109 protein-coding genes, 1 tRNA gene and 1 pseudogene (1 of these 111 cut by a window edge) are annotated in these 113029 nt (G+C 66.3%); 69 read left to right on the plus strand and 42 right to left on the minus strand.

All coding sequences use genetic code 11. The features are described from left to right. Positions 1-138: 138 nt before the first annotated feature. Complete coding sequence (locus tag NNX37_RS13025; RefSeq protein ID WP_255793567.1) at positions 139-330, minus strand: hypothetical protein; 192 nt, start codon at positions 328-330, stop codon at positions 139-141. Here NNX37_RS13025 and NNX37_RS13030 point away from each other — a divergent pair. From NNX37_RS13030 to NNX37_RS13040, 3 genes are all read left to right on the plus strand, one after another. After that, a complete protein-coding gene (locus tag NNX37_RS13030; RefSeq protein ID WP_255793531.1) occupies positions 257-685 on the plus strand; it encodes a DUF6318 family protein in 429 nt (142 codons plus the stop codon). The genes NNX37_RS13025 and NNX37_RS13030 overlap by 74 nt on opposite strands. Next, positions 682-1578 carry a hypothetical protein gene (locus tag NNX37_RS13035; protein WP_255793169.1) on the plus strand — a complete coding sequence of 299 codons (897 nt, stop codon included), beginning with the start codon at positions 682-684 and terminating at the stop codon, positions 1576-1578. Before NNX37_RS13030 ends, NNX37_RS13035 begins: the two co-directional genes overlap by 4 nt. A 116-nt stretch (positions 1579-1694) precedes the next feature. Continuing rightward, entirely contained in the window at positions 1695-2240 is a 546-nt protein-coding gene (locus NNX37_RS13040; RefSeq protein ID WP_255793170.1) for a DUF6318 family protein, read from the plus strand. On the opposite strand, the gene NNX37_RS13045 is transcribed toward NNX37_RS13040, so the two are convergent. The 3 genes from NNX37_RS13045 to NNX37_RS13055 form a co-directional block, all read right to left on the minus strand. Then, positions 2237-3031, minus strand: a complete 795-nt coding sequence (locus tag NNX37_RS13045) for an MSMEG_6728 family protein (RefSeq protein ID WP_255793171.1) — start codon at positions 3029-3031, stop codon at positions 2237-2239. The two genes, NNX37_RS13040 and NNX37_RS13045, sit on opposite strands and share 4 nt — an antisense overlap. A gap of 12 nt (positions 3032-3043) precedes the next feature. Further along, positions 3044-3601, minus strand: a complete 558-nt coding sequence (locus tag NNX37_RS13050; RefSeq protein WP_255793172.1) for a GNAT family N-acetyltransferase — start codon at positions 3599-3601, stop codon at positions 3044-3046. Between the two features lie 67 nt (positions 3602-3668). Continuing rightward, positions 3669-4304, minus strand: a complete 636-nt coding sequence (locus NNX37_RS13055) for a DUF1684 domain-containing protein (protein ID WP_255793173.1) — start codon at positions 4302-4304, stop codon at positions 3669-3671. Positions 4305-4326: 22 nt separating this feature from the next. Between NNX37_RS13055 and NNX37_RS13060 the strand changes: the two genes are divergently transcribed. Both NNX37_RS13060 and NNX37_RS13065 read left to right on the plus strand, forming a co-directional pair. Continuing rightward, positions 4327-5073 (plus strand): TSUP family transporter, encoded by a 747-nt coding sequence (locus tag NNX37_RS13060; RefSeq protein ID WP_255793174.1) that lies wholly within the window; start codon positions 4327-4329, stop codon positions 5071-5073. 74 nt (positions 5074-5147) lie between these two features. Next, complete coding sequence (locus NNX37_RS13065) at positions 5148-6440, plus strand: cell division protein PerM (protein WP_255793175.1); 1293 nt, start codon at positions 5148-5150, stop codon at positions 6438-6440. On the opposite strand, the gene NNX37_RS13070 is transcribed toward NNX37_RS13065, so the two are convergent. Then, positions 6437-6868 (minus strand): hypothetical protein, encoded by a 432-nt coding sequence (locus tag NNX37_RS13070; RefSeq protein WP_255793176.1) that lies wholly within the window; start codon positions 6866-6868, stop codon positions 6437-6439. The genes NNX37_RS13065 and NNX37_RS13070 overlap by 4 nt on opposite strands. A gap of 40 nt (positions 6869-6908) precedes the next feature. Here NNX37_RS13070 and purN point away from each other — a divergent pair, with 40 nt between their 5' ends. Then, positions 6909-7487 (plus strand): phosphoribosylglycinamide formyltransferase, encoded by a 579-nt coding sequence (gene purN / locus NNX37_RS13075; RefSeq protein ID WP_255793177.1) that lies wholly within the window; start codon positions 6909-6911, stop codon positions 7485-7487. 6 nt (positions 7488-7493) lie between these two features. Here the strand turns inward: purN and NNX37_RS13080 are convergent, their stop codons facing one another. Further along, on the minus strand, positions 7494-8846 hold the full coding sequence (locus NNX37_RS13080; RefSeq protein WP_255793178.1) for an MFS transporter: 1353 nt from the start codon (positions 8844-8846) through the stop codon (positions 7494-7496). A gap of 114 nt (positions 8847-8960) precedes the next feature. On the opposite strand from NNX37_RS13080, the gene NNX37_RS13085 reads away from it, so the two are divergent. The 4 genes from NNX37_RS13085 to NNX37_RS13100 all read left to right on the plus strand — a co-directional run bounded on the left by NNX37_RS13085 (position 8961) and on the right by NNX37_RS13100 (position 14253). Next, complete coding sequence (locus NNX37_RS13085; RefSeq protein WP_255793179.1) at positions 8961-9914, plus strand: endonuclease domain-containing protein; 954 nt, start codon at positions 8961-8963, stop codon at positions 9912-9914. Between the two features lie 224 nt (positions 9915-10138). Next, a complete protein-coding gene (purH, locus tag NNX37_RS13090; RefSeq protein WP_255793180.1) occupies positions 10139-11764 on the plus strand; it encodes a bifunctional phosphoribosylaminoimidazolecarboxamide formyltransferase/IMP cyclohydrolase in 1626 nt (541 codons plus the stop codon). 163 nt (positions 11765-11927) lie between these two features. Continuing rightward, the gene (locus tag NNX37_RS13095) at positions 11928-13163 is read left to right on the plus strand and encodes an NADP-dependent isocitrate dehydrogenase (protein ID WP_255793181.1); all 1236 of its coding nucleotides are present in this window, start codon (positions 11928-11930) and stop codon (positions 13161-13163) included. 127 nt (positions 13164-13290) lie between these two features. Then, positions 13291-14253, plus strand: coding sequence for a bile acid:sodium symporter family protein (locus NNX37_RS13100; RefSeq protein WP_255793182.1), 963 nt, complete (start codon positions 13291-13293; stop codon positions 14251-14253). A 271-nt stretch (positions 14254-14524) separates the two neighbouring features. On the opposite strand, the pseudogene NNX37_RS13105 reads toward NNX37_RS13100, so the two are convergent. From NNX37_RS13105 to NNX37_RS13115, 3 genes and pseudogenes are all read right to left on the minus strand, one after another. Beyond that, positions 14525-14953 (minus strand): annotated as a pseudogene (locus NNX37_RS13105) (Hsp20/alpha crystallin family protein); the annotation flags it as partial. A gap of 184 nt (positions 14954-15137) precedes the next feature. After that, on the minus strand, positions 15138-16610 hold the full coding sequence (locus tag NNX37_RS13110) for a glutamate--cysteine ligase (RefSeq protein ID WP_255793183.1): 1473 nt from the start codon (positions 16608-16610) through the stop codon (positions 15138-15140). Between the two features lie 5 nt (positions 16611-16615). Continuing rightward, on the minus strand, positions 16616-17155 hold the full coding sequence (locus NNX37_RS13115; protein WP_255793184.1) for an ABC transporter permease family protein: 540 nt from the start codon (positions 17153-17155) through the stop codon (positions 16616-16618). 232 nt (positions 17156-17387) lie between these two features. Between NNX37_RS13115 and NNX37_RS13120 the strand changes: the two genes are divergently transcribed. Genes NNX37_RS13120 through NNX37_RS13135 form a run of 4 tightly spaced genes read left to right on the plus strand, consistent with a single transcriptional unit; the run spans position 17388 to position 19472 of the window. Next, positions 17388-18167, plus strand: coding sequence for a hypothetical protein (locus NNX37_RS13120; protein ID WP_255793185.1), 780 nt, complete (start codon positions 17388-17390; stop codon positions 18165-18167). Continuing rightward, the gene (locus NNX37_RS13125; RefSeq protein WP_255793186.1) at positions 18167-18592 is read left to right on the plus strand and encodes a phage holin family protein; all 426 of its coding nucleotides are present in this window, start codon (positions 18167-18169) and stop codon (positions 18590-18592) included. Before NNX37_RS13120 ends, NNX37_RS13125 begins: the two co-directional genes overlap by 1 nt. Further along, positions 18589-19218: a DUF3618 domain-containing protein gene (locus NNX37_RS13130; protein WP_255793187.1), complete on the plus strand. Its 630-nt coding sequence runs from the start codon at positions 18589-18591 to the stop codon at positions 19216-19218. Before NNX37_RS13125 ends, NNX37_RS13130 begins: the two co-directional genes overlap by 4 nt. A gap of 44 nt (positions 19219-19262) precedes the next feature. Beyond that, a complete protein-coding gene (locus tag NNX37_RS13135) occupies positions 19263-19472 on the plus strand; it encodes a hypothetical protein (protein WP_255793188.1) in 210 nt (69 codons plus the stop codon). Positions 19473-19557: 85 nt separating this feature from the next. Here NNX37_RS13135 and NNX37_RS13140 read toward each other — a convergent pair whose 3' ends face one another. The 3 genes from NNX37_RS13140 to purU all read right to left on the minus strand — a co-directional run bounded on the left by NNX37_RS13140 (position 19558) and on the right by purU (position 22193). Continuing rightward, a complete protein-coding gene (locus NNX37_RS13140) occupies positions 19558-20646 on the minus strand; it encodes a Gfo/Idh/MocA family protein (protein ID WP_255793189.1) in 1089 nt (362 codons plus the stop codon). A 112-nt stretch (positions 20647-20758) separates the two neighbouring features. Further along, positions 20759-21286, minus strand: coding sequence for a gamma carbonic anhydrase family protein (locus tag NNX37_RS13145; protein WP_255793190.1), 528 nt, complete (start codon positions 21284-21286; stop codon positions 20759-20761). A 31-nt stretch (positions 21287-21317) separates the two neighbouring features. After that, entirely contained in the window at positions 21318-22193 is an 876-nt protein-coding gene (purU, locus tag NNX37_RS13150; RefSeq protein ID WP_255793191.1) for a formyltetrahydrofolate deformylase, read from the minus strand. Between the two features lie 52 nt (positions 22194-22245). Here purU and NNX37_RS13155 point away from each other — a divergent pair, with 52 nt between their 5' ends. Continuing rightward, positions 22246-22782: a GNAT family N-acetyltransferase gene (locus NNX37_RS13155; RefSeq protein WP_255793192.1), complete on the plus strand. Its 537-nt coding sequence runs from the start codon at positions 22246-22248 to the stop codon at positions 22780-22782. Here NNX37_RS13155 and NNX37_RS13160 read toward each other — a convergent pair. Then, on the minus strand, positions 22751-23827 hold the full coding sequence (locus NNX37_RS13160) for an FAD-dependent oxidoreductase (RefSeq protein WP_255793193.1): 1077 nt from the start codon (positions 23825-23827) through the stop codon (positions 22751-22753). The genes NNX37_RS13155 and NNX37_RS13160 overlap by 32 nt on opposite strands. A gap of 295 nt (positions 23828-24122) precedes the next feature. Here NNX37_RS13160 and glyA point away from each other — a divergent pair, with 295 nt between their 5' ends. The 5 genes from glyA to NNX37_RS13185 all read left to right on the plus strand — a co-directional run bounded on the left by glyA (position 24123) and on the right by NNX37_RS13185 (position 29165). After that, on the plus strand, positions 24123-25406 hold the full coding sequence (gene glyA / locus NNX37_RS13165; protein WP_308206324.1) for a serine hydroxymethyltransferase: 1284 nt from the start codon (positions 24123-24125) through the stop codon (positions 25404-25406). Between the two features lie 20 nt (positions 25407-25426). Continuing rightward, entirely contained in the window at positions 25427-26401 is a 975-nt protein-coding gene (locus tag NNX37_RS13170; RefSeq protein ID WP_255793194.1) for a bifunctional methylenetetrahydrofolate dehydrogenase/methenyltetrahydrofolate cyclohydrolase, read from the plus strand. A 79-nt stretch (positions 26402-26480) separates the two neighbouring features. After that, positions 26481-27446: an ABC transporter ATP-binding protein gene (locus NNX37_RS13175; RefSeq protein WP_255793195.1), complete on the plus strand. Its 966-nt coding sequence runs from the start codon at positions 26481-26483 to the stop codon at positions 27444-27446. Further along, entirely contained in the window at positions 27439-28335 is an 897-nt protein-coding gene (locus NNX37_RS13180; protein WP_255793196.1) for an ABC transporter permease, read from the plus strand. The genes NNX37_RS13175 and NNX37_RS13180 overlap by 8 nt, the downstream gene beginning before the upstream one ends. Further along, positions 28332-29165: an ABC transporter permease gene (locus NNX37_RS13185; protein WP_255793197.1), complete on the plus strand. Its 834-nt coding sequence runs from the start codon at positions 28332-28334 to the stop codon at positions 29163-29165. The genes NNX37_RS13180 and NNX37_RS13185 overlap by 4 nt, the downstream gene beginning before the upstream one ends. A gap of 8 nt (positions 29166-29173) precedes the next feature. Here NNX37_RS13185 and NNX37_RS13190 read toward each other — a convergent pair whose 3' ends face one another. Then, entirely contained in the window at positions 29174-29695 is a 522-nt protein-coding gene (locus tag NNX37_RS13190) for an O-acetyl-ADP-ribose deacetylase (protein WP_255793198.1), read from the minus strand. A gap of 112 nt (positions 29696-29807) precedes the next feature. Here NNX37_RS13190 and NNX37_RS13195 point away from each other — a divergent pair, with 112 nt between their 5' ends. The 4 genes from NNX37_RS13195 (at position 29808) to NNX37_RS13210 (ending at position 32897) form a co-directional block, all read left to right on the plus strand. Beyond that, positions 29808-30311, plus strand: a complete 504-nt coding sequence (locus tag NNX37_RS13195) for a hypothetical protein (RefSeq protein ID WP_255793199.1) — start codon at positions 29808-29810, stop codon at positions 30309-30311. 114 nt (positions 30312-30425) lie between these two features. Further along, the gene (locus NNX37_RS13200) at positions 30426-31253 is read left to right on the plus strand and encodes an exodeoxyribonuclease III (protein ID WP_255793200.1); all 828 of its coding nucleotides are present in this window, start codon (positions 30426-30428) and stop codon (positions 31251-31253) included. 11 nt (positions 31254-31264) lie between these two features. Continuing rightward, complete coding sequence (gene trpS, locus NNX37_RS13205) at positions 31265-32296, plus strand: tryptophan--tRNA ligase (RefSeq protein ID WP_255793201.1); 1032 nt, start codon at positions 31265-31267, stop codon at positions 32294-32296. A 4-nt stretch (positions 32297-32300) separates the two neighbouring features. After that, complete coding sequence (locus tag NNX37_RS13210; protein ID WP_308206325.1) at positions 32301-32897, plus strand: 2'-5' RNA ligase family protein; 597 nt, start codon at positions 32301-32303, stop codon at positions 32895-32897. Here NNX37_RS13210 and NNX37_RS13215 read toward each other — a convergent pair. From NNX37_RS13215 to sdhC, 5 genes are all read right to left on the minus strand, one after another. Then, positions 32894-33670 (minus strand): alpha/beta hydrolase family protein, encoded by a 777-nt coding sequence (locus NNX37_RS13215; RefSeq protein ID WP_255793202.1) that lies wholly within the window; start codon positions 33668-33670, stop codon positions 32894-32896. The genes NNX37_RS13210 and NNX37_RS13215 overlap by 4 nt on opposite strands. A gap of 80 nt (positions 33671-33750) precedes the next feature. Beyond that, on the minus strand, positions 33751-34527 hold the full coding sequence (locus tag NNX37_RS13220) for a succinate dehydrogenase iron-sulfur subunit (RefSeq protein WP_227914227.1): 777 nt from the start codon (positions 34525-34527) through the stop codon (positions 33751-33753). Then, positions 34527-36293 carry a succinate dehydrogenase flavoprotein subunit gene (gene sdhA / locus NNX37_RS13225; protein WP_255793203.1) on the minus strand — a complete coding sequence of 589 codons (1767 nt, stop codon included), beginning with the start codon at positions 36291-36293 and terminating at the stop codon, positions 34527-34529. Before sdhA ends, NNX37_RS13220 begins: the two co-directional genes overlap by 1 nt. 62 nt (positions 36294-36355) lie before the next feature. Further along, positions 36356-36835 carry a succinate dehydrogenase hydrophobic membrane anchor subunit gene (locus tag NNX37_RS13230; protein WP_255793204.1) on the minus strand — a complete coding sequence of 160 codons (480 nt, stop codon included), beginning with the start codon at positions 36833-36835 and terminating at the stop codon, positions 36356-36358. Positions 36836-36841: 6 nt separating this feature from the next. Further along, positions 36842-37219 (minus strand): succinate dehydrogenase, cytochrome b556 subunit, encoded by a 378-nt coding sequence (gene sdhC / locus NNX37_RS13235; protein ID WP_146363726.1) that lies wholly within the window; start codon positions 37217-37219, stop codon positions 36842-36844. A 225-nt stretch (positions 37220-37444) separates the two neighbouring features. Between sdhC and NNX37_RS13240 the strand changes: the two genes are divergently transcribed. The 18 genes from NNX37_RS13240 (at position 37445) to NNX37_RS13325 (ending at position 57250) form a co-directional block, all read left to right on the plus strand. Continuing rightward, on the plus strand, positions 37445-38584 hold the full coding sequence (locus tag NNX37_RS13240) for a mannose-1-phosphate guanylyltransferase (protein ID WP_255793205.1): 1140 nt from the start codon (positions 37445-37447) through the stop codon (positions 38582-38584). A gap of 85 nt (positions 38585-38669) precedes the next feature. Then, entirely contained in the window at positions 38670-39875 is a 1206-nt protein-coding gene (locus tag NNX37_RS13245; RefSeq protein ID WP_255793206.1) for an amidohydrolase, read from the plus strand. A gap of 274 nt (positions 39876-40149) precedes the next feature. Then, positions 40150-41232 (plus strand): BMP family lipoprotein, encoded by a 1083-nt coding sequence (locus NNX37_RS13250; protein ID WP_407079957.1) that lies wholly within the window; start codon positions 40150-40152, stop codon positions 41230-41232. A 170-nt stretch (positions 41233-41402) separates the two neighbouring features. Then, a complete protein-coding gene (locus NNX37_RS13255; protein ID WP_255793207.1) occupies positions 41403-42947 on the plus strand; it encodes an ABC transporter ATP-binding protein in 1545 nt (514 codons plus the stop codon). Next, positions 42944-44311 (plus strand): ABC transporter permease, encoded by a 1368-nt coding sequence (locus tag NNX37_RS13260; RefSeq protein ID WP_407079958.1) that lies wholly within the window; start codon positions 42944-42946, stop codon positions 44309-44311. The genes NNX37_RS13255 and NNX37_RS13260 overlap by 4 nt, the downstream gene beginning before the upstream one ends. Next, a complete protein-coding gene (locus NNX37_RS13265; protein ID WP_255793208.1) occupies positions 44308-45594 on the plus strand; it encodes an ABC transporter permease in 1287 nt (428 codons plus the stop codon). Before NNX37_RS13260 ends, NNX37_RS13265 begins: the two co-directional genes overlap by 4 nt. Before the next feature lie 90 nt (positions 45595-45684). After that, complete coding sequence (locus NNX37_RS13270) at positions 45685-46101, plus strand: cytidine deaminase (RefSeq protein ID WP_407079959.1); 417 nt, start codon at positions 45685-45687, stop codon at positions 46099-46101. Further along, entirely contained in the window at positions 46102-47391 is a 1290-nt protein-coding gene (locus NNX37_RS13275) for a thymidine phosphorylase (protein WP_255793209.1), read from the plus strand. Positions 47392-47523: 132 nt separating this feature from the next. After that, positions 47524-48192 (plus strand): DedA family protein, encoded by a 669-nt coding sequence (locus NNX37_RS13280; RefSeq protein WP_255793537.1) that lies wholly within the window; start codon positions 47524-47526, stop codon positions 48190-48192. Positions 48193-48211: 19 nt separating this feature from the next. Continuing rightward, a complete protein-coding gene (locus NNX37_RS13285; protein ID WP_255793210.1) occupies positions 48212-49351 on the plus strand; it encodes an adenosine deaminase in 1140 nt (379 codons plus the stop codon). Further along, positions 49344-50033 carry a MazG nucleotide pyrophosphohydrolase domain-containing protein gene (locus NNX37_RS13290; RefSeq protein ID WP_255793211.1) on the plus strand — a complete coding sequence of 230 codons (690 nt, stop codon included), beginning with the start codon at positions 49344-49346 and terminating at the stop codon, positions 50031-50033. Before NNX37_RS13285 ends, NNX37_RS13290 begins: the two co-directional genes overlap by 8 nt. A 174-nt stretch (positions 50034-50207) precedes the next feature. After that, positions 50208-51494, plus strand: a complete 1287-nt coding sequence (eno, locus tag NNX37_RS13295; protein ID WP_255793212.1) for a phosphopyruvate hydratase — start codon at positions 50208-50210, stop codon at positions 51492-51494. A 515-nt stretch (positions 51495-52009) separates the two neighbouring features. Further along, positions 52010-52498, plus strand: coding sequence for an FtsB family cell division protein (locus NNX37_RS13300; RefSeq protein WP_255793213.1), 489 nt, complete (start codon positions 52010-52012; stop codon positions 52496-52498). A 64-nt stretch (positions 52499-52562) separates the two neighbouring features. Continuing rightward, positions 52563-53228, plus strand: a complete 666-nt coding sequence (locus tag NNX37_RS13305) for a DUF501 domain-containing protein (protein ID WP_255793214.1) — start codon at positions 52563-52565, stop codon at positions 53226-53228. 29 nt (positions 53229-53257) lie between these two features. Beyond that, positions 53258-54202 (plus strand): Ppx/GppA phosphatase family protein, encoded by a 945-nt coding sequence (locus tag NNX37_RS13310; protein WP_255793538.1) that lies wholly within the window; start codon positions 53258-53260, stop codon positions 54200-54202. After that, entirely contained in the window at positions 54199-55608 is a 1410-nt protein-coding gene (locus tag NNX37_RS13315) for a S8 family serine peptidase (RefSeq protein ID WP_407079960.1), read from the plus strand. Before NNX37_RS13310 ends, NNX37_RS13315 begins: the two co-directional genes overlap by 4 nt. A gap of 70 nt (positions 55609-55678) precedes the next feature. Next, positions 55679-57064: an NAD(P)/FAD-dependent oxidoreductase gene (locus tag NNX37_RS13320; protein ID WP_255793215.1), complete on the plus strand. Its 1386-nt coding sequence runs from the start codon at positions 55679-55681 to the stop codon at positions 57062-57064. 112 nt (positions 57065-57176) lie between these two features. Continuing rightward, positions 57177-57250 (plus strand) — tRNA-Leu (locus tag NNX37_RS13325). A 42-nt stretch (positions 57251-57292) separates the two neighbouring features. Here NNX37_RS13325 and NNX37_RS13330 read toward each other — a convergent pair. Further along, a complete protein-coding gene (locus NNX37_RS13330; protein ID WP_255793216.1) occupies positions 57293-57862 on the minus strand; it encodes a hypothetical protein in 570 nt (189 codons plus the stop codon). A gap of 199 nt (positions 57863-58061) precedes the next feature. Here NNX37_RS13330 and NNX37_RS13335 point away from each other — a divergent pair, with 199 nt between their 5' ends. Beyond that, positions 58062-59456 carry an ABC transporter substrate-binding protein gene (locus tag NNX37_RS13335; protein ID WP_255793217.1) on the plus strand — a complete coding sequence of 465 codons (1395 nt, stop codon included), beginning with the start codon at positions 58062-58064 and terminating at the stop codon, positions 59454-59456. A gap of 141 nt (positions 59457-59597) precedes the next feature. On the opposite strand, the gene NNX37_RS13340 is transcribed toward NNX37_RS13335, so the two are convergent. From NNX37_RS13340 to NNX37_RS13355, 4 genes are all read right to left on the minus strand, one after another. Then, the gene (locus NNX37_RS13340; protein ID WP_255793218.1) at positions 59598-60344 is read right to left on the minus strand and encodes an ABC transporter ATP-binding protein; all 747 of its coding nucleotides are present in this window, start codon (positions 60342-60344) and stop codon (positions 59598-59600) included. Then, a complete protein-coding gene (locus tag NNX37_RS13345; protein ID WP_255793540.1) occupies positions 60341-61288 on the minus strand; it encodes an ABC transporter ATP-binding protein in 948 nt (315 codons plus the stop codon). Before NNX37_RS13345 ends, NNX37_RS13340 begins: the two co-directional genes overlap by 4 nt. A 119-nt stretch (positions 61289-61407) precedes the next feature. Next, complete coding sequence (locus tag NNX37_RS13350; protein ID WP_255793219.1) at positions 61408-62388, minus strand: branched-chain amino acid ABC transporter permease; 981 nt, start codon at positions 62386-62388, stop codon at positions 61408-61410. Between the two features lie 14 nt (positions 62389-62402). Beyond that, positions 62403-63704 carry a branched-chain amino acid ABC transporter permease gene (locus tag NNX37_RS13355; RefSeq protein WP_255793541.1) on the minus strand — a complete coding sequence of 434 codons (1302 nt, stop codon included), beginning with the start codon at positions 63702-63704 and terminating at the stop codon, positions 62403-62405. 345 nt (positions 63705-64049) lie between these two features. Between NNX37_RS13355 and NNX37_RS13360 the strand changes: the two genes are divergently transcribed. From NNX37_RS13360 to NNX37_RS13385, 6 genes are all read left to right on the plus strand, one after another. Beyond that, positions 64050-64892 carry a Bax inhibitor-1/YccA family protein gene (locus NNX37_RS13360; RefSeq protein ID WP_255793220.1) on the plus strand — a complete coding sequence of 281 codons (843 nt, stop codon included), beginning with the start codon at positions 64050-64052 and terminating at the stop codon, positions 64890-64892. Positions 64893-65093: 201 nt separating this feature from the next. After that, positions 65094-65810, plus strand: a complete 717-nt coding sequence (locus NNX37_RS13365) for an ANTAR domain-containing protein (RefSeq protein ID WP_255793221.1) — start codon at positions 65094-65096, stop codon at positions 65808-65810. Positions 65811-65841: 31 nt separating this feature from the next. Continuing rightward, positions 65842-66801 (plus strand): aldose 1-epimerase family protein, encoded by a 960-nt coding sequence (locus NNX37_RS13370; RefSeq protein WP_255793222.1) that lies wholly within the window; start codon positions 65842-65844, stop codon positions 66799-66801. Between the two features lie 60 nt (positions 66802-66861). Next, a complete protein-coding gene (locus NNX37_RS13375; protein ID WP_255793223.1) occupies positions 66862-68100 on the plus strand; it encodes an AI-2E family transporter in 1239 nt (412 codons plus the stop codon). Next, entirely contained in the window at positions 68097-69338 is a 1242-nt protein-coding gene (gene ilvA / locus NNX37_RS13380) for a threonine ammonia-lyase (protein ID WP_255793224.1), read from the plus strand. The genes NNX37_RS13375 and ilvA overlap by 4 nt, the downstream gene beginning before the upstream one ends. Before the next feature lie 4 nt (positions 69339-69342). Further along, positions 69343-69918, plus strand: coding sequence for a rhomboid family intramembrane serine protease (locus NNX37_RS13385; protein ID WP_255793225.1), 576 nt, complete (start codon positions 69343-69345; stop codon positions 69916-69918). 32 nt (positions 69919-69950) lie between these two features. On the opposite strand, the gene greA is transcribed toward NNX37_RS13385, so the two are convergent. Both greA and NNX37_RS13395 read right to left on the minus strand, forming a co-directional pair. After that, positions 69951-70442, minus strand: coding sequence for a transcription elongation factor GreA (greA, locus tag NNX37_RS13390; protein WP_255793226.1), 492 nt, complete (start codon positions 70440-70442; stop codon positions 69951-69953). 224 nt (positions 70443-70666) lie between these two features. Beyond that, positions 70667-71125 (minus strand): DUF4307 domain-containing protein, encoded by a 459-nt coding sequence (locus NNX37_RS13395; RefSeq protein WP_255793227.1) that lies wholly within the window; start codon positions 71123-71125, stop codon positions 70667-70669. 56 nt (positions 71126-71181) lie between these two features. On the opposite strand from NNX37_RS13395, the gene mca reads away from it, so the two are divergent. From mca to NNX37_RS13410, 3 genes are read left to right on the plus strand one after another with little or no spacing between them, the layout of a single operon-like run. Further along, on the plus strand, positions 71182-72099 hold the full coding sequence (mca, locus tag NNX37_RS13400) for a mycothiol conjugate amidase Mca (RefSeq protein WP_255793228.1): 918 nt from the start codon (positions 71182-71184) through the stop codon (positions 72097-72099). A 50-nt stretch (positions 72100-72149) separates the two neighbouring features. Continuing rightward, positions 72150-72488 carry a hypothetical protein gene (locus tag NNX37_RS13405; RefSeq protein ID WP_255793229.1) on the plus strand — a complete coding sequence of 113 codons (339 nt, stop codon included), beginning with the start codon at positions 72150-72152 and terminating at the stop codon, positions 72486-72488. A 10-nt stretch (positions 72489-72498) separates the two neighbouring features. Continuing rightward, on the plus strand, positions 72499-74616 hold the full coding sequence (locus NNX37_RS13410) for a thioredoxin domain-containing protein (RefSeq protein ID WP_255793230.1): 2118 nt from the start codon (positions 72499-72501) through the stop codon (positions 74614-74616). Here NNX37_RS13410 and trhA read toward each other — a convergent pair. Next, positions 74613-75362: a PAQR family membrane homeostasis protein TrhA gene (gene trhA / locus NNX37_RS13415; protein ID WP_255793231.1), complete on the minus strand. Its 750-nt coding sequence runs from the start codon at positions 75360-75362 to the stop codon at positions 74613-74615. The two genes, NNX37_RS13410 and trhA, sit on opposite strands and share 4 nt — an antisense overlap. A gap of 188 nt (positions 75363-75550) precedes the next feature. Here trhA and NNX37_RS13420 point away from each other — a divergent pair, with 188 nt between their 5' ends. The 4 genes from NNX37_RS13420 (at position 75551) to NNX37_RS13435 (ending at position 78850) form a co-directional block, all read left to right on the plus strand. Next, the gene (locus tag NNX37_RS13420) at positions 75551-76312 is read left to right on the plus strand and encodes an isoprenyl transferase (RefSeq protein WP_255793232.1); all 762 of its coding nucleotides are present in this window, start codon (positions 75551-75553) and stop codon (positions 76310-76312) included. Positions 76313-76484: 172 nt separating this feature from the next. Next, complete coding sequence (locus NNX37_RS13425) at positions 76485-77789, plus strand: PhoH family protein (RefSeq protein WP_255793542.1); 1305 nt, start codon at positions 76485-76487, stop codon at positions 77787-77789. A 61-nt stretch (positions 77790-77850) separates the two neighbouring features. Next, positions 77851-78375 (plus strand): prepilin peptidase, encoded by a 525-nt coding sequence (locus tag NNX37_RS13430; protein WP_255793233.1) that lies wholly within the window; start codon positions 77851-77853, stop codon positions 78373-78375. A 4-nt stretch (positions 78376-78379) separates the two neighbouring features. Then, complete coding sequence (locus tag NNX37_RS13435; protein WP_255793234.1) at positions 78380-78850, plus strand: NUDIX hydrolase; 471 nt, start codon at positions 78380-78382, stop codon at positions 78848-78850. A 75-nt stretch (positions 78851-78925) separates the two neighbouring features. Here the strand turns inward: NNX37_RS13435 and NNX37_RS13440 are convergent, their stop codons facing one another. From NNX37_RS13440 to NNX37_RS13460, 5 genes are all read right to left on the minus strand, one after another. Next, positions 78926-80641, minus strand: a complete 1716-nt coding sequence (locus NNX37_RS13440; RefSeq protein WP_255793235.1) for an MDR family MFS transporter — start codon at positions 80639-80641, stop codon at positions 78926-78928. Beyond that, on the minus strand, positions 80638-81363 hold the full coding sequence (locus NNX37_RS13445) for a TetR/AcrR family transcriptional regulator (protein WP_255793236.1): 726 nt from the start codon (positions 81361-81363) through the stop codon (positions 80638-80640). The genes NNX37_RS13440 and NNX37_RS13445 overlap by 4 nt, the downstream gene beginning before the upstream one ends. Before the next feature lie 123 nt (positions 81364-81486). Then, positions 81487-82908, minus strand: a complete 1422-nt coding sequence (locus tag NNX37_RS13450) for a class II fumarate hydratase (RefSeq protein ID WP_255793237.1) — start codon at positions 82906-82908, stop codon at positions 81487-81489. A gap of 41 nt (positions 82909-82949) precedes the next feature. Next, positions 82950-83591, minus strand: coding sequence for a carbonic anhydrase (locus NNX37_RS13455; protein ID WP_255793543.1), 642 nt, complete (start codon positions 83589-83591; stop codon positions 82950-82952). Between the two features lie 66 nt (positions 83592-83657). Beyond that, a complete protein-coding gene (locus tag NNX37_RS13460) occupies positions 83658-84251 on the minus strand; it encodes a DUF4245 domain-containing protein (RefSeq protein ID WP_255793238.1) in 594 nt (197 codons plus the stop codon). A 150-nt stretch (positions 84252-84401) separates the two neighbouring features. On the opposite strand from NNX37_RS13460, the gene glpX reads away from it, so the two are divergent. Continuing rightward, complete coding sequence (gene glpX / locus NNX37_RS13465; protein WP_255793239.1) at positions 84402-85442, plus strand: class II fructose-bisphosphatase; 1041 nt, start codon at positions 84402-84404, stop codon at positions 85440-85442. A 134-nt stretch (positions 85443-85576) separates the two neighbouring features. Next, positions 85577-86605, plus strand: coding sequence for a lipid II:glycine glycyltransferase FemX (locus tag NNX37_RS13470; protein ID WP_255793240.1), 1029 nt, complete (start codon positions 85577-85579; stop codon positions 86603-86605). A 47-nt stretch (positions 86606-86652) separates the two neighbouring features. Here NNX37_RS13470 and manA read toward each other — a convergent pair whose 3' ends face one another. The 4 genes from manA to NNX37_RS13490 are packed head-to-tail and all read right to left on the minus strand — an operon-like array spanning position 86653 to position 91364. After that, on the minus strand, positions 86653-87975 hold the full coding sequence (gene manA, locus NNX37_RS13475) for a mannose-6-phosphate isomerase, class I (protein ID WP_255793241.1): 1323 nt from the start codon (positions 87973-87975) through the stop codon (positions 86653-86655). 48 nt (positions 87976-88023) lie between these two features. Next, the gene (locus NNX37_RS13480; protein ID WP_255793242.1) at positions 88024-89658 is read right to left on the minus strand and encodes an LCP family protein; all 1635 of its coding nucleotides are present in this window, start codon (positions 89656-89658) and stop codon (positions 88024-88026) included. Positions 89659-89663: 5 nt separating this feature from the next. Then, a complete protein-coding gene (purE, locus tag NNX37_RS13485) occupies positions 89664-90194 on the minus strand; it encodes a 5-(carboxyamino)imidazole ribonucleotide mutase (protein WP_255793243.1) in 531 nt (176 codons plus the stop codon). Between the two features lie 3 nt (positions 90195-90197). Then, positions 90198-91364 carry a 5-(carboxyamino)imidazole ribonucleotide synthase gene (locus tag NNX37_RS13490; RefSeq protein ID WP_255793244.1) on the minus strand — a complete coding sequence of 389 codons (1167 nt, stop codon included), beginning with the start codon at positions 91362-91364 and terminating at the stop codon, positions 90198-90200. A 193-nt stretch (positions 91365-91557) separates the two neighbouring features. Between NNX37_RS13490 and NNX37_RS13495 the strand changes: the two genes are divergently transcribed. After that, entirely contained in the window at positions 91558-92109 is a 552-nt protein-coding gene (locus NNX37_RS13495; RefSeq protein ID WP_255793245.1) for a GtrA family protein, read from the plus strand. Here the strand turns inward: NNX37_RS13495 and NNX37_RS13500 are convergent. Next, positions 92087-92821, minus strand: a complete 735-nt coding sequence (locus tag NNX37_RS13500) for a TIGR03089 family protein (RefSeq protein WP_255793246.1) — start codon at positions 92819-92821, stop codon at positions 92087-92089. The two genes, NNX37_RS13495 and NNX37_RS13500, sit on opposite strands and share 23 nt — an antisense overlap. Before the next feature lie 337 nt (positions 92822-93158). On the opposite strand from NNX37_RS13500, the gene NNX37_RS13505 reads away from it, so the two are divergent. Genes NNX37_RS13505 through NNX37_RS13515 form a run of 3 tightly spaced genes read left to right on the plus strand, consistent with a single transcriptional unit; the run spans position 93159 to position 98775 of the window. Continuing rightward, positions 93159-93704: a WhiB family transcriptional regulator gene (locus NNX37_RS13505; protein WP_255793247.1), complete on the plus strand. Its 546-nt coding sequence runs from the start codon at positions 93159-93161 to the stop codon at positions 93702-93704. Next, a complete protein-coding gene (locus tag NNX37_RS13510; RefSeq protein ID WP_255793544.1) occupies positions 93704-97132 on the plus strand; it encodes a glycosyltransferase in 3429 nt (1142 codons plus the stop codon). Before NNX37_RS13505 ends, NNX37_RS13510 begins: the two co-directional genes overlap by 1 nt. Further along, positions 97129-98775: a DUF5719 family protein gene (locus tag NNX37_RS13515; RefSeq protein ID WP_255793248.1), complete on the plus strand. Its 1647-nt coding sequence runs from the start codon at positions 97129-97131 to the stop codon at positions 98773-98775. Before NNX37_RS13510 ends, NNX37_RS13515 begins: the two co-directional genes overlap by 4 nt. Positions 98776-98778: 3 nt before the next feature. Here the strand turns inward: NNX37_RS13515 and NNX37_RS13520 are convergent, their stop codons facing one another. Then, positions 98779-99291: a metallopeptidase family protein gene (locus NNX37_RS13520; RefSeq protein WP_255793249.1), complete on the minus strand. Its 513-nt coding sequence runs from the start codon at positions 99289-99291 to the stop codon at positions 98779-98781. A 141-nt stretch (positions 99292-99432) separates the two neighbouring features. Between NNX37_RS13520 and NNX37_RS13525 the strand changes: the two genes are divergently transcribed. From NNX37_RS13525 to ahcY, 3 genes are all read left to right on the plus strand, one after another. After that, positions 99433-99822: a DUF3499 domain-containing protein gene (locus tag NNX37_RS13525; RefSeq protein WP_255793250.1), complete on the plus strand. Its 390-nt coding sequence runs from the start codon at positions 99433-99435 to the stop codon at positions 99820-99822. Between the two features lie 90 nt (positions 99823-99912). After that, positions 99913-100098 carry a hypothetical protein gene (locus NNX37_RS13530; protein WP_255793251.1) on the plus strand — a complete coding sequence of 62 codons (186 nt, stop codon included), beginning with the start codon at positions 99913-99915 and terminating at the stop codon, positions 100096-100098. Between the two features lie 40 nt (positions 100099-100138). Continuing rightward, complete coding sequence (ahcY, locus tag NNX37_RS13535; RefSeq protein ID WP_255793252.1) at positions 100139-101623, plus strand: adenosylhomocysteinase; 1485 nt, start codon at positions 100139-100141, stop codon at positions 101621-101623. Between the two features lie 22 nt (positions 101624-101645). On the opposite strand, the gene NNX37_RS13540 is transcribed toward ahcY, so the two are convergent. Next, the gene (locus NNX37_RS13540; RefSeq protein WP_255793253.1) at positions 101646-102446 is read right to left on the minus strand and encodes an RDD family protein; all 801 of its coding nucleotides are present in this window, start codon (positions 102444-102446) and stop codon (positions 101646-101648) included. 54 nt (positions 102447-102500) lie between these two features. On the opposite strand from NNX37_RS13540, the gene NNX37_RS13545 reads away from it, so the two are divergent. Both NNX37_RS13545 and NNX37_RS16565 read left to right on the plus strand, forming a co-directional pair. After that, a complete protein-coding gene (locus NNX37_RS13545; protein ID WP_255793254.1) occupies positions 102501-103493 on the plus strand; it encodes a stage II sporulation protein M in 993 nt (330 codons plus the stop codon). A 100-nt stretch (positions 103494-103593) separates the two neighbouring features. Next, positions 103594-105279: a TIGR01906 family membrane protein gene (locus tag NNX37_RS16565; protein ID WP_308206326.1), complete on the plus strand. Its 1686-nt coding sequence runs from the start codon at positions 103594-103596 to the stop codon at positions 105277-105279. A 72-nt stretch (positions 105280-105351) separates the two neighbouring features. On the opposite strand, the gene NNX37_RS13555 is transcribed toward NNX37_RS16565, so the two are convergent. Both NNX37_RS13555 and NNX37_RS13560 read right to left on the minus strand, forming a co-directional pair. Next, positions 105352-107160 carry an AMP-dependent synthetase/ligase gene (locus NNX37_RS13555; protein ID WP_255793255.1) on the minus strand — a complete coding sequence of 603 codons (1809 nt, stop codon included), beginning with the start codon at positions 107158-107160 and terminating at the stop codon, positions 105352-105354. 42 nt (positions 107161-107202) lie between these two features. Then, entirely contained in the window at positions 107203-108684 is a 1482-nt protein-coding gene (locus NNX37_RS13560) for a dolichyl-phosphate-mannose--protein mannosyltransferase (RefSeq protein WP_255793546.1), read from the minus strand. A 229-nt stretch (positions 108685-108913) separates the two neighbouring features. Here NNX37_RS13560 and rsmI point away from each other — a divergent pair, with 229 nt between their 5' ends. Together rsmI and NNX37_RS13570 are read left to right on the plus strand one after the other, a co-directional pair. After that, entirely contained in the window at positions 108914-109780 is an 867-nt protein-coding gene (gene rsmI / locus NNX37_RS13565) for a 16S rRNA (cytidine(1402)-2'-O)-methyltransferase (RefSeq protein WP_255793256.1), read from the plus strand. Positions 109781-109949: 169 nt separating this feature from the next. Next, positions 109950-111431: an NAD-dependent succinate-semialdehyde dehydrogenase gene (locus NNX37_RS13570; RefSeq protein ID WP_255793257.1), complete on the plus strand. Its 1482-nt coding sequence runs from the start codon at positions 109950-109952 to the stop codon at positions 111429-111431. A 94-nt stretch (positions 111432-111525) separates the two neighbouring features. Here the strand turns inward: NNX37_RS13570 and NNX37_RS13575 are convergent, their stop codons facing one another. After that, on the minus strand, positions 111526-113029 hold the 3' portion of the coding sequence (locus tag NNX37_RS13575; RefSeq protein WP_255793258.1) for a transglutaminase family protein. The gene runs 842 nt beyond the window's last position; only the last 1504 of its 2346 coding nucleotides appear in the window; its start codon lies beyond the right edge, outside the window; the stop codon is at positions 111526-111528.

Genomic DNA, 113029 nt, shown 5'->3' on the forward strand with positions numbered 1-113029 from the left:
TCGAATGCGTAGAAGTTCCGTTCCCCGTGATTCGGTGCGGTTGAAACTCCTGGCTGCTGCCGCTGCGGTGCCGTTGCTCTTCCTTACGGCGTGTTCGGGAGCGTCCGGGGATCCCGGGGGCGGGGAGTCGGCCCCAGGTCAGACTTCCTCGGCGACGGTGTCGCCCACTCCCACGCCGACGTCGACTCCCACGCCGAGCGCCAAGTACAAGCCGGCATCGGCGGAGGGCCCGGCGGAGAATGTCCCGCTGCCCGTGATGCCGGAGGAAGCGAAGGTGCAGTCGAAGGAAGGGCTCGAGGCGTTCGCCCGGTACTGGTATGACCTGGTCAACTACGGCTATGAGACCGGTAACGTGACGCCCGTCCAGAAGACTAGCAGTCCCGACTGCGCGGCCTGTCTAAACTACTACAAAGTCGTAGAACAAGGGTTTATCGGCAACGACTGGATTGTCCAAGGTCAAATCGACATTCAAGACGCCTACTCTGAGTTTGTCCTGACGCCGCAGGGGCGCTACCAAGTGTTGGTCGTTCTCCAGCAGAAGGATATGGAATTTCACGGTCCGTCCGGTATCCAGAGTATCGACGATGGTGACGCGGCTCCTGCGGCTCAGCTGTTCGAGGCGAGTTATGCCGGGGGACAGTGGACTCTTATCTTCATCGACACGATAAAAAAGTCTGCGCGATGAGGGCAACAAAGGGCTACTCCTACAACCTGCTGGCCGCAGCCTTGCTGGTGTTTCCGATGGTAGGAAATGGTGGTGGTGCCGCCGGTGACGGATCCTTCGTTGACGGCACAAATGTGGGTGGCTCTGCCGTCTATCATGAAGACCCTAGTAGCGGAATGTGGACTTCAATGCCGGTCGGCATCCCAGATGATCCCTTCGGGTTTCGTTTCGAGCCGGTCTGTTTTGACCACCTGGCTGGAAACGTGGAGTGTCTAGCCGCAAACCAAGCTGCTTGTACGGCCGGGGAAAACGGGCGGCTGGTCTTCTGGTTCAGGGGCCTGAAGATTCGGGACCGTGCATTGTGGGAAAAGGTCGAGGAAACTCCCTCGTGCATTTACTCGGAAGAGCCGGTGGATGTGGGGGAGCGGATCCAGGAGCAGATCCTGACTGCGTTCCAGGAACGCCCGATCGCTGCCGGGAAACTCACCCTCCAGCCCAGCCCGCACACCCTGGTCGGGATGGAAACCAACGTCTACGTTGAGGCTGTTGAGCAGGTCTTCGAAATGGTTCTTCTGGACCAGACGATCAGGATTATTGCCACCCCCACCGAATACGAAGTGAACTACGGCGACGGCTCCGTCTATGGTCCCACTGGTGTTCCGGGAGGACCCCTGCATCAGGACCGCTGGGGTGAGCAGACCCAAACCAGTCACCAGTACTCGGTCAGCGGGGACTATCAAGTGGGAGCGACGGTCCACTTCTCCGGAACGTACTCAGTGAACGGCGGACCGATGATTCCCATCGACGGACGCGCAGCGGTGTCCTCCGAACCTCAGACTCTGCGTGTATGGCGGGCAGAAACCCGCAGCGTCGCCGACAACTGCTTGGTCAACCCCGGAGGTGTTGGATGCTAGGCAGGCACAAATGTCTGGCGAGCATTGCCTCGCTAATGCTGCTCGGGGCAGGACTCGTAGGCTGCTCCCAAACTGCCGGGGAGCCGGGCAGTGCTTCACCAACGCCAACGCCGGAAGTGTCTTCCGCTTCGCCAACACCCCGGCCCACCCCTAGATACAAGCCGGCGTCAGAAAAGGGGCCGGCTGAGTATGTTCGCATTCCGTTGCTGCCAGAGGAAGCCAAGGTCGCGTCCAAGGAGGGTCTGGAGGCGTTCGCGCAGTACTGGTACGAGGCTGCGAACTATGGTTATGAGACCGGGGTGGTTGGCCTAGTGCAAGCAATCAGCACCCCGGATTGTGAAGCATGCTTGAACTACTACCGAGTGGTCGAACGAGGGTTCAGCGAAGACGACTGGATGGCTGAATCTGACATAGAGATCATGGATGTCCACTCGGACTATGTCCTGACGCCGGAAGGGCGATACCAGGCACTGGTTCTTTTACGGCAGGAGGCCATGGAGTACTACGGCCCTGAAGGCCTCCAGTACAAGGGCGAACCTGACACACATGTTGCGCAGCTTTTCGAAGCAGTATGGATGGAAGATCACTGGGTCGCTGCCAACATCGCGACCATGAAAACTCCCGGCATCTGCATGATCGACCCAACAAATCACAGCTGTTAAACCGCGTCAGGCCGCGGCACCGCAAACAGCGTCCGGGGATCCTGCAGCACCGCCGGATACGCGAACGCAGAGCGGGAGATTTCGCCCGTCAGCTTCACCTGCCGCACCGCAGTGTCGTTCGTGAGTTCCACGGGACCGGCGCGGCCCAGCAGCAACCGGGTCCGGTCAGCGGGTGACAGAACCGCCACGCGGTCGCCGTCGTCCATGTCCTCCAGCAGCCGCACCAGCTGACGGCCCTTCTTACCGGTGATCGGCGTGCCCTTCACGGAAAGCATCGGCAGCACAATCGCGGCAGCGTCGCCGTCGGGAACGGCGCGCGCCACCCACAATGCTTGGTTGGGAGCCGGATCCACCGGATTGGGAACGTCGGCAGGGGATGGCCAGACGTAGGGAAGGCCGCCGTCGGTATCCGGAAACAGGGGACCGTACACCTCCGGAGACTTTTCAATCAGGTTCGAGCGGTGGCTGCGGTGCAGATCCTCGCCCCCGATCCAGGGCGGAAGGTCGACGTCGGCCTCTTCAGCCTCCGGCGCGAACTCCAGGATCTGTTCCCGAACGGTATCGGCATGCCCGCGGGCGATCCACTCGTCCGTCATCGCCAGCCCGTAGGCGGTGAGCGCCGGGACGAAGCCCTTCCACATCAGCAGGGCGGGGTGGCGCTGCCAACCGTAGTCGGGCACCACCAGCGCGCGCAGCAGCTGCAGGGTTTCCACCCGCTGCTTACCGAGCCGCGCCTGGTCCAGAACAGCCGCGCTGCGGGTGAAACTCGGGTATGGAAGGAAGGTCTGCACGGGCCTAGTCTGTCATTGCCGGACGATGCCAAGCTGCCGGACCATGATTAGGTCCCGGAAAATGTGGGCGCCGACTTGGAAGGACCGGCGTCCGGACGTCTGGAATCCGGACTTGCGGTAAAAGGACTGGGCCCGCACATTCCGGTTGTTCACGCCCAGCCACAGGGACCGTGCACCGGCGGACTCGGCAGCCCCCGCAGCAGCTTCGATCAGCCGCCCGGCCAGGCCGCTCCCATGTGCCTCCGGATGCAGGTAGAACTTGTTCAGCTCAGCAGAGGGCCACAGAACCCGGCCCGATTCCAGCGCCTCCAGCACGTCAGGATCCGACGGCGGCGCCAACACCAGCAGGCAGTATCCGATCAGCCTGTCGTCCTGCCGGGCCACCAGCACCCGCCGGGTTTCGTCGGAGAGGTAGCCGCGGAAACGCTCGGCGGAAAGATGCGCCGCAACAAACGCAGCGCTGTCCTCGGGGGTAACTTCCGGCGGGCAGGCCAGCGGGAAGGTGACAGCGGCCAGCTCGGCGAGCCCGGGGACATTTTCAAGTGCTGCGGGGGAGATGGAAGCTTGCACCCTTCCAGCATAGGCACCGACGCCGGCCGGAAGTGCCCGGCGGGCGTCGGTGCGGGACGCACCGAAATCAGTACCGTTCGTACAGCTCGCCTACCTGCAGGGCGGTGTCCACCGTGTTGTCCGGGCCAGACAGCGGGCACGCCCAGGATTCGTCATAGGCACAGGACGGGTTGTAGAGGAAGTTGAAATCCAGCACCAGGCTGCCGGGCAGGGAGCCCTGGCCGAGGTCCGCACCCTTGATCGTGTCCACCAGGTACCGGCCGCCGCCGTAACTGCCGCCGTCGACGCCGGAGGTGGCGTCCCGGACGGGAATGAAGATTCCGCCGCCGTAGGAGTCCAGCTGCCAGACCGCGAGGCTGCCTACACCGTCGGCACGGACCGTGCCGAGCCGGGTGAACGGAACCACGCCGTCCGTGCCGGTGGTGACCTCCATCTTCTGCCCCGCGCCGTCGTCGTCAATCACTGCCTCAAACCGGAACGCAGGATCGTAACGGGCAGTCCGCAGCCCGCGGAAGCGGCGGCGCACGTCCTCAGGAAGGGGCGACGCCGGGTGGGTACCGAAGAGCCGGTCCCGCCCGGTGGCCCACAATGAATGGGAGTGCGACGCCGGGAATCCCTCGGCGGATCGCCTCGCCTGCTCGTAAAGGGCGAACACGTTACGGCGCCAATCGGCGGTGGCCAGGGCTGTGACAGGAGAAACCATTCGTTCAGCGTAATGTGTTCGAGTGACTACCGGACTCCTCATCGTGGTGCTCGTCGCCATCTTCATCGGCGCGATCGCTCAGCGGATCGCCGGCCTGGGCTTTGCGCTCCTGATTTCCCCGTTCCTTGTCATCATCCTCGGCTCCCACGGGGGAGTGCTGATGGTGAACATCTGCGGGCTGGCTTCTTCGCTGCTGATCATGTCCCGCGTCTGGCGGGACGTGGACTGGTCCATGTATCGGTGGCTTGCCGTCCCTGCGGTCATTGCCAGCGTTCCGGCGTCGGCTGCAGCGGTCTTGCTGCCTTCGGCCCCGCTCGCCGTGACGGTGGGCGCCGTCGTCCTCGTGGCGCTGACCATCTCGCTGCTCCTGCAGCGGACTTCGATAGTGCTTACCGGCAATGTGTCCAAGGCAGTGGCCGGCTTCGCGTCCGGGATCACCAATGCGATGGCCGGCGTCGGCGGTCCGGCCGTCAGCGCGTACGCGTTGCTTTCCCGGTGGCCGCAGCGGCCGTTCGCCGCGACCCTGCAGCCGTTCTTCGTTACCATCGCCACCGTCACCCTGACATCCAAGCTGCTGCTGGACCCGGGACAAATGCCGCCGTTCCAGCCCTGGGCATGGGCGTTGATCGGGCTCATGATTGTGGGCGGCATCTACGCCGGTGAGAAACTGCAGCGCTTCATCCGCGACGACCAGGCCCGCCTGGCGGTCATTGTTATTGCGTTTATCGGTGCAGCCACGGCACTGGTCAAGGGCCTGGTGGACCTCTAGAAGAAGGCGGAAGTTACCCGACTCACGCCGGCGCCTCAACGGGCTGCGCGGAGCAGGATGGCACGATAGAAGCGATGAAAATTTTATTGCGGCCGAAGAAGCCGGGTGTGCCGCCCATGCCGCTCTGGCTGCAGGGAACCTTCGAACTGGGGCAGGCAGCTGTGCTTTCGGCATTGCTGGTCCTGCTGCCGCTCGTGGGCGTGTGGTTTGCCAACGGTTTCACCAGTCTGGATTTCGTCTCCCTGGCCCTCCTCGGCGGCCAGGCCTGGCTGCTGATCCACGGGGTGCCGCTGTCCCTGACTTTCCCTGCGGGCGAACTGGGCGAGGCAGCCGCTACCGGGCTGCTGTCCTTCCTGCCGCTCGGACTGACGCTGATTCCGTTCTTCCTGTCCTGGCGGGCCGGCCGCAGGCTCGCCCGGGCCTCCTATACCGATCAGCTCTGGCAGGCGCTGCTGGGCGCGCTTGGCACATATGCACTGATCGGGGCCGCTGCAGCGTACTTCTGCAGCACCGATGCGGTGCGGATCTCGGTGGCGGCCGGGGCCCTGGTGCCCCTGATCGCCGCCGGTGCCGGTCTCATTGTGGGGGCCAGGATCGAGGCCGGGTCCTGGGTGCGGCTGATCGGTATGGACCTGACCGACTGGATTGCCCGTACCAGCCAGCATTCCCGCTGGGCCGGCTCTTACATGTGGGCCGCGCTGCGGGCCGGTGCCGTGGGCACTGTCGCTGCGCTGGGCCTCTCCGCCCTGCTGCTGGTGGCCGCGCTGGCATTGAACTGGGCCGAGATAACCTCCGTCTACGAACGGCTCGACGCCGGTGCAGTCGGCGGCGCGGTGCTCACCGTGGTGGAACTGGGACTGATGCCCAACTTCATGGTCTGGACCCTGGGCTGGGCCTCCGGCGCCGGGTTCTCCCTCGGGACCGGCAGCATCATCAGCCCGCTGGAAACCACTGTCGGCCCGCTGCCCGCGGTTCCGGTCCTGGCCGCACTTCCCGTCGGAACCATGGAATACGGCTACGTGGCGCTGCTGATCCCGGTGATGGCCGGGATCCTGGCCGGCTGGTGGTTCCTCCGGGAAGGGGAAAACCACTTTGACGAGTGGCTCTCCATCAAGATCCGTGCCCGCTGGTTCACCGCCCCCGTATCGACCCTGATCCTCGGAGCGATCGTCGGCCTGGTGTCCGGGCTGCTGGCCGCCGGCACCGCCTGCCTGGCCCGGGGATCCCTGGGTATCGGCCGCTTTGTGGGCCTCGGCCCGGACCCGCTGTGGCTGGGGCTGTGGGTGGCCGCGGAAGTCGCGGTCGGCGTCGTCATCGGTTACGCCGTGGGCCCGTGGCTTGAGCGCGAACCCAAGCTGGACGTTTAGCGGACCTGCTGGAACGGCAGGTATTCCGCCTCGCAGGCATCCACGCCGTCCAGGGTGAGTGCGGACCGCATGCAGGATTCGTAGGTCATGGTTTCATCCCAGAGCAGGACCATTCCGGTCAGCCCCAGGGTGGTGAGCGCGGTAATGACCAGGCCCAGGGAAATCAGGACCGGCATCAGCGGACCCATCCGCCGCCTGGCCGCCTTGACCAGGGCGACGACGCCGATCACCAGGGCAGCGATCCCCAGTGCGAGCGGCAAAAGCTTCCACGGCAGGACCAGACCGCTGCTCAGCAGCGTGGCGGCCAGCAGGAGCCAGAACACCCGCACGTACTGCACTGCGCTGCGTTTCTGCTGCTCCGTAGGTGAGGGGCGGCTCTCGGGAGCCGAAAGGGTGGAGGTCTGGTGCTGGGCGCCGTCGTCATTCATGGGTTTAAGCGTAGGGGACGCGGCCGCCTATGGTGGACGCATGCGCATCGTAGTCCTCGTGTCCGGTACCGGGTCCAACCTTCAGGCAGTGCTGGACGCCGTCCGGGACGGCCGGCTCGACGTCGAGATTGCCGCCGTCGGTTCCGACCGTCCGGGAACGCGCGGGGTCCAGCGCGCCGCCGACGCCGGCTACCCGACCTTCGTGATTCCCTTCCGCGACTATCCGGTGCGGGCGGACTGGAACCGGGACCTCACGGAGAAGGTGGCTTCCTACGAACCGGACCTGGTGCTTTCCTCCGGCTTCATGCGGATTGTGGACGAGCACTTCATCAATAGGTTCGAGGGACGCTACCTGAACACCCATCCGGCCCTGCTGCCGTCCTTCCCCGGCGCCCACGGCGTACGCGACGCGCTTGCCTACGGAGTGAAGGTCACCGGCTGCACGGTCCACCTGGCCGACGCCGGCGTCGACACCGGGCCGATCCTGGCCCAGGCCGCCGTCGAAGTGCTCGACGGAGACACCGAGGAAACCCTGCATGAACGCATCAAGGTCCAGGAGCGCCGGCTGCTGATAGAAACGCTGGACCGGATCAGCCGCGACGGCCTGCCCGCACTGTAACCGCCGCTAGTCCAGGGCAGCGCCCTTGGTCTCGGGGGCAAACTTAGCCATCCACAGTACGGCCGCGAGAACCAGGACCCCGGCCAGCGCGAAGGACAGCGGGAGCCCGAGGTACGGCCACAGCACCGACACGAAGATCAGCGGACCGAAGCCGGCGCCGATCCGGGACACGGTGGATGCCCAGCCGAAACCGCTGCCGCGCAGCTGGGTGGGGTAGAGCTCCGAGACGTAGGCGTAGAGCACCGGGATGGCCACCTGCACCACAAACCCGTACACCAGCAGCCAGATCGTCGCCGCCAGGGGAACATCCACGACCAGGGCCACCACTACCAGGATGGCGGCGGACAGGGGACCGGTGATCGCCAGGATCCACTTCCGGCCGACTTTTTCCACCAGCAGAGCAGCCGCAATAACGCCCAGCAGACCGACGGCGGCCATCCCCGACGTGGTCAGGAACGCCCGGTGCTCGGCGAAACCTGCATCCACGAGGATTTTCGGCATCCACTGCAGGGCCAGGTAATAGACCAGCAGGATGCTCACGAACAGGGACCAGGCCGCAATGGTTGTCTTGGTGCTGAACCGCCAGAGGTCAGCCAGCTGGCTGCCCATGGTGCCCAGGGACAGCTTCTCGGGCGCCTGCGGTTCGGGGAGCTGCCACTCGGTCTGCGTTCCGCCGGTTCGCCGGACCAGGTCATCGATGACGGCGGAGGCTTCCGCAGTGCGGCCCTTGCGGACCAGATACAGGGGCGACTCCGGGACCGACCGCCGCACCCAGAAGACCAGGAAGGCGGGGATCACCATGACCAGCATGGTGTACCGCCAGTCCCCGAAAGTGCCGATGATGATCGCTGAGGTGACCCCGCAGAGTGCAGCGCCCACCGGCCACCAGCCGTCCATTCCGGTCAGTACCCGGCCGCGCTGCTTTTTGGGCGTGAACTCACCCACCAGGGCGTAGTCCACCGGAACACAGCCGCCCAGCCCGAAGCCGGCCATAAAGCGGAAGATGCAGAACCAGACAATGTCCGGGGAGAAGGCGCCCAGCACCGTGAAGATTGAGAACACCAGAAGGGTGGCTGAAAAAGCCCGTTTCCGGCCGATCGCGTCGGCAATGGAACCCCAGACAAAGGCGCCGATCGCCATGCCGAGAAGGTTGGCCGTTCCAATCCAGGCGGCCTGGGCCGGAGCCAGGTCCCATTCCTTGGACAGCAGCGGAATCAGGACACCGTTCAGGGTCACGTCCCAGGCGTCGAACATAAAGCCGAGCCCGCCGATGAGGAAGATTTTGCCCTGGACTTTCCACCGCCAGGGCAGGTTCTGGACCACCTGGTCTCCGGTGGGCAGGGCGTTGGTAACGGACATCGGGTCGTGGCCTTTCAGAGGGGAGGTGCGTGGGTCCGGGGAAACGATACCTGCTTGGCGTGCTGACCTGTGGATAGCGGGCAGATCGGGTTTGGTGTCCAGGAAAATGAGGCCATGGCTGTTCCGTCTGCCCCGCCGTTGCCCGGCGCCGTCTTCTCCGTTGCGGAGGCCCGCGCCCTCGGCCTGCCGCCCTCGCGGCTGCGCCGGAAGGAATTCGCTGCCGCCGGGTATGGTCTGCGAATAGTGCGCGGACGGGAACGCTCCCTGGCGGACCAGTTGCGGGCCCTGGCGCCGGAAGCAGGGCACACCGTGGCCAGCCACGTTACAGCCGCCCTTCTCTGGGGAATGTGGTTGCCGCTTCACCTTGATACAGCACCACTGCACTTGACCCGCCCGCTGCGCTACAGCCAGCCGCGGCGGAGGGGCGTGGTCGGACACAATGCCGCTCTGCAGCAGGGGGATGTGGTCCGTTCGAACGGCTTGTTGGTGACTTCACCCGTTTTTACCTGGACGGACCTGGCTTGCGTTCTGTCGTGTGACGACCTTGTTGCTGTGGGGGATTCGCTTCTCCGTCGTCAGGATGCGCCGCCCCGCGGCGGTTCCCTGCCATGGCCGGACCCCTTGTGCCAGCCAGCGGAAATACAGGAAGTAGTCGAGAGACGGACAGGCATTCGGGGAAGGGCCACCGCCGTTGCGGCCTGGGGATTGCTGAGGGCAGGGGTGGACTCCGCACCGGAATCACACCTCCGGCTCCTGATCCACCATGCCGCTTTGCCGGAGCCGGAAGTAAACCAGTGGATCACCGGACCGGACGGCAGGGTAATCTCCCGCCCGGACCTGCAGTACCGCCGGCTGCGAATTGCCCTGGAATACGAAGGGGAGCACCATCTGCTGGATCCGGCCCAGTGGCACCGCGACATCGAACGGGATGACCGTCTGCGCCAGCTGGGCTGGGTGGTGCTGCGCTTCACCAAACAGCATCTCCGCCCGGAGAACGCACCCGCAACGGCGGAGAAGGTCCGGACGGCCCTTTTGGCCCGAGGCTGGCAGCCCGGATGGCCAACCTGAGAATCGATTCCGCAACATTGACCACTTTTTGCCCGAAAAACGGTAAATCGTGCGGACTCGATGACTGGAACGGTAATCCGTGCAGACTCGACGGCGGAAGCGCGCAGTAACGGTCCTGAGACACCTTGTTACCGCGCACCCGGAACCGGCGGAAGGCGAAGGCATAAACTGCTCATGGGCCGCACGGCCTGCGCGCCGATCATCGACTACATGGAGTGTCAGCTGTGACCAATCCCGTCCTCGACCGTGTTCCTATCCGCCGGGCCCTGATCTCGGTCTACAACAAGACGGGCCTGACGGAACTCGCGCAGGGCCTCGCCTCCGCCGGGGTCAGCATCGTCTCCACCGGCTCCACCGCCAAGCAGATTGCCGCGGCGGGCATTGCCGTCACCGAGGTTTCGGAAGTGACTGGCTTCTCCGAATGCCTGGACGGACGCGTCAAGACGCTGCACCCCCGGATCCATGCCGGGATCCTCGCCGACCGCCGCCGCGAAGACCACATTGCCCAGCTGGAAGACATGGAGATTGAACCCTTCGACCTCGTGGTGGTGAACCTGTACCCCTTCGTGGAGACTGTCCGGTCCGGTGCAGGGCAGGACGACGTGGTGGAGCAGATCGACATCGGCGGCCCGTCCATGGTCCGCGCCGCCGCGAAGAACCACCCCTCCGTGGCAGTGGTGGTGGATCCTAACAAGTACTCCGACGTCGTCACCGCGGCGGCCGAAGGCGGGTTCAACCTGGCAGAACGACGCCGGCTGGCAGCAGAAGCGTTCGCCCACACCGCCGCCTATGACACCGCCGTTGCCACCTGGACCGCAGAGCAGTTCGGCGACGGCACCGAAGAAGGCACGAAGTGGCCGGCGTACACCGGGCTCGCCCTGGAACGTGCAGAGGTGCTGCGCTACGGCGAAAACCCGCACCAGGACGCCGCCCTGTATGTGGACAAGAATGCCCGGCCCGGCGTCGCCCAGGCCGATCAGCTCCACGGCAAGGCGATGTCCTACAACAACTACGTGGACGCCGACGCCGCCCTGCGCGCCGCCTTCGACTTCACCGAACCTGCCGTCGCCGTCGTCAAGCACGCCAATCCGTGCGGCATCGCCGTGGCCTCGCCCGGTGCCGCAGACCAGATCGCCGACGCGCATGCCAAGGCCCACGCCTGTGATCCGGTCTCGGCGTTCGGCGGGGTTGTTGCCGCCAACCGCACGGTGACCGCGGGCATGGCCCGGACCGTGAAGGACATCTTCACCGAAGTAGTGATCGCCCCCGACTTCGAGCCGGAGGCCGTGGAGATCCTCTCGGCGAAGAAGAACATCCGCCTGCTGACGCTGCCGGACGGCTACGGACGCAGCGAAGCAGAGTTCCGGCAGGTGTCCGGCGGTGTGCTGCTCCAGAAGGCGGATCGGCTGCAGGCCGAGGGCGATGACCCGGCAAACTGGACCCTCGCAGCCGGGGAAGCCGCCGACGAGGCGACGCTGGCCGACCTGGCCTTCGCCTGGTCCGCCGTGCGTGCGGCCAAGTCCAACGCGATCCTGCTCGCGAAGGACGGTGCCTCCGTGGGTGTGGGGATGGGACAGGTGAACCGGGTGGATTCCTGCCGGCTCGCCGTCGAACGTGCCAATACCCTCGGTGGCGAGGGTGAGGGCAACGGCGGGGAGCGGGCCCGCGGCTCGGTGGCAGCCTCCGACGCCTTCTTCCCGTTCGCAGACGGCCTGCAGATCCTCGTCGACGCCGGCGTCCGCGCCGTCGTGCAGCCCGGCGGATCCATCCGGGACAACGAAGTGATCGACGCGGCAGCCGCCGCCGGAATCACCATGTACTTCACCGGAGCCCGCCACTTCTTCCACTAAACCAGGGCCCGGATCAGCGGGCGGCGCAGGTAATGCGCCGCCCCTGCTGTTTAGGGCGTGGATAGTGGGCTATGGCATAGTTGGACACAAATAAAAGCCAAAAAGACGGGTTCCGTCATGCCACTAGACATGCTCCGGTCCCACCAACACACAAGGAGATCGTGTGGCTGAGAAAATTAAGGTTGTGGGCTCTGTAGTAGAGCTCGACGGCGACGAGATGACGCGCATCATCTGGCAGTTCATCAAGGATCGCCTGATCAACCCGTACCTGGACGTCGACCTGAAGTACTACGACCTCTCCATCCAGAACCGCGATGCGACCGATGACCAGGTCACCATCGACGCCGCCAACGCCATCAAGGAACACGGCGTAGGCGTCAAGTGCGCCACGATCACCCCCGACGAAGCACGCGTCGAGGAATTCGGCCTGAAGAAGATGTGGGTTTCCCCCAACGGAACCATCCGCAACATCCTGGGCGGCGTGGTCTTCCGCGAGCCGATCATCATCTCCAACATCCCGCGCCTGGTCCCGGGCTGGAACAAGCCGATCATCATCGGCCGCCACGCGCACGGCGACCAGTACAAGGCCACGAACTTCAAGGTTCCCGGTGCCGGTACCCTGACGCTGACCTACACGCCGGCCGACGGCAGCGAAGAAATCAAGCAGCAGGTTGTTACGTACAACGAAGATGGCGGCGTCGCCATGGGTATGTACAACTTCAACGATTCCATCAAGGACTTCGCGCGTGCTTCCTTCGCCTACGGCCTGCAGCGCAACTACCCGGTGTACCTCTCCACCAAGAACACGATCCTGAAGGCCTACGACGGCCAGTTCAAGGACCTGTTCCAGGAAGTCTTCGACGCCGAGTTCAAGGACCAGTTCGAAGCAGCCGGCCTCACCTACGAGCACCGCCTGATCGATGACATGGTTGCCTCCGCGATGAAGTGGGAAGGCGGCTACGTCTGGGCCTGCAAGAACTACGACGGCGACGTCCAGTCCGACACCGTGGCCCAGGGCTTCGGCTCGCTGGGCCTGATGACCTCCGTGCTGATGACCCCGGACGGCCAGACCGTCGAGGCTGAAGCAGCCCACGGCACGGTCACGCGGCACTACCGCCAGCACCAGCAGGGCAAGCCCACCTCCACGAACCCGATCGCTTCGATCTTCGCGTGGACCCGTGGCCTGATGCACCGCGGCAAGCTGGACAACACCCCCGAGGTCATTCGCTTCGCCGAGACCCTTGAAGACGTTGTCATCAAGACGGTCGAATCCGGCAAGATGACCAAGGACCTGGCACTGCTGGTCGGCCCGGATCAGGCGTACCTGACCACCGAAGAGTTCCTCGCCGCACTGGACGAGAACCTCAAGGCCCGCCTGGGCGCCGAGGTTGCAGCCTAAGCTTTACTGCACGCACGACGACGGCGCGCTGCCCCTTCCCGGGGCGGCGCGCCGTCGTCGTTTCCCACCTTGTTAAGCACACGCGTAACAACTAGCGCAGCCGGACCGGCGGTGCCACCATGTGGGGATGTCGAACTCCACCAAAGCGCAGCCCGCCGCGAAGACGGCCGAAGAGCGAAGCGCCCGCATAGCGGTCACCGTATTTCCGCTGCTGATTGTTGCCGGGGGAGCGGTGGCACTGTTCTTCCCGCAGCCCTTCACCGGCCTGTCCGGATACATCAACCCCGGCCTGATGCTCATCATGTTCGGTATGGGCCTGACGCTGACCCTGCCGGACTTCGCGCTGGTGGTCCGGCAGCCGCTGCCCGTCCTGCTGGGAGTGGTGGCGCAGTACGTGATCATGCCGCTGCTGGGCTTCGGGATTGCCTGGGCGCTTCAGCTGAGCCCTGAACTCGCGGCCGGCGTGATTCTGGTCGGCTGCGCGCCCGGGGGCACGGCGTCGAACGTCGTCACCTACCTCGCGCGCGGCAACGTGGCCCTCTCGGTCGCGATGACGTCGGTTTCCACGCTCCTGGCGCCCCTGCTGACCCCGCTGCTCGCCCTCTGGCTGGCCGGCCGGTACATGGCGGTCGACGCCGGGTCCATGGCCTGGTCCATTGTGCAGATCGTCCTCATTCCGGTGGTCCTGGGGCTGGTAATCCGTTCGCTGGTGCCGCGGCTGGTGGACCGGGTCCTGCCGGTCCTGCCCTGGATCTCGGTTGTGGCCATCACATTCGTGGTCATTGCCGTGGTGTCGGGAAGCGCCGAAGCCATCTTCACCGCGGGCTGGCTGATCCTGCTCGCAGTGGTGCTGCACAACGGACTCGGCCTGGGGCTGGGCTACGGTGCCGCGAAGCTGTTCCGCCAGCCGATAGCCTCACGGCGGACAATGGCGATTGAGGTAGGCATGCAGAACTCCGGGCTGGCAGCGGGACTGGCCAAGCAGTACTTCGCCCCGGAAGCGGCCCTGCCCGCAGCGGTGTTCTCGGTATGGCATAACGTCTCAGGCGCTTTGATGGCCGCCATATGGCAGCGCAGGCCCTCCGCCTGAGAGCAGGTTCGCCCGGACGATAGCGTCCGGAACCGCTGCGGGCCCCGGACGATAGCGTCCGGGGCCCGCAGTGGTTCCAGTGTGAGGGGGAGTGTCAGATTCCCGCTCCCTTGTCGCCGGAAGAGGAGGGTCCGCCGGACCCGCCGGACGAACCCGACCCGGATGAACTTGAAACGCCGGAACCCGGGACCCCGGAACCCGATGAGCCAGACGAGCCGGATGAGCCCGAGCTGCCGCTGCTCGAGGAGGAGACCGAGGCAGGCTCCGACGTCGACTGGCCGGAGATGGTGGAGCTGTCCTTGTAGGCAGCGGCAACCTCGATCTTGCGCGGCTTCGAGCGTTCGCTCACCGGAATGAACACGCTCAGCACGCCGTTCTCATACTTGGCGGAAATGGACTCAATATCAATGCCCTGGCCGAGGTTCAGCTGCCGCAGGAAGCTTCCGCTTTCCCGTTCGCGGGTCAGCCAGGTGGCGCCCTCGGTCGTGTGAATGGTCCGCTCGGCGCGGATGGTCAGCAGCTGGCCGTCAACGTCCACATCCACCGAGCCCGGGTCGATGCCCGGCAGGTCCGCGTTAAGGATGTAGTGGTCGCCTTCCCGGTACAGGTCGATCGGCATCAGGCGCAGCCGCTGCCGGGGATCCAGCAGGGCACCGGCAACCCGGTCGAGCTCGCGGAATGGATCAAACTTCATCGCCATTGTCATCAACTCCTCTTGCGCCGGCGCCCGGCGGGGCACCGGTGATTGGAATGCCGTTGTTGGAAAAGGGTCGATAAAGGTTGAGTCGTCTCGACTCAACGATGCATTTCACGCTAGCACTCGCCGGTTTTGAGTGCTAGGCCACAGCTGCGGTTTTTGCTCCTCCGCACCGGTTTTTGCCCGGTCAGCCGAGGGGCCAGGAATGCACGGCCGCATTGGTGTGCATGTTCTCCCAATAGAGCCGTGAGAGCTCACCCAGAGCCGCCGGACGCTGCAGTCCGGAGGCTTCCAGCCTGCGCAGTGTGGAGATCTGCCAGGCAGCCCCGTTCTGCTCGGTGCGCGCACGCTCCGCCACTACACCCAGATAGCGGTCGATCAGGGACGAATCCACCTTCAGCTCCCTGAGCCCTTCCGCAGCCTGCGGAATGAGGTGGCGCAGGATCAGTTCCGCCACCGGGATCTCGCCGATGCCCGGCCAGTAGACGGATGCTTCCAGTCCGTGGCGGGCGCAGTTCAGGAAGTTGTCCGATGCCGTCTTGAAGGCAATGCGGCTCCACAGGGGACGGTCGGAGGTGCGGAGGTACTCCACGAGACCGTAGTAGAACGCTGCGTTGGCGACCACGTCCAGGACGGACGGGCCGGCCGGCAGGATCCGGTTCTCCAGACGCAGGTTGGGTGTCCCGCCGCTGCCCGGGTCATAGATGGGGCGGTTCCAGCGGTAGACCGTGCCGTTGTGGAGGCGCAGCTCAGGCAGCAGCGGAGCGCCGAACGGGGTGGTTTCCGAGCCGTTGCCCGAAAGCTCCGGAAGCAGGGCGGGAAAGTAGCGGACGTTCTCCTCGAAGAGATCAAAGATCGAGGTGATCCAGCGTTCCCCGAACCAGACGCGCGGGCGCACGCCCTGATTGCGCATTTCCGGCGGGCGGGTGTCAATGGCCTGCTTGAAGAGTTCGATCCGGGTTTCGTGCCAGAGCACATGCTCCATGAAAATGGGTGAATTGGCAGCCAGGGCCACCTGCGGTGCGGCGATCATCTGGGCAGCGTTCCAGGCCGGCGCGAACTGATCGGGTGAGACTTCCAGATGCAGCTGGACCGACGTGCACGCAGCCTCCGGCGCAATGTTCTGGGCGTAAAAGGACAGGGGCTCCGGCCCGGACAGATCGAGGAGGACGTCCTCTCCCCGGGCCTGGAGGACGGAAGTATTCAGGGCAGCATAGCGCTGGCCGCTGCTGAGCCAGTCCCAGCCGTCCATGAAGCGGGGGGTCAGGGTGGGGAGGATTCCCACCATCATGATGTCCGCAGCTTCCTGCGCCGCCCGCTCGTCCGCTCTGTTCAGCTGCATCCGCAGGCTGTCCTCGAGTTCCTTCAGTCCAAACTGACCCACCGCCATTGCGGGGTGGTTCATTTCAATGTTGAAGGCACCGATCTCGGTCTGGAAGGCCGGATCGGCGATCCGCTCGAGGACAGCCGTATTGCGCAGGGCAGGGGAGAAGTCCCGGTTGGTCAGGTTCAGCTCAAGTTCCAGGCCGATGCTGGCCGTGTCCGCAAACTGTGCGGTGGAAAGGAAATGAGCGAAGTGATCGAGGTTTTCCAACAGGCGCTGCCGGTAGGCTGTGCGCTGCGCACGGCTGAAAGTCCGGCTCGTGACTTCTGCACCCATGGCCGTTACTTCTTTTTCAGTCCCTTGAGGACATTGGCCGGCCGTTGCATTTCACCGTGCTGGGCACCCATCACAATCACGGCACCGGAAAGGGCCGGGATGCTCCACTGCAGGATTTTCAGCTGGCGTTGGGCGGACTTAAGTTCCTTGGAAGCGCCTTCATGGGGCTCCGTGGCCCCCTGGCTGCCCTGCTCCGCCATCGCCCCGACCTTGCCCCCAAGGATGCCGGAATAGAGCGTAACCACGGCAGCAAGCACGGTGACCGCTGTCTTGTAGACGGTGAGGGGACCGACTCCCTCCTGCTGGGACACCCGTGTCTTGTTGTCACCGACCAGAGCAAGCCCGGCAAGGAAGTGCAGGCCGATTGCCCCGGCCTGTACGGGAGCCCATTTCTTCCAGCCGAGGGCGGAAAGCCGGGTCCGCTCGGTCGGATCCTTCGCCGCTGCGGCCGCGCCGTTCAGGCCAACGGCACCCATCAGGGAACCACCGAACCAGGCTGCGGCTGTGAGGTCATGGACAGAGCGTGCTATGAGGTTTGCCGCCAAGGTGATGCTCCTGTGGGTTGTGGGCCAGCGGTACGTTCGATGCCGGACATCCGGCATGGAACGGGGTCCGCGGCGCTTCTGAATCGGTGCAAGAAGAAAACCACGCGCAGGAGCTAATAGCAAGGGCACTTATGATCGTAACACGCTACACATTCGTAACTAAGTGTGCTTATTATCGTCGTACGGAACATCCGATCTTGATCAGCAGTTGCAATGACGAAAGAGAGCGATGATGACAGACAATTTCACTCCGCGTGACGGAAGCCATGCAGCATCCCCGGCCGGAAGCACCAGCGATTCCACGGCCGCTGCCAAGGCCGATGCGGCCAAGCAGCAGGCGGGTGACATTGCCCAGCAGGCCAAGGGTAATGCGGCTCAGGTAGCGGAGACCGCCAAGTCCGAAGCAGCAGGCGTCGCTTCCGAGGTGAAGACCAATGCCAAGGACCTGTTCACCCAGGCCCGCTCCGATCTCACCGAGCAGGCAGGCACCCAGCAGCAGAAGGTTGCCGAAGGACTCCGCTCCATGGCAGATGAGCTGCATTCCATGGCGGAGTCCGGCCAGTCCGGTGTCGCCTCGGACCTGGTAGGCCAGGCAGCCAGCCGTGCGTCCTCCGCCGCCACATGGCTTGACGGACGTGACCCGGGATCCCTGCTGGATGAGGTCAAGGGCTTTGCCCGCCAGCGTCCCGTTGCCTTCCTCGCTATTGCAGCCGGCGCCGGCTTCCTCGCCGGACGTCTGAACAAGGGTCTGAGCGCCGGTCTTCCGAACCAGGGCGCAGCCGCCGCCGGTTCCACCGGCCAGCACGCGGCACCGCCCGTGCCGCCTGTGACGCCGGTGCCGCCGGCTCCGGGAACACAGCCCGTCGTCGGAACCAGCGGAACGGCCACCGACCCGTTCGGCTCCGAACCGGTACGTCCGGCCGGAACCGGCCCCGCGTCGGCCCAGACGCTTCCCCCCACCCCGTCCACCGGTGTTCCGGCAGCTGATCCCTACAGTGGTGGTCGGCACTAATGAGTACCGAACTCCCTCCCACCCCCGCGCAGGCTAAGGCGGAGTCCACGTCCCTGGGGGATCTGCTCAGCCAGGTAACGCAGGACATGTCCACCCTGATGCGTCAGGAAGTGGAGCTGGCGAAGGTAGAGCTGAAGCAGTCGGGCACCCGTGCGGGCAAGGGCGCCGGAATGTTCGGCGGAGCAGCCGTTGCAGGGTACTTTGTACTCCTCTTCCTGTCAGTCGCCCTCTGGTATGCACTGGGCACGACCGCGATCGGCTTCGGCTGGTCCGCTGTCATCGTGGCCGTTCTCTGGGCCATCGTGGCCGCAGTTCTGGCCTCCCGCGGACGCAAGGAAATGAAAAAAATCAAGGGCATGCCGCAGACGGCCGAAACGCTGCAGGAGATCCCCCAGACCATGAAACCAAGCGAGGAAACACGATGAGTGAAAACCCGGATGAGATCCGCGCCGACATCGAAGCAACCCGCCGGCGCCTTGGCACCAACGTGGACGCAGTGGCGGACAAGGTAACTCCCTCCCACATCGTCCAGCGCCAGACGGACAAGATGAAGGACAAGGTATTCGGAGTAAAGGACAAGGTGATGGGTGTGGCCGATTCAATGGGTAACAGCGCAAGCAATACCGGCAGCAACATCAGCGGCAGCGTCTCCGACATGGGCGGCAGTGTCTCCGACGGCATGTCCGCCGCCGGCTCGGCTGTCCAGGGCGCGCCGGCCAAGCTGGCCGGTCAGACGCAGGGCAACCCCGTTGCCGCCGGGCTGATTGCCTTCGGTGCAGGTCTGCTTGCAGCAACCCTGATTCCCGCCAGCAACAAGGAACGCGTTGCTGCCGACAACCTCAAGACCGCTGCTCAGCCGATGACGGATGAGCTGGCCGGAGCCGCCAGGGAAATGGCCGAGGGCCTCAAGGAGCCGGCACAGGAAGCGGTTGAGAACATCAAGGCCACCGCGACCGACGCCGCTCAGAACGTGAAGTCCGAGGGCCAGGCTGCGGCCTCCGACGTCAAGGACTCGGCTTCGGACGCTCCCCAGAACGTGAAGAACGCATAACCCAGCAGCAAACCGCAGCGCAGCCTCTCAGCAAGGAGTACCTGATGCAGATTGACAAGCAGCAGATTATCGAATTCCTGAAGAACCGCGGCGATAGCTCAAAGGCAGGCCAGGCGGAGTCCGACCTGCCGGACAAGGTGGACACCGATAAAGATTCGGGTCTGCTGGAGAAACTGGGTGTGAACCCCAGGGACCTGCTCGGGAAACTCCCGGGCGGCCTTGGCGGGAAGCTTCCGGGCGGTCTGGGCGGTTAGCCCGGACAATAACGACGGCGGTGCCGCACCTGCAAAGGTGCGGCACCGCCGTCGTTTGTTCTTTAAAACCCGCTAGCGGCTCCGGTCAGCGGGGAACGGGTGCTTCGTCATTGGTGTACAACACGCCTATCTGCGCCCTCACGGCGTCAAAGAGCCGCATGGTCCGCAGGGTATCCGCCCAGGTCATGGTGGGGCTTTCGGCCAGGCCCGCCTGGATGCAGCGGGTTACTTCCCGCAGTTCGTAGGTATAACCGTTGCCGACCTGCGGGAAGCGCTCCACCCGGGCTTCTCCGGCCTGCGGAACGATGGTCAGTTCCACCGGGTTGTGCAGGGGAGACCCGGTGCGGAGCCATCCCTTGCTGCCGGAAATGACGGCAGTCCGCGGGGAGGAGGAGACCAGGGAAGAGGTCAGCTGCGCCAGGCCGCCGTTGGCGTATCCCAGCGTCAGCGCGTTCTGGGCGTCCACGCCGTCGGGATTGATGCTGCCTACCGCGTGCACGGTCTCGGGATAACCGAGTGCGCCCAGGGCAAAGGTCAGCGGGTAGACCGTGAGGTCCAGCAGCGCTCCGCCGCCGGCGGCCGGGTCCCAGAGCCTGTTGGCCGGGTCATAGGCCGCCGGGAAGCCCAGATCCGCCTGGACCCAGTTGATGTCCCCGAGTTCGCCCGAGGCAATCAGTTCCCAGATGCGGTTGACGCAGGGCAGGAACCGCGTCCAGACCGCTTCCATGAGGAACAGGTTCCGGGACCGGGCCAGTTCGATCAGGTCCTCGGCCTCGCGGGCATTGATGGTGAGCGACTTTTCGCACAGCACGTGCTTGCCGGCCTCCAGTGCGCGCCGGGCAATCCGGTAGTGCTGGGCATGCGGAGAAGCAACGTAGACAATGTCGACGTCGGGGTCGGCAAAGAGGTGGTCGTAGCCCGGAATGTCATCGGCATCGTAGTAGCTGCTGGCAAAACCGAAGCGGGCCGCGAAATCCTCTGCGCTGGCCTGCCGGCGGGAGCTGACGGCCTGCAGAACGGCGTCTTCGAGCCGGGCGATGTCTTCAGTGACACGCTCGGCAATGTTTCCGGTGGCGACTACGCCCCAGCGGAGGGTCCGGCCCGTGGACTGTACGGGACTTGGTGCCCCCGGCTGTACACAGGGCGGGGTGGGAATATGTTGAACGGCAGTCATGATCCTCGTCTTCCGCGTCGTTGCAGGGAATAACCCCACTCTATGGTTGGTGCAGGCCGGAGCCTAGTGTTGGTCTCCGAGTCCCTGCGTCATGCCGGCGCCGACGGGCATGCTAGGGCCGGGCCGCAACGGCGGCGCGGTGGTCCGCGGCCGTCTGCCGGTAGTTTTCGGCATTGGCGCGCACCCCGGCGACCTCCTCGTCGGTGAGGCTTCGACGGACCTTCGCGGGCACGCCGGCCACCAGTGAACGTGGAGGTACCACCGTGCCTTCAAGGACGAGGGCGCCGGCGGCCACCAGGGAACCGGCACCGATCACGGCGCCGTTCATGATGGTGGCGCTCATGCCGATCAGGCAGTCGTCTTCGACGGTGCAGCCGTGCACCACGGCGTTGTGGCCTACGCTGACGCGTTCACCGACCGACGTCGGGAAGCCGGGATCCGCGTGCAGCACCACGTTGTCCTGCAGATTGGTTCCGGCACCCACGCGGATGCTGTTGGAATCTCCGCGCACGCAGACGCCGTAGAAGGCGCTGGAGCCCGCCGCCATGGTGACGTCGCCGATCAGCGAGGCGGTGGGGGCGAGGAAGACGCTGGGATCAACGGCCGGGGCCTTGCCCCGGAGTTCAATAATGTGTGCCATGCCACCCAGCGTAGCGGCGCCGGGCGGAAGATCAGTTGAAGACGATGGTCCGCCGGCCGTCCAGCAGCACCCGGTGCTGGGCATGCCACTGAACCGCCTTGGACAGTGCCCGGCCCTCGACGTCGCTGCCCAGGGCTGCCAGCTGGGCGGCCGAACGGGCGTGGTCCACCCGGATGACCTCCTGCTCGATGATGGGGCCCTCGTCCAGATCTGAGGTGACGTAGTGCGCCGTGGCGCCGATCAGTTTCACGCCGCGGGCATGGGCCTGGTGATAAGGCCGGGCGCCCTTGAAGGACGGCAGGAAGGAGTGGTGGATGTTGATTGCGCGCCCGGCCAGGTCGCGGCAGAGGTCGGTACTCAGGATCTGCATGTACCGGGCCAGGACCACCAGTTCAATGTCCAGCTCCGCCATCAGCTCCCGCAGCCGGTTCTCCGCATCTCCCTTGGTGTCCGGGGTGACCGGAATGTGGTGGAACGGCACACCGTAGAAGTCCGCCAGGGACTCCAGATCCCGGTGGTTGGAGACGATGGCCGGGACCTCTATCGGCAGCGTTCCGGCACGCTGCTGGAAGAGCAGATCATTGAGGCAGTGGCCGGATTTCGATGCCATGATCAGGGTCCTGGTCCGCCGGCCGGCAGGGTGCAGTTCCCACGCCATGCCGAATGCTGCCGCGGTGCCGGCGAGCTCGGCGTGAACCTGTTCATAGGAGTTCGGGGACCTGAAGTCCACCCGCATGAAGAAGGAGCCGGTCTCCGGGCTGCCGAACTGCGCGGACTCGGTGATGTTGCCGTCGGCAGCCACCAGCGAGGCGCTGACCGCGTGGACAATGCCCGGGCGGTCAGGGCAGGAGAGCGTCAGAGTGTACCCGTTGCCGGCCGCGGAGGCCTCGGGAATCGAAAAGGTCACGATGCCTAGGTTACCGGTTTCAGTGCTCTGGCCTAGGGCCTAGGGTGTGCATATGGATGTGATGTTCCTGCCGTTCTCCGACAAGGACGAGGGAGAGCTGATCCGTTTCCTCACGACCAACAGCTTCCCGTATCACCGCATCAAGGCGCCGTCCGAGGGTCTGGTGCGGCGCCTGCTGATCGAGGGCCGGTTCGACGGCGACGGCGTGCGTACCTTCTGGGTGTTCGGCGACAACCACCGCATGGGCCTGGCCATCCTGGAGGACCTGGACACCAACACCCCCGTGCTGGACCTGCGGCTGGTGGAGAAGTTCCGCGGCCGCGGCAACGGGGTGCCGGTGACGAAAGCGCTGACGGGGAAGGTGTTTGACGACTACCCGGAGGCGCACCGGTTCGCCGGACGCATGCGGGAGGACAACATCGGCATGCGCAAGACGCTGATCCGTGCGGGGTTCCTGAAGGAAGCCCATCACCGCGAGGACTGGCCGCTGGAGGACGGGCGACGGGTGGCCACCCTCGTTTATGCCATCCTGCGCCGCGACTGGGAGCAGGGTACGGTCACGGCCTTTGAGTGGGAAGAACCCCTGTAGCCACCTGCTGCACGGCCGCGAGCGCTGCGGCCCGGCCGGCGCGGGTTGCCCCCAGCGTGGAGGAGGATTCCCCGTAACCCACCAGCAGCAGGCGGGGCTCACGCACCACCCGTACGCCGTCCATCCGGATCCCGCCGCCGGGTTCACGCAGGCGAAGCGGCGCCAGATGGTCCAGGGCGGCGCGGAATCCGGTGGCCCACAGGACCGTGTCCACGGACTCCTCGGACCCGTCCGCGAAGACAACACCGGTTTCGGTCAGGCGGCCGATCGGTCCGCGGGATACCAGCACCGCGTCCTCAATGCCGCGGCGGTACTCCTCGGTCAGCGGCAGCCCCGTGGCTGAGACGACGCTCAGCGGCGGCAGCCCGGCACGGGTCCGTGCGCTGACCTTCGCTTCCACGGCCCGTCCCCACTCGGCGTCGAACGGGCGCAGCGTGAACTCCGGGGGCCGGCGGGTGGACCAAAGCGTTTCGACGCCGGCCCGGTGCAGCTGCAGCAGGAACTGTACGGCCGACGTGCCGCCGCCGACCACCAGAACCTTCTGTCCGGCGAAGTCCGCCACGCTGCGGAAGTTCTGGGTGTGCAGCTGCCGGCCGCGGAAGGATTCCCGCCCGGGGTAATAGGGCCAATAGGGCCGGTCCCACGTGCCGGTGGCGTTGATGACCACCCGGGCCTGCCACTCGCGTCCGTCCGCCGCGCGGACCGCCAGGCGTCCGCCGCTGCCCTCGGCCACGGCGGACACGGCAACCGGGCGGACGACGTCGAGCCCGAACTCGCGTTCATAGCGTCCGTAATACCGGGTGACGACGGCGGAGGCGGGTTCGGCGGGGTCGGGCGTGCCCAGCGGCATGCCGGGGAGGTCGTGCAGGGCATGTGCTGCGCCGAAGGTGAGCGAATCCCAGCGGTGCCGCCAGGCCCCGCCCGGGCCGGGGTTAGCGTCCAGCACGGTGAACCCGGGGCCCGGCGGCAGGCCCCGGCGGTGCAGATGGTAGGCGGCGCTGAGGCCGGCCTGGCCGGCTCCGATCACCAGTACGTCCGTTTGCACCGCTTACCTCCTTTGACGAATCCTAACCGTCCCGGTGCGGAGGCTATTCCGGCCGGCCCCTGCATCCGGGGGACAGGGGAGGCTAGGATGGAAGGCGTCGCGACTGGCGTCAGGTGGATCACCACCGGGAAGCGGCACGGCGCCCTCAGCGGGTGCCTTGAAGACCACGGATCGCACGCCTGGGCCGAGGGTTACGAGCGAAACTGTTGTGCCATGCCCGCCGGTCCGCCCTACAGACCGGTGCTGAGACAGCAGGTAGCCTGACCTATTGAGAACCTCTGCCCAGGAGATCCATGTGAGAGTATCCACCCAAAGCGTCACCAACGCGCCGCTTATCGATGTTGATCCCGAAATAGCGGCCGTCCTGAGAGATGAACTGTCCCGCCAGCGCGGCACCCTCGAAATGATTGCCTCGGAGAACTTCGCGCCGCGTGCGGTCCTGGAGACCTCCGGGTCGGTGCTCACAAACAAGTACGCCGAGGGTTATCCCGGCCGCCGCTACTACGGCGGCTGCGAACACGTTGATATCGCTGAGAACCTCGCCATCGAGCGGGCACGGACGTTGTTCGGTGCGGAGTTCGCCAACGTGCAGCCGCACTCGGGCGCGCAGGCCAACGCGGCGGCGCTCGCTGCCCTGATGAAACCCGGTGAGAAGCTCATGGGGCTGAACCTCGCCCACGGCGGGCACCTGACCCACGGCATGAAACTGAACTTCTCCGGCAAACTCTATGAGGTTGCCGCGTACGGCGTGGATGAGCAGACCTACCGGGTGGACATGGACCGGGTCCGCGAACAGGCGCTGGCTGAACGCCCGCAGGTTATCGTCGCCGGCTGGTCCGCCTACCCGCGGCAGCTGGACTTTGAGGCCTTCCGGTCGATTGCAGACGAAGCGGGTGCCTACCTCTGGACGGACATGGCGCATTTCGCAGGCCTGGTGGCCGCGGGGCTGCACCCGAACCCGGCGCCGGTGTCCGACGTCGTCACCTCCACCGTGCACAAGACCCTCGCCGGACCGCGCTCGGGAATGATTCTCGCCAAGCAGGAGTACGCGAAGAAGCTGAACTCGGCCGTCTTCCCCGGCCAGCAGGGCGGCCCGCTGATGCACGTGATTGCTGCGAAGGCCGTGGCGTTCAAGATCGCCGGGACCGAAGAATTCCGGGAACGGCAGGAACGCGTGCTCGAGGGGGCACGGATCATTGCCGAGCGCCTGAACGCGCCCGACGTCGCGGAGCACGGCGTTTCGGTGCTCACCGGCGGCACGGACGTACACCTGATCCTGGTGGACCTGCGGCACTCCGCCCTGGACGGAAAGCAGGCGGAGGACCTGCTCGAATCCGTGGGCATCACGGTGAACCGCAACTCCGTACCCTTCGACCCGCGGCCGCCCATGGTTACGTCCGGCCTGCGGATCGGCACCCCGGCGCTCGCGACCCGCGGCTTCGGCGCCTCGGAATTCACCGAGGTTGCCGAAATCATCGCCGCCGCACTGAAACCCGCTCCCGACGTCGAGGCCCTGCGGGGCCGCGTACGGGCGCTGGCAGACAATTTCCCGCTTTACCCCGGACAGGAGGAATGGTAACCGTGGAGAAAGGAACCAATATGGAGGGCGCCGTGACCGGTGAGGACACCAGCGTGAACCTCGGCTGGGACGTCAAGGAAAAGACCGATTTCGGCACCCCGGTTGCGGCGAAGATCCTGGACGGCCGTGCCGCCGCCCGGGAGATCAAGGAGGACCTGGCCGAACGGGTGCGGGTGCTGAAGGAAGAGCACGGCGTCACTCCGGGGCTGGGAACGGTGCTGGTGGGCGACGACCCCGCCAGCCACTCCTACGTCGGCGGCAAGCACAAGGACTGCAAGCAGGTGGGGATTAATTCCATCCGCCGGGACCTCCCCGGCGACATCAGCCAGGCGGACCTGGAAAAGGTCATCGACGAGCTGAACGAGGACCCGGCCACCACCGGCTACATTGTGCAGCTGCCGCTGCCGGCCCACATAGACGCCAATGCCATCCTGGAGCGGATCGCCCCGGACAAGGACGCGGACGGACTGCACCCGGTCAACCTGGGCCGCCTGGTGCTCAACGTCAGCGAACCCATGACGTCCCCGCTGCCCTGCACACCGCACGGGATTGTGCAGCTGCTGGTCCGCAACGGGATCTCGCTGAACGGCAAGAAGGTCCTGGTGGTCGGGCGCGGCGTCACCGTCGGGCGGCCGCTCGGCCTGCTCCTGACCCGCCGCCCGATCAACGCCACGGTCACTCTGGCCCACACCGGCACCGTGGACCTGTTCGAACATCTGCAGGCCGCCGACGTGGTGGTGGCGGCCGCCGGCTTCCCGGAAATGATCCGGGCCGAGGAGCTCAAGCCCGGAGCGATCGTGCTGGACGTCGGCGTCACCCGGGTCACCGACCCGGACACCGGAAAAACCACCCTGACCGGCGACGTCGATCCCGCGGCGGCCGACGTCGCCGGCTGGATCTCGCCCAACCCCGGCGGTGTGGGACCGATGACTAGGGCCATGCTGCTGGCCAACGTTGTGGAAGCCGCCGAACGGCAGGCCGGAATCCTGGTCTAAACGCCTTCTTCGGCAGCAACGGAACGGACCGGCGCCGCTTGGTGCGCCGGTCCGGTCAGGGTCCACTACACTGTCGTGAGTGTCGCAGATCACATCAAGCAAAACCGTCCCCGAAACCCGCTCCGATTTCGTCATTTCCGCACGGAACCTGACCAAGTCCTACGGCGATTTCACCGCCGTCAACGGCATCTCCTTCGACGTTCCGCCGGGGGAGTCCTTCGGGCTCCTCGGGCCCAACGGGGCTGGGAAGTCCACGACCATGAAGATGATCGGCGGCGTCGCCCAGCGCACCGCCGGAGACCTGAGCATTATGGGCCTGGATCCGAACCGGTACGGCCCCGAAGTCCGCGCCCACTTGGGCGTTGTGCCCCAGCAGGACAACCTGGACGAGGACCTGCGCGTGCGGGACAACCTCGTAGCCTACGGCCGCTACTTCGGCCTGCCCAAGAGCTACCTGCAGCCCAAGGCAGACGAACTGCTGGAGTTCGCGCAGCTCACGGATAAGGCCAAGGCCCGCGTGGAGTCCCTCTCCGGGGGGATGAAGCGGCGCCTGACGATCGCCCGTTCCCTGATCAATGACCCCAAGATCCTGCTGTTGGACGAACCGACCACGGGCCTGGATCCCCAGGCCCGGCACATCCTCTGGGACCGGCTGTTCCGGCTCAAGGAAGCGGGTGTCACGCTGATCCTCACCACGCACTACATGGACGAGGCGGAGCAGCTGTGCGACCGGCTGATTGTGGTGGACAAGGGGGCCATCATGGCCGAGGGTTCCCCGGCCGCCCTGATCCGCGAGTACTCCACCCGCGAGGTGGTGGAGCTGCGGTTCGGATCGGAACGGAACACCACGGTGGCAGGCGAGCTTGAGGGAATCGGGGAGAGGCTGGAGACCCTCCCGGACCGGGTCCTGATCTACGCGGATGACGGCGAAGCCGCGCTGGATGCGGTAGCGAGCCGAGGACTGCGGCCCATCACGTCGCTGGTACGCCGGTCCTCGCTGGAAGACGTGTTTCTCCGCCTGACGGGCAGGAGCCTCGTTGAGTAAGCCCGCAGCCGCCGCCGGCCCCGGCGTCCAGCGCCATGAGGTGCTCGGGCTGCGGTCGCCGCTGACCCCGCGCCAAACCGCTGCCCGGGCGCGGCGCTTCGGTTCCTTCTACTACGCAGACATGTGGATCCGCCGGATGCGCGGCTACCAGGGGACCGTGCTGATGACCGCCGTGGGCACTCCGCTGGTCTACCTGCTGGGCATGGGCACGGGCCTGGCCGTGCTGATCGACGGGAACTCGAACGCGGGTTTCCCGGGCGCCGACGGCTCGACTGTGTCCTACCTGATGTTCCTGGGCCCGGCCCTCGTGGCAACCGCCGCCCTGATGGTTTCCAGCGAGGAAAACACCTACACCGTCATGGGCGGGTTCAAATGGCACCGCACCTACTACGGACCCAATGCCTCCCCGCTCTCCAGCGGGCAGATTGCCCTCGGACACGTCCTGGGACTAACCGTCCGCATCCTGCTGACTACGGGCATCTACTACCTGTTCCTGGTGCTCTTCGGGGCGGTGACGCAGCCCGCAACCGGCTGGCTGATGATCTTCACCGCGCTGCTGGCCGGACTGGCCTTCGGGATGCCGCTGATGGCCTTCAGCGCCACCCTGAAAGAGGACAAGGGGCAGTTCGCCCTGGTCCAGCGGTTCATTGTGATGCCGCTGTTCCTGTTCTCCGGGACCTTCTTTCCGCTGGAGTCGCTGCCGCTGGCTGTCCGCTGGATCGGCTGGATCTCACCGCTCTGGCATTCGACCGAACTGGGCCGGGTACTCAGCTACGGGCACCCGGAACCGGCCGCCATGACCGCCGTCCACGTGGTGTACCTGCTGGTCCTGACCTTCGGCGGGCTGCTGCTGGCCCGGCGGAACTTCACGAGGAGGCTCGACGGATGAGCATCGAAAACCGCACGGCGCCCACGGTCCTTGTACCGCAGGACCGGTTCCTCGGCTCGCTGTACGGGCGGAACATCCGTGCCGTGATTGCCCGCGGGCTCAAGGCCACGTGGGGCACCAACTGGAGCATCATGGTCAGCGGGTTCGTCGAACCGGTGCTGTACCTGGTGGCCATGGGCATTGGCCTGGGTGCCCTGGTGGGGGCGGTCACCGGCCCGGGCGGGCAGGAAATGGAGTATGCCAACTTCATCGCACCGGCGCTGCTGGCAGTCTCCGCGATGAACGGCGCGGTGTATGACTCCACCATGAACGTGTTCTTCAAGCTCAACTACGCCCGCCTCTATGAGGGCATGCTCTCGACGCCGCTGGGTCCGCTGGACGTGGCGATGGGGGAGATCTTCCTGGCCCTGCTCCGCGGTGCGCTCTATGCCACCGGCTTTACCGCCGTAATGGGCGCGATGGGACTGATCACCTCGCCCTGGGCGCTGCTGATGATTCCGGCAGCCGTGGTGATCGCGTTCGGCTTCGCCTCCTTCGGGATGGCCGTGACCAGTTACATGAAGACGTTCCAGCAAATGGACTGGATCCAAATGATCATGCTGCCCATGTTCCTGCTCTCTGCGACCTTCTACCCGCTGAGTGTCTACCCCGAAGCGGTGCAGTCCGTAATCCAGGCGCTGCCGCTCTGGCACGGCGTGGAACTGCTCCGGCAGATCAGCGTAGGCATCTTCAGCTGGGGGACGGCAGGGCATCTGCTGTACTTCGTGGTGATGATCGTCCTGGGCCTGACCTTGACCACCAACAGGCTCCGGGCTCTGTTCCTGAAGTAGGCGTCGGGTCAGCCGGCCAGCTGCTCATATTTGCGGGTGAAGATCCCGGCCAGGCGGTCATTGAACAGTACGAACTCCGCGCGCTTCAGCGTCCCCGGGGTGTGGTCCAGGACTTCCTGCAGCCCGATGCCGGCCACGGTCTCCGGGTCCCAGCCGTAAATGCCGGCGCTCACGGCCGGGAAGGAAATGCTCCGGGCACCCAGCTCTTCGGCTGCGGCCAGGGCGGTGCGGAAGCAGGACCTCAGCAGTTCCGGGTCCGTTTCGCCTGCCCCGGCATTGGGCCCCACGGTGTGCACCACCCACCGGGCGGGCAGGTCGAACGCCTCGGTAGCCACGGACAGGCCGGTGGGCAGCCCCTGCGGCAGCGACGTCTTCCGCAGTTCCCTGCAGGCAGCGAGCAGCTTCGGGCCGGCGGCACGGTGGATGGCCCCGTCCACTCCGCCGCCGCCCAGCAGGGATGAGTTGGCCGCGTTGACGATGACGTCGGTATCCCGCCGGGTGATGTCGCCGGTGGCAATGGTGATCTGCATCGAGCCAGTCTGCCACTGCCGCGGGCCTGCTGCCACCGCGTGCGGAAGCAGGCGCAGGCGCGCAGAGCGAACACGGCACCGGGCACCTGTCTGAGTTTGAGAGAATAAAACCATGCAGTCGATCCGAAACGGCAAGACGCCGTCGTCCTCGTCCACGCCCGGCCGCGGCATCAGCCGCAGGATGGGCTCCACGGGCATCGTCGTGATGCTCATTGTCTTCCTGGTGGCGGTGGTTTTCGCCGCCAACCAGAATGACGTCATTGGCTGGCTGGTGGTCATCGTGTCCCTGGGCTGGCTGTTCCTCGCCACGTTCGTGGTCTTCTCCGTTCGGGGCGCCACCCGCAAGGCCACCGCAAAGCTTGCCGGTGCCGCCGCCGGCGCTGCTCCCCGCAGCGGAGTGCAGGTTGTGGATGAAAGCACCACCGTCCGTGACCGGAAACTGGACCACAGCTTCAAGATCATCCAGGTCCAGGCCAAGGTCATCAACGAGAACCTGGACACTGACCGGGAAATGGTCGACCGCGCCCTGGAGACCATCGAAATCACGGCGTCCAACGGCCGTGGCATGATCAAGAAGAACGACGGCGGGCCGGTCGAAGGCACCATCGTCGACTAGTTTCCCTCCACCGCCGGCGGAACCGCAGCACCGCGGCCCGCCGGATCCGCGTTTCGGGATGAACAGCTACTGAGGAGTATGGTTATTCGCGTGAGTTCGGCATCGACGGGGACTATGGACAGTTCCGGGAAAGCACTGCGCATTGCGTCTGTGAATGTCAACGGCATCCGCGCCGCCTACAAGCGGGGAATGGCCGATTGGCTCGCAGCCCGCGATGTGGACATCCTGTGCCTGCAGGAGGTGCGCGCGCCCGACGCCATCCTGAAGGGCCTGCTCGGTGATACCTGGCACGTCCAGCACGCCGAATGCCTCGATGCCAAGGGCCGTGCCGGCGTCGCCATCGCTTCCCGCACCGCGCCGGTGGCGGTCCGCGAACACATCGGCGACGAGTACTTCGCACGCTCCGGCCGCTGGGTTGAGGCAGACTTCAAGGTTTCCGTGGAGGGTGAGGAGAAAATCCTCACCGTCGTCAGTGCGTACGTCCATTCAGGCGAGGTGGACACCCCCAAGCAGGTGGACAAGTACCGCTTCCTCGACACCATGGCCGCCCGGCTGCCCGCCCTGGCGCAGTCCAGTGACTTCGTGCTGGTGGTCGGTGACCTGAACGTGGGCCACACACCCCTGGATATCAAGAACTGGAAGGGCAACGTCAAGCGCGCCGGTTTCCTCCCCGAGGAACGTGCCTACTTTGACCGCTTCTTCGGCGAGGAAATCGGCTACACGGATGTGCACCGTTCCCTGGCCGGCGAGGTCAACGGACCCTACACCTGGTGGTCCTGGCGCGGACAGGCGTTCGACAACGACTCCGGCTGGCGGATCGATTACCACATGGCCACTCCGGAGCTGGCGGCACGGGCTGCCAACGCCGTCGTTGACCGCGCACCTACCTACGACTCCCGCTTCTCAGACCACGCTCCAGTAGTGATCGACTACCAGTTCTAAGGGTTCCTTCCATGACATCTGAGTCTTCCAGCCGCCGGCGCATCCTCTCGGGGATGCAGCCCTCCGCTGATTCCCTGCACCTGGGCAATTACCTCGGAGCGCTCGTGAACTGGGTGCGGCTCCAGGACGAGTACGACGCCTACTTCTTTATCCCGGACCTGCACGCCATCACGGTGCCGCAGGATCCCGAGGACCTGCGCAAGCGCACCCGCGTCACCGCAGCCCAGTACATCGCGGGCGGTGTCGACGTGGATAAGGCCACCCTGTTCGTGCAGTCCCAGGTGCCGGAGCACGCCCAGCTGGCCTGGGTGCTGAACTGCCTTACCGGCTTCGGTGAAGCCTCCCGCATGACGCAGTTCAAGGACAAGCAGCAGCGATTCGGTGCTGACTCGGCCAGCGTGGGTCTGTTTACGTACCCGATCCTGCAGGTGGCCGACATCCTGCTCTACCAGCCGCACGGCGTGCCCGTCGGCGAAGACCAGCGCCAGCACGTAGAGCTCAGCCGGGATCTGGCGAAGCGCTTCAACACGCGCTTCGGGGACACCTTCGTGGTGCCGGAGGTCTTCATCCAGAAGGAAGCGGCGAAGATCTACGACCTGCAGAACCCGACGGCGAAGATGTCCAAGTCGGCTGCCTCGCCGGCCGGGCTGATCAACCTCCTCGACGAGGATAAGGTGATTGCCAAGCGGATCAAGTCGGCAGTGACCGATGACGGCAGCGAAGTCCGGTTTGACCGGGATACCAAGCCGGGAATCACCAACCTGCTGTCCATCTACTCCCTGATCACCGGACGCAGCGTGGAAACCCTGGAGAAGGAGTACGAGGGGAAGATGTACGGACACCTGAAGGTGGACCTGGCCGACGCGGTCACAGAACACATCCGGCCCATCCGTGAACGCGCCCTGCATCTGCTGGACGATCCGGCCGAGCTGGACCGCCTCCTGGCCGTGGGGGCGGCCAAGGCACGGGAGTCAGCATCGGCGACCCTCGCGGACGTGTACAACAAGGTCGGCTTCCTGCCGCTGGGCAGCGTCACCGCATAGTCCCATGAGAATCTCCGAATCCCTCGACCAGGACATGGCAGCCGGCGCCCTGAACGGCAGCCACGCTCCTCAATGCGCTGCGCGCTGCGTCGGGATAGTCATTGCGGTTCCGGAGCCGATGGCAAGCGAGCTGAAGGATGCCCGCGCGTCCTTCGGGGATCCCCTGGCGGCGGTGATCCCGGCGCACATCACCTTGGTGACCACCACGGAAACCGACGACTGGGAAGCGACGCTGAACCATGTGCGGGACGTTGCTGCTGCGCAGAAGCCGTTCCGGGTGACCCTGGACGGGACCGCATCCTTCCGGCCCGTTTCGCCGGTGGTCTACCTGAACGTCGGCGAAGGCTTTGACGAGTGCACCGCGCTGCACAAGGAACTCCAGAGCGGCCCGCTGGCACGTGAGCTGGCCTTCCCGTTCCATCCGCACGTCACGGTGGCGCACGACGTCAGCGAGCAGGGCATGGACGAAGCCGTCCGCCGGCTGAGCGGCTATTCCGCCGGTTTTACCGTGGACCGCGTGGGTCTTTATGAACACGATGCCACCGGCCTGTGGAAGCTGCACGAGCACGTCCGGCTGGGAGCCCGGGACCGGCGGAGCTAGGAATCTCCGTCGAGATCCAGATAGGTCCCGGCCCACGCCGCGATGATGGCTGCCGCCCTGGTGGTCTGTTTGCGCTCCACCATCAGGTGGTCGCTGCCCTCCAGCGAGATGAAGTTCCGCGGATGGCGTGCCGTCCGGAAGATTTCACTCGCGTTCTCGATCCCGACCGTGTTGTCGGTGGGGGAGTGCATCACCAGCAGCGGCAGGTGCAGCTCCCTGATGCTGTCCGTGAGGTTGTGGCTGTGCAGGTCCTCAATGAGGTGCCGGCGGATTTCCAGCTCCCCGCCGCCGAGGTCCACGGACGCTGACCCCTGTTCAGCAATCCGGTCCAGCTCCGATTCGAAGAGATGGACCACGTGGGAGGGCCGGAAGGGCGCGGCGATGGTCACCACGGCGTCCAGCCCGGACACCCGGCCCGCCGCCGCCAGGACGGCCGCGCCGCCGAGCGAATGGCCGATCAGCAGGGAAGCGGGGCGGCCGGTGTCCGCCATGAACCCGCAAGCACTGAGGACGTCGGCCACTTTGGTGCTGAAGCTGCCGTCTTCCCACTTGCCGGTCGACCCGCCCAGTCCGGCGGCGTCGTAGCGCAGCACGCCGATGCCGTGGCCGGCCAAGGCCTTGGAAATCCGGGACGCGGCGGCACTGTTCTTGCCCAGGGTGAAGCCGTGGCAGAAGACGGCCCAGGCACGGGCACCGCCGTCGGGAATGTCCACGGTCCCTGCGAGCGTGGTCCCGTTGACACCGGGAAAGGAAACGGATTCAAACGAAGGCATGGGTCAACTCTACCCAGAACGCAAAAGGCGCCGGCCGGCGGTAAAGACCGCTGGCCGGGGCCTTTGCAGCGCAGGACTGGCTAGAGCGAGCGGGCCAGGATGGCCTGCTTGACCTCGGAGATGGCCTTGGTGACCTGGATGCCGCGGGGGCAGGCTTCCGAGCAGTTGAAGGTGGTGCGGCAGCGCCACACGCCTTCCTTGTCGTTCAGGATCTCCAGGCGCATGTCGCCGGCGTCGTCACGCGAATCGAAGATGAAGCGGTGCGCATTGACGATTGCCGCCGGGCCGAAGTACTGGCCGTCGGTCCAGAAGACCGGACAGGAGGACGTGCACGCGGCGCACAGGATGCACTTGGTGGTGTCGTCAAAACGCTCACGGTCCTCGGCGGACTGCAGGCGTTCCTTCGTCGGCTCGTGGCCCTTGGTGACCAGGAACGGCATGATCTCGCGGTAGGACTGGAAGAACGGCTCCATGTCCACGATCAGGTCCTTTTCCACCGGCAGGCCCTTGATGGGCTCGACGAGGATGGGCTTGGAGGTGTCCAGGTCCTTCAGCAGGGTCTTGCAGGCCAGGCGGTTGCGGCCGTTGATGCGCATGGCATCGGAGCCGCAGACGCCGTGGGCGCAGGAGCGGCGGAAGGAAACCGAGCCGTCATGCTCCCACTTGACCTTGTGCAGGGCGTCCAGCACGCGGTCCGTGCCGTACATGGTCAGCTTCCACTCGTCCCAGTAGGCTTCGTCGGAAACCTCGGGGTTGTAGCGGCGGACCTTCAGCGTGATCTCGAACGACGGGATCTCTCCGCCGATCGACTCGGGGAGCTCTACCTTCGAGGCCGGCTCGGCGATTTCGGTTGTCATTAGTACTTCCTCACCATCGGCTCGTAGCGCGTGAAAATGACCGGCTTGGTGTCCAGCCGAATGCCGGCGGTGTGCTCGGTGTTTTCGGCTTCGTCAACCTTGTAGGCCATGGAATGCTTCATGAAGTTCTCGTCGTCGCGCTCCGGGAAGTCCTCGCGGAAGTGTCCGCCGCGGGATTCGGTCCGGTGCAGGGCGGCAACGCTCATGACTTTCGCGAGTTCCAGGAGGAAGCCCAGCTCCACGGCCTCAAGGAGGTCGAGGTTGAAGCGCTTGCCCTTGTCCTGGACGCTGATCTTCTGGTACCGCTCCTCGAAGGAGGCGATGTCCGTCAGGACCTTCTGGATGGTGTCCGCCGTGCGGAACACCTGCATGTTCAGGTCCATGGTGTTCTGCAGGTCACGGCGGATTTCGGAGACACGCTCGGTGCCTTCGGAATTGCGCACATGGTCCAGCAGGTTCACCGTGTCCAGTTCGGAGTTCTCCGGCAGATCAACAAAGTCTGCGGTCAGCGCGTATTCGGCAGCATAGATGCCGGCCCGCTTGCCGAAGACGTTGATGTCCAGCAGCGAGTTGGTACCCAGGCGGTTGGAGCCGTGTACGGACACGCAGGCCACTTCGCCGGCCGCGTACAGGCCCGGAATCACGGTGTCGTTGTCCTGGAGGACCTCGGCCTTGATGTTGGTGGGGATGCCGCCCATCACGTAGTGCGCCGTCGGGAATACCGGCACCGGCTCGGTGTAGGGCTCCACACCGAGGTAGGTCCGGGCGAACTCGGTGATGTCCGGAAGCTTCGCATCAATGTGCGCCGGTTCCAGGTGCGTCAGGTCCAGCAGGACGTAGTCCTTGTTCGGGCCGCAGCCGCGTCCCTCGCGGACCTCGTTGGCCATGGAACGTGCCACGATGTCACGCGGGGCCAGGTCCTTGATGGTCGGGGCGTAACGCTCCATGAAGCGTTCACCCTCGGAGTTGCGGAGGATGGCACCTTCGCCGCGGGCGGCCTCCGAGAGGAGGATGCCCAGCCCGGCCAGGCCGGTCGGGTGGAACTGGATGAACTCCATGTCCTCCAGGGGGATGCCCCGGCGGAAAGCGATGCCCATGCCGTCACCGGTCAGGGTGTGTGCGTTGGACGTGGTCTTGTAGACCTTGCCGGCACCGCCGGAGGCAAACACCACGGACTTGGCCTGGAAGATGTGCAGCTCGCCGGTGGCCAGGTCGTAGGAAACGACACCTGCAACCCGCTTCTGGCCGTTGAGGTCGACAACGGTAATGAGGTCCAGGACGTAGTACTCGTTGTAGAACTCAACGTTGTGCTTGACGCAGTTTTGGTAGAGCGTCTGCAGGATCATGTGGCCCGTGCGGTCCGCGGCGTAGCAGGCGCGGCGGACCGGTGCCTTGCCGTGGTCACGGGTGTGGCCGCCGAAGCGGCGCTGGTCAATGCGGCCTTCGGGCGTCCGGTTGAACGGCAGGCCCATCTTCTCCAGGTCCAGCACGGCGTCGATGGCTTCCTTGGCCATGACCTCGGCTGCATCCTGGTCCACCAGGTAGTCACCGCCCTTGACGGTGTCGAAGGTGTGCCATTCCCAGTTGTCTTCTTCGACGTTGGCAAGTGCTGCGCACATGCCGCCCTGCGCGGCGCCGGTGTGGGAGCGGGTGGGGTACAGCTTGGTCAGTACCGCCGTACGCGCACGCTGACCTGATTCGATGGCGGCACGCATACCGGCGCCGCCGGCGCCGACGATGACGACGTCGTACTTATGGACCTGCATAGCAGATGCTCTTTCTGTTGAAACTACTAGAAATTCGTGGGCCCGGAATGGCCACGCGGCCCTTAGGCCCCGCAGAACTCCTGGAGGGTCTCCGCCGACGCGCCTGCGAGGCAGGGGTCAAAGGTGAAGATGACCAGGGTGCCAAGGACGATGATCACGAAGGTCGCGACATAGAGGACGGTCTTGAGCCACATGCGCGTGGACTTCTTGTCCCCGTAGTCGTTGATGATGGTGCGGACGCCGTTGGTGCCGTGAAGCATGGCCAGCCACAGCATGACCAGGTCCCAGACCTGCCACAGCGGGCTGGCCCACTTGCCGGCAACGAAGCCGAAGTCCACGGCGTGGATGCCGTCGCCCACGACCAGGTTCATAAACAGGTGGGTGAAGATCAGGACCACCAGGATCACGCCGGACACGCGCATGAACAGCCAAGCAAACATTTCAAAGTTGCCGCCGCCCGAGGAATTGCGGGTGTAGCGCGGGGCGATGCGTCCTGAACGGGGTGCTTCGAGGGCGTGGGCTTCGTTAGTAGATGTGCTCATTGGTTATTAACCCCCGAAGACGTTGGGCAGGTGGCGAATAGAGAAGCCGATAACCGTAACGGCCCACAGGGCAACAACGCCCCACAGCATCTGGCGCTGGTACTTGGGCCCCTTCTTCCAGAAGTCGATCAGGACTACACGCAGGCCGTTGAAGGCGTGGAACACAATCGCCGCAACGAGACCAAGCTCGCCGAGGCCCATAATCGGGTTCTTGTAGGATTCGATCACCACGTTGTAGGCCTCAGGTGAAACTCGCACCAGTGAGGTATCCAGAACGTGGACCAAAAGGAAGAAGAAGATCGCCACGCCGGTGATACGGTGCACAACCCACGACCATTGGCCTTCGCGGCCACGGTAGAGAGTGCCTGCTGGTAACTTCGACACTGAATTTTCCTCCCTGCATCGCAGCGGCGTTAGCGCGTGTTCCACGCAGTGATGACGCCGGTGCGACAGCGATATAAGCTCTACCATAATCTAGGCTCACGTGACCGGGCTTTCAATTTAGGTTCCCCTATGGTGTGACCCTGATTACATTGAATCGGTGCCGCGGACCGTGTAGGGATGCCGGTTCCTGAGGTTCGCCTGCGGGCTGAGCTAATCTAGGCAATGATGAGTAACAATAAGCCGCATGCCGCTCCCGAGCCCGCTGTTCTTGACCGCTTTTACGGGGTCATCCCGGCCGGCGGTGTTGGGACGCGCCTCTGGCCCCTCTCCCGAGCCGCCGCACCCAAGTTCCTCCACGACCTGACCGGTTCGGGTTCCACCCTGATCCGTGCCACCTATGAGCGCCTGAGTCCGCTCAGCGGTGACCGCGTCATGGTGGTCACCGGGGCGGTGCACCGGCAGGCCGTGCGGCAGCAGCTGCCGGAGATCTCGAGCAAGAACCTGGTCCTGGAACTGGAGCCCAAGGATTCCGCCGCCGCGATCGGGCTTGCCGCTGCCATCCTCTACAAGCGGGATCCGCAGATCATCATGGGATCCTTTGCTGCGGACCAGGTCATTGCTCCCGTCGAGGTTTTCCAGGCCGCAGTGCGGGAAGCCATCCACACCGCGGCCCAGGGGTATATCGTCACCATCGGCATCGAGCCGACGCACCCCTCCACCGGTTTCGGCTACATCTGCGCGGGTGGGCAGCTCCGGGTGGCCGGCGCCCCCAGCGCGCGTTCCGTGGTCGAGTTCGTGGAGAAGCCCTCGGCCGAGGTTGCCCAGGCGTACCTGGACAACGGCAGCTACAGCTGGAATGCGGGCATGTTCGTGGCACCGGTGGACCTGATGCTCAAGCACCTGGAAGCCAGCGAACCGGTGCTTTACTCCGGCCTGATGGAAATCGCCGAGGCCTGGGACACCGCGAGGCGCCGGGAAGTGGTGCGCCGGATCTGGCCCACCCTGCCCAAGATTGCCATCGACTACGCCGTGGCGGAACCGGCGGCGGCGGCGGGCGATGTCGCCATGATTCCCGGTGCGTTCAGCTGGGACGACGTCGGCGACTTTGCCGCGATCGGCCGGCTCAACCCGGCAGCGGAAAACAGTGATCTGACCGTGATGGGGGAGGGCGCCCGCGTCTACTCGGAAAACGCCAGCGGCATAGTTGTCTCCGACACCAAGCGCGTGATTGCGCTGATCGGCATCGAGGATGTCGTCATCGTGGACACACCGGACGCCCTGCTCGTCACCACGAAGGAACACGCGCAGGAAGTCAAGAAGGCCGTTGAACACCTCAAGGCCAGCGGGGACACGGACGTCCTCTAGCCAGGACGCAAAGACCCGTCACGGGGCGTCGTTTCCAGCGCTGCGCATTCCCGCTTTAGTCTCCGAATTGGCTAACCTTGAGGTTGTGCAAACTATCCCGCTGAGCAACTCGCCCATCCCCTCGATACGGGGGAGTGTGGCGCCGCTCCTCGGCGGGTTGATCGAGTTCCGGCGGGACCTGCATTCCCATCCCGAGCTCTCGCACAAGGAATTCCGCACCACGGACCGCATCGTTGAGGCCCTCGAAGACGCCGGTTTGGCGCCGAAGCGCCTGGAAAACACGGGTGTCGTGGTGGACATCGGCGACGGCCCCATCCGGCTCGCGGTGCGCGCCGATATCGATGCCCTTCCCGTGCTGGAAGAGACCGGGCTGCCGTACGCCTCGGAAAACACCGGGATAGCCCATGCCTGCGGCCACGACATCCACACCACGGTCATGCTGGGCGTGGCCATGGTGCTTGCGGGGTTCGAGGCGGCCGGTGAGCTGGGCGGCCGGGTGCGGGTGATCTTCCAGCCTGCCGAAGAAGTAATGCCAGGCGGCGCGCTCTCGGTGATCGAACAGGGCGCCCTGGACGGCGTACCGCGCGTGCTGGCCCTGCACTGCGACCCCCGGGTGGACGTAGGGCAGGTGGGCACCCGCATCGGCGCGATCACCTCCGCCTCCGACACCATCCGCATCGAGCTGACCGGCCGCGGCGGGCACACCTCCCGGCCGCACCTGACCGAGGACCTGGTCTTTGCGCTGGCCGAGATCGCAGTCAGCGTCCCGGCCGTGCTGTCGCGGCGGATCGATGTGCGCAGCGGCGTCTCCGTGGTGTGGGGGCAGATGCACGCCGGCTCCGCACCCAACGCCATTCCCGGACATGGATTCATGGCCGGCACCATGCGCTGCCTCGACGCAGAGGCCTGGCATGCCGCCGGCGAGCTGCTGGACAAGGTGGTCCGGGAGATCGCGGCGCCCTTCGGCGTCGACGTCAATCTACAGCACACCCGCGGCGTCCCGCCGGTCATTAACGCCGACGCCGAGATCAGCCTGATCGAAGCGGCAGCCCGCGCCGAACTGGGAGAAGACGCCGTGGTGCTGGCACCGCAGTCCATGGGCGGGGAGGACTTTGCGTGGATGACGCAGGCGGTGCCCGGCGCCCTGATGCGGCTTGGCACCCGCTCGCCGGGCGGGGAAACCTTCGACCTGCACCGCGGGGATTACAACCCCGATGAGCGGGCGATCAGCTGCGGCGTCAGCGTGATGGCGGCTGCCGCCCTGCGCGCAGCCAGGGGCCTGCGGCACTAAACCCCGCGGCACCGGGGGACGCGTAGCCTCAGGACACACGGACCTTAACGACGAATCGGACGGGGCGGGACACTAGCAGTCCCGCCCCGTTCCGTCGTTCCCGTTTGATAACAACATGTAAACAATGTTCCGACCATGCCGGATTTGGATTTGGTGTTGCCTTCGACACACTATGGTTATGTTGCTGCGGTCCAACGATGGACGGAGCGCTGCGCCGGGCGCTGCACCTCACAGGGCACCGTACGGCGAATCCCATTTCTTTTCTGGAGGAACATTGAAGAATTACCCGCGCAGCTTTAAGCGCAATGCAGGCGTTTCCGCCGCCATGCTCGGCGTTTCCGCACTCCTGCTTTCGGGCTGCGGCGCGGCACCGGAAGAAGAAGCCGGCTCCGCTGAAGGCGCCTCCGACTTCCTGGGCTGCATGGTCTCCGACTCCGGCGGATTCAACGACAACTCGTTCAACGAATCCACCTACAACGGCATGAAGAAGGCCGAAGAGGACCTGGGCATCGAGGTCAAGACCGCCGAATCCGCATCCGAAACCGACTTCGCCCCGAACGTTGACAGCATGGTCCAGGCCGGCTGCGACCTGACGGTCACCGTCGGCTTCCTGCTCGCAGACACCACCCGCGACGCCGCCGAGGCCAACCCGGACACCCACTTCGCGATCGTTGACGACCAGTCGATCGAAGCAGACAACGTCAAGCCGATCATCTACGACACGGCCCAGGCTGCGTTCCTGGCCGGCTACGTTGCAGCAGGCACCTCCCAGACCGGGAAGGTTGCCACCTACGGCGGCCTGGACATCCCCACGGTCACCATCTTCATGGAGGGCTTCGAGCAGGGCGTGAAGTACTTCAACGAAGAGAACGGCGCCGACGTCCAGGTCCTGGGCATGGATTCCTTCACCGGCGGCTTCGATGATGTCTCCGCCGGCAAGACCACCACGCAGAACTTCCTGAACGAGGGCGCCGACGTCATCATGCCGGTCGCCGGCCCCGTTGGTGCCGGTACTATCGACGCCGTGACGGCAGCCAACGCTGCCGGCAAGGACGCCAAGGTCATCTGGGTTGACTCCGACGGCTACGAGACCGTGAGCTCGGGCAAGGAAGTTATCCTCACCTCCGTCATGAAGCTGATGGGCGAAGCCGTTGAGGACGTCGTCAACACCGATGTGGAAGGCAACTTCGACAACAGCCCGTACGTCGGCACCCTCGAAAACGGCGGCGTTGCCCTGGCACCCTTCCACGACCAGGAAGCCAACGTTCCGGATGAGGTCAAGACGGCCGTCGAGGACATCAAGGCCAAGATCATTTCCGGCGAAATTTCGGTTGAATCCGCTTCCAGCCCCAAGTAGCGCCTAACACGTAATACCTGCGTCCGGGGAAATTGCCCGGGTGCAGCGAGCACCGCATGCACTAAAGTGACCGCCGTCTTCCCGGCAGCCTTAGGGCCGGGAAGACGGCGTTTGTCATGCGTCGGAACTTTTCTCTGTTTTGTTTATCTCGAAAAAGATTGGTTGGGGTTTTGAAACTCGAACTCAAGGGCATCACCAAGCGCTTCGGCACTTTGGTGGCCAATGACCATATCGACCTGGTGGTTGAGCCGGGGCAGGTGCACAGCCTGCTCGGTGAAAACGGCGCCGGCAAGTCAACCCTGATGAATGTGCTGTACGGATTGTATGAGCCGACCGAAGGCGAAATCCTGGTTGATGACCGGGCAGTCACCTTCAACGGCCCCAGCGATGCGATGGCGGCAGGAATCGGCATGGTGCACCAGCACTTCATGCTCGTTCCCGTCTTCACCGTGGCCGAAAACGTGGCCCTCGGAAACGAGAACACCAAGTTTGCGGGCATGCTGAACCTGGACCAGACGAGGCGCCGCATCCGCGAGATCTCGGACCAGTACGGTTTCGACGTCGACCCCGACGCCGTCGTCGAAGACCTCCCCGTGGGTGTCCAGCAGCGCGTGGAAATCATCAAGGCCCTGATCCGGGACGCCGAAGTCCTCATCCTTGACGAACCGACCGCCGTGCTGACGCCCCGCGAAACGGACGAACTGCTGGGCATCATGCGCCAGCTCACCGAAGACGGTAAATCGGTGGTCTTCATTTCGCACAAGCTGCGGGAAGTAAAGGCCGTTTCCGACGTCATTACCGTGATCCGCCGCGGAAAGGTCGTAGGTTCCGCCGATCCGACCGCCTCCACCACGGAACTGGCGTCGCTGATGGTCGGCCGGTCCGTGAGCCTGAACCTCAACAAGGCACCGGCCAGCCCCGGGGAGGAGACGTTCGTCGTCGAGAACCTCACCATCGCCTCCGCAACCGGCCCGGCAGTGCTCGACGGCGTGAGCTTCGGCATCCGGCGCGGTGAAATCCTGGCCGTGGCAGGCGTGCAGGGCAACGGCCAGACCGAACTCACCGAGGCCATCTTGGGCCTGCAGGACCACGTCACCGGTTCCATCCGGCTCAACGGCGAGGAACTGGTGGGCCGCAGGACCCGTGACATCATCAACAGCGGCGTGGGCTTCGTCCCCGAAGACCGCAATGTCGACGGCCTCGTGGGCACCTTCTCCGTTGCGGAGAACCTTGTCCTAAACCGATACGACCAGGCACCCTTTGCCCGCGGCGTATCGCTTCGTCCGGCGGTCATTGAAGCCAACGCGGCGGAGAAAATCACCGAATTCGATATCCGCACACAGTCAGCAGCAACTGCGGCAGGCACGCTCTCCGGTGGAAACCAGCAGAAGGTTGTTATGGCCCGCGAACTGTCGCGTCCGCTGCAGCTTTTCATCGCCTCGCAGCCGACCCGCGGCGTGGACGTGGGTTCCATCGAATTCCTGCACCGACGCATCATCGCCGAGCGCGACGTCGGCACGCCGGTGATGATCGTTTCCACCGAACTCGACGAAGTCCTTGAACTGGCGGACCGGATTGCCGTGCTTTACGGCGGCCGGCTCATGGGCATAGTCCCCGCCGACACATCCCGCGACGTGCTGGGCCAGATGATGGCTGGCATGCCCGCGGACGAAGCTACAGCGCAGCACACAGATTCCAAGGGAGGGGCCAAGTGAGCCCGGAGGATTCCACCACGCAAGACCCGCCGGGGGAGCGCAGCATCGCAGCTGCCGAAGCCACCCGGCTCGAGGCCGCGGCCGAAACCGCCGACGGCACTGTTCCTCCGCCCGCCGTACCCGCGGCGTACCAAAGCGGCAACCTCGGCGGGGACCGTTCCCGGCAGCCCGTCCTGCGGCGGGTACTGTCCTCGAACGCCATGGTCTCGGTCCTGTCCGTCCTGCTCGCCCTGATTGTGGGCGGCATCCTGATCGCCGCCACCGATGAGGAAGTCGGAGAAACGGCGTCGTACTTCTTCTCCCGGCCCACGGATCTGCTCTCCGCTGCCTGGTCAGCCGCCGCGGGTGCCTACGCCGCCCTGTTCCAGGGTGCGTTCTTCAACTTCGGAGCCGACAGCGCGCAGCGGTTATTCTACCCGCTGACCCAGACCCTGACGGTGGCAACACCGCTGATCCTGGCCGGCCTCGGCGTCGCCGTTGCGTTCCGGACCGGACTGTTCAACATTGGTGCACAGGGCCAGATCATCATCGGCGCGGCCATGGCCGCCTGGGTGGGCTTCGCCGTCCACCTTCCGGTGGGCCTGCACCTGCTCCTGGTGATCATTGCCGGTATGCTCGGCGGCGCCATCTGGGCCGGCATCGCCGGCATCCTGAAGGCCAAGACCGGTGCGCACGAAGTGATCGTCACGATCATGCTCAACTACGTCGCCATCAACCTGGTGCTGTTCCTGCTCAGCACGCCGGCCTTCCAGCGGCCGGGCTCCTCGAACCCGATCAGCCCGCAGCTCGATGCCAACGCCATGTTCCCGCCGCTGCTGGGCAGCGGATTCCGCCTGCACTGGGGCTTTGTCCTCGCCGTGCTGGCCACCGTCTTCATCTGGTGGCTGATGAACCGCTCCACCATCGGTTTTGAACTCAAGGCCGTGGGCGCCAATCCGTCGGCCGCACGCAACGCCGGCATCAGCACCACCAAGGGCTACGTCGTCGTTATGCTCATCGCCGGTGCCCTTTCCGGGCTTGCCGGTGTGGCGCAGGTGGCAGGCACCGAAAAGGTCCTGACATCCGGTGTCGCCGCCAGCTTCGGTTTCGACGCAATCACCGTGGCCCTGCTGGGCCGCTCCAGCCCGTGGGGAACCTTCGCGGCAGGCCTGCTGTTCGGTGCCTTCCGTGCCGGCGGCGTCACCATGCAGACCAACACCGGAACCAGCATCGACATTGTCCTGGTGGTGCAGTCACTGATCGTCCTCTTCATCGCAGCCCCGCCCCTGGTGCGGTCGCTGTTCCGCATTCCCGCGCCGGGAGCGTTCCAGACCTCCGGCAAGCGCTTGTCCAAGACCACGAAAACCGCCGGAGGCGCAGCATGAGCACCGCAACAACGCTTCCCGCTTCCAAGACGGACGCCCCCGGCGGTGTCCGCAGCTGGAAGATCCCGATCATCCTGATTGTCCTGTCCCTGCTGGGACTCGCTGTCTTCGCCCTGGGTGCACCGTCCAATGACGTCACCTTCCGCCTGTCCGACCCCGGTGAGGCCATCGTCCTGCCCGAACTGGTGGTTTCCGCCACCGTGGTCGGCTGGCTCACCGCCGTCCTGATGATTGCGGCCGCGGCCTGGGCACTCATGCTGACCCGCAGCGGCCGCCGGGTGCCCGTCTGGGTCATCGTTATCTTCGGACTGCTGTTCGTGATCGGCTTCCTCACCTGGGTGGTGGGCAGCGCCAACACGCCGAACGTTGCCCTTTACGGTCTGCTCTCCGGGTCCTTCGCCCTGGCCATTCCGCTGATCTTCGGTTCGCTCTCGGGCGTGCTGTGCGAACGCTCCGGCGTGGTCAACATCGCCATTGAAGGCCAGCTGCTCTTCGGCGCCTTCGCTGCAGCCGTGGCGGGTTCACTCTCCGGCAACGCGTTCGTGGGTCTGTTCGCCGCGGCCGTCGCCGGTGCGCTGGTCTCCCTGGTCCTGGCCGTGTTCAGCATCAAGTACATCGTCAACCAGGTCATTGTCGGCGTCGTCCTGAACGTCCTCGTGTCCGGCCTGACCGGCTTCCTGTTCTCCACCCTGCTGTCCTCGGATCCGGCGAAGTGGAACTCTCCGCCGTCGCTGCCCCCGATCCGGATCCCGCTGCTGGCGGATATCCCGATCATCGGGCCGATCCTCTTCAACCAGTCGATTGTCGGCTACCTCATGTACATCGCCCTCGCCGCGGTCTACATCGGCCTGTTCCACTCCAAGTGGGGCCTGCGTACCCGGGCCGTGGGCGAACACCCCAAGGCCGCAGACACCCTGGGTGTGAACGTGAACCGCACCCGGTTCATCAACGTCCTGCTCGCCGGCGTGGTAGCCGGCATCGGCGGCGCGTTCTTCACCCTCGTGTCCGTGTCCGCGTTCAACCGTGACATGACCGGCGGGCAGGGCTACATTGCCCTCGCCGCCCTGATCCTGGGGCGCTGGAACCCGCTCGGCGCGCTGCTGGCAGCGCTGCTGTTCGGCTTTGCCACCAACCTGCAGTACGTCCTGAGCCTGCTGGGAACCGCTGTTCCCAACCAGTTCCTGGCCATGCTGCCCTACATCGTGACGATCTTCGCCGTCGCCGGAGTGGTCGGCAAGTCCCGGGCACCCGCGGCCAGCGGCGTTCCGTACGTCAAGGGTTAGCACTTGGAGGGACCTGCTGCCGGGAAGCCGGCGGCAGGTCCCTCGCGGTATCCGGTCCACACGGGCCGGACACCGAAATGAAAGGAAAACATGACAGAGATGACCCCCGCCCCCGTGGACTGGGAGCTGCTCCTGGAAACCGCCAAAGCAGCGCTGGCCCACGCCTACGTGCCCTACTCGAAGTATCCGGTGGGCGCCGCGGCACTGACCGACGACGGCCGGATTGTGTCCGGCTGCAACATTGAGAACGCCTCCTACGGGCTGACACTGTGTGCCGAATGTTCCATGATCAGCCAGCTGCGCATGACCGGAGGCGGCCGCATCGCTGCCTTCGCCTGCGTGGACGGATCCGGCAGTGTCCTGATGCCGTGCGGCCGCTGCCGGCAGCTGCTGTACGAATTCCGGGCACCGGGAATGCAGTTGATGACCGTAAGCGGAATCCGGAGCATGGACCAGGTCCTGCCGGATGCCTTTGGACCGCAGCACCTTGAAGGGCAGGACAAGTAAATGAGCGCTGAAAAGTTCGACGCCGTAGACATCATCGGAATCAAGCGGGACCGGGGCACCCTGACACCGGAACAGATTGACTGGACCATCGACGCCTACACCCGCGGCGCCATTGCGGATGAGCAGATGGCCGCGCTGAACATGGCCATCCTGCTCAACGGCATGACCCGGGCGGAGATCTCCCGCTGGACCACCGCCATGATCAATTCGGGCGAGCGGATGGACTTCTCGGTCCTGGGCAAGCCCACCTCGGACAAGCACTCCACCGGCGGTGTGGGGGACAAGATCACCCTTCCGCTGGCGCCCCTGGTCGCCGTGTTCGGTGTTGCCGTTCCGCAGCTCTCGGGCCGCGGACTGGGCCACACGGGCGGCACGCTGGATAAGCTCGAAGCCATTCCGGGCTGGCAGGCGGCCCTGACCAATGACGCCCTGATGGCCCAGCTGCGCGATGTCGGCGCCGTCATCTGTGCCGCCGGTGCAGGGCTGGCACCCGCGGACAAGAAGCTGTACTCGCTGCGCGACGTCACAGGCACGGTGGAAGCCATTCCGCTGATCGCCTCCTCGATCATGAGCAAGAAGATTGCCGAAGGCACCGGCTCGCTGGTGCTGGACGTCAAGGTGGGCAGCGGCGCCTTCATGAAGGACGAGGCCCGGGCCCGCGAACTGGCCGAGACCATGGTGGCCCTGGGTAAGGACGCCGGCGTGAACACGGTGGCACTGCTCACCGATATGTCCACTCCGCTGGGCCTGACCGCCGGCAACGCCATTGAGGTGCAGGAGTCCGTGGATGTGCTCGCCGGCGGCGGCCCCGAGGACGTTGTCGAGCTCACGCTGGCCCTGGCCCGCGAAATGCTCACGGCTGCGGGACAGCCCGACGCCGACCCGGAGGCTGCTCTGAAGGACGGCCGTGCGATGGACGTCTGGCGCCGGATGATCTCCGCCCAGGGCGGCGATCCCGACGCTGCGCTTCCGGTGGCACGGGAATCCGAAACCATCTACGCACCCGCTGACGGCGTGCTGGTGGAGCTCGATGCCCTCTCCGTCGGTGTCGCAGCCTGGCGCCTCGGTGCCGGCCGCGCCCGCAAGGAAGACGCAGTCCAGGCCGGTGCCGGCGTCGTGATGCACGCCAAGCCGGGCGCCACGGTCCGGGCCGGAGAGCCGCTGATGACGCTGCTCACCGACACCCCCGAGAAGTTCGACCGCGCCCGCGAGGCGCTGGCGGACGCCGTCGTCGTCGCACCCGAGGGATCGCGTCCGGCACGGAAGCTGATCATCGACCGGATCAGCTAGGCCCACCGGGTTTCCCCGGATGTGCCCCCGCGGCGCTTCGCTGCGGGGGCACCGCTGTGTCCGTGGCATCCTTGTAAAGGATCGGTTAGCTATTTCAAGGAGCGGCACCAGTTGGACGTTTTCAGTGCCACGGTGGACGGCATAAACAACTTCATCCTCTCCACGGCGGGGTCGCCGTGGGTCTACGTCGGCCTCCTGGCCTGCTGCCTGATCGACGGCTTCTTCCCGCCCGTCCCGAGTGAATCCCTGGTGGTGGCGCTGGCGTCACTGGCGCTCAGCGGCGCCGGCGTGAATATCTGGCTGATCATTCCGGCCGCAGCCCTGGGAGCGTTCCTGGGCGACAACCTGGCCTACCTGCTGGGCCGCTGGATCGGTACCGAACGGTTCGGCTGGATGCGCACCCCGAAGATGCGCCGGTCCGTCGCCTGGGCACGCCACGAACTCGACAAACGGTCGATGTCACTGATTCTCGTGGCCCGGTTCATTCCGGTCGGCCGGGTGGTAGTGAACGTCACCGCCGGTGCCACCGGCTTCCCGCGGCGGCGGTTTGTCTCGCTGACCGCCATCTCCGGGATTGTCTGGGCCGCCTACAGCGTGGCCATCGGCGCGATAGCCGGTGCCTGGTTCGATGACCACCACCTGCTCGGCGTGGTGGTGGGAGTGCTGGGCGCGCTTGTCCTGGGCCTGATCATCGACCGCATCATCACCATGGTCCGGGGCACCGGACCCGGGGCCAAACTCCCGGAAGCCGGCGACATGCCGAACGCCGACGACGACGCACGCACGCAGAAGGCCGCCTGAAACACCGTAGAGTTGCCGTGTGACTGAGCCTACAAACACTCCAGAAAAACCTTTCCTCGACGTGCGCAGCCTGCCGAAGGTATCGCTGCACGACCACCTCGACGGCGGCCTCCGACCGGCCACCATTGTCGAGCTGGCCGCCGCCGCCGGCCACACCCTGCCGAGCACCGACCCCGCCGGGCTGGGGGAGTGGTTCCGCGAATCCGCCGACTCCGGTTCGCTGGAGCGCTACCTCGAAACCTTCGACCACACCATCGCGGTCATGCAGACACGCGGGGACCTGGTGCGGGTGGCCCGCGAATTCGTCGAAGACCTCGCCGCGGACGGCGTTGTGTACGCCGAAGTCCGCTGGGCACCCGAACAGCACCTGCAGGCAGGACTGAGCCTGGACGAAGCCGTGGAAGCCGTCCAAGCCGGCATCGAAGAAGGCATCGTGATCGCCGAGGCTGCGGGCCGCTTCATCCAGGTGGGCCAGCTCATCACCGCCATGCGGCATGCAGACCGTGCCATGGAAATCGCCGAACTGGCAGTGCGGCACCGCGATTCCGGCGCCGTCGGCTTCGACATTGCCGGCCCCGAAGACGGCTTCCCGCCCTCCCGGTTCAAGGACGCCTTCACCTATCTCGCAGAACAGCAGTTCCCGGTGACGGTGCATGCCGGCGAGGCCGCCGGAATCGAGAGCATCGTTGACGCCCTGGTGCACGGCCGGGCGCTGCGGCTGGGCCACGGCGTGCGGATCGCGGAGGACATCGACGTCGAATTCGAAGAGCCCGGCAGCGCAGACGAGGCCGAAGTGGGCATTGTCAGCATGGGCCGCGTCGCCAACTGGGTCCGGGACCGCGGAATCCCGCTGGAGGTCTGCCCCTCCTCCAATCTGCAGACCGGTGCCGTGGCCTCCTTCGGCGAGGACATTGAGACCCATCCGATCGACCTGCTGTACCAGACCGGCTTCGCCGTCACCATCAACACGGACAACCGCCTGATGAGCTTGGTGACCCTTACCGGTGAATTCGAGCTGCTGATGGACACCTTCGACTATGACCTGGACGATGTCCTGGAGCTCACCATGAACGCCGTCAACGCGGCTTTCCTGCCCCTGGATGAGCGCGCTGCACTATCCGCCTATGTCACGGAAGGTTTCAACCGCGCCCGTGGCTGAAAACCCCCTTCCCGGTGACCTCGGCGAGCGGTTCACCCGCCTCGCCGAGGTCATCGGCGTCCTCCGGGAGCGGTGCCCGTGGACCCGGGCACTGACCCATGAGTCACTGCTGGAGTACCTCGTGGAGGAAACCTACGAGCTGGTGGAAGCAGTGGAAGGCGGAACGGCCGGACCGGCCCGGGCGGCGGAACTGCGCGGCGAGCTCGGCGACGTGCTGCTGCAGGTACTGCTCCACGCCCGCCTGCAGCAGGAAGCCGGCAGCTTCTCCGTGGCGGACGTGGTCGATGCCCTCACCGCTAAGATGATCCGCCGCAACCCGCACGTCTTCTCCCCGGACGGCAGCCTCCGGGAGGACAGCGGAGAATCCGGCATTGCGGCCATCGAACAGGCCTGGGACCGGGCGAAGAAGGCGGAAAGCCCCGCCCGGACTTCGGCATTCGAAGGAATTCCGGCAGGGCTGCCGGCCCTGCTCCTGGCGGCCAAGACGATCTCCCGTGCCCGCCGGGCGGACCGTCCGCTGCCCCCGCTGCGGCCGGCACCCGACGCGGAGTTCTCCAACGAAACCGAGCTCGGGGACGTGCTGTTCTCCCTGGTCCGCCGCGCGTCGGAACAGGGACTCGACGCCGAGGCGGCGCTTCGTGCGGCGGTCCGCCGGTACACGGCCGACGACGCCGGGCGCTGACCGTCGCGCACCCCCTCCGCTGCAGCCCCGGATCCACCCGATCTCAGTGATTCAGCCCACCGGACCTTACTGGGAGCCGCGATTCTATTAGGCTAAGAAGCAGACACTGTGACCTGCTGTCCAAGCAGGGGTGCGGTTTTCTCCCCATTCGTTCCAATGAACAGGAGCAATTCAATGGCCATCATCGATGCCATCCATGCCCGCGAGATCCTCGATTCCCGCGGCAACCCCACCGTCGAGGTGGAGGTGCTGCTCGACGACGACACGTTCGGCCGCGCAGCTGTTCCCTCCGGCGCCTCCACGGGCGCCTTCGAAGCGAACGAACGCCGTGACGGTGAGAAGAACCGCTACCAGGGCAAGGGCGTGCTGCAGGCCGTCGAAGCCGTGATCGACCAGATCCAGCCGGCCCTGCTCGGATACGACGCAGCCGACCAGCGTGCCATCGACCAGGCCATGATTGACCTGGACGGCACCGAGAACAAGTCCGGCCTGGGCGCCAACGCCATCCTCGGTGTTTCCCTCGCCGTCGCACGTGCAGCCGCGGAATCCGCTGCCCTGCCGCTGTACCGCTACCTCGGCGGCCCCAACGCGCACATCCTGCCCGTGCCGCTGATGAACATCCTGAACGGCGGCTCGCACGCCGATTCCGACGTCGACATCCAGGAATTCATGATTGTTCCCCTGGGTGCACAGACCTACTCCGAGGGCCTGCGCTGGGGCGTGGAGGTCTACCACAACCTCAAGTCCGTGCTGAAGGAAAAGAACCTTTCCACCGGCCTGGGCGACGAAGGCGGCTTCGCGCCGAACCTGCCCTCCAACCGTGCAGCACTGGACCTGATCATCGAAGCCATCGAGCGGGCCGGCTACGTTCCGGGCAACGACATCGCCCTGGCCCTGGACGTGGCAGCCTCCGAGTTCTTCAAGGACGGCTCGTACGTCTTCGAAGGGCAGAACCGGACCTCAGCCGAAATGTCCGCGTACTACGAGGAACTGGTCCGCGACTACCCGCTGGTTTCCATCGAGGATCCGCTGGACGAAGAGGACTGGGACGGCTGGAAGACCCTGACCGCGTCCGTCGGCGACAAGGTGCAGATTGTGGGCGATGACCTCTTCGTCACCAACCCCACCCGCCTGGAAACCGGCATCAAGAACAACGCCGCGAACTCGCTGCTGGTGAAGGTCAACCAGATCGGCACCCTGACCGAAACCCTGGATGCCATCACCATGGCCCAGCGTGCCGGCTACACCACCATCACCTCCCACCGTTCGGGCGAAACCGAAGACACCACGATCGCCGATATCTGCGTTGCCACCAACGCAGGGCAGATCAAGACCGGTGCCCCGGCCCGTTCCGAGCGCGTAGCCAAGTACAACCAGCTGCTGCGCATCGAAGAGGAACTGGACGACGCCGCCCGCTACGCCGGGCGCAGCGCCTTCCCGCGCTTCAACAACGCCAACTAGCCGGACCGCCGCAGCACCTGCAGGCCCCATTTGGGACCTGCAGGCGTTGCGGAACAGGATCCCAACACCACGGGTGGGTAACCTCATAGGAGGGGACCCGCCCGCGGTCGTTTCCCGGCCGTATCCGGCATCCCTTCAGCACCATATTGAGCACAGTTACAGACAGGACCCGCATGCCGACCCGACGCCCCAAGGTTCCCAGGCCAGCGGCCCCCGCGAACGCTGACGGTGCGAACGCAAGCGGAGGAAAACCTGCATCGAAGCCGGCCGCCGGGAAACCGGCCGTCACGAAGCCGTCCGCCGCAGCGAAACCTCCTGCGGCTCGGCAGGCGCCGGCGGCACCGCGCGCAGCAGCCCCGAAAACGGCAGCTTCGAAAGCGGCAGCGCCTAAAACCGCAGCTTCGAAAGCGGCAGCTACGAAAGCAACGGCGCCTAAAGCCGCAGCTTCGAAAGCAACAGCGCCGGCGCCTCAGCCGCGTTCGCGGAAGCTCTCCGCGTCGGATGCCCGGGCAGCGGTGCGTTCCCAGCTATCCGGAGGAATCCGGCGTAAACCCGATTCTGCACCGGAACAAAAGGTTCCCGCAGCGGCGCCTGAGGTCGAAACCCCGGATGAGCTGCGCCCGGTACCGGCCAAAGCGTTCTCCGGACGACTGCTGGTGCTGGCCATGGTGATGGTTGCCATCACCGTCCTGCTCGCCCCGTCGGTGCGGACATACCTGCAGCAGCGCTCGGACATTGCGGTGGCCAAGGCGGAAATAGCGGAGGCCGAAGCAACGCAGGCGGAACTGGAAGTCCAGCTGGGCCGCTGGGAGGACCCGGCGTACATCAAGCAGCAGGCACGGGACCGGATTTTCCTCGTGATGCCGGGGGAGAAGCGGTACCTGGTCAAGGGCGAAAACGGTGTGGAAGAAGCCGAGCAGCTGGCCGCCGAAGAGGAGCCCGAAGACCTGCGCTGGGTTGATTCGCTCTGGGACTCGGTCAAGAAATCCGCCACGGCACAGTAATCTGGAGGCTGATAGAAGAAGCAGCCCGGGGCCCTCGCCGGCCCCCACGGAAGGAACCTCCTGCATGACCCAGGACCAGCTCGCCCCCACCCAGGAAGACCTGGAAACCCTGAGCCGGCAGCTTGGCCGCCCGGTGCGTGATGTTGTCGAAATCGGTGCCCGGTGCGTCTGCGGCAACCCCTTGGTAGCTACCACGGCCCCCCGGCTCAGCAACGGCATCCCCTTCCCCACTACGTACTACCTGACGCACCCGGTCATCACGGCCGCCGTTTCCCGGCTCGAAGCTGCCGGGATGATGACGGACATGTCCCGGCGGCTGGAAGATGATCCGGAACTGGCGCAGCGGTACCGCAGCGCGCACGAGCACTACCTCAAGGTTCGCGACGAGATCGGGGAACGCACCGGCACCGGTCCCGTCCCGGAAATTGACGGCGTCTCCGCCGGCGGCATGCCCACCCGGGTGAAATGCCTGCATGTGCTGGTCGGCCACTCCCTGGCCGCCGGACCCGGGGTCAACCCGCTGGGCGACGAAGCGCTGGCGGCGATTGAGCAATGGTGGACAACGGACCGCTGTTACTGCGAAGGTGCTTGGGACACCGCCGCTCCCGCTCCGGCCCGCGACCTGAGCCGCCACACCAAGACGCAGGGCCTCAGCCCGGAAGAACTCGAGAGCAAGAAGGCTGCCCGCCGGCAGGCAACGGATGCCGCAACCAGTGAAGGGGAACTGTGACAGGCCAGGAAGACAGCCGTACCGAGGGCATGCGCGTTGCCGCCATTGACTGCGGCACCAACTCCATCCGGCTGCTTATTGCGGACATCACCCGGGACAGCGAGGGAACAGCGCAGCTGACCGACGTCGTACGCCTGATGCGCGTGAACCGGCTGGGACAGGGAGTGGATGCCACCGGACGGCTGGCACCCGAGGCCCTGGAACGGACCTTCGCCGCGGCGGACGAATACGCCGCGCTGATCCGCGAACACGGAGCGTCGCGGATCCGGTTCGTGGCCACCTCCGCCAGCCGCGACGCGGAAAACCGGCAGGAGTTCGTGGACGGAATCCGCGACCGGCTTGGCGTTGAACCCGAAGTCATCAGCGGGGATGAGGAAGCGGCGCTTTCCTTCGCCGGCGCGGCAAGCGTGTTCGCCGGCGGAAACGGCGCCAAGACCCTCGTGGTGGATCTGGGCGGCGGCAGCACCGAGTTCGTCCTCGGTGACGGTTCGGGTGTCCTGGCGGCCAAGAGCACCAATATGGGCTGTGTACGCTTCACCGAACGGTACCTCCGCTCCGACCCGCCCACCGAGGCGGAAATAGCGGCGGCCCGGGCGGAGATCCTGGACATGGTTGCCTCCGCACTGGTCACGGTGCCGCTGGCGGAAACCGATCGGCTGGTGGGGGTGGCCGGGACCATCACGACCGTCACCGCCGCCGCCCTGGATCTTGCGGAATACTCTCCCGACGCTATCCACGGAACCGAGCTGAGCCGCGGGCAGATTGACGCCACGGCGGATGCCCTGCTGGGCCGGGACCGTGCCGCCCGGGCATCGCTGCCGTACATGCACCCTGGCCGGGTGGATGTTATCGGTGCCGGTGCGCTGATCTGGCGGACCATCGTGGACCGCGTGGACGAGCTGACGGACGGCCGCGTGGCCTCGGCGTTCGCCAGCGAACACGACATCCTTGACGGCATCGCCCTGAGCGCGTGAGGTCCCCCGGGACCGCTCCCGGCCGCCGCCGGGGAAGCGCGGCACGCCTACGGACCGCCGCCGCAGCCCTCTGCGCAGCCGTGGGGCTGACGCTCCTGGCACCTGTTCCTGCGCACGCTGACGAATGGCGGGACAAGCAGTACTGGCTGGCCGACTACGGTGTCACCGAGGCCTGGAAAACCACCAAGGGTGCGGGCGTGAAGGTTGCCGTCATTGATACCGGTGTCGACGTAAGCCATCCCGACCTCGCCGGCGCCGTCACCGGCGGTTTCGATGCATCCGGAGCCGGCGATCCCCAAGGTGCCAGGGGGCTGGGCGATACCCCCGGGCACGGCACCCTGGTGGCCACGCTGCTGGCCGGCCGGGGGCATGAGAAGCCCGCGGAAGACAAGGATGCCAAGGACGGGGATAAAAAGGACGGCAAAGACGAGGGCAAGCCGGCCGACCGCCCCGACGGCATTATCGGCGTGGCCCCGGAAGCCGAGATCCTCGCCGTCTCCACCTGGATCGGCGGAACCAACCCCGGCGGCGTGCCGATCGACATGCAGATCCCCACGGCCGTCCGCTGGGCAGTGGATAACGGTGCCCGGGTCATCAACATGTCCCTGGGCAGTACCTCCACTGCCTGGCCGGAAAGCTGGGACGAAGCGTTCCTTTATGCCGAGCAGAACGACGTGGTGGTTGTCGCAGCCGCCGGCAACCGCGGTGTGGGCATGGTCCAGGTGGGAGCACCCGCCACCATTCCCGGGGTTCTCACCGTGGCCGGCCTGAACCGGCAGGGCGAGGCCAGCCGGGACTCGTCCTCCGAAGGCATCAGCATCGGTGTTGCCGCTCCCGCCGAAGACCTGATCGGCGGGATGCCCGGGAACACATCCCGGTATGCGAAATGGGAAGGCACCTCCGGGGCGGCGCCGCTGGTGTCCGGTGTTGCTGCACTGATCCGTGCGGCACATCCGGAAATGAGTGCTGCGGACGTCATCAACCGGATCGTCAGTACCGCGCGGGATGCCGGCGCTCCGGGTACGGACACCATCTATGGATACGGGATCCTGGACGCCAATGCGGCCGTGAATGCCGATGTTCCTTCCGTCTCCAGCAACCCGCTGGGAACCATTGCCGAGTGGATCCGGGTGCACCGGCGGGTGGTGGACGCCTCGCCGGGCGCCGCCGACATTCCCGCCCCCACGGTCCCGGACCTGCCGGAACCCGAAGTCCCGGTGGCACAGGAGCCGGCACCCCTGAACGACGGCCTCTCCGCCGCCGTCGTGCTGGGTTTCGGGGCCCTTCTCGTGGTGGTGCTGGTGTCCGGCACGGTCCACGTAGGCCGTCTGCGGCGCCGCGGTGCGGCAGTATCCGAAACCCAAAACACTGAAGCGGGGACCCTCGACGAGGCCGGGGTCCGGTAGTAAAAAAAGCTTTAGTGCCGTTTGTCAAATGCTTCGTGAAGACTTTCACAAACTCGGGTACGATTGGGGCATGGCATCGAACAAGCAGTTTTCTGATCGTCCCCGCGTTCTGGTGGTCGGCGGTGGTTACGTCGGTCTGTACGTGGCCAAAGACCTCCAGAAGAAGGTAAAGGAGCAGGGCGGAATTGTTACGGTAGTGGACCCGCTGCCGTACATGACCTACCAGCCTTTCCTCCCCGAGGTCGCCGCAGGCACCATTGAAGCCCGCGACGCCGTTGTATCCCACCGCATGCACCTGAAGAACACCGAGCTGATCACCGGCAAGGTTACTTCCATCAACCACTCCGCCCGCACGGCCACCATTGAGCCGGGTGACGGCAGCGAGCCGTTCGAGCTGCCCTACCAGGACGTCGTCCTGGCTGCCGGCTCGATCACCCGCACCTTCCCGATCCCGGGCCTCGCCGAGGCCGGCATCGGTATGAAGAGCATTGAAGAAGCAATGGCCACCCGCAACCACGTGCTCGAACGCATTGAAACCGCGTCGCTTATGCCCGTGGGACCGGAGCGCGAACGCGCCCTGACGTTCGTCGTCGTCGGCGGCGGCTTTGCCGGCATCGAAACCCTGACCGAACTTGAAGACATGGCCCGCGACGCGGTCCGGATCAATGACCGGCTCCGCCGCGAAGACCTGCGCTTCGTCCTGGTCGAGGCCATGGGCCGGGTTATGCCCGAGGTCAAGCCCGACCAGGCCGAGTGGGTTGTTGCCAGCATGCGTGAGCGCGGCATCGAGGTGCTGCTGAACACCTCGCTGGCATCCGCCGAAGGCGGCGTCCTGAAGCTGATCAACATGGCGGACAAGTCCCCGGCCGGTGAGTTCGGTGCAGACACCCTGATCTGGACCGCCGGTGTGCAGGCGAACCCGATGGTCCGCGCCACCGACTTCCCGATCGACGAGCGCGGCCGCGTCCGCGCCAACGCCGAACTGCGCATCACCGGTGATGACGGTCCCCTCGACGGCGCCTGGGCTGCCGGCGACGTTTCCGCCGTCCCGGACCTCTCCGGCGGCGGCGTGGGCGGTTTCTGCGTCCCGAACGCACAGCATGCCGTCCGCCAGGCAAAGCTGCTGGCCAAGAACATCATGGCGGCCCGCTACGGCGTCGGCACCGTGGAAGAGTACAACCACAAGAGCCTTGGCGCTGTTGCCGGTCTGGGCCAGTACAAGGGTGTTGCCAACATCATGGGCTTCGGCCTGAAGGGCTTCCCGGCCTGGCTGGCACACCGCGGCTACCACGGCCTGGCCATGCCGATGTTCGAGCGCAAGTTCCGCGTAATCTCGGGCTGGCTGCTGAACGTGAGCTACGGCCGCGACCTGACGTCGCTGCGCAACCTGGAAGACCCGCGCCGCGGCTTCGAGGAAGCGGCAACGCCGGCTAAGAAGCCGGCCGTCAAGGCCTAGTCTTCGGTCAACGCCGGTACACGACGACGGCGGTCCTCCATAGGGAGGGCCGCCGTCGTTGTGTTTCCCGCCCTCCCGGCGTTTCCAGTAGGCTTGGGAAGGCGTCAGCCGCGCCCCAGTAGCCCAATTGGCAGAGGCAACCGACTTAAAATCGGTGTGTTGTCGGTTCGAGTCCGACCTGGGGTACTTCAGTCCCTTACAGGCTCCTGCGTGGAAGCGCGTTCCACTTCAGCCGCGCGCGGACCGGTTGCGGTGCCGCAGCAGCAGCCCTCCGGCCAGCAGGCTCAGAATGACGACGGCCGCGATCCCGGGAAGAACCAGGTCCGCACCCGTGCGTTCCTCATCTATGGCCTCCGTGGAGGACGGCGAGGGGGCAGGTGTGCGGCTGGGAGACGGCGCGGTGGACGGGGAGCTCACTCCGGTGCTGCCGGAGACGCCGCCGCTGCCGGTGGTCGGCGCAGGCGTGGGATCCATCGGTGCGGGCGACGTTTCCACCGGTGCGGGCGTTGTCTCCGCCGGCGCCGCGGGGACCGGAGCCGGCACAGGTACGGCGGGAACCGCCTCGGAGTAGTTGCCGGTGGAAGGATCGTAGGTGCTTTCGCCCGGGTTATAGGCCGGTGCGGGCACGGAAGGGTTGTAGGTGCCTGCGACGCAGATCTCCACCCCGTCCACGACGGCGGGAAGGGTGCCGGGCGCGCACTCCAGCGCCGACGCGGGCGCAGCGGGACCCATGAGGAACAGGGCCGCGATCGGAAGTGCGGCAGTGGACAGGCGTAAAACGTGCATTGTTTCCCCCAAGAGAACGATTCTACGGCCATCGTATAGGCCCCATCCGCAGTTTCCGGCAAGGGCACCAAAGCTAAAATGTGACGAGTGTTACAAGGCTGTAACCGAAGCCTCTTATATTCGTCACAATGTTCAACTAGCTTTTCTACTAATCAGGAACACCTGGTATTTGCGTCAAAGGCACCCGCCTTTCGATCGGGGAGAAACTTTTATGACTGCACTACGCACTGCCGGCGGACTGGGTCAGGGCACGGGATACGCCCGCACCGCCAAAATCGCTGCCCTTGGATTGGGTCTTGCCTTATTTGCCAGCGGCTGCAGCGGCGGCGGGGAATCATCCGCGGAAGACACTGCGGGAGCGGGAGAGACCGAGACTGCCGCAGCGGCGGGACTGTCCTGTCCCGAAAGCCAAGGGGGAACGGGGGAAGACCCGGGTGCCAAGGGTGATCCTGCGGCAGTGCCTGCCTCCACGGGCACCACGGACGTACCGCTCAAGCTCGGTACGCTGCTGCCCACCACCGGCTCGCTTGCCTACCTCGGCCCGCCCGAAATCGCCGGCACCAACTTGGCAGTTAATGAAATCAACGAGGCCGGCGGCGTCCTCGGCAAGGACGTCGAAATTGTCCACCGCGACTCCGGCGACACAACCACGGATATCGCCACGCAGTCGGTAAACGACATGCTGAGCCAGGGGGTCAGCGCCATTGTCGGTGCGGCGTCCTCGGGCGTCTCCAAAACGGTGATCGGCAACATCACCGGTGCCGGCGTCATCCAGTTCTCCCCGGCCAACACCTCACCGGACTTCACCACTTGGGACGACAACGGACTGTTCTGGCGGACCGCTCCCTCGGATGTCCTGCAGGGCCGCATCCTGGGCAACTACATCATGTCCTGTGGGGCGCAGACCGTGGGCATGATCGTCCTCAACGACGCCTATGGCACGGGGCTGGAGAGCAACGTGAAGACCTCGGTTGAATCCGCTGGCGGCCAGGTGGTGGCGTCGGAGATGTTCAATGAGGGCGACTCCCAGTTCAGCAGCCAGGTGGACTCGGTTGTGGCCGCGAAGCCCGACGCCATCGTGGTGATCAGCTTTGACCAGGCCAAGAGCATCGTGCCGCTGCTGACGGCCAAGGGTGTTGACTCCAGCCAGTTGTTCTTTGTGGACGGCAATACGTCGGACTACAGCAAGGATCTGGATGCCGGAACCCTTGAAGGGGCGCAGGGAACCATTCCCGGAACCTTCGCATCGGAAAACTTCAAGGAGTCCCTGCTTGAAGTCGATCCGGCGCTGAAGGACTGGTCCTACGCGGGTGAAAGCTATGACGCCGTCACCCTCCTGGCGCTCGCCGCCGAGGCAGCGGGCAGCACAGATGGCAAGGCCATGGCCGCCCAGCTGGAGAGCGTGTCCGCCGAGGGCGAGAAATGCTACGACTTTGCCGGCTGTGTGACCATCCTGCGCGGCGGCGGAGACATCGATTACGACGGCTACTCCGGACCGATCACGTTTGATGAGAACGGCGACCCCACGGAAGCCTTCATCGGCATCTACCAGTACGACGCTGACAACGTGCCGCAGCCGAGCCGCTCCGAAGCGGGCCAGCTGTAGCTGAAGCAGAACAGCAAGGAAGAAGCCCCCGCCGGTTCCGGCGGGGGCTTCTTCCTTGCTGCTGACTGGCCTCTGATGGTGCTTCCTGGAGGAGCGGAGTGTATTCCGCGGCTCCTGGGCCCTTCCTGAGGCCGGGAGGGACTAGGCCGTCTCGGCCAGGGTGCCCAGGTAGAGCTGGATGACCTTCGGATCCTTCATGAGCTCGCGCCCGGTACCGGTGTAGGCGTCCCGGCCCTGGTCGAGCACATACGCCCGGTCACAGATCTGCAGGCAGCGGCGGGCATTCTGTTCCACCATGATTACGGAGACGCCTGCCCGGTTGATCTCATGCACCCGCAGGAACGCCTCGTCCTGCTTGACGGGGGAGAGCCCGGCGGAGGGTTCATCCAGCAGGAGCACGGCGGGATCCATCATCAGCGCACGGCCCATGGCGACCATCTGGCGTTCGCCGCCGGACAGGGAACCCGCCCTCTGGGCCCGGCGCTTGGCCAGTTCGGGGAACACTCCGGCCACAAAATCGAAGCGTTCCTTAAAGGTCCTGGGCGCCTGGTACACGCCCATCTGCAGGTTTTCCTCGATGGTCAGGGAAGGGAAGACGTTGTTGTTCTGCGGAACGAAGCCCACACCCCGGCTGACGAGCTTGTTGGCCTTGAGGCCGGTAAGGTCCTGGCCGCGGACCACTACAGTTCCGGAATGCACCTTGACCAGTCCGAACATTGCCTTGAGCAGGGTGGATTTGCCGGCACCGTTGGGTCCGATGATGCCGATCAGCTCACCGCGGCGTGCCTCGATGCTGCACCCGTTGAGAATGTTGACCCCGGGAATGTAGCCCGCCACGAGATCGGTTACCTTGACGACGGAGTCGCCTTCGAATGCATCGGCAGTCATGCCTGGTCCTTCCGTTCGTCGATCCGCCCGCCGACCACGCCGTCAGGTTCCATACCCACCGATGACTCGGCGTCGTGCTCCAACTCGGCCTCCAGCTTTTCGAAGCCTGCCGAATCGCCCAGGTCCACATCATGGTGCGCCCCAAGATAGGCGTCGATCACGGCCTGGTCCTTCATGACCTCGGACGGCGGCCCCTCGGCCACCACCTTGCCTTCGGCCATAACCACCACCCAGTCGGCAATGTGGCGGACCATGTGCATGTCGTGCTCCACGAACAGCACGGTCATGCCCTCGGCCTTGAGGTTCTTGATGTGGTCAAGCAGGGACTGGGTCAGTGCCGGGTTCACGCCTGCCATGGGCTCATCCAGCATGACCAGTTTCGGGCGGACCATCAGGGCCCGGGCCATCTCCAGCAGCTTGCGCTGGCCGCCGGAGAGGGACGCCGCATAGTCGCCCCGCTTGGTGTCCAGCTTGAACTTGGTCAGCAGGACGTCGGCCTGTTCGGTAATTTCCTTTTCCCGCTGGCGCCACAGCGGAGGCAGGAGCGCCCGCCGAAGGGATTCCCCCGGCTGGGCGGTGGCACCCAGGCGCATGTTCTCCAAGACGGTCAGTTTGCCCATGACCTTGGTCAGCTGGAATGTGCGGACCATGCCAAGGCGTGCCACCTTGTAGGCGGAGACCCCGGCCAGGTCTTTGCCCTCGAACTGCCAGCTGCCGGACTGGGGTGTGTCGAAGCCGGTCAGCAGGTTGAAAAGAGTCGTTTTCCCGGCACCGTTGGGGCCGATCAGTGCGGTGATCTTATTCCGCGGAATCTCCACGTGCTCCACATCCACGGCGTTGATTCCGCCGTAGGTCCGGGTGACGTTCCTGGCCACCAGGATGGGATCCCGTTTGGCGCAGCCCGGACCGGTGTCGCCGGCGGCAATGGGCCGGGCGTCGTCCATGTAGTCGTTGTCCGCGGCCGCCGGAGGAACGGGACCGGCGAGGGGCGCTTCCGCTTCCGGACCGGCTGCGTGCGCCCCTGAGGCGCGCGCTTCCGCCAGGGGCTCGTCTGCTTGGTGGCTCATGCGAACGACAGCTCCTTCTTGTTGCCCAGGATGCCCTGGGGCCGGAAGATCATCAGCAGCATCAGGGCTACGCCGACAAGGATGTAGCGGATCTGGCCTGCCTGGGAAGTGGTGATGAATGTGATGTACCCGGATTCAATGGCGCCGTAAAGAAGACCTTGCGTGACGGAGAGGATGGCCCAGAAAATCATGGAGCCGAGCACCGGCCCGAGCACAGTGGACATGCCGCCCAGCAGCAGGGCCGTGTAGAGGTAGAAGGTCAGCTCGGTCCCGTAGTTTGCCGGCTGCACGGCGTCCCGGGGGAGGGTGAAGATGATTCCGGCCAGCGAGCCCAGGATGCCGCCGATGACCAGCGCCTGCATTTTGTAGGCGTACACGTTCTTGCCCAGGGCGCGGACGGCGTTCTCGTCCTCCCTGATGCCCTTGAGCACGCGGCCCCAGGGACTGCGGATCAGCATCCACACCAGGAGGCAGGCCAGGGCCACCAGGAGCCAGGCCACCAGGCGGATCCAGAGGTCCCGCTCGTTCATGGAGACGGGCCCGAGGCTGTAGGAGCCCGCCGGTAGCGGGTTGAGGGCGTAGAAGCTGCCGGTAAACGCGGCGAGGCCGTTGGCGGATCCGGTCACCGGTGTCATGGAGTTGGTGGTGACGATGTACCGGATGATCTCGGCGGCGGCAATGGTAACGATGGCAAGGTAGTCCGCGCGGAGGCGAAGCGTGGGTATGCCCAGGATGACGGCAAACACAGCGGATGCCAGCAGGGCGATCACCAGTGCCAGCGGCAGCGGGGCATTGAAGGAGAGGATCGGTATGGCGAAGCCGTAGGCGCCGACGGCCATGAACCCGGCCTGGCCGAAGTTCAGCAGGCCGGTGTAGCCGAAGTGCACGGCCAGCCCGAGGGCAGCCAGTGCGTACGCGGCCGTGGTGGGGCTGATGATCTCAGTGAAGGCACCGAGAAGAATATTGGAGAAATCCATGTGTACCTAAGCCCCTAACCTATGCGCTCGCGGCGGCCGAGGAGTCCCTGCGGCCGGACCAGCAGGACAAGAATCATGATGACCAGGGCGCCCACGTACTTCAGGTCCGCTTCCAGCCAGAGGGTGGAGATTTCCACGAAGAGGCCTACCAGGACGGACCCGACCAGTGCGCCGAAGACCGTGCCGAGACCGCCGAGGGTCACTCCGGCAAAGATCAGCAGCAGGATCTGCTGGCCCATATTGAAGGAAACACCCGGTCGGTAGTACGCCCAGAGGATGCCTCCCATGGCGGCAAGGGCTCCGCCGATGACCCAGACGAGCCGGATGACCCGGTCCACGTCAATGCCCGACGCCGCGGCCAGGGCGGGGTTGTCCGCCACTGCCCGGGTGGCCTTGCCGATCCGGGTGCGCAGCAGCAGGAGCGCGACCACCAGGATGACGGCCAGGCTGACGATCAGGGACACCAGGGTATTCCGGGGAATGGACACGGGTCCGAGTTCCAGTATCGGACTCTGGGAGCCCGGCAGCTGCTGTGTCCCGCCGCCGAAGAAGAACAGCACGGTGTAGCGGACTGCCACGGCCAGGCCGATGCTGACGATCATCATGGGCACCAGGCCCGTGCCGCGGCGCCTCAGCGGTTTCCAGATCCCGGCGTCCTGCACGTAGCCGAAGGCACCGCCGGCCAGGACCGCCAACGGGAGGGCTGCCCAGAGCGGCATGCCCATGGCGGCGAAGGCGAAGGCAAGGACGGCACCCAGGGTTACCATTTCCCCGTGCGCGAAGTTGGTCAGGCCGGTGGTGCCGAAGATCAGCGACAGGCCGACGGCGCTCAGGGCGAGCAGGAGGCCGAAGCTCAGGCCCGCCACCGCCCGCTCCAGCAGCAGGGAACCGAAGCTCTCCTCCTGCAGCACAATTCCTTCACCGAGCAGGAACAGCGTGGTGATGTTGGTGGTGTTGGCGAAGGTGACGGTGCGCGGGTTCTGCTGGCCTTCTGCCAGAGCGACACCCTCCGGGAGCGTGGATTCGTCCAGTTCCACTTCATACGCGCCCTGCTGCGGGACGCCGATGGACCAGGATCCGTTGGCTCCGGTCACCGCCTCGGCCTCGTACCCGTTGCCGGTGGCGGTGATGGTGACGCCCTCCAGGGGAGCGCCCGCGTTCTTCAAGACGCCGCTGATCCGGTCGCGGTATTCGGCCGCGTCCGTCGGGCCGGGGCTGGCAGAGGACGCCGGGGCGTCGGGTGTGGCTGTTGTGGCCAAAGCGGCAGGAGCTGCGAGCAGCATGGCAGCAAACAACGCTGCCATGGCCGCCAGCATCCCCAGATACCGGGTCAGCGCCGATGTTCTTACCAAGTTCTGAAACCTCCACGCAGGGCTGCGGAACCGAAGAAGCGGCGCGCAGGCGGGTAGATGTGACACACGTCACCGATTGGGGAACATGCTACCCACTGAATGTTTCAGGCAGTGACGTTTCTCCTCCTGCGCATGTCGCGATCGGATAACAACTGTGCTGCCGTTGGGGCAAGGGAGGCGGGCCCGGGAGGACTCCGGTATGCCGAACCGTTATCCGCAGGTGCGGATTCGCGGGAATCCGCCGTCCTCCGTCTTCGTTGTACTTGGTAGGCTGGGCTGAAACAGCCCCCCAGATGGAGGACAGATTCAATGGCACGTGGCGGAAATCCGGTTTTTAACGGAAAGAACTTCAAAGCCCAGACCCGCGGCGGCACCGCCACGGGTTCACTGGCAACTGACAACAGCTACATGACCCCGCAGCAGCTGCAGGATCTCTACACGGCCCCGTCCGCCAAGCCGTCGGACATGGGCCGCATGACGTATGACGACGTCATCATGAAGACGGTTTTCTGCCTGGCGATGATCCTGGTGGGCGCTGCAATCCCCACTTTCGTGCTGCCGTCGATGGGCAGCGGACTAATGATTCTGGGCGCCCTGGGCGGTTTTGTCCTGGGCCTCGTCAACTCGTTCAAGCGTGAACCCGTTCCCGGGCTGATCCTTGCGTACGCCTTCCTTGAAGGCATGTTCCTCGGCGGCCTCACCGCTGTCCTGGACGGGATGTACCCCGGCGTCGGCCTGCAGGCCGTACTGGGCACGCTGGCAGTCTTCGCCGTCACCCTCGTGCTGTTCCGCAGTGGCAAGGTGCGTGCCACGCCCAAGGCTGTGCGGTTCTTCATGATCGCGATCATCGGTTACGCCGTCTTCTCCCTGATCAACGTCGGCCTGATGATCTTCGGCGGAGTACAGGATCCGTGGGGTCTGCGCGGCAGCGTCGAAATCTTCGGTATCCCGCTGGGCTTCTTCATCGGCATCCTGGCCATCGGCCTGGCAGCGTTCTCGCTCATCATGGATTTCACGTCCATTGAGCAGGGCGTCAAGGCAGGCGCCCCGGAGCGTTACTCCTGGACTGCGGCGTTCGGCCTGACAGTGACGCTGGTGTGGCTGTACGTGGAGATCATCCGTCTCCTGTCGATCCTCCGCGGCAACGACTAATCCGCCGCGGCACTCAAGCGGTGATACAGCGGAAGGACCGCAGGCGAGTCGCCTGCGGTCCTTCCACTGTTTAACGGCTCCGGGTGCCCGGTTCGGCCCGGGACTCTGGGCACGGTCCGTCCGCGGACGTAGCATGGCCGCGCAGGGCGGTCCCCGGTGCGGCGCCGCCTCCGCATACCCCGGCAGGAAAAGGAGTTGTCCATGGCCGAACCACAGCCGCAGTCGGTGGTCGAAGAACTCGTCGCCGTCCTGCTGGCCGGTTCGGACACTGAGGCGTTCCTCACGGAAGCGGCAGGTGTTGCCGCCCGCAGGATGGGCCTCTCCCCGCCGGACGGGTGCTCGATTGCCGTTGAACGCAGCCGCCGTCCCCGGCTTGCCGTCCGGACCGAGGGTCTGGCGGGGATGGCCGCAGATGATGAGTACGGGCCCGGCAGCCCGGGCGGCACGGTGCTGGGCGGCGGACCCGACGTCGTGGTGTCGGACCTGGCTGCAGCGCACCGCTGGACCACCCTGTCAGGCGCGGAAGACCACGGCATCCGGGCGGTCGCCGTCGTCGCCCTGCCGCTGCAGGGGGACCGCGGGGCCCTCAGCTGCTATTCGGCCTCCGCATACGCCTTCGGACCGGAGGAAATGGCCGGTGTACACGCCGTTGCAGCTGAGAGTGCCAAGGCCCTCCGGCTGGCACTGCTGCTCGATGCCCACGCCAACCGGGCGGCGAACCTCCAGGCGGCCTTGGAATCACGGACCGTGGTGGACCTGGCTGCGGGCATCATCATGGGACAGAACGGCTGCGGCCAGCAGGCCGCGATCGACATCCTCCGCAGCGTCTCGAACAGCCGCAACATCAAGATCCGCAACGTCGCAGCCGGAGTGGTGGCTGCGGTGAGCGACCGGGTGAGCACCCATTTCGATGAGTGAGCAGCGGCGGGCACGGGTAGGATAAGGCGGCATGAACGCAACCGGCAGCGAACCCGCGGAGGCCGTCCCGGCCACCGGCACGCAGTACGAAATCACCCGCGGCAGTGCCCGTGCCGTCATTGGATCCCTGGGCGGTGCGCTCCGCCGGTACACGGTTGACGGTGTGGACCTGTTCCAGACCTACCCGGACAGCGCCATCCCTCCGTCCGCCAACGGCGTGCTCCTTGCCCCGTGGCCCAACCGCGTGGCGGACGGGCGCTGGAAGCTGGACGGACAGACCCAGCAGCTGGACATTACCGAGCCCTCGCGCGGGCATGCCAGCCACGGCCTGCTGCGCAACACCGGCTACACGGTCCGGGAACAGGTTCCCGGTGCCGTGGAACTGGAGGCCGGGATCTTCCCGCAGCACGGATATCCGTTCCACCTGCTGCACCGCGTGCGCTACAGCCTCGACGACGACGGCGGCCTGCACGTGCACCAGAGCCTGACCAACCAGGGCGGAGCAGAGGCCCCCGTAGCCCTCGGTGCCCATCCCTTCCTTCGGCTCGGCGACGTACCGACCGAAGACCTGGTGCTGACCGTGGCTGCATCAACAGTGCTGACCGTCGATGACCGGCTCATTCCCACCGGCCGGCAGGAGCCCGCCGGAACAGCGGACCTCCGGGCCGGAGTGCGGGTGGGCGGCCTGTTGCTGGACAGCGCGTACACGGACCTCGCCCTGGACGACACCGGCCCCGACGGCGCGGCGCACCGGTATGTCCTCGGGGCCCCGGACGGACGCACGGTCAGCCTCTGGGCCGGACCCGAATGCCGTTACGTCCATGTCTTCGTCACCGACACCTTCCCCGGCCAGCCCCGGGCCGTGGCCCTGGAGCCGATGACGGCGCCGGCCAATGCACTCAACTCCGGGGAAGGACTGGTCTGGCTGGCACCCGGTCGGACTTTTTCCGCCCGCTGGGGCATCAGGGGCGAGTTGGCTCCGGCGCGGTAACACCACGGATAGGCACGTAAAGAGGGGTCCGGGCGAAGCGGGATATGGAAAGATGGCCCCATGAAACCCCACGTACGCCGCACGGCGGCGCCCCGCGCGCTGCAGGCGGCGGCGGCGAACTCCAGCCGGAACAATGACGAGGTCCCCTTCGCCCTGCGGGTCAGCGCAGCCTGGGCCTGGCGCCTCGGAATTGTCCTGGTTGTCGGCGCCGGCCTCGTCTGGATCCTGAGCCACTTCTCGCTGCTGATTATTCCGCTGATGGTCGCCGCCCTGCTGGCCGGGCTTTTGTCACCGGTCACCAAGTGGCTGCGCCGGAACCGGTTGCCCGGCGGACTGTCCGTGGCAGTGACCATCGTGGCGTTCCTGGGTGTCATCACCGCTGCCCTGGCACTGGTGGGACGGCAGCTCGCCCTCGGCTTCCGCGACCTCTGGGGAGAGACGCTGCAGGGCGTCCGCCAGGTCCAGGACTGGTTGTCCTCCGGGCCGCTGAACATCACGGCAGGCGACCTGGATTCGTTGTTCGACGAGGCCAGCACCACCCTGCAGGACAACTCGGCCAACATCCTTTCCGGTGCCCTGAGCGTGGGCAGCAGCGCCGGCCACTTCGCCGCCGGCATTCTCCTGACCCTTTTCGCCCTGGTCTTCTTCCTGCTGGACGGGCGCCGGATCTGGGAATTCACCTCCGGGCTGCTGCCCCGCCGCGCACGGCCAGCCGCCTATGGAGCCGGCATCCACGGCTGGGAATCCATGGTCAACTACGTGCGGGTGCAGGTGATGGTGGCACTTATCGACGCCGTCGGGATCGGCGCCGGTGCGGCCCTGATCGGCGTACCGCTGGCCCTTCCGCTCGGGGTCCTGGTGTTCCTGGGCTCGTTTGTTCCGCTGGTCGGCGCGTTTGTCACCGGCTTCGTGGCCGTCCTGCTGGCGCTGGTGGCCAACGGCGGCGTCAACGCGCTGATCATGCTGGGCATCGTCCTCCTGGTGCAGCAGCTGGAATCGCACATCCTGCAGCCGCTGGTCATGGGCCGGGCCGTGTCCCTCCATCCGCTGGCCGTGATCCTGGCGGTCACGGGCGGCTCCCTCGCCGCGGGGATCCCCGGAGCCCTGTTCTCCGTGCCGCTGCTGGCCATCCTCAACACGATGATCCGTTACATCGCGGCACGGGGCTGGGAGGACGACCTGGCCATCGAACCGGACGACGGGAACGACGACGGCGGCCCGGCGGAGGGGGAAAGCGGTTCCGGTGCAGGTTCCGGTACAGAGGATGAGCCTGCTGCAGGGAAGGAACGCCGGCCATGACCGATCAGCCTCTGCTGCCGGTGACGCTGGACGACATCCGTGCGGCTGCGAAGCTCCTCGACGGCGTTATTGCCCACACCCCCGTCGAGTCGTCCCGGGCGCTGGCCCGCGAGACCGGATCACCCGTCTACCTCAAATGTGAAAACCTGCAGCGGGCAGGTTCCTTCAAGGTCCGCGGCGCCTACGTCCTGATGGCCAAGCTGTCCCCTGCGGACAAGGCCCGGGGAGTGGTGGCGGCCTCCGCTGGAAACCACGCCCAGGGTGTGGCGGTGGCCGCCGCGCGGCTGGGCATCGCCGCCCGGATCTACATGCCGCTGGGAGTGGCGCTGCCCAAGCTGGCTGCCACCCGGGGGCACGGCGCCGAGGTGATCCTCCACGGCCACACCGTGGACGACGCCCTGGCAGAAGCCCAGCGCTACGCGGACCGGACGGGTGCCGTTTTCGTCCACCCGTTTGACAACGTGGACGTGGTGGCGGGGCAGGGAACCATCGGCCTCGAGCTGCTGGACCAGATACCGGACCTGGACACCGTACTGATGGGGGTGGGCGGCGGCGGCCTGCTCGCCGGCGTCGCCGTCGCACTCAAATCCCGCGCCCGGGAGCTGGACCGGGAGATCCGGGTCATCGGCGTCCAGGCGGAGAACGCAGCCTCCTATCCGCCGTCGCTGGCAGCTGACGCCCTGGTGCCCCTGACCCGGGTCAGTACCATCGCGGACGGCATCGCCGTCGGGCGTCCCGGACAGTTGCCGTTCTCCATCATCCGTGAACTGGTGGACGATGTGGTGACGGTCAGCGAGGACTCCCTTGCCCGCGCGCTGATTTTCCTCCTTGAACGTGCCAAGATGGTCGTGGAACCGGCAGGAGCCGTGGGAGTGGCCGCCTTGATGGACGGGAAGATCGACAACCCCGGAAACACGGCAGTGATCCTCTCCGGCGGCAATATCGACCCGATGCTGATGCTGAAGGTCATCCAGCGGGGACTGGCGGCTGCGGGCCGTTATCTGGTGGTTCGCATCCTCCTTGACGACCGTCCCGGGTCCTTGGCCACCATCTCGCGGATCATCGCGGAATCGGATGCCAATGTCACAGGAGTGGACCATACGAGGGTAGGAGGATCCATCAGCATGGGAGATGTCGCCATCACCATCAACATGGAAACGAAGGGCCACGAGCACTGCGAACTGGTGCTGAAGAACCTGCGTGCCGTGGGTTTCCAGCCCGTAGTGCTGGCGGGTTAAGCCGATGGCTTCCTCCCGCGTACGCACCGCTCTGACCGGCTCGCTGCTGTTTGCCGCCGCGCTGTGGGCGGTGTACCTGCTCACCTTCCTCATCAAACCGATCGTCTTTCCGCTGCTGGGCATCCTGCCGCGGCAGCTGGAGGGGCTCGACGGCGTGGTGTTCGCTCCGCTGCTGCATGCCGGCACCTCCCATCTCCTGGGCAATACCCTGCCCCTGATCGTCTTTTCCTTCCTGACCCTGCTGGAGGGGGTCCGCCGGTTCGCATCGGTGCTGGCCATCTCCTGGCTGTGCTCGGGAATCGGCGTGTGGCTGTTCGGCGCCGGGCTGACCGTGGGGGTTTCGGGCGTGGTGTTCGGGCTCTTCGCGTATCTGATCGTCCGCGGCTTCTATAACCGGAACGTTGCCCAGATCCTGCTCAGCGGCGTGCTGTTCCTGATTTACGGATCAATCCTCTGGGGCCTTTTCCCCACGTCCTGGGGCGTCTCGTGGCAGGCGCACCTGTTCGGCGCGGCCGGCGGGGTGCTAGCCGCCGTCGTGCTGCGCCGGGACGCATCAACGCAAAGGCGGGCCCTCCCGTAGGAGAGCCCGCCTGCATTACCGGGTTACAAAGCCTAAGCGATATACGGCTTGGCGGAGATGATTTCCACGGAGATGCTCTTGCCGTTCGGCGCCGTGTAAGTGGTGCTGTCCCCGGCCTTGAGGCCCTGGATGGATGCACCCAGCGGAGACTTTTCGCTGTAGACGTCAATGCTGCTGTCACCGGCAATTTCACGGCTGCCCAGTAGGAAGGTCTCAACGTCGCCTGCAACCCGGGCTTCCACCAGCATGCCCGGTTCCACAACTCCGTCATCTGCCGGGGCTTCGCCAACGTGCGCGGTTTCAAGGAGCTGGGTCAGCTGGCGGATGCGGGCCTCGGTCTTGCCCTGCTCTTCCTTCGCTGCGTGGTAGCCGCCGTTTTCCTTGAGGTCGCCCTCAGAGCGTGCCTGCTCGATGCGGGCAACAATCTCCGTCCGTCCGGGGCCGGACAGATGCTCCAGTTCCGCCTTCAGGCGGTCATAAGACTCCTGCGTGAGCCAGGCGACAGATGCGCTGTTGGTGGACACGGGTATCTCCTTATATAAACGTCCGGGCCATCTATTGGTCCGGCATGGCTGAGTGCCCGCCGGCCGGATCGGCCTGACAAGCAAAGACCCCGCCGGGCGGAGACCGTCTGGTTTGGAATCTCTACCAAAGACCAGCCGGACACCTGGGCGGGGCATGTCGTGCTCTCCATACTAGTTTGCCCGCGGGCTTAACCCAATATGCGGGACGAAGACGTCAGCGGGGGCTAGTCCTCATCCAGAATCCAGCAGGTATTCACCCCGCCGGTGACCGCGGGGGAGTCCGTGCGGAGTTCCACCTGCTGGGTGCTGCTTTCCGGTGCCTCCGGGCCCAGGATCACCGTCTTCCAGCCGACGACGGCGTAGCTTTCATTGAGCGCCTGGACGGCGCAGGCGGCAGTGCTCCCGGCCGATTTGTCGACCTTGAAATCCACCACGACACGTCCGTCCTCCGGAAAGGTGAAGCCGACATCCTTGGAGGTCACCGTTCCGGTGGAGGACGGAACATTCATCCATGCCGCGGCCCCTACGCCCGCAGCCACGGCAGCAGACACCGCAATGATCCGCGCGCGCCGGGAGAGGCGCCGCTTTGGAGCGCCGTAGCGATTGGCTAATCTGGACTCAGACGTGGAAACGTCCGGCTGCTGGGGCGCCGACATCTCGTGCTGGCCTTCCGAAGTGCTCACACCCCTATTTTAGCCGTCGAATCCGCCGTCATAATCCGCTTACCTCAGGAGTTGCCTTGTCTGCCCGCGAAAGCACTGAATCCCGGAGTACCACCCCGCTGCGCCTGCTCGCGGTGCATGCCCACCCCGATGATGAGGCCAGCAAGGGTGCTGCCATGATGGCTTCCTACGCCGCCGCCGGCGTCGAGGTCATGGTGGCCACCTGCACCGGCGGGGAGCGGGGCTCCATCCTCAACCCCGGCGCTGAAAGCGATCCTGCCGGCAAGCGGGACCTGGCCGGACTGCGCCGCAGGGAAATGGCCGCCGCGCAGGCAGCCCTGGGAATTCAGCACCGCTGGCTGGGATTCGCCGATTCCGGACTGCCCGAAGGGGATCCGCTGCCGGACCTCCCCATCGGGTGCTTTGCCCTGCAGCCGCTGGAACGGGCTGCGGCCCCGCTGGTGAAGCTGGTCCGCGAGTTCCGCCCGCACGTGATCATCAGTTACGACGAAAACGGCGGCTATCCGCACCCGGACCACATCATGGCCCATAAGGTCGCCGTGGAAGCCTTTGCCGCCGCCGGCGACCCTGCACGGTACCCCGGGACGGGAGCCGCCTGGGAGCCCTTGAAGCTCTACTACGACCGGGCGTTCAACCCCGAGCGGTTCCGCGCACTGCACTTCGCGCTGGAAGAGGCCGGCCTGCAGTCCCCGTACGCCGAACGGATCGCCGCCTGGCAGGAAACCGACACGGAAGGCCACCAGCCGCCGGTGCCCGTGCACTCCACCACCACTCAGATCGAATGCGGGGACTATTTCGAAGTCCGGGACGAGGCGCTGCGCAGCCACCGCACGCAGGTTGATCCGGAGGGCTTCTTCTTTGCGGTCAGCCCGGACCTCCAGCGCAAGGTCTGGCCCTGGGAGGATTACTCCCTGATTGAGTCCCGCGTGGAAACCGAACTCCCTGAGACCGACCTGTTCGCTGGCATACGATAGAGCCTTAGGAACCGCAGGTTCCGCCGCAGTATCTACAAGAGAGAAATACCGTGAACTTCCTGTACAGCCTGGCTACGGCCGTCACCCCGGCACCCGAGGAGACCCTCGCGCCGGGAGTTGCCGCAGAAGACGTCACCCCGGGCCTGCTGGGGTTCCTCTTTACGCTCTTCATGGTGATTGCGATCATCTTCCTGATCCGCGATATGACGAAGCGGATCCGGCGGGTCCGTTACCGGGAGCAGGTGATTGCGGCTGAGGGGACCGCAGACCGCGACGCCTCCGGCAGCGAAGCCCCCGGCAGCCCGGATGCCCCCCGGACGGCGCTTCACCTGGATAAGGCCGTGGATGATCCCGCGGACCGGGACAGCACCTGGGACCACCTGAGGTAACGGGCACCCCATGGCTGAGAGACTTCGGAACCAGGCGTCGGCCTACCTGCGCCAGCATGCGGACAACCCCGTCGACTGGTGGCCGTTCGGCGATGCAGCCTTCGCTGAGGCGCGGCGCCGGAATGTTCCGGTCTTTATCTCTGTGGGCTATGCCGCCTGCCACTGGTGCCACGTCATGGCGCACGAGTCCTTTGAGGACGCAGCCACGGCACAGTACCTGAACGAGAACTTCGTCTCGGTGAAGGTGGACCGCGAGGAACGCCCCGACGTCGACGCCGTGTACATGGCCGCCACCCAGGCCCTCACCGGGCAGGGCGGCTGGCCGATGAGTGTCTTTACCCTTCCGGACGGCCGGACCTTCTACGCCGGCACCTATTTCCCGCCCCGCCAGCTGCAGGGAATGCCCTCCTTCCGACAGGTGCTGGAAGCCGTCTCCTCCGCCTGGCGGGACCGCCCGGAGGAAGTGGAGACCAGCGCCGCGCAGATTGCCGCGCACCTGGCCTCCGCCCAGGCCGGGAACCGTCGGCTGGTCGGCACCCTGGAGCTTGCCGCCGGCGGGGCCGGGCCGCTCTCCGGCGAGGTGCTGGAAGCCGCCGTCGAGGCCGTGGCAGAACAGGAAGATCCGCGCTTCGGCGGGCTCGGCGGGGCACCGAAGTTCCCGCCGTCGCCCCTGCTGCGGTTCCTGCTGGTGTACGGTGCCGCCGGCCGCCCGGCCTCGGGCACCGCCGCCGCCGTCGCCGGCCGCACCCTGGAAACCATGGCCCGCAGCGGACTGTACGACCAGCTCGAAGGCGGCTTCGCCAGGTACACCGTGGACCGGGCCTGGGCTGTTCCGCACTTCGAGAAGATGCTCTACGACAACGCCCAGCTGCTGCGTCTTTACGCCCACTGGAGCCGTTCCGCGCCCACCGGGGAGCAGCGGCGGCTGGCGCTGCAGGTCAGCGCCGACACCGCGGCCTGGCTCGCTCGGCGGTTGCTCGTGGACGGCGGCGGCTTTGCCTCCTCGCTCGACGCCGACACCTTGGTGGACGGAAAGCGGAGGGAAGGTGCCACCTACGTGTGGACCTCCGAGGAGCTCCGCACCGTCCTGGCCGGTGCCGGGGCGGACGCCGACGCCGTGCTCTCCCTTCTGGACCTCGAAACCGGCCGGATGGAGGACGGCGGGTCCACCCTGCACTTCGGCCGCAGCCTGGAGCCGGCGGAGGAGCAGCTCTGGCAGCGGAGCCGTCCCGCCCTGCTGGCCGTGCGGGACCGGCGCCCCCAGCCGGACCGCGACGACAAGGTGGTCGCAGGATGGAACGGGCTGGCCCTTGCGGGCCTGGCCGATGCAGCGCTTGCCCTCGCCGACGCCGGAGACCCTGACGGGAAGGCCGCCGGCCTGCTGGACCTGGCACGCAGCGCCGCCGGTTATATGCTGCGCGTCCACTACCGGGACGGCGTCCTCGTCCGGGTCTCCCACGCGGGCACCGCCTCCGGCATCGAGGGCCTGCTGGAGGATTATGCCGGTGCTGCAGAGGGCCTGTTTGCGCTTTTCGCCGCGACCGGTGAGGAACAGTGGTACCGCGCCGCAGAGGAACTGGTGCTGGCCGCAGAGCAGCGGTTCATTGCCGACGGCGTCCTGCAGGACAGCGCCGTGCGTACAGACCAGCTCGCTGCCGCGCAGGGGTCGATCTCCGCCGCGGATCCGATGGACGGCCCCGCTCCCAGCGGCACCGCCTTGTTCGCCGGGGTGCTGGTGACATACGCGGCCTATTCGGGTTCCTCCCGGCACCGCGCCCTCGCCGAAGCGCTGCTCGCCCACGTGCAGCTGGTGGCCGCACGGGCACCGCGCGCCGGCGGCTGGGCGATGTCCGTCCTCGCGCAGGCATTGGATGGACCGCGGGAACTGGCCGTCACGGGCAGCGACCCCGTCCTGGTGGGCCGGCTGCTCCGTGCCGGGCGGGCCGCGGGTGGTCCCGCCGTCGTCGTCGCCAGCGGACCCGGCGGCGAAACCGCGGTGCCGCTGCTGCGGAACCGGCCCGCGCCGGACGGGGGAGCCCTGGCCTACATGTGCCGCGGGATGGTCTGCAGCAGGCCGGTAGCCGATCCGCAGGAGCTGGCGGCACAGTTCCGGGGGACGGGTCCTTAGCCCGCCGCGCGGACAGCCATCAGGATGGCTATGTAGTGCGCGGCAAATCCGGCCAGCGTGAAGGCATGGAAGATCTCGTGGAAGCCGAACCAGTCCACGGAGGGATTCGGCTTTTTCATCGCGTAGATCACGGCGCCGGCAATGTACATGGCACCGCCCAGGCAAATCAGGATGGCCGCGGTGGGGTTGACGCCGTAGAAATCCGGAATGTAGAACAGCGATGCGCAGCCCAGTGCGATATAGACGGGCGTGTAGAGCCAGCGGGGTGCGTGCAGCCACAGCAGCCGGAACGCAACCCCGACCAGCGCGCCCGCCCAGATGATCCACAGCAGCGTCACTGCGCTGTGCCGGGGCAGGAGCGACCAGGCCAGCGGGGTGTAGGAACCGGCGATCACCAGCATGATGTTGGTGTGGTCCAGGCGTTTAAGGACCAGCTTGACCCGAGGAGACCAGTTGCCGCGGTGATAGACGGCGCTGGTGCCGAACAGCAGCACGCCGGTCAAGGCGTAGATTGCCGACGCGATCCGGGTGCCGGCCGTAGGGGCGAGGACCACCAGGATGATCCCTGCCGCCAGTGCAAGGGGAGTGGCGCCGGCATGCAGCCAGCCGCGCAGCCGGGGCTTGATGTCCAGTTCTTCTGCAACCGCTTCCACGGCGTTTTCAAGGGGGCCGGGTGCGGTCCGCGCTTCGGGATCGTGCTGGGCGGCAACCCTTGAGGCCGGGGTGGAGAATGGTGACGAATCCATAACGGAATTCTAACCTACGTTCGGGTAACTTACGGTTGGGTAAGCCGCTGTCGCCGCGGATCTGCGCTTCGGCAAGGCGAGCTAGCGGTAGCCTAGGAGAAGATTTTTATACTTTGGGCAGACCCGGGGTATGCGGGACCGGCCGTTTGGCGGTTCCCGCTCCGGATCCCAGGCACGTGAGGCAAACAATGAAATTCCCCGGTGTTGTCTACGCCTACTACGAGCGTAAGCTGCGGCGGTCCCTTATCGGAGACCGCATCCCCGAACACATCGGGGTGATGGTGGATGGAAACCGTCGCTGGGCCAAACTAGCCGGCGCGCCCACCAGCGACGGGCACCAGGCCGGAGCGGACAAGATCCTGGAGTTCCTCGGCTGGTGCCAGGAACTCGGCGTGCGGATGGTGACCCTCTACATGCTGTCCACGGACAACCTGAACCGCGACCCGGACGAGCTTGAACCGCTGCTGGACATCATCGGCAACACCCTGGACCGCCTGGGCGAAGAGGGCAACCTGCGGGTCCAGCCCGTGGGGGCACTGGAGATCCTTCCGTCGCGGCTGGCCAAGCAGCTCACCGAGCTCGGCGAAAGCACCGCCGACGCCGAGGGGCTGCATGTCAACGTGGCGATCGGCTACGGCGGACGCCGGGAAATCGTGGATGCCGTCAAGGAGCTGCTGCGGGACGCCGAAGCCGAGGGCAAGGACATCGCGGACGTGACCGAGGAAATCTGCGACACGAAGATTTCCGAATACCTGTACACCCGCGGACAGCCGGATCCGGAACTGGTCATCAGGACCTCCGGTGAGCAGCGTCTCTCCGGCTTCCTGATGTGGCAGAGCGCGTACAGCGAGTTCTACTTCTGCGAAGCGCTCTGGCCGGACTTCCGGCGGGTGGACTTCCTGCGTGCCCTGCGTGACTACGCCAGCCGGCAGCGGCGCTTCGGGTCCTGACGGACCCGCTCCCTACCGCTGCCTTAACTGCCTGCCCCGTACCGGCCGTTACCCGCCGTGTCCTGCTGCGGCACTACAGCCTGCGGGCGTACTTTGGTCCTGTCGGTAGATCCAGCGACCGGGGCCCCCGGGGTGCCCCTGACGGGAGTTCCACGTGGCAGCTGAACAGAAGATGCAGGTACCGGAGCGGGCCAGCTTTGTGCTGGATACCTCGGTGCTGCTGTCCGATCCGCGGGCGATCCTCCGGTTCGCCGAACATGAGGTGATTCTTCCGCTGGTGGTCATCACCGAACTGGAGCGAAAGCGCCAGGATCCGGAGCTGGGCTATTTCGCACGCAATGCACTGCGGCTGCTGGATGACCTGCGGATCCGGCACGGCGGTTTGGGAACGGCTGTTCCCTTGGGCGAGAGCGGCGGGACGCTGCGGGTGGAGCTGAACCACATCTCCACGGATGTACTGCCCGCGGGGATCCGGGGCAGCGACAATGACAGCCGGATCCTCGCCGTCGCCAAGAATCTAGCCGACGGCGGCCGGAACGTCACCGTGGTGTCCAAGGACCTGCCGATGCGGGTCAAGGCTTCGGCCATGGGGCTGGCAGCGGATGAATACCGAAACGAACTGGTCCGGGACAGCGGCTGGACCGGAGTGGCGGAACTGGAAATCTCCGATGCTGACATGGCGATGCTCTATGACCACCAGGCAGTCCTGATCCCCGAGGCGGCGGAGCTGCCGGTCAACACCGGCACGGTGCTGATGGCCGGACGCGCCTCGGCGCTGGGCCGCGTGGGAGCAGACAAGCGGCTGCGGCTGGTGCGCGGGGACCGGGACGTCTTTGGACTGCATGGACGCTCAGCGGAACAGCGGCTGGCCATCGACCTGCTGATGGACCGCGAGGTAGGGATTGTCTCCCTCGGCGGACGGGCGGGAACGGGTAAGTCCGCGCTGGCACTGTGCGCCGGGCTGGAGGCAGTGCTCGAACGCAGGGAACACCGCAAGGTGATGGTCTTCCGGCCGCTCTACGCCGTGGGCGGGCAGGAACTGGGCTACCTGCCGGGCAGCGAGTCGGAGAAAATGGGTCCCTGGGGCCAGGCCGTGTTCGACACCCTGGAGGCGCTGGTCTCCAAGGAGGTGGTGGAGGAGGTGCTGGACCGCGGGATGCTCGAGGTCCTGCCGCTCACCCACATCCGCGGCCGCTCCCTGCACGACTCCTTCGTGATCGTGGACGAGGCGCAGTCGCTGGAGAAGAACGTGCTCCTGACCGTGCTGTCCCGGATCGGGCAGAACTCACGCGTGGTGCTCACCCACGACGTTGCGCAGCGCGACAACCTGCGGGTGGGCCGGCACGACGGCGTGGCCGCCGTGGTGGAAACACTCAAGGGCCATCCGCTGTTCGGACACGTGACGCTCACACGGTCGGAGCGTTCGCCGATTGCCGCCCTCGTGACGGAACTGCTGGAGGAAGGGCAGATCGGCTGACTTGTCCACAGCCGCAGGCCCGGCCCCCTGAATCCGCCGGGCCGGGGCTACGGTGGTGCCCATGGTGGACATCCTGGCGGCCTACTGGGGCAACGGAACGGTCGGGACCGCGCTCGCCGCCGTGCTGCTCAGTCTGGCACTGGCCTGGTTTGCGGTCCTGGCCCTGCGGCTGGCCGCGATCGATATCCGCACCCGCCGGCTGCCCAACGCGCTGGTCCTGCCGTCCTATCCGGTGGCCGGAGGACTGCTGGCCGGCGCCGCGATCGCTGCCGGGGAACCAGACCGCGTCACCGGGACGGTCCTGGGCGCGGCTGCGCTGTGGACCGGGTTTTTCGCGCTGCGGCTGCTGAGCCCGGCGGGACTGGGCTTCGGCGACGTCAAGCTCGCGGGACTGCTGGGCCTCTACCTGGGGTTCCTCGGACCGGCCCACGTCCTCGCGGGGACGGTCGGGGCGTTTGTGTTCGGCGGACTCTGGGGTCTGGGACTGATCCTCACCAGGCGCGGAACGGCGTCGTCGACCGTCGCCTTCGGCCCGTTCCTGCTCCTGGGTGCCGCCGTGACCATGCTGGTCCCTGCCCTAGAGTAGGACCATGCCTACCCCTGATTTTGTCCTGTCCCTGCGCGAACGGATCGGGCACGATCCGCTCTGGCTGCCCGGCGTCACAGCCGTGGTGTTCAACGCGGAAGGGCAGGTTCTGCTGGGCCGCCGCAGCGACAACGGCAGGTGGGCCCTGATCACCGGAATGCTCGAACCGGGGGAGGAGGCCGGGCCCGGCACGCTGCGGGAAGTGGAAGAGGAAACCGGCATCCACGCTGAACTCGAGCACCTCATCCACGTGGGCGCCCACGGGCCGGTCACCTTCCCGAACGGGGACGTCTGTTCCTTCCTGAACCTGGCCTTCAGCTGCCGTTACGTTTCCGGAACGGCCCGGGTGAACGACGACGAATCCTCCGAAGTGGGCTGGTATGCCCTGGACGCCCTGCCGCCGCTGAGCGAGAGGCACCGGATGCTGATTGACCTCGCCCTGACAGCAGACGGCGTGCCGGTCTTCGAACGCTGAGCCGCTGGCCGCCGAACCCGGAAGGGCCGCCCCGCAGCAGCGGGACGGCCCTTCCGGGGTAATGCAGCGGAGCAGTTACTTCTCCCGGTAGGGGTTTTCCGGAGCCTGCTCCGGCACCTCTACCGGAGCCTCTCCGGCCTCCGCAGGTGTGCCAGCGGCGCCGGCGGACTTCGAACCGGTGCCCTTACCCGCGGCCAGGCGCTCGGCCTCCAGCCGGTCCGCTTCCGGGCCGGCGACGGCTTCGCCGCGGGCCACCATGCCGGCCACGTCGGACAGTGGGATCTCCTTCAGGAAGAAGGCCAGTACCAGGGCGATGACCAGGAACGGAATCAGGTACCAGAACACCGGGGCCAGGGAATCGGCGTAGGCGGTGACAATGCCCTCCCGCAGGGGTTCCGGGAGGGTTTCCAGTACCGACGGCTGCAGGGTCGCCGTCGCCTCGCCCGCAGCCGACGCATCCAGCCCGGCACCGGCGAAGGTTTCCTGCAGGTTGTCCGCGAGCCGGGACGTAAACATGGCACCGAAGATCGCGACGCCCAGGGAGGCGCCGACCTCGCGGAAGTAGTTGTTGCTGGAGGTCGCGGTGCCGATCTGGTCCACGGGAACGGAGTTCTGCACCACGAGCACCACCACCTGCATGATGTAGCCCAGGCCGGCGCCGAAGACGAGGAGCTGGGCGCAGATGACCCAGACCGGGGTGTCGGCGGACAGCGAGGTCATCCAGAGCATGGCGGCAATGACCAGCGCGGCGCCCATGATCGGGTACTTCTTATACTTTCCGGTCTTGGTGATGGCCAGGCCGGAGTAGATGGAGGTGCCCATCATGCCCACCATCATGGGCAGCATCAGCAGGCCGGAGACGGCGGCGGACGTGCCGGTGGACATCTGCAGGAACGTGGGGACGAATGCCAGCGCCGCAAACATCCCCATGCCCAGGGTGAAGCCGATGGCGGTGCTGTTGACGAAGATCGGGTTCCGGAACAGGCTCAGCGGGATGATCGGATCCTCGACGCGGCGTTCGATCATAACGAAGACCAGGGCGGCCACGAGCATGCCGGCGCCGAAGAGCAGGGTCATCGGGTCCGTCCAGCCGCGGTCGTCACGGCCGCCGAAGTCGGTGAAGAAGATCAGGCAGGTGGTGGCGACCGATAGGAAGAGCACGCCGCCGAGGTCGATGCGCTTGGATGCCTTCTTGGTGGGCAGGGTCAGCGTAAAGAAGGCGATCAGGAAGGCAACGATGCCGATGGGAATGTTGATGTAGAACGCCCACTGCCATGTCATGTGGTCCACGAAGAAGCCGCCCAGCAGGGGACCGGCCACGGCGGAGAGGCCGAAGATACCGCCCAGCGGACCAAGGTACTTGCCGCGCTGGTCCGCCGGCACGATGTCGGCGATGATGGCCTGCGACAGGATCATCAGGCCGCCGCCGCCCAGCCCCTGGATGGCGCGGAAGATCACGAAGGCCCAGAAATCGGTGGCAAAGGCGCAGCCGACCGAAGCCGCCGTGAACAGGGCAATGGCGAACAGGAACAGGTTGCGGCGGCCCAGCACATCGCCGAACTTGCCGTATATCGGCATCACGATGGTGGTCGCCAGCAGATACGCCGTGGTGATCCAGGTCTGGTGCTCGACGCCGCCCAGTTCCCCGACGATGGTGGGCATGGCAGTGGAAACAATCGTCTGGTCGAGGCTGGAAAGCAGCATGCCTGCGATCAGCGCGGAAAAGATGATCCAGATGCGTTTCTGGGTGAGCAGGAGCGGCCCGGAAGCTGGGGCGGCGGTTGTCGTCATTCGTTGTCCTCGGCAGGGTCGGCAGGGTCGGCGGGGGCTGTGTCGGTGAAGGGCGGTGCGGATTCCGCAGGTTCGGCGGGAAGCGGGGCCGCCAGCGAAAACACCTCGATGGCGGCGTTCACTTCCGTGACGAGGATGCTGCGGTAGGAATCGGTGTTCACAGGGTCGAAGAAGCGCAGTCCGGCGCGCTGGATCAGTGCGCCGAAAACGGCGACCACCGCCCGGACCCGTGCATCGTCCGCCGGCAGGGATTCACGGTCCGCCACAATCCGGGCAAAGGTCTGCTCCGTCTCCCGCGAGCCGTGCATGGCCTTGGAGATCAGGCGGGGTTCGGCGGTGACGGCTTCCTTCAGCTGGGCCATTTCCGAGCGGGACATGGCCATCCGTTCCGTCATCCCGACGGCTAGGTCCACGAAATCGGCGACCAGGGTGTCGGAGAGCCGTCCCGGCGCGGTGCCTGCGCCGCCTTCTATGAAGCGCCGGACCAGGTCCTCGGGGAGGTCGTCGACGGGGGATCCCAGGATGGCGTCTTCCTTGGCCGGAAAGTAGTTGAAAAAGGTCCGTCGGGAAATGCCCACCCGTTCGCACAGCTGCTCAACGGTGAATCCGTTGACGCCGTTCGCCGCGGTCAGGGTCCGGGCATGCGCTGTGATGGCAGCGCGTGTCGCGGTGCGCTTGCGTTCGCGCAGTCCGCAGTCCTCGCCAGTTGCACTATTCGTCACGGAGCAAAGTTTTGCACTCTGGAGTAAGGAGTGCAAATTAGGGCATTGGTGAGGAGGGGATACAGCGAAGGGGCGCCCGGAATCCGGCAGATCAGATTCCGGACGCCCCTTCGGTAAGGCCGGCTAGGCCTGCGGCGGCTTCGTCATGGACAGGACGTCCAGTGCCTTGTCCAGCTGTTCCACGGTGAGCTCGCCGCGTTCCAGGTAACCCAGGTCCTCGACGGCCTGGCGGATGGTCTTGCCTTCCTTGACCGAGTACTTGGCGATCTTCGCCGCGTTCTCGTACCCGATGAACTTGTTCAGCGGGGTGACGATGGAGGGGGAGGCCTCGGCCAGGTAACGGGCGCGCTCGACGTTGGCTTCAATGCCGTCGATCATCTTGTCCGCCATCACGCGGGAGGAATTCGCGAGCAGGCGGATGGACTCGAGCAGGTTCGCGGCAATCACAGGGATGCCCACGTTGAGTTCGAAGTAACCGAAGGTGCCCGCCCAGGCGACGGCGGCGTCGTTGCCCACTACCTGTGCGGCAACCTGCATCACGGCTTCGGAGATGACGGGGTTGACCTTGCCCGGCATGATCGAGGAGCCCGGCTGCAGATCGGGGATGGCAATCTCGCCCAGGCCGGTGTTGGGGCCCGAACCCATCCAGCGCAGGTCATTGGCGATCTTGGAGAAGGAAACGGCAATGGTGCGGAGCATGCCCGAGACCTCGACCAGCGCGTCGCGGTTGGCCTGTGCCTCGAAGTGGTCGCGGGCTTCGGTCAGCGGCAGGCCCGTGTCTGCGGCCAGCAGCTCGATGACGCGCTGGGGGAAGCCGGCCGGAGTGTTGATGCCGGTGCCCACGGCGGTGCCGCCCAGCGGTACTTCGGCCACGCGGGGCAGGGAAGCCTGCACGCGTTCGATGCCGTAGCGGACCTGGGCGGCGTAGCCGCCGAATTCCTGGCCGAGGGTGACCGGGGTGGCATCCATCAGGTGGGTGCGGCCGGACTTGACCACGTCCTTGAACTCCTCGGCCTTGCGCTCCAGCGAGAGGGCGAGGTGTTCGAGGGCGGGGATCAGGTTGTTGATCAGCGCGGACGTGGCGGCAACGTGCACCGACGTCGGGAAGACATCGTTGGAGGACTGCGAGGCGTTTACGTGGTCGTTCGGGTGGACGCTGGTCTCGCTGCCGGCTTCCTTCAGCGCCCGGGTGGCGAGCTCGGCGAGGACCTCGTTGGTGTTCATGTTCGAGGACGTGCCGGAACCGGTCTGGAAAATATCGATCGGGAACTGGTCGTTGTAGGTGCCGCCGGCCACGGCGTCCGCGGCCTTTTCAATGGCCCGGGCGCGCTCGTCGTCGAGCACTCCCAGTTCCGCATTGGCGGTCGCGGCGGCCTTCTTGATCCGGGCCAGCGCTTCGATGTGCGAGGGTTCCAGCGTGGTGCCGGAAATGGGGAAGTTCTCGACCGCACGCTGCGTCTGGGCGCGGTAGAGGGCGGAGGCCGGAACCCGGACCTCACCCATGGTGTCGTGTTCGATGCGGTATTCGGAGGTGTCAGAAGTCATGTCCCCCAGCCTAATCTCCGAAGGCACTGCAGCGATAACTGCTACTTCGGCACCGCCGAGCGCAGGACCGCCGGGTGTTCCAGGGCGCCGAAACCGGAGACCAGTTCGGCGTTGCCTTCCGCCAACCGGTAGGACAGGCCGATCACGGCCACGCGTCCTTCCTCGACTGCCGCGGAAATAAGCCGGGAGCTTTCCACCAGGCGTTCCGCCGTCTGCTTCGTGTGTTCCACGACCATGTCGTTGACCTCGTGCAGATCCTTGCGCTGTGCCGCCAGCACGGACGGGGTGATCCGTTCCACGAGGGTGCGGACGTACCCGGTGGGCATTTCGCCGGTATCCACGGTGGCCTTCGCGGCAGTGACCGCGCCGCAGTTGTCATGGCCCAGCACCACAATGAGGGGGACGCCGAGGGTGCCCACGCTGTACTCGAGCGAGCCGAGCACGGCGTCGTCAATGACCTGTCCGGCCGTGCGGACCACAAAAGCGTCGCCGAGGCCAAGATCGAAGATGATCTCGGCAGCAAGCCGGGAGTCCGAGCAGCCGAAAATGACGGCGAACGGGTTCTGCCCCTCCACCAGCGAACTGCGTCTCGGCGCGTCCTGGTTCGGGTGCCTGGCGGAGCCGGCCACAAAACGTTCGTTGCCTTCGCGGAGCTTCTGCCAGGCGCGGGCGGGAGTGATCATGTTTTCGTTCGCTGTTTCCACGCTACTGAGGTTACTCCTTCAGGGCGCCGGCCCGGCAGGCGGGGCTCAGTTGCCGCGCAGGTCCCGGACCGCATGTTCGGCCAGGACATCGAACTCCGCCAGATCGGCGGAACCGGACAGCAGGAGGGTCTGGCCCTCGATCTGCGTGACCATGGTTGCCTCCCCGTTGGAGGAATCGCGCAGCTCCCAGGTGGCTCCGCCGGCCGGACGTTCACCGGAGACCGTTGAATTGCCGGTGTGCTCGTAGATCCAGGTGGGGTTAGCGGCGTTGGTCTGGGTCAGTGAGATGAACTCAGTCTCCGGGGTGAGATATCCCACTTCCCAGTTCGGCACGCCGTCGTTGGTCCCGGCGTTCCAGCGGGCGTAATTGGCGCTCCAGCCGTCCGGAAGCTCCACGGCGAGCGGGCGGTACCCGGCGTCGCCGGCGGCCTGGTTGGCTGCGGCGGCCACGTCAACGTTGCGGGCCTGCATTTTTGGTGCGGGGTTGAGCAGCACCGGCACCAGGCACAGCGCCAGCGTGAGGCCGGTGGCGATCAGCATGCCCATCACGGTGGCATTGGCCCGCTTGGCCTGCTTGGCGGTCAATACCGGTGTTACGGGCTGGTCGGTGTGCTGGGGGTCCGGCTGCGTTTCACTCACCCCTCCATAATCTCTTATGCGGACGCGATGTCCTACTCCGCGAAACAACGGCAGGTGAAATGCTGCGCCGGGGTGGTGAGGCATGACACGCAGACTATGATCGGACAAAGGCCACCGCTTCCGAGCGGCTGGCAGAGCAAAATTTCGAAGATGAGGTTTGACGTGTCCCAAGGTGCCCAGTACTCCACCCTTTCCCCCAACTTGGCAGTCGGGGACTCAGAGCCGGACCGTAACCTGGCCCTGGAACTTGTCCGTGTCACCGAAGCAGCAGCCATCGCCGGCGGCCACTGGGTGGGCTTCGGTGACAAGAACGCGGCCGACGGTGCCGCTGTGGATGCGATGCGTTCACTCATTTCCACTGTCTCCTTCAACGGCGTTGTGGTCATTGGTGAAGGTGAAAAGGACGAAGCGCCGATGCTCTACAACGGCGAGCACGTGGGTGACGGCACCGGCGCACTGTGCGACGTCGCAGTGGATCCGATTGACGGCACCCGCCTGACGGCGCTGGGCATCAACAACGCCCTGGCTGTGCTGGCGGTCGCCGAACGCGGCACCATGTTCGATCCCTCGGCCGTTTTCTACATGGAAAAGCTGGTGACGGGCCCGGAAGCCGCCGACATGGTGGACCTGCGCCTGCCGGTGAAGCAGAACCTGCACCTGATTGCCAAGGCCAAGGGCAAGAAGATCAACCAGCTCAACGTGATGATCCTGGAGCGGGACCGGCACAAGCCCCTGGTACAGGAAATCCGCGACGCCGGTGCGCGCACCCGGATGCTGATGGACGGCGACGTAGCCGGCGGCATCGCGGCGGCCCGTGAAGGCACCGACGTCGACGCACTGATGGGCATCGGCGGCACGCCCGAGGGCATCATTACCGCCTGTGCGATCAAGACGCTGGGCGGCGTCATCCAGGGCCGACTGTGGCCGACCTCCGACGATGAGAAGCAGAAGGCGATCGACGCCGGCCATGACCTGGACCGCGTGATGTCCACCAACGACCTGGTGACGAGCGACAACTGTTACTTCGCTGCCACCGGAATTACCGACGGCGACCTGCTGCGGGGCGTGCGCTACAAGAAGGACCAGGTCCTGACCCAGTCGATCGTGATGCGCTCCAAGTCCGGCACCATCCGCGTGGTGGACGGCGAGCACCAGGCACACAAGTGGGAGTCCTACGCCCGCTCGAACTAGTCCGGATACTGCAACAGCACGGACGGCCTGCCGGATCGGCAGGCCGTCCGTGCTGTTTTTTTGGGCGGGGGCCGGCTCGGGGAGCCAGGCGCCGTTTTTCCAGTGCGGCCGCGGAGCCAAGTAGGCTGGAAGACATGACACTGCGCGTTACCCCCTGCTCCGATGCCGACTCCTGGAACGAAACCGTTAACCGCTTCCGCGGACATCCGCAGCAGTTGTGGGGCTGGGGAAAGACCAAGGCCGACCACGGCTGGAGTGTGGACCGTGTGCTGGTGAGCGACGACTCGGGCACGGTCATCGGATGTGCCCAGGTCCTGCTGCGCTCCCTGCCTTTCCCCTTCCGCGCCCTGGCGTACATTCCCCGCGGGCCCCAGGGTGAACCCGGACGGGAACTGGACGTCCTGGACGTCGTTGGGGATTACGTGAAGAGCGCCCATTCCGCGGTGGCGCTGTCCATCGAACCCGATTGGGATGCGGACGGGAAGCTGGTGGCGGGGCTGCCCGGCCTGGGCTTCCGGAGCAGTGACAACACCATCCTCATCGGCCGGACGCTGATCCTGGACCTGCAGCGCAGTCTCGAGGACTTGTCCGGGGACATGAGCAAAAAACACCGCCAGTACATCCGCAAGTCCGGACGCGAGGACCTGGTCTACCGGCGCGTGACGCGGCCGGAAATCGCCAAATGCCTGGCGGTCTACAAGCTGACCGCCCAGCGGGCGAACTTCGGCATTCACGAGGATTCCTACTACCTGGATATCTTCGACAACCTGGGCGAGGATTCACCGGTCTACGCGGCCTTCAAGGGTGAGGATGTGGTCGCGTTCCTGTGGCTTTCCACCAGTGGCTACACCTCGTTTGAGCTCTACGGCGGAATGACGGAGGAAGGCGAACGGCTGCGGGCGAACTACGCCCTGAAATGGCACGCCATCTCCGACATGAAGGAGCGTGGAATCACCCGGTATGACTTCAACGGCCTGCTCAATGACGGTGTCTCGAAGTTCAAGATGGGCTGGGCGAAGCACGAGGACCAGCTGGCCGGCACCTGGGACAAGCCCCTTTCGCCGCTCTACCCGGTCTTCTCCACGGCACTGCCGGTGGCCAAGACGGGGATGCGGAAGGCCCGCGGCGTGCTTGCCGCCGTCAAAGGCCGGCTCGGCCGGTAGGGCCGGGTCATACCTGTAGGGCCAGGTCCTCCAGGTAGGGCCAGGTCCTACAGGTCCAGGCGGGGAGCGTCCGGTTCCCCGTCCGGCACCGTCCCGACGGTCACCGCAAAAGCGAGGGCGCCGGCGTCGTGCTGGGCCGAGTCCGCGGCGAGCCGGGCCGTGACGGGGGCGTCGGCCGCCGGAATGAAGGCACTCTGCCCGGCCTCCAGCGCCAGGCTGCCGGCGGGGGAGGACAGGACGGCGGTGCCCCGCACTGCGATGACCACGGCCGGCCCGTTCTGCAGCACCGGCACCTCGGACGGGAGGGAATCCCCGGGGGTGCCTGCGGGGCCCTGTGCCAGTTCCAGGCGCTGGAGCGAGAACTCCTCGAAGGGCGGACGGAACACCTGCTGTCCCGGCCCGGCGTCGTCGGCGGACAGGTACGGGATGCCCAGGGGACGGAAATCCACGGTCTTCAACAGCTCGGGCACGTCAATGTGCTTGGGCGTCAGCCCGCCGCGCAGGACGTTGTCGGAGGCCGCCATGACTTCCACGCCCAGTCCGCTGAGGTAGGCGTGGACGTTGCCGGCGGGCAGGTAGACGGCGTCCCCGGGCTGCAGGGAGACACGGTTGAGCAGCAGGGAAATCAGGACGCCGGGATCGCCCGGGTAATAGCCGTTCAGCTCGGCCAGGGTGGCCAGTTCGCGGCCGTAAGGGCCGTCGGAGCCCGCCGCCCCTGCAGCAGCAGCGGCGGTTTCGGCGGCCCCGCGCACCGCTTCCCCGTCGTTGATCAGGGTGCTGAAGACTGACTCCAGCCGGTCGGGCGCGGGATGCCCGGAGGACAGCTCCGCCACGATCCATTCCAGCAGCTCGGGCACCTCTCGGCCGGACGCGGCGACCGCTGCCTTCACGGCGCGGAAAAGGCCCGCAGCCTCGTCCGGGTTCCGGAACCCGCACAGTGCCTCAAAGGGCGCCAGTGCGAAGATCATCTCCGGTTTATGATGCTCGTCCTTGTAATTGCGTTCCCGTGCGCCGCGGTCAATGCCGGCCTCCTCTTCCGCGGCGTAGCCCGCACGCGCCTGCTCGGGCGTGGGGTGGACCTGCAGCGAGAGGGGAGCCCCGGCCGCCAGGATCTTCGCCAGGAACGGCAACTCGGGTCCGAACCGGGCGGCGGTGTCGGCACCGAGCATCCGCACGGGATCGGCGGCAATCAGCTCATCGAGCGTCTCGCTGCCGTCCACGGGCGGCACCAGGGCGGAGGGCGCCCCCGGATGCGCACCGATCCACAGCTCCGCCTCGGGCTCTCCGGAGGGTTCGCGGCCGAATAGTTCAGCGATCGCCGTGGTGGAACCCCAGGCGTAGGGGCGAAGGGTGTTCCGAAGCAGGTACACGGGCCTCTTTCGGGTCGGGGAGTCAGGGGAGAGGGAAAACAGTCCGGATTAACCCGCGCTGCATTCGCCGTTGTTGTTCAGGAGCGCGCCGAGGGTCGCGTCGTCGCCGATCTCGGCAAGGTACTGCAGATACTCCACCGTGATCTCGGTTTCCTCCTGCGGAACCTCGCTGATCGCGGTTCCGTCTGCTGCTTCACCGTCCGTGCCCGCATCCGGCGCGGCTTCGGCAGGGGCTGCTTCCGGCGCGGCTTCTTCGGCAGGGGCTGCTTCTTCGGCGGGGGCGGGTTCTTCGGCCGGGGCGGGGGCCGGTTCGGCCTCGGTTCCGGTCAGGAACTCCTGAACCCGGGAGCGGATCAGGTCGAAGTCCGGATAGGTAACGAAGTTGTCTGCTGCCGAGCCGAAGTCCGGCGGGCCGATGGTCATGCGCTCCATGGGCTGGCCCTTTGCCTTCAGCGCCAGGTCAACGAAGCTGCCCAGCTGGTCCTGCGGCAGGTCGGTTTCCACTATCTCTTCGCCGGCTGAGGCAATTGCCTGGAAGCGGGTGAGGAGGGTCGCCGGGTCCATCTGCTTAATCATGGCCTGCTGGACGCACTGCTGGCGGGCGATCCGGTGGTAATCGGTGACGAACTCGCGTGAGCGGGCATACCAAAGCGCGTGATAGCCGTCGAGGGTCTGGGTTCCCGGGGGAATCCAGCCGTCCGGCGGGTAGTGCCGGTTGGTGCCGGGGATCTCCCCGGCGGTGATGGGTACCCAGCCGCCGGAATTGACGGTAACGCCGCCCATGGCATCGACCAGCTGCTCAAAGCCGCGCATGTCCACAATCACGTAGGCCTGCACCTCAAGCCCCAGGGTGCCGCTGACGGCGTCCATCATGGCTTCGGCCCCCGGATCGTCGGATCCGGGGTACAGATCGGCGTAGTTCTCCGTCACCGTCTGGTAAAGGCTGTTGATGATGCATTCGTCGCCGCAGTTGTAGCCGTCGGGGTACACCTCGTAGAGCGGGGAATCGGCGGGGAACTGGGCGTTCTGGAAGTTGCGGGGGATGCTGAAGGTCACCGGTTTGCCGGTCTTGGCGTCGATGCTGATCATGGAGATGCTGTCCGGACGCAGGCCGGTGCGGTCTTCGCCGGCGTCGCCGCCCATCAGCAGGAAGTTGTAGCGGCCGTCCACGGGATCCAGGGACGGTCCCGAGGAGAAAATCGAGCCGAAGGTCTGCCGGCTGACGTTCAGCAGATACGCACCGTAGGCGAGGCTGCCGCTGGTGGCGATCATCAGCAGGGCAAGACAGGCGGCCACCAGGGGCCGGACATTGCGCGGGAGCAGGGGAGGGCGGATGATGCGCAGGGTGTTCAGGAACAGCAGCCCCCAGCCTACGGCGAGGACCGTCAGGATAACCATGATGAGGAACGACGCCCAGCCGTGGGCCAGGATGTTGATCAGCAGCGCACGGTTGGTGACCGCCAGCACGATGGCAGCAACAGCCACGGCCCAGACGGTGAACGTGACCACCAGAGCTCGTCTGCCGAGGCGCCGGTCGCCGGCGACCACCTGTGCTGATCCGGGAAGCACCAGGGTGAGCAGCAGGAGGATGAAGGCGCGTTTGGTCCGGACAGCCGGTGCGGCGGTCTGGGGATACCGGACGGGATCCGTGTAGGAGCTGTTGCCGGAGGATTGCTGGCTCATGGCGGCTAGTCCGTTCCGGCCAGGGAAGTGCGCAGCGCGGCGCCCTTGGCCATGGCGGACTGGCGCAGGCCCCCGGCAAATTCGATGAGCTGCTGCTGCAGCCGGGCGGCAAGGGGGTCCGTACCCGCGGCGAGCATCCGGACGGCCAGCAGCCCGGCGTTCCTGGCACCTCCGATGGACACGGTCGCCACCGGGACCCCGGCGGGCATCTGGACGATGGAGAGCAGCGAGTCCATGCCGTCCAGGTACTTCAGCGGCACGGGAACTCCGATCACGGGAAGCGGCGTCACAGCGGCCAGCATGCCTGGCAGGTGCGCAGCACCGCCTGCTCCGGCAATGATGACGCGCAGTCCGCGCCGGTGGGCGTCCCGGCCGTACTCCAGCATGTCAGCGGGCATCCGGTGGGCCGAGACGACGTCGGCCTCATAGGGGATGTCGAATTCGGCCAGCGCCGCCGCGGCTGCGTCCATGACCGGCCAATCGGAGTCTGAACCCATAACGACGCCTACCAGCGGCGTGGTGGCACGGTGGGGCATCGTTCAGTTCTCCTTCAGGGGGTCGCGGCCGTCACGGATGATGGCAGCTGCCCGACCGGCACTGCGGCGGAGGGCGGGGATGTCGTCGGCGGAACCCACGGCATTAACATGGCCGATCTTACGTCCCGGCCGTACGGATTTGCCGTAGGTGTGGACCTTGGCGGCGGGTTCGGCAGCCAGGGCCAGGGGATAGGCCGCAAACAGGTCGCTGTTGCCCCCGCCGAGGAAGTTTTTCATCACGGCAGCGCCGCCCAGGAGGGAGGTTGCGCCGAGCGGGAGGTCCAGGACCGCCCGCAGATGCTGCTCGAACTGTCCGGTCACGGATCCGTCCATGGTCCAGTGACCGGAATTGTGCGGCCGCATCGCCAGTTCATTGATCAGGAATCCCGGACCGCGTCCGGGGGTCTCGAAGAGTTCAACCGCCATCACGCCGGTGACGTCCAGTTCCCCGGCCAGGCGCAGTGCCGCGGCCGCGGCCGCCTCCGCGACGGCAGGGTCCAGGTCAGGTGCGGGGGCAAGGACCTCGTCGCAGACGCCGTCGACCTGGATGGATTCGACAATCGGCCATGCCCTGCTCTCCCCACTGGGAGTGCGGGCCACGAGGGCGGACAATTCCCGGCGGAACGGTACTTTCTCCTCCGCCAGCAGCGGGCCGGAACCGAACCAGTCGGCGCAGTCCAGGGCAGCCTCGGCGTCGGCCACAATGCGGACGCCCTTCCCGTCGTAGCCGCCGCGCGGCGTCTTCAGGATCACCGGCCATCCGGTGGAACTGCCGAAGGACACCAGCTCCCCGGAGTCGAACACCTCGGCCCAGCGCGGATTGGGCAGTCCCAGACGGTCCACGGCGGCGCGCATGACCAGTTTGTCCTGGGCATGGATCAGCGCGGCAGGGCCGGGCTGGACATTGATGCCCTTCTCCACAAGGGCCCGCAGATGCTCACCGGGCACATGCTCATGGTCAAACGTCACAACGTCCACTTCGGCGGCGAAATCCGCCAGATCGGAGAAGTTTCGGTAATCACCCACTGTGGCATTGGCCACGGCCGCCACAGCGGACACCTCGGGGCCCTCGGCGAGCACGCGCAGCTCAAATCCGAGGGCTGTGGCCGCCGGGGCCATCATCCGGGCGAGCTGGCCGCCGCCTATCACGCCGATAATTGGGAAATCCACGCCTTAAGCGTACCGAAAAGGGTTTCAATTCCCGTCCGGCGGCCCCGCGTTCGTCCAGTACCCCGGGAAACTCCCATAAAGGGGCGGTAATATCGACAGTTGACCGCCGTGCGTCCGCGCGGCGGGTACGGGCAGTCGTCTACTCTTTCCGGGGTTTTCCGCAAGTGCTGCCGTGGATGGGCCTCGGAGGGTCATGAATACATCGCTGTCAGATCGGCTTCGGGGCCTTGTGTCCCTTTTTTGGCGCGAGGTTGCCAAGTTCGGCACCGTCGGTGCCGTGGCGTTCGTCGTCGACAACGGCCTTACCCTCTACCTGATGCACGGACCAATGTCCGGCAGCGAGGTCAAGGCGCGCTTTGTGGGGGCCGTCGTCGCCACCATGGTGTCCTGGGTTGCCAACCGCTATTGGACTTTCCGCCGCCGCCGCAGTGTGGACAACGTCGGCAGGGAACTGGGACTGTTCATCCTCATCAACGGCGTGGGCATCGTTATTTCCACCGGTTTCACCTGGGTTGCCCGCTACCCGATGGGTATCGAGGACAAGAACATGCTGTTCCTCGCCGGTGTGCTGGGCATCGCCGTCGCCACCGTTCTCCGGTTCTTTGCGTACCGGTTCTGGGTCTTCAACGCCGAGCTGGACCAGGAACCCGGCTTTGAGCAGGACCACGAGCTGCTCGACGAGCCCGCGGTCCAGCCCGGCCATGCCCACCACTACGGTGCGGCTAAGCCTCCAAGCGCTTCGTAACCCGCTCCGACGCCAGCACGCGCTCGTCCGGCTTCACTGAGGGCGCCGTCAGCACAACGGCGCCGCCCGAAGCCCAGGCAGCCACCGCTCCTTCCAGGATGAGCGGCAGGTCCGTGCCCGCAGCCAGCAGTACTTCAGCGTTGCCGCCTCCGGGTTCGAACAGGTCTCCGAGGTCTCCGTACGAGACGGTTCCGCTGAGCCTGCGCGCGTCCGTTGCGGCCGCGGCCGCCAGGGCGGGCTGGCCGGCGTCGGGCTGGCTGCCCTCCAGATACGTGTCGGCGTAGGAGCGCACCTCTGCGGCATAGTCGACGACGCCGGACGGCAGGTCCGCGCCGAACGCCAGCTCCAGCGCGCCCAGCGCAACCGCGACGACGGTGCCTGCGGCGCCGCTCTCCGGAGCCGCCGTCACAGTGACGTCGGCCGGCCCGCTTTCATTCGGTGAGCCGAGGATCACGGTGCAGCCGGTCTGCCAGGCGGCCAGGACCCACACCAGTGTCTTCCAATGGACGGGCAGGTCGAGCCTCAGGCGCAGGCCCGGCTCGGCATCGAGTTCGTCGACGAGGAAGTTCGAGGTCTTGGCCACCCAGTTGTCCAGCACCTTTCCTGAAAGCTCGATGCGCTCGCCGCCTTCGCCGTACCAGATCAGGGCAGGGGAAGTGGCCTGGTGCGTACGCAGCCCGGACAGTAGGGTGCCGACAGCAGACATGGTCATGGAAAAAGCCCTCTTTCGTTGGTTCCTGCGGGCCGCGGGGATGCCCCGGCCTTACGTAACGGAGGGGACGCACAAGGCGCCGGATCATCGGATTTCCGGAACCCGGAACCAATGTGACCTGCGACGCGCCGGGCAAATGAGCAGAATCCCGGGCGTGGCGTTCCCCGCATCCGTCGATTGAACTCTATAGGATGCCTGAACAGCTTGACGGAGCCGTATTACACGCGTGTAATTAGGTATCGGATTTGTTCCAGCCATATGGGAGGACCCGCAGGGCCCAGGCCCTGTCGGCTCCACCACACAGCCGCCGCTGGAGCAGCAACACCGGGAGGACTCCATGGGGCAGGCAGAAGAAACGCAGGACAGTACCGTCATCGCCGAGCAGGCTTCGGCCAGTTACGGCTCAAGGGGTGTCCCCGTCGACTGGTACGTGGATCCTGCAGACCCGGCTGCTGCCGAGCGCTACCGCCGGGAAACGGCCGGTTCCCTCGAGGACCAGGCCACTGTTTTCCTCGCGGCGCATGAGGCCCTGGCGGAGGCTCCCGCCGAAGAGGACCTGGTGCTGGACCCGCCCGTCTCGTTGTTCCAGGCGCCGGCCGAGTCCGACAGCCGGCCCGTCTGGATCGGGCTGCCCGGCCTGGGCCAGGACTACGCAGACGAAGGCGAACTGGGGTGGCAGGCGGATGCCCTCTGTGCGCAGACCGATCCCGAAGCGTTTTTCCCGGAAAAGGGCGGCTCCACCAGGGACGCCAAAAAGGTCTGCGCGGCCTGCAACGTCCGCTCGCAGTGCCTGGAATATGCACTGGCCAATGACGAGCGGTTCGGGATCTGGGGCGGACTGTCCGAGCGCGAACGCCGCCGGCTTCGGAAGCAGGCAGTCTAATTCATTCGCAAGTCCATGTCTGTGCCGTAGTAGTAGCCCACAACGGTGCGGCTTATCTGCCCGAAACCCTTTCCGCGCTGAGAGCCCAGACCCGGCCGGCGGACTTCTACATAGGCGTAGACGCCGGTTCCACTGATGCCAGTGCCTCACTGCTGCAGCTGGGCCTGCCGGTGGGGAGCCCGGTCATCGCCGCGCCCGCGAAAGGCGGATTCGGTGCAGCAGTGAAGGCCGGCCTCGCCGAACTCCCCGCCGGCAGGCGCACCGGTGATGCCCCCGAAGGCGGCGAGGGCGACGGCGGAGGAACCGTACAGGAATGGATCTGGCTGCTGCACGATGATTCGGCTCCGGATCCCGATGCGCTGCACGAGCTGCTCCTCGCTGTTGAACGGGCTCCCTCCGTGACCATTGCCGGTGCCAAGCAGGTGGAATGGAATAACGACCGCCTCCTGGTGGATGTAGGCGTCAGCATCAACAAATGGGCCGAACGGCAGACCCTGATCGACGCCGATGAGCTGGATCAGGGCCAGTACGACTCCCGCAGCGACATCTTTGCCGTGAACTCCGCCGGCATGCTGGTCCGCCGCGACGCCTGGGACCTGCTGGGTGGCTTCGATCCCGCCCTGCCCGGAAGCGGAGACGACGTTGACCTCTGCTGGCGGAACCGGCTGGCCGGAAACCGGGTGGTGGTGGTTCCGGCAGCACGCATGCGCCATGCGGGCAGCCGTCCCAACCCGGCCGCCTCCGCGTCCGCCGCTCGACGTGCGGAGATTTTCCTGCGGCTCAAGCACGCCCCTTTATGGCAGGTCCCGTTCCTGGCAGTGGGTGCTGTCCTGGGCGGCATCGGCCGCTTCTTTCTCGGGATGCTGGCCAAGGACCCCGGATATGCAGTGTCCTCGCTGCTCACCAGTACAGCCGCCGTCCTGCGCCCGGTGGACCTGTACCGCTCGCGGCGACGTGCCGCCGCGAGCAGGCGGCGCCCGCGCAGCGCGGTCAACGCCCTGCGCAGCGGCAGCAGGGAGGTCCGGGAGCACCGGCGGACCTCCCTACGGGATGCGTCTCCGTACGCAGCCGAACCGGGCAGCGCCGAAGACGTTCCCAGCGGAGACACCACCGATGACTTCGCCGCTTTGGAAGGTCCGGGCCGTGCCCCGGCGGGGCTTGGCGCCCTTGCGGCTGCCCTGCTGCTGACAGCATTATCGCTCGCCGGCCTGCACCGGCTCTTCGGCGCCTCCGCCGCTGCCGGCGGGGCGCTGCTGCCCCTGGGGCAGCGGATAGGGGACATCTGGGCGGCGGCAACCGGCTGGTGGGCACAGCTCGGCTCCGGCGCCCCCGCCCACGGCGACCCCTTCAACTATGTCCTCACCCTGCTGGCTGTTGCCGGATTCGGCAACGGCAATGCCGCCGTGCTGGTCCTGCTGCTGCTGGCTCTGCCCCTGGCCGGGCTGAGTGCATGGTTTGCGGCCGGTGCCTTCACCGGACACCGCGGGCTGCGCTTCTGGGCTGCCATGTTCTGGGCGGCTGTTCCCGCATTCCAGGTAGCCCTGGGCAGCGGGCGCCTCGGAGCCCTGCTGGTCCACCTCCTTCTTCCCCTGACGGTGCTCGCCATGGCCCGCGCCGTGGGTGCGGGTGCTCCCCGGCGGACGTCACCGCCTGCCGGGACTGCGTCCTGGACTGCCGCAGCCACCGCAGGGCTTCTCCTGGCCGCCGTCAGCGCTGCCGCGCCGCTGGTATTCGTGCTGGCCGCCGTCGCCGTGATCCTCCTGACCGCGGGGATGCGCCGCCGCGCGAAGACCCTGTGGTGGTCGCTGCTGCCCGCCGCCGTCCTCCTGCTCCCGCAGGTCCTCTCCGCGGCGCCGAACCTCCGTGCCGTCCTGGCGGATCCCGGCATGCCGCTGGCGTTTGTCCGGTCCGAGGCCTGGCAGCAGCTGCTCGGCTATCCGCTGGCCTTTGATCCGTCCGGCACCCTGGGCGGACTCCTTCCGAGCGGCCCCTGGCCTCTGGTCCTGGCCCTGGTCATCGGCGCTCCCGTGGCAGTCCTGGCCGCCCTTGCCCTGTTCCGGCCCCGGTCCGCCGCGCTGGCACGGCTGAGCTGGCTGCTGATCCTGACCGCCCTGACCCTGAACGCCGCCGCCTCCTACCTGGGAACCGCCGCAGCCCCGGATGCCGTGGTGACCGCGTTCACCGGCCCGCTGGTCTCCGCCACCGTGCTGCTGCTGCTCTGCCCGGCCCTGGCAACCGCCGGCAGCCTCCTTTCCGGGACGCGCCGCCGCGCGGCGGTCCGCAGCAACCGTCTCCTGGCCGTCGCTCTGGGCACGGTGCTGGCCGTAGGTCCCGCAGCGAACCTGGGTCTCTGGGTGGTCCCGCAGTTCACGGGCACCGGTTTCCCCGGGACACAGACACGGGACGCCGCTGCCGCCATCCTGCCCGGAACCGACAACACTGTTCAGGCCGCGGAGGACCGCAGCCTGCCCGCAACGGCAGCCGATGCCGGCAGCGACGGGACACAGTCACGAAGCCTGGTGCTCCGCGTTGACCCCGAGGGCAGGGTCTCCGCCTCGCTCATGCGGGGCGGCGGAACAACGCTTGAACAGCTGTCCACCATTTACGCTGCGCGTAGCGTCCAGGGCACTCCCGGCGCTGAACGCCTGGCCGCCGACGACCAGGCGACCGCAGACCTCCGCCGCGCGGTTGCCGTCATAACGGCCGGCACGGGGGTGGATCCGCGGCCGGACCTTGCCCGCCTTGGTGTCGCCTTCGTGGTGCTTCAGGAGTCGGACACGGCCGCTGAGCTGCTGGCCGGACGGATGGATTCCGTCCCCGGGCTGTCCGCAGTAGGGCAGACCGGGTCCGGGTGGCTTTGGCGCGTAAGCGGACCGTTGAGTGCCGCCGGGACGGAAACTCCGTCCGGGGTTGGTGCCAGGGTCCGCATCGTCAATGCGGATGGCAGCACTGCCGCCGCGGTCCCGTCCCGCATCGAAGGCGTCAGCACCTCCATTCCGGCCGGTGCCGAAGGGCGGCGGCTTGTCCTGGCCGAACGTGCCGATGCCGGCTGGCAAGCCACCCTGGACGGCCGGCCGCTGACCGCCGCAGACGAGGAATGGGCGCAGGCCTTCGAGCTTCCCGCGGAAGGCGGCGAGCTGCACGTGGGCTACGTCAGTGCTGCCACGCCCTGGCTTGAGACCCTGCAGATCCTGGTGTTTGGCCTGACAGTGCTGCTGGCACTGCCGACGCCGAACGGCCGTACGGTACGCCTCCCCGGCAAGCGGGCATCGCACGAACCGCAGGCGCCGGTTACCGAACCGCAGCCCGCTGCCGGCCCGGCGCCCCGTTCCGCGGAGCACATGGCGCCGGCGCAGAAGCACTTGCCCGTACCCTCCGGTGCAGGCCCGCGCGGGGCAACCCGGTCACCGGAAGGAAGCCAGCCATGAGCAGGAAAACAACGGGCAGCGAACCGGGGGAGGCCCAGCACGGGTCCGAACCGGCGACTGCTCCTGCCGGCACGGCCGCAGCCCGCCGGGCGAAAACCGGCGGGGTACGGACCGCCGGGCGCTGGGCCGGGGGCATCCTGCTCCTGGCGGGCACAGGTGCCCTGGTGGCGGGCACCACGATCGTGGGCACCGGAACGTCCGGCGGCGCCGTCGACGTCCCCTACGCGGAGGTGCCCGCCGGGCCGCTGACCGGTGTCTGCCCGCAGCCGCCGCGCCTGCTCTCCGGAAACGTGGCCGGCACCGACGCCGAGTTCAGCGCCGAGTCGACCTCGGCCAAATCCGTTGTGAGCGCCGTCGTCCTGGCCACTGCGGGAAACACGCCTCCGCCTGCCGAACTGTCGTTCGTCACGGACGGTTCCGTCCTGAAGGCCGTCGGCGGCGGTACGGACGTGCCGCTCGCCGGGGCCCGGACCGCCGGCGTCGTGCGCGACCAGCCGGTGTCCGCGGCGTCGCTCCTGAGCGCGGAGCCTGCCGGTGACCTGCAGGTCACCGCCGGTGCCGCCATGACCTATACCGCTGCTGACGGCGACCTGGCCGGCGTAACCGCGGCCAACTGCCAGGCGCCGGCCAATGACCTGTGGCTGGTCGGGGCCCGTACCAATGTCGGTGCCACTGCGGTGCTGCAGTTGACCAACCCGTCACAGACCGCGGCCGACGTCGACCTGGAACTTTACGGTGCGTCCGGCCCCGTGGAAGGCCCGGGCAGCAGCGGCATCGCCGTAGCGCCGGGTGAAACCAGGTCCGTGGTCCTGGCCGGCCTGGCAGCAAACCAGGAATCCCTGGCCGTACGGGTGCGTAGTTCCGGCGGGCCGGTGGCAGCAGTGATTTCGCAGAACCAGCTGCGCGGACTGACGCCCGGCGGCGTGGAGCTGATCCAGCCCACCGCAGCGCCCGGCCCGGCCCAGATTGTCAGCGGGGTCAGCATCCAGAACCCGGAGGCAACGCGCACGCTGGCGAAGGAGGAAGGGTATGCCTCGGTCACCCCGTCGCTGCAGATAGCCGTTCCGGGAGCCAGTGACGCCGTCGTGAATGTCCGTGTCTTCGGCAGCAAGGGCGAAGCCGTCCTGGAAGGCGGGGGAAGCTACAACGCAGCGGCCGGCACGGTGACCCGCCTGCCGCTGGATACGCTGCCCGAAGGTACCTACACGCTGGATATTTCATCCGACGTCGCCGTGGCTGCCGCGGCGGTGTTCAGCCGCGGCTCCGATGCCAAGGCCGGGACCGACCTCGCCGTCGCTCCTGCGGGCGAACGCCTGGGCAGTGAGCATCTGGCGGTACTGCCGTCGGCGGACACCACGTTGTCCTTTACGGCGCCGGGCGGGCCCGCCGAGGTGCGCCTCGCCGCGGTGTCGGCCGACGGCGCCCTCCTGGCGGAGAAGACAGTGCCGCTGGTCGCCGGCACCACCACCGCCGTCCGGCCGGGCGACCTGGGCGGTTCCGCCGCCGCGGTCCTGGTCAGTGCCACCGGATCCCCGGTCTACGGGGCGCAGGTCATCACTACGGGAGACACAGGAATCAGTGTTATGGTCCTGCCCCGAGGCACCGTGGGCGGCAGCCGGGTGCAGGTGGGTGTGGGCTACTAGCCCCTACAGCGGCCGGAACCTGCCGTACGCGGGATCCACGGTTTCCGGATCCATGCCCATCAGCACGGCCAGCTGCTCCACGATGACGTCGTGCACCAGCTCGCTCACGGGGACCAGCGAGCGTGCAGCGGTTTCGACGGCGTGCCGGTAAATGGTGATGACCGCAGGCCGGTTCGGAGACGCCGCCGCGCCGGCGCCCAGCGGAATGGGCCCGCCGGAGCGTGCCAGCTCCTCGAGCCCCGGAGGAATCTCCTCCACCACAAACTGGTAGGTCTGGATCCGGTCGCCCCAGAGCCGTTCCAGCCGCTGGGCGGATTCGAGGACCCACTCGTCGAACCGTTCGGCGCGTGTGCGTGCACCGGCCAGATGCGGCGGGATGACGTCCCCGCGCAGGCCGCGGCCGTGCCGGTTGCGCCGGCGCTGCCGGAAGGACCGGGCGGGCGCGCCGGGGGAGGAGGCGGCTGCGGCACTCGATTCACCGTCGAGGCCCACCCGGAACGAGGATCCCTGAGACATGTAAGAAACTCTAACCGCTGGCCCCGGGCCCCGGGACCCCCTTTTTATAACCACCGCAGCCGGACCAGCCGCGCGGACGCCGGCAGCGGTTCCGGCGCGCCTGCGCGGGAGCCTGCGCACAAACGGGTAAAGTGAATCTCCGTGGAATCCTTACGCCAGTGCTCCCGGTCAGCCTGCCGCCATCCGGCGGTCGCTACGCTGACCTATGTATATTCCGATTCCACCGCGGTGTTGGGCCCGTTGGCCACCTATGCCGAGCCGCACTGCTACGACTTGTGCGCGGAGCACTCCGCCCGGCTCACTGCACCGCTGGGATGGGAGCTTGTCCGCCTGAACCTTGAGGGCCGGCCCCGGACACCTGGCCGCGACGAGCTCTCGGCCCTTGTGGATGCAGTCCGTGAAAAGGCCGCGAAGGCACCGGACGAGGACGGCCGGGAACCTCAGCGCAACACTAAACATGCCCTGGAGCGGCCGGCCGAAACCCCCGGGACCCGCAAGGCACACCTTAAGGTCCTGCGCGAGCAGAATTAGGCAGCCCTCCCCGGGCGGCGTCCAGGCGTTAGGCTTGGCTGTGATGTGCCGCTCACCGCGGCACCCGATTTTCAAGGAAGTGCTGTATCAATGGCCAGACTGACAGCCGGACTCCTCGCCGTCCTGCGTTGCCCCGTCACCGGATCCGCCCTCGTCGAGGACGGTGACGAACTCGTGTCGTCCGTTCCCGGCGCAGACGGAATGCCGGTACGGTACCGCCTGGAGGAAGGAATTCCCGTTCTGCTGAAGGCCGCCGAACCTCGGCAGGAGGGCTAAACCCAGCCCGGTCCCGCCGCGAACCCGTGAGGATTCCAGCGTGAGCATTGACTTCAAAGTAGCCGACCTTTCCCTCGCCGAAGCCGGCCGTCACCAGATCCGCCTGGCTGAACACGAAATGCCGGGCCTGATGGCGCTGAGGCGGGAGTACGGGCCGAGCCGGCCGCTCGCCGGCGCGCGGATCGCCGGATCCCTGCACATGACCGTGCAGACGGCCGTGCTGATCGAGACGCTGACGGCCCTGGGCGCGGAAGTCCGCTGGGCGTCCTGCAACATCTTCTCCACCCAGGATGAAGCCGCCGCAGCGGTGGTCGTGGGCAGCGGAACCGTGGAGGAGCCTGCCGGTGTTCCCGTTTTCGCCTGGAAGAACGAGTCGCTCGAGGATTACTGGTGGACTGCCGAGCAGATCCTGACCTGGCCCGAGGGCTCCGGCGGCCCGAACATGATCCTGGACGACGGCGGCGACGCCACCCTGCTGCTGCACAAGGGGGTGGAATTCGAAGCCGCCGGGTTTGTTCCGGAAAACCCGCAGGACGACGACGAGGGCTACTCCTACGAGTTCACCGTGATCCTCGACCGCCTCCGCCGCAGCCTGGCCGAACATCCCGGGAAGTGGACCGCAATAGCCTCAGGCATCCGCGGCGTCACGGAGGAAACCACCACCGGCGTCCTGCGGCTGTACCAGCTGGCCGCCGAGGGCAGGCTGCTTTTCCCGGCCATCAACGTCAATGATTCCGTCACCAAGTCCAAGTTCGACAACAAGTACGGCATCCGCCATTCCCTTCCGGACGGCCTGAACCGGGCCACCGACACCCTGATCGGCGGAAAGGTGGCCGTGGTCTGCGGCTACGGCGACGTCGGCAAGGGTGCCGCGGAAGCACTCCGAGGGCAGGGCGCCCGGGTGATCGTGACGGAAATCGACCCGATCTGCGCCCTGCAGGCAGCGATGGACGGCTACCAGGTGGCGAAGCTGGAATCCGTGGTGGAGCAGGGCGACATCTTCATCACCACCACGGGCAACAAGGACATCATCATGGCCCGGCACATGGCTGCGATGAAGCACCAGGCGATCGTGGGCAACGTCGGGCACTTCGACAACGAGATCGACATGGCCGGACTGGCCCGGGTCCCCGGCATCCGGAAGGTCGAGATCAAGCCGCAGGTGCATGAATGGGTGTTCGATGAAGGCACCGACGCACAGCGCAGCATCATTGTGCTCTCCGAGGGGCGCCTGCTGAACCTGGGCAACGCCACCGGGCACCCGTCCTTCGTTATGAGCAATTCCTTCGCGAACCAGACCATCGCGCAGATTGAACTCTTCACCAAGCATGGGCAGGCCAAGGCGGACGGCAGCCCGGAATACGCGAACCGGGTGTATGTGCTGCCCAAGGTGCTCGATGAGAAGGTGGCGCGCCTGCATCTGACGGCCCTCGGCGTCGAACTGACCGAGCTGACCAAGGCCCAGGCTGACTACCTCGGCGTGGACGTTGCCGGGCCCTTTAAGCCGGAGCATTACCGGTACTGAGTGGATCCGGCAGGTCCGCTGCCTAGTCGCTGAACGGCATGCGGTGCAGGCGCTCGCCCAGTTCCCCGGACTGCTGCCGCTGGCGGTCCAGCCGGACATAGTCGCGGTCCCGGCGTTCGGCGACGACGGCCCGGAGGTAGGCCTCCGGGTGCGTCCCGGGCGGCGGCTGCGGGGATACATGGGCAGTGGTTTCCCCTGCAAGTTCGGCGGCAAGCACCGTCCTCGCCGAACCGGTCATCCGGTCACTCTGTGCCAGGAAGCGGGAGATGCGTCGGGCAAGCCCGTCCGGCAGGCGCCCCATGTCTGCGAGGTCCGCCCAGCCGGCAAGCTCGGGCGGTGCCTCCACCAGCTGCGGCAGGGGTGCAACCACGCGGTCCCGGAGGGCGTAGGTGCCCGCCAGGAGGTCCCCGAGGCGTTTGGACTTGCTGTTGAACAGCGCCACCATAAAGGCCAGCGAACCGGCCAGCATGTAGATCTCGAGAACCGCGGTGAATGACCGGATGATGGCGTGCCGGAACCGCACCGAACCGCCGTCGTCCCGGACTATCCGCAGGCCCATGGCCAGGCGGCCCAGTGACTTTCCGCGCGTCAGCGTTTCCACCGCGGCCGGGACCACCACGAACATCAGCACCACCAGGCTCAGCGACAGTGCCCGTGCCAGGGCCGGATCCGACGCCTCCACGGCCCTCGCGACCAGCAGCAACAGGCCGACAAACACGAGGACCTGGACAACGACATCGATGAGGGCGCTGACCATCCGTGCGGCGAAGCCGGCAGGACGGAGTTCCAGGACCACTGCTTCGCCGGTAACAATGCTGCTCATTTACGTCCTCCCGTGGTGATGGGCACCACTGTACCGACCCGTTAGGGTGTAACCGTGGACCTCGATGCCTTCACTGCCGTGCACAGCGATGACTGGAAACGCCTGGACGAGCTGGTTGCCCGCCGCCGTCTCGACGGCCCGGAAGCGGACGAACTGCTCCGGCTCTATCAACGCGCTTCCACCCATCTTTCCATCGTGCGGTCCGTGGCTCCCGAGGGGACACTCTCCGCTTCCCTTTCGATGCGCCTGTCCCGGGCCCGGACCCGGCTCACCGGCAGCCGGTCCAACTTCATGGAGGACCTGGCCAACTTCTTTGTCTATTCCCTGCCCGCAGCCTTCTACCGCGTGCGGTGGCTCACCGCGGCGGTGGGCGCCGCGTTCATCCTGGTGGTGTGGCTGACCGGCTTCTGGGCGGTCAATACGCCGGGTGTGCTGGCCGCGGCAGGCTCCGATGAAGAGGTTCGCCGCTACGTGGAAGAAGACTTCGTCAACTACTACTCCGAAAACCCTGCTGCCTCGTTCTCCGGCATGGTCTGGACCAACAACGCCTGGATTGCCGTGCAGGCGGTCGTCTTCGGGATCACCGGGGTGTGGGTGCCGTGGATGCTCTACCAGAACGCCGTGAATCTGGGCATAACCGCCGGGATGATGGCAGCACACGACCGCCTTGACGTCTTCTTCATCTATATCCTGCCGCACGGGTTTATGGAGCTGACGTCCATTTTCATTGCCGCTGCGGCGGGGCTGCGTATTTTCTGGGCGTTCATTGCACCCGGACGGCGTACCCGACTGACCTCCGTTGCGCAGGAGGGACGCTCGCTCATGACGGTCGGCCTTGGCCTCGTCGTCGTCCTGTTCATTTCGGGGCTGGTCGAGGGCTTCGTCACGCCCAGCCCGCTGCCGGCCTGGCTCCGGCTGGGCATCGGGTTCGCCGTGTTGGCGGCGTACTGGGCCTACACGCTGATCCTCGGCCGCAGGGCCTACCTTGCAGGGCACCGCGGTGACCTGTCGGCGCGCGACGCCGGGGTGGAGCTGCGTACTGCGTAGCCCGGCTGCGCGGGGTGGCGTACGCCCGACCCGGTGCTGTCCCGGTAGGGTCGAATGTAAGACCAGCTCAGAGCAGTAAAGGGAAGTGAAAGAGGAAGCAGTGGCTAGCCAGGACGAAACCCCCACGCATCGATCGACGGCCGGAGGGGAACCGCCCAACGGGACCGAGGCTTCGGCGCCGTCGCCGGAGGGTGCCCCCGCCGCACACGGTTCCTCCGCGGCCGGCTCACCCGAACCGGCCGGACCGGACGAGCACGCGGACTGGGACGCCGAGTTCAACGGCTCCACCGGTCCCGGCCGGACCGAAGCAGAGGCCACAGCGGACGCGGCGGGCGACGCGCCCGAAGCCGTGGAAGAGCCCGCCGAAGACAGCAGCCCGGAGGAGCCCGCGGACCCCGCGTCTCCGGACCTGCCCGCGTCCGAACACTCCGGCGCCGACGCTACTGCCGGCGCAGCCGGAACCGTCCCGGGCGGACACCCGTCGGTCGCCCAGCGCAGCCAGCTGCCCATGCGCCCTGCCAGCACCATGCCGGACCTGAGCGGCTATGTCTCTGCCGCGGAGGACCGTGACACCGCGGAGGACGAAGACAACGCGGAGGACCGTGACAACGACGCCGTGGCCGCGGATCGTCGCGTGCCGACGCCCGAGGCCACCGCGGTCGGTGCTTCCGCCGTGGACGGGTCCGCCGCAGAGCGGCCCCATGCGGTTCCTGCCGGAGCCCATGAAGCCGGCCGGAACGAATCCGAGACGGATTCCGAAAAGGATTCCGACGCGCCGCAGGACGGGGACACGGAAATAGTCCGCACCGCCCACGACGACGACGCTTCGGCGGAGCCCGCCGAGTGGACCCGCACTGCCGTCACGCCGGTTGTCAGCGGCTCCAGCAGGAGCGACCGCGACACCGACGCGGACCGCGACGCCGATGCCGACACAGACACCGACTCCCACGACACCGCCACCGAGGGCACCGGGAACAACCTGGATTCCGACGCCGACCCGGCACTGTCGTCGGCGGAAGCTGAGCGGCGTGCCCGGGAACGGGAAAAGGCCGCGGCCGGAAAACCCGTCCTGGCGCGTGTCCTCCAGGTCATGATTGCCGTGTTCTTCCCGGTGATGGTGCTGGCCGCGGCTATCCGCGCCGTCTCGACGCCGTTGTTCCTCTGGGCCGAGTACCACCGTCCCGGATTCCCGGCAGACAGTTACGGCTTTTCCACTGATGACCGGATGACCTACGGCTCCTATGCCATGGACTACCTGCTGAACTGGAGCGGCTCGCGCTATCTGGGGGATCTGGTCGGAGACGGCGGGGAACCGCTGTACCTGGACAGCGAGGTCAGCCACATGGCAGACGTCAAGACGGTGCTGACAGTAGCCTTCGTCGCTGCCACCGTGATGGCGGTCCTGAGCCTTTTCGCCGCACTGTATCTGGCCCGCCGCAGCCCGGGCGGCATCCGCCGTTCCCTGTTCTCCGGTGCCGTGCTCACGCTGGTGCTGGTGGCTGCCCTGGTGGTCCTCGCAGTCCTGGGCTGGGAGCAGTTCTTCACCCAGGTGCACACGATCTTCTTCGCCAACGGCAACTGGACCTTCCGCCTGGATGACACGCTGATCCGGCTCTTCCCGGCCCAGTTCTGGATGGATGCCGGGATCACCATCGCCGCGCTGGTGCTGCTGACCTGCGCCGTCGTACTCGTCTGCTGCTGGCCCACCCGGGCGCGCCGGGAACGCGTGCGGCAGGCGCGGGAAGATGCCCGCCGCCGCTACGCAGAGTCCCTCGAGGCTCTCTAGGCCCCGACCGCAGGTCAGAGACGCAGAAATCCCCCGGACCGGAATCGGTACGGGGGATTTCTGCGTCCGGGACTACTTCGCGTAAAGCTTGTCGACCACGTCGGAGTAATCCGCAATCACTGCATTGCGGCGCAGTTTCAGGGTGGCGGTAAGGTGCCCGGATTCCAGGGTGAAGTCCTTGGGCAGCACGCTGAACCTGCGGATCTGCTCCGCCCGGGAGACCGTCGCGTTGGCGGCGTCCACGGATTCCTGCAGCAGCTGCTGCACCCGGGGATCATCGGCGGGGACCCCGTCCGGAGCGCCGTTCTCACGGCTCCACGCAGCAAGGGCCTCATCATCCAGGGTGATCAGGGCGGAAATGAACGGCCGCCCTTCACCCACCACAATGGCCTGCGAGACGAGCCGGTTCTCGCGGATCTTTTCCTCCAGAGGGCCGGGAGCCACGTTTTTACCGCCGGCCGTTACCAGGAGATCCTTCTTGCGGCCGGTGATCCGCAGGAAACCGTCATCATCGAGGATTCCTACGTCGCCGGTCTTGAACCACTCGCCCTCGAAGGCGTCCGCGGTTGCTTCGGGATTGCGGTGGTAGCCCTTGAAGACCACGGCTCCGCGGACCAGGACCTCGCCGTCGTCGGCAATCCGGATGGTGGTGCCCGGCATGGGCAGGCCCACCGAGCCCACCCGTGTGCGGGAAACCTGGTTGACGCTCGCCGGGGCGGTGGTTTCGGTCAGTCCGTAGCCCTCCAGGACCGTGACGCCGCAGCCGCGGAAGAAGTGCGCGAGCATCGGGCTCAGTGCGCTGGCGCCGGAGATGGCGAAGGCGGCGTTTCCGCCAAGGACCGCGCGTACCTTCGGGTAGAAGAGCTGTTCGAAGAGCTTGTGCTTGAGTGCCAGCGCCACTGACGGGCCGCGGCCGCCGCGGGCGGCCGAGTCCTGTGCCTCCGAGTAGGCAACAGCCACCTCGGCGGCGGCAGTAAACGCCTTGCCCTTTCCTGCGGCCTCGGCCTGCGCCTGGGCGCCGCTGTAGATCTTCTCGAAGATCCGCGGCACCGCCAGCAGGAAGGTGGGAGAGAAGGTCTTCAGATCCGCCATCAGGTCGGAGGCGCTGCGTGAATGGCCAACCTTGACGCCGGCGTGCAGGCAGCCGACCTGGACGGCGCGGGCGAGCACATGTGCCAGCGGCAGGAACATCAGCGTGGTGGGGTTCGGAGCCTTGAGCATCTCCGGCAGCACTTCGCGGATGTTGACGCCGAAGAGGGCGAAGTTGCCGTGCGTGATCTCGCAGCCCTTGGGCCGTCCGGTGGTGCCGGAGGTGTACACCATGGAGGCGGTGTCACTGAGGTTTGCGGTGCTGCGGGCTGCCTCCAGCGTGTCGTCGCTGACACTGCTTCCGGCGGCGGCAAGGGCGGTGAACGTGTCGGCGCCGTCGCCGTCGTTCATCATCCAAAGCGAAAACTCCCCGTCCAGGGCGGATGCGGCCGCGAGCACGACGGCGGCTTTGCGTTCGTCCTCCACGAACACGGAACGGGCACCGGAATCCTTGAGGATCCACTCGACCTGGGACGGCGAGGAGGTTTCATAGATCGGGATGGTGACGGCGCCGGCGAACCAGTTGGCCATGTCCGCCACGGTCCATTCGTAGGAGGTCCGGGACATCACGGCGACGCTGTCTCCGGGGCGGACACCGGATCCGATCAGGCCCTTGGCCAGCCGGGTGACTTCCCCGAGGAACCGGGCGGCAGTGATGTCTTCCCAACTGCTGCCGTTCTTGACTGCGTACAGGACGCGGGAGGGATCTTTTCGATGCATCTGGAGCAGAAGATCCGTAACATTCGAATCTTCGGGAAGGCTAACCAGGAGGTCAGTGGCGGACTCGCGCACTTATTCCTCTCTTTCTGTGCACTGAGCACATGGGTATTGAGACTAAATCCAGCTGGGCATCCACATACGCAGCCGCCAGTCAGAATACGGGATGGTTTCCGCCGTCCAGACCGGCAGGAAGTATGCCGAGAGTGCCAGGACCCCGGCAGCGAAGCAGCAGACAATCAACAGTCCGGTGCGCCGCCGCTGCAGGCTGTCCGTGGGCCGGCCCAGGACCAGGCCAAGCACATACACCAGGGCGAGAACGAGGAACGGCTCGAAGGACACCGCATAGAAGAAGAACGTGGTCCGTTCAGGATAGGCGAACCAGGGCAGGTAACCGGCAGCCACTCCGGACAGCACGGCACCGGCACGCCAGTCCCGCCGGCCCGCCCAGTAAAAGAGGACCACCAGGAGTGCGAGGGCCGCTGCCCACCAGATGAGGGGATTGCCTACCGAGGTAATCGCCGTCGAACAGCTGTCTGCTGCGCAGCCGCTCTCGCCCGTTTCGGCGCCCTCATAGAAAAACGAGGTGGGCCGGCCCATAAACAGCCAGGTCCACGCGGAGGACGAATAGCTGTGGTCCGCCGTCAGGCCGTTGTGGAACGCGTACGCGCTGCGGTGGTATTCGGCCAGGGAACGCAGCGGGGCCGGCACCCAGCCCCATCCTTCGTCCGGGTTCTGCGCCGCCCACTGCCGGTTGTACGCGTCCCGGGACAGCAGCCAGCCGCTCCAGCTGGCCGTATAGGTGATCAGCGCCGCGGGAATGAGGGTCAGGAACGCCGGAACTCCGTCCCGGAGGAGGGCGGCTTCCCACTGGACGACGCCGGCAACCCGTCTGGCGCTGACGTCCCAGAGGACCGTCATCAGGCCGAAGACGGCGACGAAGGCCAGCGCGGACCACTTGGTGCCCACGGCCAGGCCGAGGCAGACACCCGCTGCGATCCGCCACGGACGCCAGAGCAGCCACGGCCCGTACAGGAGCGGTCCGCTGCCGGGGGAGATCGGCCCCCCGGAGCCTGCGGCGCGGGCGAGCGCACGTGCGAGCCGCAGCCGGCCGTCCCGGCGGTCCAGAAGGAGGGCGCCGAAGGCGGCCACAATCCAGAACGTCAGGAAGACATCGAGCAGGGACGTGCGGGAGTGGACCAGATGGTGCCCGTCCACGGCCAGGAACAACCCGGCGAGGGCGCCAAGGGCTGCGGAGGAGAACAGCCGGGCGGCGATAAGCCCCACCAGCAGGACCGTGACGGTGCCGGCCAGCGCAGCGCCGAAGCGCCAGCCGAAGGAATTGTCCGAGCCGAAGAAGGCCATGCCCAGGGCGATCATCCATTTGCCCACGGGCGGGTGCACTACGTACTCGGGTTCGTTAAGCAGCACCTGGGGCCGGCCCGCAGTGAAGGACTCGTTGGCGTCCTCGGGCCAGGACCGTTCATAGCCCGACTGCAGCAGGGAGTAGGCGTCCTTGACGTAGTACGTCTCATCAAATATCAGGGACTCCGGTTCACCCAGCCGGGTGAAACGCAGCACCCCGCCCAGCACGGCCATCAGCAGCGGCAGGATCCAGCCCGCCGCCCCCAACGGGACCAGGGCGTTGCCCAGCAGGCGTTCCCGCAGGGCTTCGAAGGTGTAGGCATGCTGTGGGGACTTGACCGGGGCCGGTGCCTCGCGGCGGGTCGTCGAGGTACCGGAGAGACTCACGCGCACCACTCTATAGCCTGTCGCGTAGGGTTAGAGGGTGGACTCGAGCAAGGTAACAAGCAGTAAGACAGGCACCATGTCAGGCATCGCAGAGAAGGACGCCGCAGGGCCCGGGCAGATTGTCCTGGCGGCAACACCCATCGGCAACATCGGGGATGCGACCAACCGGCTGATCGGGCTGCTGGAAAGCGCCGACATCATTGCCGCTGAGGACACCCGGCGGCTGCACCGGCTGGTCAGCGCCCTGGGTATCACCACGCGGGGCCGGATCATCAGCTACCACGAACACAACGAGGCCTCCCGCACCGCGGATCTGCTGGAGATGGTCCGCGGCGGAGCCACCCTCCTGATGGTGACCGACGCCGGCATGCCGGCCGTGTCCGATCCGGGTTTCCGCCTGGTGGAGGCTGCGGCCGCCGAAGGGTTGACGGTCACGGCAGCCCCCGGACCGTCCGCGGTGCTGACCGCGCTGGCCCTGTCCGGCCTGCCGACGGATCGGTTCTGCTTTGAAGGTTTCCTGCCTCGGAAGCCGGGCGAGCGCAGCAGCAGGCTGGCAAAGCTGGCCAACGAGCAGCGGACCATGGTGTTCTTCGAAGCCCCGCACCGCCTTGAACCCATGCTGCGGGCCCTCGACGAGGCCTTCGGCGCGGGCCGGCGCGCCGCCGTCGCCCGCGAGCTCACCAAGCTGCATGAACAGGTACTGCGCGGCCCGCTGCGCGAACTGCTAAAGTGGGCCGAAGCCGGCGACGTACGCGGTGAAATCGCCGTGGTGGTCGAAGGTGCGCCGGACGCAGCGCCGGAACAGGCCGCAGACCACGTGGGCGCCGTCAACTCCCTGGTGGAGAAGGGCATCCGGCTCAAGGACGCCGTGGCCGCGGTTGCCGAGGATGCCAGGATCAGCAAGCGTGAACTGTATTCGGCGGTGCTGGAAACGCGCAGCTGAGCTGCACCTTCCGGGACTGCCTCCGTCGGTGCTGGGCAGATGCACAGTGTTTTCCGTTGTAGGCAGTGCACGACCGCATTTACAGGGACAGCCCCCGAAGCCTACGGTGAAAGGGAAACCGCGGGTACGACGCCCGTGATGGATCCGCTGAACTTTGGAGGCATTTCCCATGGGTATTCCCGCAGACCGTGAAGCCGAACTCCTGGCCCGGGTCCCCACCGGTCTGTTGATTGACGGCCAGTGGCGGGACGCCTCCGGCGGACGCACGTTCGACGTCGAAGATCCGGCCACCGGCAAGATCCTGCTCAGCATCGCCGATGCCTCGACCGAGGATGGTGCGCTCGCCATGGACGCGGCCGTGGCCGCACAGGAGGACTGGGCCCGGACGGCGCCCCGGGAACGCGGGGAAATCCTGCGCCGCGCCTTTGAGCTCGTGACGGAACGCACCGAGGACTTCGCCCTGCTGATGACCCTGGAAATGGGCAAGCCGCTGGCCGAGGCCCGCGGAGAGGTGGCCTACGGTGCCGAGTTCCTGCGCTGGTTCTCCGAGGAAGCCGTCCGTATTTCCGGCCGTTACAGCACCTCCCCGGACGGCAAGTCGCGCCTGCTGGTGAACAAGAAGCCGGTGGGACCCTGCCTGCTGATCACTCCGTGGAACTTCCCGCTGGCCATGGCAACCCGCAAGATCGCCCCTGCCGTGGCCGCCGGCTGCACCATGGTGCTCAAGCCCGCCAAGCTCACCCCCCTGACGTCCCAGCTGTTCGCCGCCGTCATGATGGAAGCCGGACTGCCGGCCGGGGTGCTCAACGTGGTGTCCACTACCTCTGCCGGTGACGTCACCGGCCCCATCCTCAAGGATTCCCGGCTGCGGAAGGTCTCCTTCACCGGATCCACCCCGGTGGGCCAGGGCCTGATCCGGGACGCTGCCGAAAATGTCCTGCGTACCTCCATGGAACTCGGCGGCAACGCGCCCTTCATTGTTTTCGAGGACGCAGACCTGGAGAAGGCCGTGGACGGTGCCATGGCCGCGAAGCTGCGGAACATGGGCGAAGCCTGCACCGCAGCCAACCGCTTCATCGTCCAGGACACGGTCGCGGACGAATTCGCCGAGAAGTTCGCGGCCCGCGTCGGTGCCATGACCACCGGACGCGGCACCGAGGAGGACACCAAGGTCGGCCCGCTGATTGACGGCAAGTCCCGGGACAAGGTGCACGCCCTGGTCATCGAGGCGGTCGACGGCGGCGCCGTGGCCTTGGTTGGCGGGGAGCCGGTGGACGGGCCCGGCTACTTCTACCGGCCCACCGTCCTGAAGAACGTTGCCGCGGACGCACGGATCCTGAAGGAGGAGATCTTCGGGCCGGTGGCACCGATCGTGACTTTCTCCACCGAAGATGAAGCGGTGGCCCTGGCCAACAACACCGAATACGGATTGGTCTCCTACGTGTTCACGAAGGACCTGAACCGCGGACTGCGGATCGGTGAAAAGCTCGAATCCGGCATGCTGGGACTCAACGCAGGAGTGGTTTCGAACGCCGCCGCACCGTTTGGCGGAGTCAAGCAGTCCGGGCTGGGCCGCGAGGGCGGCGCTGAGGGCATCGAGGAATACCTGTACACCCAGTACATCGGCATCGCCGACCCCTTCGCCGGCTAGCCAGGCCCGCGGCAGGAAACCCGGTGACGCTGCGGCGTCACCGGGTTTTTGCTTCCCGCTGCACCCGGGTTCCTGCCCGCTGCACTGCAGCGGCTCACCCGTGCCGGAAGCGCAGAGCCAGCGACGGGGGAAGGAACCGGGCATGGAGCCGGCCGAGGAAACCCGTGCCGCGGCGCAGTTCCTCCTGCACGGTTTCCAGGTCCGCCCACACGGGAGCCGGTGCCGGTGCGCCGCGGCCTGCTCCGGCATACGCTTCCACCTCGAACGAGCTGCGGATACGGTTCAGCGCTTCCTCGGCGCGGGGCGACAGCCCGGCCTCCTGGGCCAGCCGGTCCGCATAGGTCCGTGGAGTGTCGGAGGTCCGGCCGGGATAGCCGTAATCGATGCCAAGATCCGCAAGTTCGTCCCAGACCGGACCCGTCCGGCCGTCTGCGGCGGCGTGCCGCCTTCGCGCGGCCCGCCGCCGGCGCATAGCCCACGGTGTCAGGACGGCAGCCGCTGCCGCAAGCGCGCCCAGCAGCGCACCGAGCCAGGCGGTTCCGCCCGCATCGCCCGGTTCGAGCACCGTTTCCGGTTCCAGCGGGGCTTCCTGCGGGAGCGCCGGAGCCGCTGCAGGCGTTCCCGGGAGGCGCGGATCCTCATCGTCGCGGATGGTGGCATCGGCAGGTGCCAATGGTTCCCGGGCGTAGACCGGTACCGACCCGCGGGACGGAGTGGGCTCGAAGCGGACCCAGCCGGCTCCTTCGAAATACAGTTCAGGCCAGGCATGGGCGTCTGCAGAATCGACCTCGAATTCACGCAGCGGTTCGCCGTTGGGTCCGGTGCCGTCCGGTGTGTTGCCGGTGCTCTGCCCGGGGGCGTATCCGAGTGCCATCCGGCTGGGAATGCCCTCCTGCCGGGCCATCACTGCCATGGCCGCAGCGAAATGCACGCAGTAACCGGCCTTCCGCTCGAGGAACTCGGACAGGACCGACATTCCGTTCCCGTCATATCCGCCCTCCACGGGAGCTTCCAGCGAGTAGGAAAACTGCGGGCCGCGAAGATACCCCTGGATCGCCATGGCTTTGGCATACGGGGTGGATGCGTCCTTCACTGCCTCCGCGGCTGCGTCACGGATGTTTCCGGGAAGGTCCGCGGGCAGATCCGTGAAAACGGCGTCAACGCTGCCGCTGTCGGCTTCCGGAAGCCGTGCCAGCTCCTCGGGAGTAAGCTCCGGGGAAACGCTCAGGACCTGGTAGTCCTGCGGCGAGGCGCTGTCGGAGCTGTCGTCCAGGACAGTCATTGTTTTCGGGTCCCAGGACCAGTTCCCCTCGGCACCGGTCACTCCGAGCGGGTAATAGGGGGCCAGCAACCAGGGACTGGAATAGGTCCTGGAGCTGATCCGAGTCACCACCGGGGTGCTCCGCCCTCCTCCCGGCAGGGTGGAGGCATCCGGCGACATCGTGGAAACGCCTTCCCTGCGTTCTGCCGCGCGTATATCCGGGCCCCATCGGCTGCCCGAAAAATCCTCCAGGGTGGTGGACCGAAGATACACAGGATCCGTCGAAGACGTCGCATAGGTGATCCGCCCCGCGGATTGGGGCTGACGCAGGTCGCTG

The organism is Arthrobacter zhaoxinii (genome assembly GCF_024385505.1).
Taxonomy (GTDB): domain Bacteria; phylum Actinomycetota; class Actinomycetes; order Actinomycetales; family Micrococcaceae; genus Arthrobacter_B; species Arthrobacter_B zhaoxinii.

Excerpts from the sequence above, each read along its gene's own strand:
- NNX37_RS13455 (WP_255793543.1), bottom strand. The coding sequence starts at position 83,591 with ATGATCACTCCCGCCCGCGCCTGGCAGAAGCTCCGCGAAGGCAACGAA.
- NNX37_RS13240 (WP_255793205.1), top strand. The coding sequence starts at position 37,445 with ATGAGTAACAATAAGCCGCATGCCGCTCCCGAGCCCGCTGTTCTTGAC.
- NNX37_RS13345 (WP_255793540.1), bottom strand. The coding sequence starts at position 61,288 with ATGGACGACGCCCGGCCCATTGCCGCCGGCGACACCGGTCCGGGCTGC.
- NNX37_RS13170 (WP_255793194.1), top strand. The coding sequence starts at position 25,427 with ATGGAGGGCGCCGTGACCGGTGAGGACACCAGCGTGAACCTCGGCTGG.
- NNX37_RS13155 (WP_255793192.1), top strand. The coding sequence starts at position 22,246 with ATGGATGTGATGTTCCTGCCGTTCTCCGACAAGGACGAGGGAGAGCTG.
- NNX37_RS13355 (WP_255793541.1), bottom strand. The coding sequence starts at position 63,704 with ATGCTGGCGGCCATGGCAGCGTTGTTTGCTGCCATGCTGCTCGCAGCT.
- NNX37_RS13340 (WP_255793218.1), bottom strand. The coding sequence starts at position 60,344 with ATGACTGCCGATGCATTCGAAGGCGACTCCGTCGTCAAGGTAACCGAT.
- NNX37_RS13365 (WP_255793221.1), top strand. The coding sequence starts at position 65,094 with ATGGCCGAACCACAGCCGCAGTCGGTGGTCGAAGAACTCGTCGCCGTC.
- NNX37_RS13480 (WP_255793242.1), bottom strand. The coding sequence starts at position 89,658 with ATGAGCCAGCAATCCTCCGGCAACAGCTCCTACACGGATCCCGTCCGG.
- NNX37_RS13360 (WP_255793220.1), top strand. The coding sequence starts at position 64,050 with ATGGCACGTGGCGGAAATCCGGTTTTTAACGGAAAGAACTTCAAAGCC.
- NNX37_RS13130 (WP_255793187.1), top strand. The coding sequence starts at position 18,589 with ATGAGTGAAAACCCGGATGAGATCCGCGCCGACATCGAAGCAACCCGC.
- NNX37_RS13350 (WP_255793219.1), bottom strand. The coding sequence starts at position 62,388 with ATGGATTTCTCCAATATTCTTCTCGGTGCCTTCACTGAGATCATCAGC.
- NNX37_RS13320 (WP_255793215.1), top strand. The coding sequence starts at position 55,679 with ATGGCATCGAACAAGCAGTTTTCTGATCGTCCCCGCGTTCTGGTGGTC.
- purE (WP_255793243.1), bottom strand. The coding sequence starts at position 90,194 with ATGCCCCACCGTGCCACCACGCCGCTGGTAGGCGTCGTTATGGGTTCA.
- NNX37_RS13230 (WP_255793204.1), bottom strand. The coding sequence starts at position 36,835 with ATGAGCACATCTACTAACGAAGCCCACGCCCTCGAAGCACCCCGTTCA.
- NNX37_RS13275 (WP_255793209.1), top strand. The coding sequence starts at position 46,102 with ATGAGCGCTGAAAAGTTCGACGCCGTAGACATCATCGGAATCAAGCGG.
- NNX37_RS13560 (WP_255793546.1), bottom strand. The coding sequence starts at position 108,684 with ATGGCCGTGCTGGGCGGGGTGCTGCGTTTCACCCGGCTGGGTGAACCG.
- NNX37_RS13030 (WP_255793531.1), top strand. The coding sequence starts at position 257 with ATGCCGGAGGAAGCGAAGGTGCAGTCGAAGGAAGGGCTCGAGGCGTTC.
- NNX37_RS13190 (WP_255793198.1), bottom strand. The coding sequence starts at position 29,695 with ATGCAGATCACCATTGCCACCGGCGACATCACCCGGCGGGATACCGAC.
- rsmI (WP_255793256.1), top strand. The coding sequence starts at position 108,914 with ATGTCAGGCATCGCAGAGAAGGACGCCGCAGGGCCCGGGCAGATTGTC.
- trpS (WP_255793201.1), top strand. The coding sequence starts at position 31,265 with ATGACATCTGAGTCTTCCAGCCGCCGGCGCATCCTCTCGGGGATGCAG.
- NNX37_RS13425 (WP_255793542.1), top strand. The coding sequence starts at position 76,485 with ATGCAGGTACCGGAGCGGGCCAGCTTTGTGCTGGATACCTCGGTGCTG.
- sdhA (WP_255793203.1), bottom strand. The coding sequence starts at position 36,293 with ATGCAGGTCCATAAGTACGACGTCGTCATCGTCGGCGCCGGCGGCGCC.
- trhA (WP_255793231.1), bottom strand. The coding sequence starts at position 75,362 with ATGGATTCGTCACCATTCTCCACCCCGGCCTCAAGGGTTGCCGCCCAG.
- NNX37_RS13145 (WP_255793190.1), bottom strand. The coding sequence starts at position 21,286 with ATGGCACACATTATTGAACTCCGGGGCAAGGCCCCGGCCGTTGATCCC.
- NNX37_RS13135 (WP_255793188.1), top strand. The coding sequence starts at position 19,263 with ATGCAGATTGACAAGCAGCAGATTATCGAATTCCTGAAGAACCGCGGC.
- NNX37_RS13310 (WP_255793538.1), top strand. The coding sequence starts at position 53,258 with ATGCGCGTTGCCGCCATTGACTGCGGCACCAACTCCATCCGGCTGCTT.
- NNX37_RS13210 (WP_308206325.1), top strand. The coding sequence starts at position 32,301 with ATGAGAATCTCCGAATCCCTCGACCAGGACATGGCAGCCGGCGCCCTG.
- NNX37_RS13495 (WP_255793245.1), top strand. The coding sequence starts at position 91,558 with ATGAATACATCGCTGTCAGATCGGCTTCGGGGCCTTGTGTCCCTTTTT.
- NNX37_RS13515 (WP_255793248.1), top strand. The coding sequence starts at position 97,129 with ATGAGCAGGAAAACAACGGGCAGCGAACCGGGGGAGGCCCAGCACGGG.
- NNX37_RS13140 (WP_255793189.1), bottom strand. The coding sequence starts at position 20,646 with ATGACTGCCGTTCAACATATTCCCACCCCGCCCTGTGTACAGCCGGGG.
- purN (WP_255793177.1), top strand. The coding sequence starts at position 6,909 with ATGCGCATCGTAGTCCTCGTGTCCGGTACCGGGTCCAACCTTCAGGCA.
- NNX37_RS13440 (WP_255793235.1), bottom strand. The coding sequence starts at position 80,641 with ATGACGACAACCGCCGCCCCAGCTTCCGGGCCGCTCCTGCTCACCCAG.
- ilvA (WP_255793224.1), top strand. The coding sequence starts at position 68,097 with ATGACCGATCAGCCTCTGCTGCCGGTGACGCTGGACGACATCCGTGCG.
- NNX37_RS13220 (WP_227914227.1), bottom strand. The coding sequence starts at position 34,527 with ATGACAACCGAAATCGCCGAGCCGGCCTCGAAGGTAGAGCTCCCCGAG.
- NNX37_RS13505 (WP_255793247.1), top strand. The coding sequence starts at position 93,159 with ATGGGGCAGGCAGAAGAAACGCAGGACAGTACCGTCATCGCCGAGCAG.
- NNX37_RS13370 (WP_255793222.1), top strand. The coding sequence starts at position 65,842 with ATGAACGCAACCGGCAGCGAACCCGCGGAGGCCGTCCCGGCCACCGGC.
- NNX37_RS13270 (WP_407079959.1), top strand. The coding sequence starts at position 45,685 with ATGACAGAGATGACCCCCGCCCCCGTGGACTGGGAGCTGCTCCTGGAA.
- NNX37_RS13450 (WP_255793237.1), bottom strand. The coding sequence starts at position 82,908 with ATGACTTCTGACACCTCCGAATACCGCATCGAACACGACACCATGGGT.
- glpX (WP_255793239.1), top strand. The coding sequence starts at position 84,402 with ATGAGGTTTGACGTGTCCCAAGGTGCCCAGTACTCCACCCTTTCCCCC.
- NNX37_RS13375 (WP_255793223.1), top strand. The coding sequence starts at position 66,862 with ATGAAACCCCACGTACGCCGCACGGCGGCGCCCCGCGCGCTGCAGGCG.
- NNX37_RS13540 (WP_255793253.1), bottom strand. The coding sequence starts at position 102,446 with ATGAGCAGCATTGTTACCGGCGAAGCAGTGGTCCTGGAACTCCGTCCT.
- NNX37_RS13080 (WP_255793178.1), bottom strand. The coding sequence starts at position 8,846 with ATGTCCGTTACCAACGCCCTGCCCACCGGAGACCAGGTGGTCCAGAAC.
- NNX37_RS13055 (WP_255793173.1), bottom strand. The coding sequence starts at position 4,304 with ATGGTTTCTCCTGTCACAGCCCTGGCCACCGCCGATTGGCGCCGTAAC.
- NNX37_RS13265 (WP_255793208.1), top strand. The coding sequence starts at position 44,308 with ATGAGCACCGCAACAACGCTTCCCGCTTCCAAGACGGACGCCCCCGGC.
- eno (WP_255793212.1), top strand. The coding sequence starts at position 50,208 with ATGGCCATCATCGATGCCATCCATGCCCGCGAGATCCTCGATTCCCGC.
- NNX37_RS13035 (WP_255793169.1), top strand. The coding sequence starts at position 682 with ATGAGGGCAACAAAGGGCTACTCCTACAACCTGCTGGCCGCAGCCTTG.
- NNX37_RS13335 (WP_255793217.1), top strand. The coding sequence starts at position 58,062 with ATGACTGCACTACGCACTGCCGGCGGACTGGGTCAGGGCACGGGATAC.
- NNX37_RS13520 (WP_255793249.1), bottom strand. The coding sequence starts at position 99,291 with ATGTCTCAGGGATCCTCGTTCCGGGTGGGCCTCGACGGTGAATCGAGT.
- NNX37_RS13420 (WP_255793232.1), top strand. The coding sequence starts at position 75,551 with ATGAAATTCCCCGGTGTTGTCTACGCCTACTACGAGCGTAAGCTGCGG.
- NNX37_RS13120 (WP_255793185.1), top strand. The coding sequence starts at position 17,388 with ATGACAGACAATTTCACTCCGCGTGACGGAAGCCATGCAGCATCCCCG.
- NNX37_RS13470 (WP_255793240.1), top strand. The coding sequence starts at position 85,577 with ATGACACTGCGCGTTACCCCCTGCTCCGATGCCGACTCCTGGAACGAA.
- NNX37_RS13305 (WP_255793214.1), top strand. The coding sequence starts at position 52,563 with ATGACCCAGGACCAGCTCGCCCCCACCCAGGAAGACCTGGAAACCCTG.
- NNX37_RS13385 (WP_255793225.1), top strand. The coding sequence starts at position 69,343 with ATGGCTTCCTCCCGCGTACGCACCGCTCTGACCGGCTCGCTGCTGTTT.
- NNX37_RS13430 (WP_255793233.1), top strand. The coding sequence starts at position 77,851 with ATGGTGGACATCCTGGCGGCCTACTGGGGCAACGGAACGGTCGGGACC.
- NNX37_RS13125 (WP_255793186.1), top strand. The coding sequence starts at position 18,167 with ATGAGTACCGAACTCCCTCCCACCCCCGCGCAGGCTAAGGCGGAGTCC.
- NNX37_RS13200 (WP_255793200.1), top strand. The coding sequence starts at position 30,426 with ATGGACAGTTCCGGGAAAGCACTGCGCATTGCGTCTGTGAATGTCAAC.
- NNX37_RS13500 (WP_255793246.1), bottom strand. The coding sequence starts at position 92,821 with ATGACCATGTCTGCTGTCGGCACCCTACTGTCCGGGCTGCGTACGCAC.
- NNX37_RS13215 (WP_255793202.1), bottom strand. The coding sequence starts at position 33,670 with ATGCCTTCGTTTGAATCCGTTTCCTTTCCCGGTGTCAACGGGACCACG.
- NNX37_RS13570 (WP_255793257.1), top strand. The coding sequence starts at position 109,950 with ATGGGTATTCCCGCAGACCGTGAAGCCGAACTCCTGGCCCGGGTCCCC.
- NNX37_RS13435 (WP_255793234.1), top strand. The coding sequence starts at position 78,380 with ATGCCTACCCCTGATTTTGTCCTGTCCCTGCGCGAACGGATCGGGCAC.
- NNX37_RS13100 (WP_255793182.1), top strand. The coding sequence starts at position 13,291 with ATGTCGAACTCCACCAAAGCGCAGCCCGCCGCGAAGACGGCCGAAGAG.
- NNX37_RS13185 (WP_255793197.1), top strand. The coding sequence starts at position 28,332 with ATGAGCATCGAAAACCGCACGGCGCCCACGGTCCTTGTACCGCAGGAC.
- NNX37_RS13065 (WP_255793175.1), top strand. The coding sequence starts at position 5,148 with ATGAAAATTTTATTGCGGCCGAAGAAGCCGGGTGTGCCGCCCATGCCG.
- NNX37_RS13530 (WP_255793251.1), top strand. The coding sequence starts at position 99,913 with ATGGCCAGACTGACAGCCGGACTCCTCGCCGTCCTGCGTTGCCCCGTC.
- NNX37_RS13070 (WP_255793176.1), bottom strand. The coding sequence starts at position 6,868 with ATGAATGACGACGGCGCCCAGCACCAGACCTCCACCCTTTCGGCTCCC.
- NNX37_RS13110 (WP_255793183.1), bottom strand. The coding sequence starts at position 16,610 with ATGGGTGCAGAAGTCACGAGCCGGACTTTCAGCCGTGCGCAGCGCACA.
- NNX37_RS13085 (WP_255793179.1), top strand. The coding sequence starts at position 8,961 with ATGGCTGTTCCGTCTGCCCCGCCGTTGCCCGGCGCCGTCTTCTCCGTT.
- NNX37_RS13195 (WP_255793199.1), top strand. The coding sequence starts at position 29,808 with ATGCAGTCGATCCGAAACGGCAAGACGCCGTCGTCCTCGTCCACGCCC.
- NNX37_RS13410 (WP_255793230.1), top strand. The coding sequence starts at position 72,499 with ATGGCTGAGAGACTTCGGAACCAGGCGTCGGCCTACCTGCGCCAGCAT.